The 97,957-nt window shown below is 38.7% G+C and carries 97 protein-coding genes, 2 tRNA genes, 1 other RNA gene and 1 pseudogene (1 of these 101 running past the window's edge); 89 read left to right on the forward strand and 12 right to left on the reverse strand.

Annotated elements, in window-relative coordinates; genetic code table 11:
• From FRX51_RS04480 to FRX51_RS04495, 4 genes and pseudogenes are all read left to right on the forward strand, one after another.
• A protein-coding gene (locus FRX51_RS04480) for an ABC transporter ATP-binding protein (protein WP_146496216.1) crosses the window boundary here: on the forward strand, positions 1-18 show its end. The gene continues 870 nt to the left of window position 1, outside the view; 18 of the gene's 888 nt are visible here — the last part of the coding sequence; its start codon lies beyond the left edge, outside the window; the stop codon is at positions 16-18.
• Positions 19-20: 2 nt separating this feature from the next.
• The gene (locus tag FRX51_RS04485; protein WP_146496218.1) at positions 21-779 is read left to right on the forward strand and encodes a hypothetical protein; all 759 of its coding nucleotides are present in this window, start codon (positions 21-23) and stop codon (positions 777-779) included.
• Positions 780-795: 16 nt separating this feature from the next.
• Positions 796-1,668: pseudogene (locus FRX51_RS05895) on the forward strand (ABC transporter transmembrane domain-containing protein); the annotation flags it as partial.
• Between the two features lie 9 nt (positions 1,669-1,677).
• On the forward strand, positions 1,678-2,535 hold the full coding sequence (locus FRX51_RS04495) for an ABC transporter ATP-binding protein (RefSeq protein WP_261379803.1): 858 nt from the start codon (positions 1,678-1,680) through the stop codon (positions 2,533-2,535).
• 246 nt (positions 2,536-2,781) lie between these two features.
• Here FRX51_RS04495 and FRX51_RS04500 read toward each other — a convergent pair.
• The 3 genes from FRX51_RS04500 to FRX51_RS04510 form a co-directional block, all read right to left on the reverse strand.
• A tRNA-Lys gene (locus FRX51_RS04500) sits at positions 2,782-2,854 on the reverse strand.
• Positions 2,854-3,044: non-coding RNA, 6S RNA (gene ssrS / locus FRX51_RS04505), on the reverse strand. Before ssrS ends, FRX51_RS04500 begins: the two co-directional genes overlap by 1 nt.
• A gap of 48 nt (positions 3,045-3,092) precedes the next feature.
• The gene (locus FRX51_RS04510) at positions 3,093-4,385 is read right to left on the reverse strand and encodes a replication-associated recombination protein A (protein WP_146496224.1); all 1,293 of its coding nucleotides are present in this window, start codon (positions 4,383-4,385) and stop codon (positions 3,093-3,095) included.
• Positions 4,386-4,450: 65 nt separating this feature from the next.
• Here FRX51_RS04510 and FRX51_RS04515 point away from each other — a divergent pair, with 65 nt between their 5' ends.
• From FRX51_RS04515 to rpmH, 11 genes are all read left to right on the forward strand, one after another.
• Positions 4,451-4,786 (forward strand): MazG nucleotide pyrophosphohydrolase domain-containing protein, encoded by a 336-nt coding sequence (locus FRX51_RS04515; RefSeq protein WP_146496227.1) that lies wholly within the window; start codon positions 4,451-4,453, stop codon positions 4,784-4,786.
• Between the two features lie 2 nt (positions 4,787-4,788).
• Positions 4,789-5,226, forward strand: a complete 438-nt coding sequence (locus tag FRX51_RS04520; protein WP_146496229.1) for a DUF3013 family protein — start codon at positions 4,789-4,791, stop codon at positions 5,224-5,226.
• Between the two features lie 9 nt (positions 5,227-5,235).
• Positions 5,236-5,901, forward strand: coding sequence for a hypothetical protein (locus FRX51_RS04525; RefSeq protein WP_146496231.1), 666 nt, complete (start codon positions 5,236-5,238; stop codon positions 5,899-5,901).
• A gap of 14 nt (positions 5,902-5,915) precedes the next feature.
• The gene (gene prmA, locus FRX51_RS04530; protein ID WP_146496233.1) at positions 5,916-6,854 is read left to right on the forward strand and encodes a 50S ribosomal protein L11 methyltransferase; all 939 of its coding nucleotides are present in this window, start codon (positions 5,916-5,918) and stop codon (positions 6,852-6,854) included.
• Positions 6,854-7,600 (forward strand): 16S rRNA (uracil(1498)-N(3))-methyltransferase, encoded by a 747-nt coding sequence (locus tag FRX51_RS04535; RefSeq protein WP_146496235.1) that lies wholly within the window; start codon positions 6,854-6,856, stop codon positions 7,598-7,600. The genes prmA and FRX51_RS04535 overlap by 1 nt, the downstream gene beginning before the upstream one ends.
• 153 nt (positions 7,601-7,753) lie before the next feature.
• A complete protein-coding gene (gene rnpA / locus FRX51_RS04540) occupies positions 7,754-8,119 on the forward strand; it encodes a ribonuclease P protein component (protein WP_146461345.1) in 366 nt (121 codons plus the stop codon).
• Positions 8,097-8,912, forward strand: a complete 816-nt coding sequence (locus tag FRX51_RS04545; protein WP_146496237.1) for a YidC/Oxa1 family membrane protein insertase — start codon at positions 8,097-8,099, stop codon at positions 8,910-8,912. Before rnpA ends, FRX51_RS04545 begins: the two co-directional genes overlap by 23 nt.
• A gap of 10 nt (positions 8,913-8,922) precedes the next feature.
• The gene (gene jag / locus FRX51_RS04550; protein ID WP_146496239.1) at positions 8,923-9,891 is read left to right on the forward strand and encodes an RNA-binding cell elongation regulator Jag/EloR; all 969 of its coding nucleotides are present in this window, start codon (positions 8,923-8,925) and stop codon (positions 9,889-9,891) included.
• Between the two features lie 139 nt (positions 9,892-10,030).
• Positions 10,031-10,480, forward strand: a complete 450-nt coding sequence (locus FRX51_RS04555; RefSeq protein ID WP_146496241.1) for a LytTR family DNA-binding domain-containing protein — start codon at positions 10,031-10,033, stop codon at positions 10,478-10,480.
• The gene (locus FRX51_RS04560) at positions 10,477-10,860 is read left to right on the forward strand and encodes a DUF3021 family protein (RefSeq protein WP_146496243.1); all 384 of its coding nucleotides are present in this window, start codon (positions 10,477-10,479) and stop codon (positions 10,858-10,860) included. The genes FRX51_RS04555 and FRX51_RS04560 overlap by 4 nt, the downstream gene beginning before the upstream one ends.
• 92 nt (positions 10,861-10,952) lie before the next feature.
• Complete coding sequence (gene rpmH, locus FRX51_RS04565) at positions 10,953-11,087, forward strand: 50S ribosomal protein L34 (protein ID WP_000831903.1); 135 nt, start codon at positions 10,953-10,955, stop codon at positions 11,085-11,087.
• Between the two features lie 45 nt (positions 11,088-11,132).
• On the opposite strand, the gene FRX51_RS04570 is transcribed toward rpmH, so the two are convergent.
• Entirely contained in the window at positions 11,133-12,041 is a 909-nt protein-coding gene (locus FRX51_RS04570; protein ID WP_146496245.1) for a LysR family transcriptional regulator, read from the reverse strand.
• A 102-nt stretch (positions 12,042-12,143) separates the two neighbouring features.
• On the opposite strand from FRX51_RS04570, the gene FRX51_RS04575 reads away from it, so the two are divergent.
• The 38 genes from FRX51_RS04575 to FRX51_RS04760 all read left to right on the forward strand — a co-directional run bounded on the left by FRX51_RS04575 (position 12,144) and on the right by FRX51_RS04760 (position 48,070).
• Positions 12,144-13,601, forward strand: a complete 1,458-nt coding sequence (locus tag FRX51_RS04575; protein WP_146496247.1) for an LCP family protein — start codon at positions 12,144-12,146, stop codon at positions 13,599-13,601.
• Entirely contained in the window at positions 13,602-14,333 is a 732-nt protein-coding gene (cps4B, locus tag FRX51_RS04580) for a capsular polysaccharide biosynthesis protein Cps4B (RefSeq protein WP_146496249.1), read from the forward strand.
• An 8-nt stretch (positions 14,334-14,341) separates the two neighbouring features.
• Positions 14,342-15,034 (forward strand): Wzz/FepE/Etk N-terminal domain-containing protein, encoded by a 693-nt coding sequence (locus tag FRX51_RS04585; RefSeq protein ID WP_146496252.1) that lies wholly within the window; start codon positions 14,342-14,344, stop codon positions 15,032-15,034.
• 13 nt (positions 15,035-15,047) lie between these two features.
• On the forward strand, positions 15,048-15,806 hold the full coding sequence (locus tag FRX51_RS04590; protein ID WP_146496253.1) for a tyrosine-protein kinase: 759 nt from the start codon (positions 15,048-15,050) through the stop codon (positions 15,804-15,806).
• A 23-nt stretch (positions 15,807-15,829) separates the two neighbouring features.
• Entirely contained in the window at positions 15,830-16,468 is a 639-nt protein-coding gene (locus FRX51_RS04595; RefSeq protein WP_146496256.1) for a sugar transferase, read from the forward strand.
• A 29-nt stretch (positions 16,469-16,497) separates the two neighbouring features.
• Complete coding sequence (locus tag FRX51_RS04600) at positions 16,498-17,946, forward strand: oligosaccharide flippase family protein (protein WP_146496258.1); 1,449 nt, start codon at positions 16,498-16,500, stop codon at positions 17,944-17,946.
• 10 nt (positions 17,947-17,956) lie between these two features.
• Positions 17,957-19,069 (forward strand): UDP-galactopyranose mutase, encoded by a 1,113-nt coding sequence (gene glf / locus FRX51_RS04605; RefSeq protein ID WP_146496260.1) that lies wholly within the window; start codon positions 17,957-17,959, stop codon positions 19,067-19,069.
• Between the two features lie 4 nt (positions 19,070-19,073).
• Positions 19,074-19,865 (forward strand): DUF4422 domain-containing protein, encoded by a 792-nt coding sequence (locus FRX51_RS04610; protein ID WP_146496263.1) that lies wholly within the window; start codon positions 19,074-19,076, stop codon positions 19,863-19,865.
• 81 nt (positions 19,866-19,946) lie between these two features.
• Positions 19,947-21,302 carry an O-antigen polymerase gene (locus FRX51_RS04615; RefSeq protein ID WP_146496265.1) on the forward strand — a complete coding sequence of 452 codons (1,356 nt, stop codon included), beginning with the start codon at positions 19,947-19,949 and terminating at the stop codon, positions 21,300-21,302.
• 30 nt (positions 21,303-21,332) lie between these two features.
• A complete protein-coding gene (locus tag FRX51_RS04620) occupies positions 21,333-22,424 on the forward strand; it encodes a glycosyltransferase (protein ID WP_186627127.1) in 1,092 nt (363 codons plus the stop codon).
• Between the two features lie 15 nt (positions 22,425-22,439).
• Positions 22,440-23,252, forward strand: coding sequence for a phosphorylcholine transferase LicD (locus FRX51_RS04625; protein WP_186603337.1), 813 nt, complete (start codon positions 22,440-22,442; stop codon positions 23,250-23,252).
• A 48-nt stretch (positions 23,253-23,300) separates the two neighbouring features.
• Positions 23,301-24,302 (forward strand): glycosyltransferase family 2 protein, encoded by a 1,002-nt coding sequence (locus tag FRX51_RS04630; protein ID WP_146496271.1) that lies wholly within the window; start codon positions 23,301-23,303, stop codon positions 24,300-24,302.
• A 59-nt stretch (positions 24,303-24,361) separates the two neighbouring features.
• Positions 24,362-25,069, forward strand: coding sequence for a 2-C-methyl-D-erythritol 4-phosphate cytidylyltransferase (locus FRX51_RS04635; RefSeq protein ID WP_146496273.1), 708 nt, complete (start codon positions 24,362-24,364; stop codon positions 25,067-25,069).
• Between the two features lie 2 nt (positions 25,070-25,071).
• Positions 25,072-26,094 carry a zinc-binding dehydrogenase gene (locus FRX51_RS04640; protein WP_146496275.1) on the forward strand — a complete coding sequence of 341 codons (1,023 nt, stop codon included), beginning with the start codon at positions 25,072-25,074 and terminating at the stop codon, positions 26,092-26,094.
• A gap of 52 nt (positions 26,095-26,146) precedes the next feature.
• Positions 26,147-27,154, forward strand: coding sequence for a glycosyltransferase family 2 protein (locus tag FRX51_RS04645; RefSeq protein ID WP_186627129.1), 1,008 nt, complete (start codon positions 26,147-26,149; stop codon positions 27,152-27,154).
• Between the two features lie 8 nt (positions 27,155-27,162).
• Positions 27,163-28,137, forward strand: coding sequence for a capsular biosynthesis protein (locus FRX51_RS04650; RefSeq protein WP_146496279.1), 975 nt, complete (start codon positions 27,163-27,165; stop codon positions 28,135-28,137).
• 8 nt (positions 28,138-28,145) lie between these two features.
• On the forward strand, positions 28,146-29,192 hold the full coding sequence (locus tag FRX51_RS04655; RefSeq protein WP_146496281.1) for a galactofuranosyltransferase: 1,047 nt from the start codon (positions 28,146-28,148) through the stop codon (positions 29,190-29,192).
• 86 nt (positions 29,193-29,278) lie between these two features.
• Entirely contained in the window at positions 29,279-30,052 is a 774-nt protein-coding gene (locus tag FRX51_RS04660; RefSeq protein ID WP_146496283.1) for a TatD family hydrolase, read from the forward strand.
• The gene (rnmV, locus tag FRX51_RS04665) at positions 30,042-30,644 is read left to right on the forward strand and encodes a ribonuclease M5 (RefSeq protein ID WP_146496285.1); all 603 of its coding nucleotides are present in this window, start codon (positions 30,042-30,044) and stop codon (positions 30,642-30,644) included. The genes FRX51_RS04660 and rnmV overlap by 11 nt, the downstream gene beginning before the upstream one ends.
• Complete coding sequence (rsmA, locus tag FRX51_RS04670) at positions 30,616-31,491, forward strand: 16S rRNA (adenine(1518)-N(6)/adenine(1519)-N(6))-dimethyltransferase RsmA (protein ID WP_146496287.1); 876 nt, start codon at positions 30,616-30,618, stop codon at positions 31,489-31,491. Before rnmV ends, rsmA begins: the two co-directional genes overlap by 29 nt.
• Positions 31,492-31,651: 160 nt before the next feature.
• Positions 31,652-32,566 carry an XRE family transcriptional regulator gene (locus tag FRX51_RS04675; RefSeq protein ID WP_146496289.1) on the forward strand — a complete coding sequence of 305 codons (915 nt, stop codon included), beginning with the start codon at positions 31,652-31,654 and terminating at the stop codon, positions 32,564-32,566.
• A gap of 266 nt (positions 32,567-32,832) precedes the next feature.
• Complete coding sequence (gene rsgA, locus FRX51_RS04680; RefSeq protein WP_146496291.1) at positions 32,833-33,705, forward strand: ribosome small subunit-dependent GTPase A; 873 nt, start codon at positions 32,833-32,835, stop codon at positions 33,703-33,705.
• A 34-nt stretch (positions 33,706-33,739) separates the two neighbouring features.
• Positions 33,740-34,402, forward strand: coding sequence for a ribulose-phosphate 3-epimerase (gene rpe, locus FRX51_RS04685; protein WP_146496293.1), 663 nt, complete (start codon positions 33,740-33,742; stop codon positions 34,400-34,402).
• Complete coding sequence (locus tag FRX51_RS04690; RefSeq protein ID WP_146496295.1) at positions 34,395-35,027, forward strand: thiamine diphosphokinase; 633 nt, start codon at positions 34,395-34,397, stop codon at positions 35,025-35,027. The genes rpe and FRX51_RS04690 overlap by 8 nt, the downstream gene beginning before the upstream one ends.
• Before the next feature lie 2 nt (positions 35,028-35,029).
• Entirely contained in the window at positions 35,030-36,301 is a 1,272-nt protein-coding gene (gene rmuC, locus FRX51_RS04695; protein WP_146496297.1) for a DNA recombination protein RmuC, read from the forward strand.
• The gene (locus tag FRX51_RS04700; RefSeq protein ID WP_146496299.1) at positions 36,291-37,235 is read left to right on the forward strand and encodes a 3'-5' exoribonuclease YhaM family protein; all 945 of its coding nucleotides are present in this window, start codon (positions 36,291-36,293) and stop codon (positions 37,233-37,235) included. The genes rmuC and FRX51_RS04700 overlap by 11 nt, the downstream gene beginning before the upstream one ends.
• A gap of 86 nt (positions 37,236-37,321) precedes the next feature.
• Complete coding sequence (gene purR / locus FRX51_RS04705; protein WP_146496301.1) at positions 37,322-38,134, forward strand: pur operon repressor; 813 nt, start codon at positions 37,322-37,324, stop codon at positions 38,132-38,134.
• Between the two features lie 60 nt (positions 38,135-38,194).
• Positions 38,195-38,515, forward strand: a complete 321-nt coding sequence (yajC, locus tag FRX51_RS04710; protein WP_146496303.1) for a preprotein translocase subunit YajC — start codon at positions 38,195-38,197, stop codon at positions 38,513-38,515.
• A gap of 100 nt (positions 38,516-38,615) precedes the next feature.
• Complete coding sequence (locus tag FRX51_RS04715; protein ID WP_146496305.1) at positions 38,616-39,368, forward strand: isoprenyl transferase; 753 nt, start codon at positions 38,616-38,618, stop codon at positions 39,366-39,368.
• A gap of 11 nt (positions 39,369-39,379) precedes the next feature.
• Positions 39,380-40,177 carry a phosphatidate cytidylyltransferase gene (locus tag FRX51_RS04720; protein WP_146496307.1) on the forward strand — a complete coding sequence of 266 codons (798 nt, stop codon included), beginning with the start codon at positions 39,380-39,382 and terminating at the stop codon, positions 40,175-40,177.
• Between the two features lie 21 nt (positions 40,178-40,198).
• On the forward strand, positions 40,199-41,464 hold the full coding sequence (gene rseP / locus FRX51_RS04725; protein WP_146496309.1) for an RIP metalloprotease RseP: 1,266 nt from the start codon (positions 40,199-40,201) through the stop codon (positions 41,462-41,464).
• Between the two features lie 15 nt (positions 41,465-41,479).
• A complete protein-coding gene (locus FRX51_RS04730) occupies positions 41,480-43,339 on the forward strand; it encodes a proline--tRNA ligase (protein ID WP_186627131.1) in 1,860 nt (619 codons plus the stop codon).
• Between the two features lie 108 nt (positions 43,340-43,447).
• Positions 43,448-43,533, forward strand: a tRNA-Leu gene (locus tag FRX51_RS04735).
• 136 nt (positions 43,534-43,669) lie between these two features.
• Positions 43,670-44,551 carry a class II fructose-bisphosphate aldolase gene (locus tag FRX51_RS04740; protein ID WP_146496311.1) on the forward strand — a complete coding sequence of 294 codons (882 nt, stop codon included), beginning with the start codon at positions 43,670-43,672 and terminating at the stop codon, positions 44,549-44,551.
• A 164-nt stretch (positions 44,552-44,715) separates the two neighbouring features.
• Positions 44,716-44,904 (forward strand): 50S ribosomal protein L28, encoded by a 189-nt coding sequence (rpmB, locus tag FRX51_RS04745; protein WP_135029489.1) that lies wholly within the window; start codon positions 44,716-44,718, stop codon positions 44,902-44,904.
• Positions 44,905-45,046: 142 nt separating this feature from the next.
• Positions 45,047-45,409: an Asp23/Gls24 family envelope stress response protein gene (locus FRX51_RS04750; RefSeq protein ID WP_146461261.1), complete on the forward strand. Its 363-nt coding sequence runs from the start codon at positions 45,047-45,049 to the stop codon at positions 45,407-45,409.
• A gap of 1 nt (position 45,410) precedes the next feature.
• Positions 45,411-47,075: a DAK2 domain-containing protein gene (locus FRX51_RS04755; protein WP_146496313.1), complete on the forward strand. Its 1,665-nt coding sequence runs from the start codon at positions 45,411-45,413 to the stop codon at positions 47,073-47,075.
• A gap of 95 nt (positions 47,076-47,170) precedes the next feature.
• The gene (locus FRX51_RS04760; protein ID WP_146496315.1) at positions 47,171-48,070 is read left to right on the forward strand and encodes an SPFH domain-containing protein; all 900 of its coding nucleotides are present in this window, start codon (positions 47,171-47,173) and stop codon (positions 48,068-48,070) included.
• A 31-nt stretch (positions 48,071-48,101) separates the two neighbouring features.
• On the opposite strand, the gene FRX51_RS04765 is transcribed toward FRX51_RS04760, so the two are convergent.
• Positions 48,102-48,842 (reverse strand): amino acid ABC transporter ATP-binding protein, encoded by a 741-nt coding sequence (locus FRX51_RS04765; protein WP_146461255.1) that lies wholly within the window; start codon positions 48,840-48,842, stop codon positions 48,102-48,104.
• A complete protein-coding gene (locus tag FRX51_RS04770; RefSeq protein ID WP_146496317.1) occupies positions 48,842-50,395 on the reverse strand; it encodes an ABC transporter substrate-binding protein/permease in 1,554 nt (517 codons plus the stop codon). The genes FRX51_RS04765 and FRX51_RS04770 overlap by 1 nt, the downstream gene beginning before the upstream one ends.
• A 155-nt stretch (positions 50,396-50,550) precedes the next feature.
• Here FRX51_RS04770 and FRX51_RS04775 point away from each other — a divergent pair, with 155 nt between their 5' ends.
• The 9 genes from FRX51_RS04775 (at position 50,551) to sufB (ending at position 60,048) form a co-directional block, all read left to right on the forward strand.
• On the forward strand, positions 50,551-51,393 hold the full coding sequence (locus FRX51_RS04775) for an undecaprenyl-diphosphate phosphatase (RefSeq protein WP_146496319.1): 843 nt from the start codon (positions 50,551-50,553) through the stop codon (positions 51,391-51,393).
• A gap of 129 nt (positions 51,394-51,522) precedes the next feature.
• Positions 51,523-52,749, forward strand: coding sequence for an MFS transporter (locus FRX51_RS04780; protein ID WP_146496321.1), 1,227 nt, complete (start codon positions 51,523-51,525; stop codon positions 52,747-52,749).
• A 162-nt stretch (positions 52,750-52,911) separates the two neighbouring features.
• The gene (gene mecA / locus FRX51_RS04785) at positions 52,912-53,667 is read left to right on the forward strand and encodes an adaptor protein MecA (protein ID WP_146496323.1); all 756 of its coding nucleotides are present in this window, start codon (positions 52,912-52,914) and stop codon (positions 53,665-53,667) included.
• A 3-nt stretch (positions 53,668-53,670) separates the two neighbouring features.
• On the forward strand, positions 53,671-54,831 hold the full coding sequence (locus FRX51_RS04790) for a glycosyltransferase family 4 protein (RefSeq protein WP_146496326.1): 1,161 nt from the start codon (positions 53,671-53,673) through the stop codon (positions 54,829-54,831).
• Positions 54,832-54,903: 72 nt separating this feature from the next.
• A complete protein-coding gene (gene sufC / locus FRX51_RS04795) occupies positions 54,904-55,674 on the forward strand; it encodes a Fe-S cluster assembly ATPase SufC (protein ID WP_146461243.1) in 771 nt (256 codons plus the stop codon).
• A gap of 27 nt (positions 55,675-55,701) precedes the next feature.
• Positions 55,702-56,964: a Fe-S cluster assembly protein SufD gene (gene sufD, locus FRX51_RS04800; protein ID WP_146496328.1), complete on the forward strand. Its 1,263-nt coding sequence runs from the start codon at positions 55,702-55,704 to the stop codon at positions 56,962-56,964.
• Positions 56,964-58,181 (forward strand): cysteine desulfurase, encoded by a 1,218-nt coding sequence (locus FRX51_RS04805; protein ID WP_146496330.1) that lies wholly within the window; start codon positions 56,964-56,966, stop codon positions 58,179-58,181. The genes sufD and FRX51_RS04805 overlap by 1 nt, the downstream gene beginning before the upstream one ends.
• Complete coding sequence (gene sufU / locus FRX51_RS04810) at positions 58,168-58,602, forward strand: Fe-S cluster assembly sulfur transfer protein SufU (RefSeq protein WP_146496332.1); 435 nt, start codon at positions 58,168-58,170, stop codon at positions 58,600-58,602. The genes FRX51_RS04805 and sufU overlap by 14 nt, the downstream gene beginning before the upstream one ends.
• A gap of 27 nt (positions 58,603-58,629) precedes the next feature.
• Positions 58,630-60,048, forward strand: coding sequence for a Fe-S cluster assembly protein SufB (gene sufB / locus FRX51_RS04815; protein WP_146496333.1), 1,419 nt, complete (start codon positions 58,630-58,632; stop codon positions 60,046-60,048).
• A 46-nt stretch (positions 60,049-60,094) separates the two neighbouring features.
• On the opposite strand, the gene pbp3 is transcribed toward sufB, so the two are convergent.
• The gene (pbp3, locus tag FRX51_RS04820) at positions 60,095-61,336 is read right to left on the reverse strand and encodes a D-alanyl-D-alanine carboxypeptidase PBP3 (protein ID WP_146496335.1); all 1,242 of its coding nucleotides are present in this window, start codon (positions 61,334-61,336) and stop codon (positions 60,095-60,097) included.
• Positions 61,337-61,532: 196 nt separating this feature from the next.
• Here pbp3 and FRX51_RS04825 point away from each other — a divergent pair, with 196 nt between their 5' ends.
• The 7 genes from FRX51_RS04825 to FRX51_RS04855 are packed head-to-tail and all read left to right on the forward strand — an operon-like array spanning position 61,533 to position 70,234.
• Positions 61,533-63,503, forward strand: a complete 1,971-nt coding sequence (locus FRX51_RS04825; RefSeq protein ID WP_398587355.1) for a peptide ABC transporter substrate-binding protein — start codon at positions 61,533-61,535, stop codon at positions 63,501-63,503.
• 60 nt (positions 63,504-63,563) lie between these two features.
• Positions 63,564-65,066 (forward strand): ABC transporter permease, encoded by a 1,503-nt coding sequence (locus tag FRX51_RS04830; RefSeq protein WP_146496338.1) that lies wholly within the window; start codon positions 63,564-63,566, stop codon positions 65,064-65,066.
• Positions 65,066-65,992, forward strand: coding sequence for an oligopeptide ABC transporter permease OppC (gene oppC, locus FRX51_RS04835; protein WP_146496340.1), 927 nt, complete (start codon positions 65,066-65,068; stop codon positions 65,990-65,992). Before FRX51_RS04830 ends, oppC begins: the two co-directional genes overlap by 1 nt.
• 9 nt (positions 65,993-66,001) lie before the next feature.
• Entirely contained in the window at positions 66,002-67,063 is a 1,062-nt protein-coding gene (locus FRX51_RS04840; RefSeq protein ID WP_146461226.1) for an ABC transporter ATP-binding protein, read from the forward strand.
• Entirely contained in the window at positions 67,060-67,983 is a 924-nt protein-coding gene (locus FRX51_RS04845; RefSeq protein WP_146496342.1) for an ATP-binding cassette domain-containing protein, read from the forward strand. The genes FRX51_RS04840 and FRX51_RS04845 overlap by 4 nt, the downstream gene beginning before the upstream one ends.
• A gap of 54 nt (positions 67,984-68,037) precedes the next feature.
• Entirely contained in the window at positions 68,038-68,991 is a 954-nt protein-coding gene (locus FRX51_RS04850) for a class I SAM-dependent methyltransferase (protein ID WP_146496344.1), read from the forward strand.
• Between the two features lie 55 nt (positions 68,992-69,046).
• Entirely contained in the window at positions 69,047-70,234 is a 1,188-nt protein-coding gene (locus FRX51_RS04855) for an acetate kinase (protein ID WP_146496346.1), read from the forward strand.
• A 55-nt stretch (positions 70,235-70,289) separates the two neighbouring features.
• On the opposite strand, the gene pepA is transcribed toward FRX51_RS04855, so the two are convergent.
• The gene (gene pepA / locus FRX51_RS04860; RefSeq protein ID WP_146496348.1) at positions 70,290-71,348 is read right to left on the reverse strand and encodes a glutamyl aminopeptidase; all 1,059 of its coding nucleotides are present in this window, start codon (positions 71,346-71,348) and stop codon (positions 70,290-70,292) included.
• A gap of 91 nt (positions 71,349-71,439) precedes the next feature.
• Between pepA and FRX51_RS04865 the strand changes: the two genes are divergently transcribed.
• The 6 genes from FRX51_RS04865 to groL all read left to right on the forward strand — a co-directional run bounded on the left by FRX51_RS04865 (position 71,440) and on the right by groL (position 75,204).
• The gene (locus tag FRX51_RS04865; RefSeq protein ID WP_146496350.1) at positions 71,440-71,730 is read left to right on the forward strand and encodes a DUF4651 domain-containing protein; all 291 of its coding nucleotides are present in this window, start codon (positions 71,440-71,442) and stop codon (positions 71,728-71,730) included.
• Positions 71,717-72,031, forward strand: a complete 315-nt coding sequence (locus FRX51_RS04870) for a thioredoxin family protein (protein WP_146496352.1) — start codon at positions 71,717-71,719, stop codon at positions 72,029-72,031. Before FRX51_RS04865 ends, FRX51_RS04870 begins: the two co-directional genes overlap by 14 nt.
• A gap of 15 nt (positions 72,032-72,046) precedes the next feature.
• Positions 72,047-72,673 carry a YtpR family tRNA-binding protein gene (ytpR, locus tag FRX51_RS04875; protein ID WP_146496354.1) on the forward strand — a complete coding sequence of 209 codons (627 nt, stop codon included), beginning with the start codon at positions 72,047-72,049 and terminating at the stop codon, positions 72,671-72,673.
• 69 nt (positions 72,674-72,742) lie between these two features.
• On the forward strand, positions 72,743-73,138 hold the full coding sequence (locus FRX51_RS04880; protein ID WP_146496356.1) for a single-stranded DNA-binding protein: 396 nt from the start codon (positions 72,743-72,745) through the stop codon (positions 73,136-73,138).
• A 149-nt stretch (positions 73,139-73,287) separates the two neighbouring features.
• A complete protein-coding gene (gene groES / locus FRX51_RS04885; protein WP_146496359.1) occupies positions 73,288-73,572 on the forward strand; it encodes a co-chaperone GroES in 285 nt (94 codons plus the stop codon).
• A gap of 15 nt (positions 73,573-73,587) precedes the next feature.
• Complete coding sequence (gene groL, locus FRX51_RS04890; protein ID WP_146496361.1) at positions 73,588-75,204, forward strand: chaperonin GroEL; 1,617 nt, start codon at positions 73,588-73,590, stop codon at positions 75,202-75,204.
• A 24-nt stretch (positions 75,205-75,228) separates the two neighbouring features.
• Here groL and FRX51_RS04895 read toward each other — a convergent pair whose 3' ends face one another.
• Complete coding sequence (locus FRX51_RS04895; protein WP_146496363.1) at positions 75,229-76,104, reverse strand: RluA family pseudouridine synthase; 876 nt, start codon at positions 76,102-76,104, stop codon at positions 75,229-75,231.
• A gap of 94 nt (positions 76,105-76,198) precedes the next feature.
• Here FRX51_RS04895 and pbp2a point away from each other — a divergent pair, with 94 nt between their 5' ends.
• The 3 genes from pbp2a to FRX51_RS04910 all read left to right on the forward strand — a co-directional run bounded on the left by pbp2a (position 76,199) and on the right by FRX51_RS04910 (position 81,982).
• Complete coding sequence (gene pbp2a / locus FRX51_RS04900) at positions 76,199-78,466, forward strand: penicillin-binding protein PBP2A (RefSeq protein ID WP_146496365.1); 2,268 nt, start codon at positions 76,199-76,201, stop codon at positions 78,464-78,466.
• 102 nt (positions 78,467-78,568) lie between these two features.
• Positions 78,569-81,070, forward strand: a complete 2,502-nt coding sequence (leuS, locus tag FRX51_RS04905) for a leucine--tRNA ligase (protein ID WP_146496367.1) — start codon at positions 78,569-78,571, stop codon at positions 81,068-81,070.
• A gap of 351 nt (positions 81,071-81,421) precedes the next feature.
• The gene (locus FRX51_RS04910; RefSeq protein WP_146496369.1) at positions 81,422-81,982 is read left to right on the forward strand and encodes a TIGR01440 family protein; all 561 of its coding nucleotides are present in this window, start codon (positions 81,422-81,424) and stop codon (positions 81,980-81,982) included.
• Positions 81,983-82,003: 21 nt separating this feature from the next.
• On the opposite strand, the gene FRX51_RS04915 is transcribed toward FRX51_RS04910, so the two are convergent.
• On the reverse strand, positions 82,004-82,561 hold the full coding sequence (locus FRX51_RS04915) for a TetR/AcrR family transcriptional regulator (RefSeq protein ID WP_146496371.1): 558 nt from the start codon (positions 82,559-82,561) through the stop codon (positions 82,004-82,006).
• A 151-nt stretch (positions 82,562-82,712) separates the two neighbouring features.
• Between FRX51_RS04915 and FRX51_RS04920 the strand changes: the two genes are divergently transcribed.
• Positions 82,713-83,384 carry an HXXEE domain-containing protein gene (locus FRX51_RS04920; RefSeq protein ID WP_222430694.1) on the forward strand — a complete coding sequence of 224 codons (672 nt, stop codon included), beginning with the start codon at positions 82,713-82,715 and terminating at the stop codon, positions 83,382-83,384.
• Positions 83,385-83,683: 299 nt separating this feature from the next.
• On the opposite strand, the gene FRX51_RS04925 is transcribed toward FRX51_RS04920, so the two are convergent.
• Entirely contained in the window at positions 83,684-84,493 is an 810-nt protein-coding gene (locus FRX51_RS04925; RefSeq protein ID WP_146496373.1) for a mechanosensitive ion channel family protein, read from the reverse strand.
• A 152-nt stretch (positions 84,494-84,645) separates the two neighbouring features.
• Here FRX51_RS04925 and tig point away from each other — a divergent pair, with 152 nt between their 5' ends.
• The 8 genes from tig to FRX51_RS04965 all read left to right on the forward strand — a co-directional run bounded on the left by tig (position 84,646) and on the right by FRX51_RS04965 (position 93,550).
• The gene (tig, locus tag FRX51_RS04930) at positions 84,646-85,929 is read left to right on the forward strand and encodes a trigger factor (protein ID WP_146496375.1); all 1,284 of its coding nucleotides are present in this window, start codon (positions 84,646-84,648) and stop codon (positions 85,927-85,929) included.
• Between the two features lie 136 nt (positions 85,930-86,065).
• Positions 86,066-86,638 (forward strand): DNA-directed RNA polymerase subunit delta, encoded by a 573-nt coding sequence (rpoE, locus tag FRX51_RS04935; protein WP_146461184.1) that lies wholly within the window; start codon positions 86,066-86,068, stop codon positions 86,636-86,638.
• A gap of 123 nt (positions 86,639-86,761) precedes the next feature.
• Entirely contained in the window at positions 86,762-88,369 is a 1,608-nt protein-coding gene (locus FRX51_RS04940; protein ID WP_146461182.1) for a CTP synthase, read from the forward strand.
• A 176-nt stretch (positions 88,370-88,545) separates the two neighbouring features.
• The gene (ruvB, locus tag FRX51_RS04945; protein ID WP_146496377.1) at positions 88,546-89,550 is read left to right on the forward strand and encodes a Holliday junction branch migration DNA helicase RuvB; all 1,005 of its coding nucleotides are present in this window, start codon (positions 88,546-88,548) and stop codon (positions 89,548-89,550) included.
• Position 89,551: 1 nt separating this feature from the next.
• The gene (locus tag FRX51_RS04950; protein ID WP_146496379.1) at positions 89,552-89,998 is read left to right on the forward strand and encodes a low molecular weight protein-tyrosine-phosphatase; all 447 of its coding nucleotides are present in this window, start codon (positions 89,552-89,554) and stop codon (positions 89,996-89,998) included.
• Positions 89,999-90,042: 44 nt separating this feature from the next.
• The gene (locus FRX51_RS04955) at positions 90,043-90,423 is read left to right on the forward strand and encodes a hypothetical protein (protein ID WP_146496381.1); all 381 of its coding nucleotides are present in this window, start codon (positions 90,043-90,045) and stop codon (positions 90,421-90,423) included.
• Positions 90,420-92,195, forward strand: coding sequence for an acyltransferase family protein (locus tag FRX51_RS04960; protein WP_146496383.1), 1,776 nt, complete (start codon positions 90,420-90,422; stop codon positions 92,193-92,195). The genes FRX51_RS04955 and FRX51_RS04960 overlap by 4 nt, the downstream gene beginning before the upstream one ends.
• A 77-nt stretch (positions 92,196-92,272) precedes the next feature.
• Positions 92,273-93,550, forward strand: coding sequence for an MATE family efflux transporter (locus tag FRX51_RS04965; protein ID WP_146496386.1), 1,278 nt, complete (start codon positions 92,273-92,275; stop codon positions 93,548-93,550).
• A 61-nt stretch (positions 93,551-93,611) separates the two neighbouring features.
• Here the strand turns inward: FRX51_RS04965 and FRX51_RS04970 are convergent, their stop codons facing one another.
• Entirely contained in the window at positions 93,612-95,060 is a 1,449-nt protein-coding gene (locus FRX51_RS04970; RefSeq protein ID WP_146496388.1) for a UDP-N-acetylmuramoyl-L-alanyl-D-glutamate--L-lysine ligase, read from the reverse strand.
• Between the two features lie 88 nt (positions 95,061-95,148).
• On the opposite strand from FRX51_RS04970, the gene FRX51_RS04975 reads away from it, so the two are divergent.
• Together FRX51_RS04975 and FRX51_RS04980 are read left to right on the forward strand one after the other, a co-directional pair.
• Positions 95,149-96,783: a polysaccharide biosynthesis protein gene (locus FRX51_RS04975; RefSeq protein WP_146496391.1), complete on the forward strand. Its 1,635-nt coding sequence runs from the start codon at positions 95,149-95,151 to the stop codon at positions 96,781-96,783.
• 120 nt (positions 96,784-96,903) lie between these two features.
• Positions 96,904-97,749, forward strand: coding sequence for a CHAP domain-containing protein (locus FRX51_RS04980; protein ID WP_146496393.1), 846 nt, complete (start codon positions 96,904-96,906; stop codon positions 97,747-97,749).
• Positions 97,750-97,957 lie beyond the last annotated feature (208 nt).

The following is a 97,957-nucleotide window of genomic DNA, read 5'->3' on the forward strand; positions in this document are numbered from 1 at the left end:
TTATTTGTGGAGGAATAAACATGAATTACTTAACTTTACCTTTTTTTAAAGCATTGTTAAAGAAAAAAGAATCAAAGATTGCATTAGCTTTCAGCTTATTTCCGATGTTACTTATTGCTGTAGGTCTATTTAATACAAATTTTATGCGACTAAGCGCACCAGAAGGTTCGTTAAGTTTTTTAGAATTTTTTAGTGCAGTCTTATCGACACAATATCAGATGACTCTACCATTGATCGTTTTTATTTATATTGTTAGTACAATTTTTAGAGATGAAATAACAAGTAGTGTGATGTATCTGTATAAGGATGTCAGTAGAAAAATTATTTTAGATGCAAAGCTAGGGGGAATCCAGCTATTTCAAATATTGTATCTGACGATAACCTTCTTTTCGTCATTAGTTACTTACTATACTTACTTGATTCATCAATCTTATACGTCCGGAAGATTGCTTCCTAATAATACTGACGATTTGCAATATACCATAATCAGTATTTTGGGGACGATTCTGGTATTTGTTCTGTGTATGATGGTGGCTAGTTTGTCTTCAATTGTTCTAACAAATGGTTTTACAATGCTTGTGGGAATTATTTTTGCACTTGTTTCATATATAGCTCCCCATCTTGATTTACTCAAATATGTATTTCCGAATGGTTATATTAATGTTTTGGACGAGTTCTCTTTTGGAGATAGTTTATTGATTCTTACGCTGTTATTCATGATATATTCAACTGTTATATATGTAGTTTCACTACACTTATATAATAAAATTCAATATTAGTAAGCTGAGGTGGAGGATGGGGAATAAAAAAAGATTATCTATCGTATTTCTAACTAAGCGTTTTTTTCTTAAGTCAGAACAATTCTTATTTTTATTAGGATTAGTTCTAAGTATAATAGGTGCTTTGTCTGCACTTATTTTACCTTTTATTGTAGGAAGTTTAACTGATAATGATAAAATGAATTATATTTTATCACATAAAGGCATACTTTTTATAGGAGTGGTTATCGTTTTTATCATTTATATTATTCAGGGATTATCTGCATTTTTACTGGGTAAAGTTGGTGCGGGTGTTATTAAGAATATGGAAAACGAATTTGTTAATCATAGTTTATCGTTGCCTATTGATCAATTAAATAAATTTTCGGCAGGAGATCTTGCAAGTCGCTTGACAAATGATATATCAGCAACAGCTAGAGTGATAACAACAACTATTCCCTAATTAGTGATAAATAGTATTATTGTTTTGGGTACGAGTATTATTCTTGTGTCAATAAACTTTAGACTTACAATGATAGCTTTTTTAGTAACAGGGCTGGCTAGTTTACTTTTTATACCATTTAATAGAAAGTTAGAACAACTTTATCATCTACATCAAAGTTATTTAGGTACGATTAGTGGAAATTTTACTCAAAGGATTTTGAATAATAAATTAGTGAAATCTTATTTAGGAGAAAAACAAGAAGCGAATTCCTTCAGTGCTAGATTTGATAATATTTATTCTAATTTTGTTAATATGGTTAAAACGGCATCTATTCTTAATACTTTAATATCTGGTTTGTTAATTTTTCTAGTATTTAGTTTTCTATTATATACTAGTTGGCAAGTCAATAAGGGACTTCTATCTATTGGTGAAATGGTGACCTTTATTTTATATATTATTCAAGTAATTAGTCCGATGACAAGTATTTTTACTAGTATATCGGAGTTTTTTGAATCTAGAGGAACCTTACAACGTATTACACATGTTTTAAATGCTGATATTGAGGTCGATTTATCAGAAGAAGCTAATTTTGATATTTTAAAAGGAGAGATTTCATTACATAACTTATCTTTCAGCTATAACAAAGATAAGAAAATTTTAAATAATATCAATATAGAACTCCCAGCCAAAAAATTTATAGCCATAGTTGGACCCAGCGGTTCTGGTAAGACAACTTTATTTTCTTTACTATTAAAATTTTTTAATAACTACGACGGAGATATTTTAATAGACAATATTTCTTTAAAAAATATTTCTGCGAAATCTATGAGGAAACAAATTTCTTGCGTTTTTCAGGAAAGTGGCTTTTTTTCAGGTTCTATCAGGGATAATTTACTATACGGAAAGAATAGCGATGCGACTGATGTAAGTGTCCAAGATGCCATACAAAAATCAGGAGCAAGTGAGTTCATCTTTCAATTTTCAGATGGCTTAGAAACCATTATTGGAGAGGAAGGAGTACAGCTTTCTGAGGGACAAAAACAAAGGTTAAATATTGCTCGAGCTCTAATAAGTAGTCCTAAAATTTTATTAATGGATGAGGTAACAGCAAATCTTGATACAATAACTGAAAATCTTGTTATTCAGAGTCTTTTGGAAATAAAAGAAACGGTAACTACTATTGTTATTGCACATCGTTTAAAAACTATTGTTGAATCTGATTTAATTATCGTATTGGAAAAGGATGGAACAATAAAACATTTTGGGCCCCATCAACAACTACTTGAACAAAGTGAAACTTATAAAAAGTTGTATAACGAAAGCTTATTTTAGAGATTTCGAGTATCAGTTTATTCAGGATATAAAAGTATACGAAATATCTCTGGAACATTTGATTCAAGAGGTTTTAATCATAAGAAATCAGTTTAACTAAGGTTTAAAATTTTTAAAAAGATAATTTTTATTTACTTACAGAAGATTCAATGTTTACTGGTAAACTTGAATCGTTAAAATAATTTTTCTAATTTAATATATATATAAGAAAAGCCCATTAAATTGGGCTTTTTGAAAGGTTATTTATGCCCCCTGCAGGGATCGAACCTGCGACCCACGGATTAAGAGTCCGCTGCTCTGCCAGCTGAGCTAAGGAGGCGACATGCTGTATTGGTGCCGTTATCCACGATTTGTATTGAACCCGTACAAAGTAAACAGGTGGGCGACTCGCTTTGACTTAGTTGTTTCCGAGTGTAACGGCCTACATACTGCCAAAAGACTTTTGTCTCCCGAAAATACAAAAAATAGTCGGTCAACACTTAGTGTGGATTCGTACACCACAGCAATTTTTATATCTTTATCATATCACATTTATTAAAAAATTCAAGTCCTAGCAGTCATTTTTTGAGAAGGCTTTCATGGTTTTTTAAGAGTTGGTCGATTCGTTCTTTGGTCATGGCTAAGGCTCGTTCATACTTTCCTGTTTGATTGGGTTGAAAATAATTTGCCCTAGCCAATTGTTCAGGTAGGTAATCTTGTTTAACCCATTTGTCAGGATAGTTGTGGGGATAAAGATAGTTTTGGGCATTGCCTAATTCTTGGCTACCAGCATAATGCCCATCTCTTAAGTGTCTAGGAATAGGAAGATTGCCATGCGTTTTCAAATCAGCTAGAGCTTGATCCATAGCCAGATAGGCTGAGTTGGATTTTGGAGATAAAGCTAAATCAATCACCACATTTGCAATCAATATCCTTGCTTCAGGAAAACCGATCTTTTGAGCGGCCTCAAGGGCAGTTACGGTATGAATTTGGGCTTCTGGGTTAGCGAGTCCAATATCTTCATAAGCAATCACAGTCAATCGTCTAGCCAAACTAGGTAAATCTCCTGCTGCAATCAGGCGAGCAGCGTAGTGAAGGCTAGCATTAACATCTGAACCACGGATTGATTTTTGTAGGGCTGATAAGGTATCGTAATGCCCATCACCATTTTTATCCATGGTGATGTAAGACCTTTGCAGGCTATTTTGGATAATATCTAGCGTGATATGACGACTACCGTCTTTTTCTTCTGGGGTAGATAAAACGGCTAAATCAAGTGAATTGTAGGCTGAACGCAAATCACCATTGGTGGAAATGGCGATGAAGTTCAAGGCGTCCTCATCAAGTCTTACTGGGAAAGGAAACCCTCTTTCCTTATCAGTTAATGCTAGCTGGATAGCTTGTTTGACTTGGTCAGTGGTCAAGGGTTCTAGCTCAAAAATCTGTACTCGGCTACGAATGGCAGGGGTGACAGAGAAGAAAGGATTTTCTGTTGTTGCCCCAATCATAATCATTATTCCTTGCTCTAGGAGCGGTAGCAGAAAATCTTGCTTGGTTTTATCCAAACGGTGGATTTCATCAAGTAGAAGCACTAAACCACCTGAAAATTTAGCTTCTTCAGCAATTTCTTGCAGTCGTTTTTTGCTATCAATCGTAGCATTAAAGGTACGAAAGGCATACTTGGTTGTGCCAGCGATAGCACTAGCAATCGACGTCTTACCAATGCCAGGTGGGCCATATAAAATCATAGAGGTTAAACGGTTGGCTTCCACCATTCGACGGATAATTTTACCTGTGCCAACCAAATGCTCTTGGCCGATAATCTGATCAATGGTTTGGGGTCGCATGCGAAGAGCGAGATTGTCTATCATAAGTATCCTTTCCAATGCTTTATGGTATAATTATTATACTATATTTAGATAGTGGGGAAAAGAAGATGACTCAAGTGACAGTTGCGATTTTAGAAGATTATTTGCGTCATCGCTATGGAGCAGGAATGCCTGAGCAAGCTCTTTTTATGAAATTGGTGGAAGAAATTGGCGAAGTGGCAGAACTACTCAATCAGCGTGCAGGTCGTAAAGATATAGTAGCTGAAACAGACTTATCTGAACGTTTGGCAGAAGAGTTGGCAGATATTTTACATTATACTTTGGCTTTGGCTGCAGTTAATCAATTAGATCTGACCAAGACAATCTTAGAAAAAGATAGGCAAGCATCGGTCAAATACGGTCATCAAACTAATCTAGAAACATTTATGGAACAAAGGAGATAACAATGGCAAAGTATGGTTTTTTATCAGTATTGGAAGAAGAAATGGATAAGCATTTTCACTATGATTATGCGATTGATTGGCAAAAGCAAAATCATGCAGTGGAGTTGAGTTTTATTTTGGAAGTAGGATTGGCAGATGTGGAAGAGCCAGTAGCCTTGGAAGAATTTGTTCTTTTTTACAATCCAGAAAAGACCAAGTTTGACGCAGAAGACTATCTAGTGGCTCTGCCATTTGAACCTAAAAAAGGCTTTTCACGAGAATTTCTAGCCTATTTTGCTCAATACCTTAACCAAGTGGCAGGTGAGGGCTTAGATGGTATCATGAACTTTCTCATGGACGATGAGCAGGAAGATTTTGTCATGACTTGGGACAATGAAACCTTTGAAAAAGATAAGGTAGAACTGATTGAAACAGATTACTATGCTTATCCGAGGTATTGAGAGGTGCATATGGAAGAAATCAAAAAAAAAATTCTGAAGGAATTAAGAAGTAATTATAAATCAGAACATGTAATTCCAGGGCTGAAAATTAAAAATTCGAAATCAGATGAGTGGACGGTAGATTTTGCTATTGTAGATACTAAGATAAATACTATTCTTGCTATTTTTCAGATAAAAGAATTGACTACAGAGCAAAGCCAAGACAGCTTGACTGGTTATAACGGTGTCATTGGTAATTTACAGAAGGCAGTAGGTTGGGCTATCCCAGTTTATTATATACTTGTTGATAAAAATCAGGAAAAGAAATATTCATATAATCAATTATACAAAAAAGATAAGAAATTTAAATTTCAAGAAGTGTCTTTACCAACAAACAAAGAATTGAAAGTGCAATATAATATACTAAATCGAGAAAGTCTTACAAATTTTAATAAGCAGGCTTTAACGGATTTAGAAAAATGGTGTAGAATTTGTGCCGTAGTACTTTTGGTAATATTTGTTGTTTACAAAATATTGTCATATTTTTTAGAGTTTAGCTTAACAGTTATTGACTTAGTATTGATATTCAGTGCTACTTTATGTGTGTTGTTTCCATACGTAGAAAAGATAACATATGGGAAGTTTGAAATTAAGAATTATGAAATAAAAGAACATAAGAATAGTGATTCTAAATAAAATGAGGTTTGTGTATGGATAAATGGCAGGAAATTGAACTCACGGTGAAGCGTGAGCAGGAAGAATTGGTTAGTAATCTCTTAATCGAAACAGGTAGTCAGGGGGTTGCTATTAGTGATTCAGCTGATTATCTTGGACAGGAAGATCGTTTTGGTGAGCTTTATCCTGATGTAGAGCAGTTAGATATGATTAAGGTGACGGGATACTATCCAGATACGATGGAGTTGATGCAAGTGCGTCAGCAAATCGAGCAGGGCTTGGCGACTTTACAGGTGCTTGATGCAAGCATTCGTGTGCAAGATTTGGCTGAGGAAGATTGGGCTGATAATTGGAAGAAGTACTATGAACCGGCTCGGATTACCCATGATTTGACCATTGTGCCATCTTGGACGGAGTATCGGGCAAGTGCTAATGAAAAAGTTATCCGCCTAGATCCAGGTATGGCATTTGGGACGGGAACACACCCGACCACTAAGATGAGTTTATATGCCTTGTCGCAGGTTTTGCGTGGTGGTGAAACCGTTCTTGATGTTGGGACAGGGAGCGGAGTTTTGTCTATTGCCAGTTCATTACTAGGTGCTAAGGAAATATATGCCTATGATTTGGACGATGTGGCCGTGCGCGTGGCACAGGACAACATTGCCCTTAATCAGACCGTGGCTAATATCAAGGTGGCAGCAGGCGATTTGTTGCGTGGTGTGGAGCAAGAAGCTGATGTTATTGTCGCCAATATCTTGGCTGATATTTTGGTCAATCTGACTGAAGATGCTTACCGTTTGGTCAAGGATGAGGGGTACCTCATCATGTCTGGCATTATTTCAGACAAGTGGGACTTGGTTAAAGCCAAGGCTGAAGAAGCGGGTTTCTTCTTAGAAACTCACATGATTCAGGGTGAGTGGAATGCCTGCATTTTCAAAAAAACAGAGAATGTTTCAGGAGTGATTGGTGGCTAATGCAAGAATATTTTGTAAAGGGAGTACCGACTGGGCAGAACGTGATAATAACAGATAAGGATACCATCAAACACATGTTCACGGTCATGCGTTTGCAAACGGATGATCAAGTGATTTTGGTATTTGAAGATGGAATCAAACGTTTGGCAAAGGTAGTGGATCCAGCTAGTCAAACTTTTTTGATTGTAGAAGAACTGTCTGATCATGTTGAGCTACCAGTTGAGGTGACGATTGCCGTAGGATTTCCCAAGGGAGATAAGTTAGACTTTATCACGCAAAAGGCGACGGAATTAGGAGCTAGTCAGATTTGGGCCTTTCCGGCAGACTGGTCGGTTGTGCGTTGGGACAAGAAAAAATTAAACAAAAAAGTTGAGAAATTAACGAAGATTGCTCAAGGAGCAGCTCAACAAAGCAAGCGAAATCGCATACCTCATGTTGAACTTTTTGCAGACAAGCAGGAATTTTTAGCTCAATTATCCCAGTTTGATCAGATTTTTTTGGCTTATGAAGAGAGTGCCAAGGCGGGTGAAAAATCGAATTTGGTCAAGGGGCTAGAACAAGTCGCGTCTGGCCAGAAATTACTCTTTATTTTTGGGCCAGAAGGGGGCATGTCGCCAGCAGAGGTTGATCTACTTACAGATTCTGGCGCTCAAGTAGTGGGCTTGGGTCCTAGAATTATGCGTGCAGAAACAGCTCCCCTATATGCCCTTAGTGCCCTTAGCTATGCCTTAGAGCTAAACACTTAACAGGCAGTAGAAAATAGCATGCCTTTTCTAACAGATATGATGAAAAATACAGCTTTACCATGAGTGGTTTTAGTGGCTTGATTTGATAAGGTTTTGGGAATTTTAATCACTTATGGTATAATAAAAGGTAAGTTAGATAGGTGGAATAGCGTTTTGAGAAAAAGTTATCGGGTAAAAACAGAAAAAGACTTTAGTTTGATTTTTGATCAGGGAAAAAGTGTGGCCAATCGTAAGTTTGTTGTCTATTTTTTGGTCAAAGATCAAGCTCACTTTCGAGTTGGTTTATCAGTTAGCAAGAAGCTAGGTAATGCTGTTGTTCGTAATGGCATTAAACGACAATTTCGCCACTTATTACAAGAGTTTTCTCCTCATCTGTTAGCCTATGATTTTGTCGTCATTGCTCGAAAAGGAGCGGAGGAACTTAATCATCAAGACTTCAAACAAAACCTGCGTCATGTGTTAAAATTAGCAGGACTTTACCAGGAAGGGAATAATCATGAAGAAAAAACTAATGTTTAGCACATGGATTTTAGGAGCACTTTTATTCCTATCAGCATGTGGTCAAGAACCTGTAACCAGTCAGTCAAAGGGCTTGTGGGATAGTTTGGTTTATCTCTTTGCCCAAGCCATCAAAGGACTGGGTTTTGGTGACCAAGTTTGGTTGGGGATTGTGCTATTTACCTTGCTGATTAGAACGCTTCTTCTGCCCTTGTTCAATATGCAGATGCGTTCGAGTCAGAAAATGCAAGAGCTCCAACCGCAACTGCGTGCGTTACAGGTGAAATATTCTGGTCGTGACACAGACAGTCGTCTGCGTTTGGCAGAAGCCAGTCAAGCTCTATATAAGGAGTACGGCGTCAATCCGTACGCTAGTCTGTTACCACTACTGGTTCAGATGCCAGTGTTGTTGGCCCTTTATCAAGCACTGACTCGTGTGGATTTTCTCAAATCAGGAACATTTTTCTGGGCAGAGATTGCCCAACCAGATCCCTATTTTATCCTACCTGCTCTAGCAGCCATCTTTACTTTTTTATCGTCTTGGCTGATGAGTAAGGCTGCAGTAGAAAAGAACGGTGTTATGACAGCTATGACTTATATGATGCCAATCATGATTCTATTGATTAGTTTTAGCTTGGCAAGTGGAGTTGTCTTGTACTGGGTGGTGTCAAATGCCTATCAAGTTTTCCAAATTTTACTCTTGAACAATCCTTTCAAGGTGATTGCTGAGCGTGAACGTTTGGCCCAAGAAGAAAAAGAAAAAGCGTCCAAAATTCGCCGTGCACAAAAGAAAGCACAAAAGCGTAAAAAATAAGGAGACAAGCATGGTTTTATTCACAGGAAAAACTGTTGAAGAAGCAATTGAAAAGGGCTTGAAAGAATTAAACTTGTCACGTCTGAAGGCTCGTATTCAAGTGGTTTCTCGAGAAAAAAAGGGGTTCTTGGGTTTTGGTAAAAAACCTGCTCAGGTTGAGATTGAATCAATTAGTCCAATTCAGCCCAAGTCACCGAGTGTGTCAAGCACGCAAGAGCGTGACCTTTCCCAAACTTTTGGTGATACAAGAGAGCTTCGTAAAGTAACAAGCATTATCAAACGTTTGGAAGAACGTGGCGAATTGCAGGCAGATGTGGTTCCAGAAGAAGATTTGTCAGAATCTAAGATTTTCTCAAAAGCCTTGTTGAAAGAAGCTCTAGGCTTAAATTTTGAACAAGAAGAGCAAGTAGTAGAAACAGAGCCTGAAGAAGAGTCCTTTAATATTGAAGACGAACCAGTAGCTCAGTCAGTAACAGAAGATGAACCACAAGAAGAAGTGGCTGATGTGGACACGACAAATGAGCAACTGGCTCAAGCAACTGAACAGGTCGTTGACTATGTGCAAACCATTATTGATGAAATGGATGTTGAGGCTGACATTGCAGTCAGTCATCAAGGGCGACGTATCAAATTGCAGATTGATACCTCAGAAGCTGGTCGTGTGATTGGTTATCATGGTAAGGTTTTGAAGTCCCTACAATTACTGGCTCAAAACTTTTTACATGACCGCTATGACCGTCAATTTGTGGTATCAATCAATGTGCATGACTATGTCGAACATCGCATGGAAACCTTGGTTGATTTTACTCAGAAGATTGCAAATCGTGTCTTAGAGTCAGGTGAGGCCTATACGATGGATTCGATGAGCAATCAAGAGCGTAAGGTGGTTCATAAGACCATTTCCAAACAAGAAGGAGTAACCAGCTACTCAGAAGGTAGCGATCCGAATCGTTATGTGGTTGTAACCCCAATTAACTAGGAAAAGAGAGGAGTTCCCTCTCTTTTTATCTGCACAATTTAACCGTTGACGATTTAATATTAGCCACTTAGCCCAAGTTTACCCACAAGGTGTCTTTTATTTGCTATGATAAAGACAAGAAATGAGAAAGGAGAACACAATGAAATGGCAGTTTAAGGAAGACGTCACACAAAATGAATTAAGTGTCACGATTAGTAAGCAGGCCTACGATCAAGAAGTTGCTGCCTTGGTTTCTTATCTGGCTGATTTTAGTCATGGAACAGCCACGATGATTCCCATAAAAACAGCCGATAGGATAGTCATGCTTGCAGTAGCTGATGTGGTTTTGGTTGAAGTATCTGGCGATGATTTGCTTATCAAAACTGAGCATCAAACCTTGGTTTTTCGAGAACGGTTGTACCGCTTCAAGGAAAAACTATCTACGACAGATTTTGTACAAGTTTCTCGTCAGACCATTATCAATATCAATCATCTCAAAAGTTTAGAGGCTAGTTTTTCAGGTAATCTGTTAGCCCATTTGACAGGTGGTTTGAAAACTAGTGTTAGTCGCCGTTACGTAAAAGATCTAGAAAGGATTTTAGGGATATGAAATTATTAAAATCATTTATCATTGGAGTAGGCATTGAAGCAATTATCTTTTTATGCTATATTGTCGCCATTGGTTTTGTGCCGACAGCTTATCAACTTATTAGTGTGCTAGGGTTTGGTGGCTTGATGGGAGTGGCAGCTTTGATTTTAGATTTGGAGAGTATTAACTTTGTGAGTCGATTGGTCTTGCATTTTTGTAGTATATTTCTACTTGTGGTTGTAATGCTTTTGTCAAATCAATGGTTAGATATGACAAACATTTTATCTATTGTCCCTAGTTTTGTGTTTATTTATGTTGTTATATGGCTAGTTTCATTTAGTTACGATATAGCTGTTTCAAAAAAGATTAATCAGCATTTGAAGAAAAACCTTGACAAGTAAGGTTATCTAATATAGAATGATAGAGTATGTTTAGTATCTGATCAAAAATAGCCGGCTAAACTAATACGAAAATCTATGAGGAGGTTCCTATCGTGAAACGTACTTATCAACCAAGTAAAATTCGTCGTCAACGTAAACACGGTTTCCGTCACCGCATGTCAACTAAAAACGGTCGTCGCGTACTAGCAAGCCGTCGTCGTAAAGGACGTAAAGTATTATCTGCATAAGATAAAAAGAACCAGCAGTAACTCGAGTCTGCTGGTTCTTCTTTTTTATTGTTCTTTGGGGACTTCTTTCATCAGATAGGTTAGGAATTTTTCGCCCATTTTCGAAAGATTGGCCTTTTGATGTTTCAGGTAAACGATTTCGATTTCGTCGTCAATATCTAAGGGGATGGATGCGATGTTATGGTCATTAAGTTGGCTATTGATGATACCCGTCGCCAAGGTATAGCCGTTTAGGCCGACCATGAGATTAAAGAGGGTGGCGCGGTCACTGACCACGATGGACTTTTTATGTGACATTTGAGAGAGAATTTCCTCTGAAAAATAAAAGGAATTGTGAAAGCCCTGATCATAACTTAGGTAGGGAAAGTCAGCTAGTTCATCAAGGCTGACTCGCTCACGTTGTGATAAAGGGTTGTCCTTGCTGACAAAGATATGAGGATGGGCTTTGAAAAGACTGGCATAGGTCAGTTGATTGTCTTCAAACATCTTAGTTAGCACATCACGGTTATAGTTGTTAAGAAAGAGTACACCGATTTCTGAGCGAAAATTTTTCACGTCATCAATAATTTCCCAAGTCCGTGTTTCACGCAAAAACAGTTCGTACTGGCTCATGTCGATTCCTTTTAACAAAGCCACAAAGGCATTGACCACAAAGGAATAGTGCTGAGAAGAAACGCTAAACAGTTCACGATTGGGCGTTTGATTTTTATAACGTTCTTCCAAAAGAGATGTCTGCTCAACGACCTGTCTAGCATAGGACAGAAATTCAACGCCATCTCTGGTTAAGGTAATCCCTTTTGAATGGCGAATAAAAATGTCAATCCCCATTTCTTGTTCGAGTTCACGAACGGCATGAGAAAGACTGGGCTGGGTGATAAAGAGTTGCTTGGCAGCTTCATTGATACTGCCGGTTTCAACAATTTTGATAATATAATGAAGTTGTTGGATACGCATAGTCTTATTTTAGCACAAAATAAAAGATAAAAATTGAAAAAAAATCTATTCTATGATAAAATGAAGTGATAATTTAAGAAATAATTAAGACAAAGGAACGATATGGCAAAGAGAAGTAGAAAGAGACGTAAGAAGCAGACCAGTTTGAGTGTCGTTAATTTAGCTTTGTTGCTACTTTATACACTTATTTCAATCCTTGTGGTTTTTACCATGTATTCCTATCAATTTTTAAACTTTAGCCAGGTTAACAATATCTATACAGGTGTTTTAGTCCTAGTATTTGTTGTTGGTTTGCTATTTGTATTATTAAGGAAAGCGCCTCGTCTGACAGCTGTTTTGCTGGCACTATTTGCCTTCATTGGTGTTGTAACACTCTTTTTTTTCAAGTCGGCTATTGATGTTACAGGTAAATTAAACGAAACAGCCTCGTTCTCTGAAATGGAAATGAGTGTGGTTGTTCCCAAAGATAGTAATATTTCAGCAATTTCTCAAGTAACGGAAGTTCAAGCACCACTTGGTCGCGACAGAACCAATATTGAAAATGTCATCAACCAGGTACAAGCAGAGAAAAATCACACCTTGCAAGTGCAGGATGTCGAATCTTACTCGGTTGCTTATGACAACTTGTTGGCTGGTTCAAGTCAGGCAATGGTTCTAAACAGTGCTTATGCTAGCTTATTAGAATCAGACTATACCAACAAGCTCAAAACGATTTACACCTATAAGATTAAAAAAGAAGTGACAACAACTGCTCAAACGAATGAAGCAGTTGACGCAGATGTTTTTAACGTCTATATCAGTGGTATCGACACTTACGGTCCGATTTCATCTGTTTCTCGTTCAGATGTCAATATCATTATGACGGTCAATCAAAAGACGAAAAAGGTCTTGTTAACCACCACACCTCGTGATTCTTATGTTCAGATTCCTGACGGTGGTAATAATCAGTACGATAAGCTGACTCATGCGGGACTATACGGTGTGGAAACATCAATGAAGACTTTGGAAAATCTATATGGTATCAATTTAGATTATTATGCGAGAATCAACTTTACTTCTTTCTTAACCCTCATTGATCAGGTTGGTGGTATCGAAGTTTATAACGACCAAGAGTTTACCAGTTGGACAAATAGCAAATACACTTTCCCAGTTGGGAATGTGACCCTAAACTCTGAGCAAGCCTTGGCATTTGTCAGAGAGCGTTATTCATTGGCTAATGGTGATAACGACCGTGGTAAAAATCAAGAAAAGGTCATTGCAGCAGTTATTGGTAAATTGGCTTCAATTAACTCAATTTCAAATTTCTCTGCTATTATCAATGGTTTAAGTGGTTCAATTCAGACTGATATGCCTTTGTCAACGATGATGACGATTGCTAATGGTCAACTAGAATCAGGGACAAATTATGAAGTTATCTCACAAGCTTTAACAGGCACAGGTTCAACGGGTCAATTGCCATCATACGCTATGCCAAATGCTAGTTTGTATATGATGTCTATTGACGAGAATAGTCTGGCTACTGTTAAGCAAGCAATTACAGATGTTATGGAAGGTCGCTAAATGATTGATATTCATTCTCATATTATTTTTGATGTTGACGATGGTCCAAAAACATTAGCAGAAAGCATTGCTTTGGTTACAGAAAGTTACCAGCAAGGCGTTCGAACAATTGTAGCGACATCTCATCGTCGTAAAGGCATGTTTGAAACACCAGAAGATAAAATTTTGGCCAACTTTCAACAATTACAAGTTGAAATGTCAGAACGTTTGCCTGATTTAACCTTGTTGTATGGTGGAGAATTATATTATTCTGGTGATGTCCAAAAAGGATTAGAAAACCAGACCATTCCAACAATGGCAAACACACGATTTGCCTTGATTGAGTTTAGCATGGCAACACCTTGGAAAGAGATTCATAAAGCAGCGACGAAAGTTCTGCTGTTAGGGATTACTCCAATTATTGCTCATATCGAGCGTTATAATGCTTTAGAATATGATAAAAAACGTGTGAAAGAGTTGATTGATATGGGCTGCTATACACAGGTCAATTCAAGTCATGTCTTGAAACCAAAGTTATTTGGTGATAAAGCCAAACTATTTAAAAAACGAGCGAGATTCTTTTTAGAAGAAAACCTGGTTCATTGTGTTGCGAGTGATATGCATAATTTAGCTGAACGTAAACCCTACATGAAACAGGCTAGAGAGATAATTGCTAAAGATTTTGGCTCAAAGCGTGCCAAAGATTTATTTGAAAATAACCAAAAAATATTATTAGAAAATGATTTTATATAGGAGATAAAATGGATACACAAAGCTCTAAGCATTTAGAAATTGACATTCTTTATTTATTGAGAAAACTATGGGGTAGTAAGTTTTTAATTACCCTGATTGCAGCCATCGGCGCTACACTAGGATTGTTGGTTAGTCTTTTCCTAATCACTCCAGAATATACCTCAACAACCCGTATTTATGTAGTTAACCAAAATTCTAATACAAACAATATTACGACACAAGATTTACAAGCGGGTGATTATTTGGTTAATGACTATAAAGAAATCATCACGTCAAATGACGTCTTGTCAGCAGTAATTGCTGAGAATGGTTTGGCTATGGATGTAAGTGAATTATTGAAACAGACTCGTGTCTCTATTCCTGCATCAACTCGTGTCATTTCGATTTCAGTAGAGGATAAAAACCCACAAGAAGCAAGTAAATTAGCTAACTCAATTCGTGAATTATCAGCAGAAAAAATTAAGTCTGTGACGCGTGTCGAGGATGTTACAACATTGGAAGTTGCAGAGCCATCTGATGAGCCATCTTCACCAAAGACAAAACGTAATATCATTCTTGGCGCTTTAGTAGGAGCTATTCTAGCAGTTGTTGGTATTCTATTAGGTGAAGCCTTTGATGATCGCGTGAAACGTCCAGAAGATATTGAAGAAGTTCTTGGAATGACACTATTAGGTGTTGTACCAGATACGGATAAATTGTAAAAGAGGGGATTTTATGTCACAGTTAGAATTAGTTAGAAAAAAAGCTCTGCTAGCTAAGAAAGCAGAGGAATATTATAATTCGATTCGTACTAATATTCAATTTAGTGGTGCACAGTTGAAAACAATTGTTGTTAGTTCCGTCCAACCAAATGAAGGAAAATCAACAACCTCAACTAACTTAGCAATTTCTTTTGCACGAGCAGGATTCAAGACTTTGTTGATTGATGCGGATACTCGTAACTCTGTTATGAGTGGAACGTTCAAAGCTAACGTTCGTATCACAGGGTTGTCGAGCTATTTGTCTGGCAATAGTCAATTGTCAGATGCCATTTGCGATACTAATGTGGAAAATCTGATGGTTATTCCGTCAGGTCAGGTACCACCTAATCCAACCAGTCTATTACAAAATAGTAATTTTACGATGATGTTGGAAACGGTACGTGATTTATATGATTATATTATCATTGACTCACCGCCGATTGGATTGGTTATTGATGCGGCAATTATTGCCAAACAATGTGATGCGAGCATTGTTGTTACAGAAGCAGGAAGTATCAAGCGTAAATTTGTTCAAAAAGCGAAAGAGCAAATGGAGCAAAGTGGTGCACAATTCTTGGGTATTATCTTGAATAAAGTAGATCCGACCTTAGATGCTTACGGTGGCTATGGTGGCTATGGTGGCTATGGTGGCTACGGTCGCTACGGTGAGTACGGTAAGAAAGCTCAAGAATCTAAGAAAAAACGTAAAAGAAAAGAAAAGAAGCAAAAATAGTAGTAAGTTAGGAGAGAAGAAAAATGACTCGTTCACAAACAATTTATATCAATGTTGTTAAACGATTTTTTGATATTATAATTGGTTTATTGGGGATTATTTTTCTTCTTTTTCCTAGTTTCCTTGTCATTTTTGCCATTTATAAATATAAAAAATATGAAGGCAGCATCTTTTTCACACAAGACCGATTCGGTAAAAATGGCAAATTATTTAAAATTATCAAGTTTCGTTCTATGGTGACAAATGCTGAAGAGTTATTGAAAGCTGACAAGGCACTTTATCAGAAATATATTGCTAATAGTTATAAATTACCACCTGAGGAGGATCCTCGTTTAACATCTATTGGTGGATTTATCCGTAAAACTAGCATCGATGAAATTCCTCAATTTGTGAATATTTTAAAAGGTGATATGAGTTTTATCGGCCCTCGCCCAATTTTAAGTGATGAATTAAGTGAATATTCTAAAGAAGAGCAACTTGTTTTGTTATCTGTTAAACCAGGAGCTACTGGTTGGTGGCAAGTGTCAGGACGTAGTGATGTTTTGTATCCTGAGCGTTGTGAGTTAGAGCTTTATTATGTTAGAAATGTTTCATTTATGTTGGATGTTAAGATTTTATTGTTGACGATTAAAAAAGTCTTAATAGGTCAAGGAGCTCATTGATACTAATAGAATAAGAGTATGAGGTAAATATGGCAAAAACATTCCAATCTGTCCGTGTAAATTTCATTATGAATTTTATTTTGACGATTTCTAATTTTATTTTCCCACTTATCACGTTTCCTTATGCTTCACGTGTTTTAGGAGCAAGTGGTGTTGGGACAGTAACGTTTGCCAGCTCGATTATTTCTTATTTTTCTATGGTTGGTATGCTTGGTATTCCAACCTATGCCATCCGAGCCTGTGCAAAGGTAAGAGATGATCAAAAAAAATTAGAAAAAACCGTACAAGAAGTCATGCTATTAAACTTTTTAGTCATGCTTGTTGCTATCTTTTTTCTATTGATTAGCATTTTTTCTATTGATCGCTTTGCTCAAGAAAAAACCTTGTATCTTATTTTATCGAGCACACTCATTTTTAATGTTTTAGGGGTCGATTGGCTATATCGTGCTCTTGAACGATACACTTATATTACAATTCGTTCCATTATCTTTAAGTTTTTGGCCTTAATTTTGTTGCTGTTATTGGTTAAAACAACAGATGACTATGTTTTATATGGAGCTATTAGTGTGTTGGCGTCGGTAGGTTCAAACCTATTGAACTTTCTAAACTTACGTCGCATTATCAATTTAAAACCAAGTGAAAAATTAAATTTACGACCACATATTCGTCCTAGTTTAACCTTTTTTTTGTTGTCAGTATCTGCAATTATTTATCAGAGCGTTGACACAACTTTATTAGGTTTTATGGCTGGCAATGAGGCTGTTGGCTATTATTCTGCCGCAGTAAGATTAAAGCAAATTTTAGTTGGTGTAGTAACCTCTCTAGGAGCCGTACTAATGCCACGCTTGTCTAATTATATTGAAAATGGACGACATGAAGAATTTCAGCGATTACTACAAAAAGCGATTAATTTTGTTTTTGTGGCCTCTTTGCCACTAGCTGTTTATTTTATCTTATTAGCTAAAGAAAGCATTTTATTTTTATCTGGTGATGGTTTTTTACCTTCAGTTCTTCCTTTGCAACTCATTATACCAAGCATTGTGTTTATTGGTTTTTCAAATGTTATGGGATTTCAGGTCTTGGTACCAACCAATCGAGAAATTTTAGTGGTCTATTCAACGATTGCAGGAGCCGTGGTTGATTTAATTCTAAATTTATTTCTCATTCCCTTGTTCGATGCAAGTGGTACTGCTTTTTCAAGTAGTGCGGCGGAATTTGTTGTTGTCTTAGTTCAGGTTTATCTATTGAGAGAACTAATACCGACCTTGTTAAAACAGAGTTCATTGACAAAGGCACTTGGTAGTGTTGTGATTGCAAGTGTCGTGACACTATTGGTAAAACCGTTGTTATCTGGTGTCTTTTTGACATTAGTTATCACAGCCCTGTTATTCTTTAGTTCTTATAGTATAGTTTTGTTATTAACAAAAGAAAAATTTATCACGGAGTTGGTCACTTCGCTAGTTAAAAAGTATAAATAGAGGAGTTATTATGTCACAATACGATTATTTAGTTGTTGGAGCAGGTCTTTTTGGAGCAGTTTTTGCTCATGAGGCAGCTTTGAAGGGTAAAAAAGTGAAAGTGATTGAAAAACGCGATCACATTGCAGGAAATATTTACACGCGTGAAGAAGAAGGCATTCAAGTTCATCAATATGGGGCACATATCTTTCACACATCAGATAAAGAGTTGTGGGATTATGTTAATCAATTTGCTGAATTTAATCGTTATACCAATACCCCAATCGCTAACTACAAGGGAGAAATTTACAATCTTCCTTTCAATATGAATACCTTTAATAAATTATGGGGTGTAGTAACACCAGAAGAAGCGCAAGCTAAGATTGATGAGCAACGTTCAGTTCTTGGTGGTAAAACACCAGAAAACTTGGAAGAACAAGCTATTTCTTTGGTTGGTACGGATATTTATGAAAAGTTAATCAAAGACTATACTGAAAAACAATGGGGCAAGGCTTGTACTGAATTGCCAGCCTTTATCATCCGTCGTTTGCCAGTTCGTTTGACTTATGACAACAACTACTTTAACGATACTTACCAAGGGATTCCAATTGGAGGTTACACGCAGATTGTTGAAAAGATGTTGGCTCATGAGAACATTGATGTCGAAGTGAACGTTGACTTCTTTGCCAACAAAGAGCAATACCTTGCAGATTATCCAAAGATTGTCTTTACAGGGATGATTGATGAGTTCTTTGACTACGAGTTGGGTGAGTTGGAATACCGTAGTTTGCATTTTGAAACAGAAACACTTGATATGGAAAACTATCAAGGAAATGCTGTGGTAAACTATACTGATAGTGAAACACCTTACACGCGTATCATTGAGCACAAGCATTTTGAATTTGGCACACAACCAAAAACGATCATTACTAAAGAGCATTCAAAAACATGGGCAAAAGGTGACGAGCCATACTACCCTGTTAATAATGATCGCAACAACCACCTTTACAAAGCCTACAAAGACTTGGCAGCAAAACAAGAAAATGTCATCTTTGGTGGACGCTTAGGTCATTATCGTTATTACGATATGCACCAAGTTATTTCGGCAGCTCTTCAATGTGTGCATTCTGAATTAAAGGATTAGAGAGTTGAAAAACATAAAGATTATTGTCGCTACTCACAAACGTTTTCAAATGCCTGCCGATCAAAATCTCTACGTTCCAGTACATGTTGGTCATCAAGGTAAGGAAGATTTGGGTTATACAGGTGATGACACAGGGCAGCACATTTCACACCTAAATCCCTATTATTGTGAGTTGACAGGACTTTATTGGGCATGGAAAAATATGGATTGTGACTATCTAGGTTTGGCTCATTATCGTCGTTATTTGACAAAAAAAAGCCAAGCCTACCAAGAATCCATTCAAATTGATGATGTTATTTTGTCACAAGCAGATATTGAAAATCTATTAGGTCAAGCAGATGTCATTTTACCAAAGAAACGACGTTATTATATCGAAACCTTGTATTCACATTATGCACACACGCACGAAGCAGAGCACTTAGATGTGACAAGAGAGATTTTGAAGGAGTTGTTCCCTGCAGATCTTGTTACTTTTGACCGTGTCATGAAACAACGTAGTGGCTATATGTTTAACATGTTTATCATGTCAAAAGAGTTGGTCAATCGCTATTGCGAGTGGTTGTTCCCAATCATTGACGAGTTGTATGCACGTTTGGATATTACAGGTTATTCTGCCTTTGATGCACGTTTGTTTGGTCGTGTAAGTGAGCGTCTGTTTAATGTCTGGTTGGCCAAAGAAAACTTGTCTATCAAGGAAGTGCCATTTATGTACATGGAAAAGGTCAACCTGATTCATAAAGGGAAATCATTTTTACAAGCCAAATTTCTAGGTAAAAAATATGGAAAGAGTTTTTAATAAAGACGTCTTTTCATTTTGACGACTAGTAATCAGTTCAAATTAGAAAGGGACAAAAACTATTTTGTTTCTGGAAATGCAATGGTTTTATCTATAATTATTATCCTATCCTTATTATTCTTGATATTTAATTATTATATATCTGATAATGACTTTTTAGCGCCATCAATTGTCTTTATTTTGATGTTTCTTGTGCAATCTGTGATGTGTTTGATAGCAACAAGCTACCTAAACATTACATTTAACATGGAAGTCCTCATCATTTTATTGATTAGTTACTTAATTTTTACAATTTTTAATGTTTATAATGCAGTTATTTTGAAGAAAACCACGAATGTGGTTGCTGGTATTAAGACTGCAACATCTAGAAAATTGTATTTTTTACCCCTATCTTCGTCGGTTTCTTGGATAATTAACGGTTTATCTGTTTTATTAATTTATTCTAATTATAAATTTTTACAAAGATTGTCAAACGCTTACGGTGGAACCCGCTCTTTGTCAGAGATGATTTCACTATATGATCGTTTAACAAAATTTAGACCAGAAGTGTATCGAAGTCTAGGCGTCCATCGTCCTTTTTACTACACAGCCCTATCCTTGCTTGTTTTAGCTGGAAGTTACTTGACCATCTATATTTTAGTTAATAATTTTATTGTCAACAAAAAAATCAACTGGTTACAAATGTTAACAGCTGTGTTGCTTATTATAGAAATGTATTTCAGTGGTAGTCGTAGTCCAATTTTTCGTGTGATTACTTTTGTGGCCTTTTTGTATTATATTTTCTCAATACGAAATGGTTTACAACATCGAGAACGACAGAAGATTTTTAGCAAGTTTCTGCGTTGGGGAATCGTGTTGACGATTGTTTTTCTTAGTACTTTGAGTTTGTATGGTCGAAGTAATTCTTATAGTTTGTTCCATTACTTCTTTATCTATGTAGGAGCACCGCTATGGAATTTAGACACTTTTATACAAACGCATAGTCTGCCACAAATGACACAAGCTTTTGGAGAGCAAACCTTCATTGCGTTTCATAATAGTTTTTTAAGAAGTGGTTTTCTTTTGGATCTCCCCTTTGTAAAAGCCAATGCTGCTTACGGTCTAGGGAATGTCTATACAACTTTTTATCAATTCTTGCATGATTTTGGTTGGTTAGGCTTGGTTCCTTTGGTGACGATTATTGTTTGGTATTATTCAGGTAGTTATCGCAAAATATTGATGACAAAAAATGAGCCAGTTATTGATTTTCGTCTATTTGTCTATGCTTATTTAATCAATGATCTGATTATGTTATTCTTTTCTAATCGATTTTATGAAACCATTCTGCAAAAAAATACGATTCGTTTATTCATTGTCGCTTATTTAATATCGAGTATTTTGTTTGAGCAGGCGATAAAAATTGGTCCATTAAAAATTTCTTTTAGAAAACAAAGATAAGACGATTTTACAATGAAAGAGATAAATATCATGAGAAAAAATGTCTTGATGATTGTTCCAACCTTTAATTATGCAGGTGGGATTGAAAGTTTTGTTATGAATACTCTTCGTTTTATGAATCACGAAGTCTTTCAGATTGATATTATGACACATGAATTAACAGCTCATGATTATGTTAAAGAAGTTGAAAAGTATGGTGGACAGGTTTATCAACTTCCACGCTTTAGTCCACGAAACGTTTCTCAGATTAAAGAAATGTATGAGTCAATCTTGCAAGCGAAAAACTATGATGTTGTTCACTGTAATATGGCTAATGCGGCATTTTTGTATTTGGGAATTGCCAAACGCTATCGTATTCCAGTAAGAATTTTACATAGTCATCAAAATAAAGCAGCTGACAAATTGAGTCATGCGATTAGAAATGTTCCGTTGCTTTATATTGGGAAAAAATGGCTGACCCATCGTATTGCTTGTTCAAAAATTGCAGGTGATTATTTATTTGGTAAAGCACCTTATGATCTTGTTTATAACGCTATTGATTATAATTTGTATCAATTTGATCCTAGTGTCAGACGCGAAGTGAGAACAGAACTAGGTTTTTCAGAATCGGATGTTATCCTAGGTCATACGGGACGCTTAACTCCTCAAAAAAATCAATCGTTTTTGATTCAACTTTTGTCAGATTTGCGTCAAAAATCGTTGGATAAATCGTATCATTTGGTTCTTGTTGGTGAAGGAGAAGATAAGGAAAGTCTGTTGAACTTAGCTGCTACTTTGCAAGTGTCAGAATTTGTCCACTTTTTAGGTGAGCGCAATGACATTCCAAGATTACTGCAAGCCTTTGATTTGTTTGTATTTCCTTCTTTATATGAAGGAGTTGGCATCTCTGTGTTAGAAGCACAAGCGGCAGGTTTATATAGTATTTGTTCAAGCGGTGTGCCAGAAGAAGCAGACATCTCACCAAGTATTGTTCATTTGGATTTGAATGATAAACAAGCTTGGTTAACAGCCATCGACCAAGTTTATCATCGAACAGCTACTCCACCTGTCTTAGATGAAAAATATGATATTCGACAAAATGCGGAAAGGTTAAGTAATCTTTATCATAGCTATTTGTCATAAAGGGAAATGAAGATAATGAAAGAATTGACTACTCGTGAAACGCAAGAGCAAATTTATCAAATATTAAAAGATTTTGTGTCTTTTTGTGACCGTCATCAGTTAGAATACCGTCTATGTGGGGGGACGATGCTCGGTGCCATTCGTCATTCAGGATTTATTCCTTGGGATGATGATATTGATATTTCTATGCCAAGACCAGATTACAATCGTTTTCTAGCTTTAAGTCAACGAGAGCCTATTGGCTCTCATCTTGTTGTGTCTTCTTATGAACAAGGTCAGTTGGATTATCCATTTGCTAAGCTATTAAACACTAAGACAAAGATTGAGAATTCTTTCGTTAATAATGATGGGTCGGATCATTTGTGGATTGATATTTTACCAGTTGATGGTTTGCCATCTGATTCAAATGAGTTAAATCATCATTATCGAAAGATTAAAAGATATCAGCAATTACTTATGGTGTCTCTATCAGCCTTTGGTACAGGTCAATCATTTTTAAAAATGGTAGTCAAATCGATTTTGGGTCCCATATTACGTTTAATTGGTTCAAAATATTTTGGAAGAAAATTAGATGAATTGGCCCAAAAATACCCATATGAAACTTCAGAAAATGTTGGTGTTGTTTCCTGGGGACTATACGGACCATCAGAATCATTAGTCAAATCAGATTATAGTGAAAGTGTTTTGGTAACGTTTGAGGGTGGGCAATTCAAAGCTCCTAAAGCTTGGAAAACCTATTTAACAAATCTCTATAAGGATTATATGCAACTACCCCCAGAAGATAAACGGAAAGTTCATTTGTCTAAAGCCTGGTTATTAGATGATTGATGAGTTTAATATTAGTTATAAAATAACGATACGGATAAAGGAGAATCCATGAATAAAGTTTTAACCATATCAATAGCAGCTTATAATGTCGCCGACTATATACGTGAAACCTTGGATAGCTTAGTTGCCTCAAAATTTATTGATGATTTAGAAATTTTTGTGGTGGATGATGGCGGACAAGATGATACATTAGCTATTGCCCAAGACTACCAAAAACGTTATCCTAATAGTGTTATTCCTGTTCATAAAGAAAATGGAGGTTATGGGACAACTGTTAATTATAGTTTGGAGCATGCGACAGGTCGTTATTTTAAATTACTTGATGGTGATGATTGGGTTAAAACAGAATCTTTGGATCAATTGGTTGAACAATTAAAGAAGATTGAGACGGATTTGGTAGTGACACCTTTTCTTAAAGGTCCTAGCATGGCTGAGATGGAGCTTCAGGATTATAGTTCACAATTACCGATAGCAAAAGAGCAACAGCTTAGTGAGCTTATGAATCCGCCAATTCTAGGAATGTGGGCGATGTGCTATAAAACAAGTGTTCTTAGAGAATCTGGTTTGAAATTACCAGAAAAACTGTTTTATACAGATCAGATTTTTTGTACGATCCCTATTCCATTTGTGAAAACGATCCAATACTTTGATTTTCCAATCTATTGTTATCGTTTAGGTCGTGATGGTCAAAGTGTTAGTAAGGAATCTCGTATAAAAAATGCTCAAATGACGTTGGATATTTGCCAAGAATTGACAAGTTATATTGCTAAATATAAGGAACATGAGAACTATCCGTATCTTTTAAAACGTGTATCGTCGTATTATTTATCAGCATTAAAAACAATTTTACTATCCCCTATATCTGCTGATACGATTTCTCGTTTTAAGGCGTATGATCAGTTGATCAAACAACTTTCTCCAGAAATGTATCAAGTTATCGTTTCAGAGGGTAAGTTTGGTAAAATTGTTCGTATGGCACGTCAAACCAATTATCTTGGTTTGTGGTTGTTGTCTATTATATACAAAAATGGAATTAAAAATTGGGCATAATGTGACTCATTTGGTAAATGAAATTATGTCTGCCACTAATGGCTTTGAAAGGATAAAAGATGATTTATGCAGGAATTTTAGCAGGTGGTAAAGGAACAAGGATGGGCCTTCAAGATATGCCTAAGCAATTCTTAGAATTGGGAAATCGTCCTATCTTGGTACATACACTAGAAAAATTTATCTTGGTACCTGAGATTGATGTAGTGGTTGTGGGTACGCATCCAGATTGGTTAACTTACACAGAAGATTTAATTGATAAGTATTTGGCTGCTTATAAGGAAAGAATCCTAGTAACAGCAGGTGGAGCAGATCGTAATACAACGATTAAACATATTATTGAATGTATTGATCATCACTATCCAATTACGGCTCAAGATATTATCATTACACATGATTCAGTTCGTCCATTTGTTAGTCTAAAGACTATTCAAGAAAATATTCGATTGGCACAGATAAGTGATGCAGTAGATACGGTAGTAGAAGCGACTGATACAATTGTGCAAAGTCGAGATGGCCAAGTGATTTCAGAAATTCCAGAACGACAATACCTCTATCAAGGGCAAACGCCACAAAGTTTTAAAATGGTTGATTTCCTAGACTTGTATCAAGACCTTTCTGAAGAAGACAAGCAAATTTTAACAGATGCTTGTAAAATTTTTGTCATCAATGACAAACAAGTAGCCTTAGCCAAGGGTGATTATGCTAATATAAAAATCACCACAGTTACAGATTTGAAAATCGCTAGAAGTATGATTGAGGAAAATTAACTATGTTAAATCAAGTGTATCAGTTGATTAGACCGAAGACGATTTCTATAAAATATCAAGATTTATCTATTGATATGTCTGATAAAGTATTGATTAAACCTCACTATATGGCGATCTGTCATGCGGATCAACGCTATTATCAAGGCAAGCGTGATCCAAAAGCATTAGCCAAAAAATTGCCGATGGCTCCCATTCATGAAGCTAGTGGTATCGTATTGGCTGATCCAACAAATACTTATAAACCTGGACAAAAGGTAGTGATGATTCCTAATCAACCACCTCATCTTGGAGATGAAACGTTTTATGAAAATTACCTCAACGGTTTACATTTCCTCTCTAGTGGATTTGATGGTTTTATGCAGGAAACAATTGCTTTACCTGTTGATCGTGTGGTTCCTTATCAAGATATTGCCGATGAAATAGCTGCCTTGTCAGAATTCTCTAGTGTTAGTATGCATGCTATTGCTCGTTTTGATCAACTTGCTCATCACCAACGAGAACGTGTGGTCATTCTAGCAGATGGTAGTTTGTCTTATGTTTTAGCAACTGCTTTACACTATCGTTTTCCTGATATTAAAATAACAGTCATTGGTCGTAATCTAGAAAAACTACGTCTATTTAATTTTGTAGAATCAACCTATTTGACTAATGAAGTACCAGACGATTTGAAATTTGATCATGCCTTTGAGTGTGCAGGAGGTCAAGGAAGTGAACCTGCCATCAATGACATTATCGATTATCTCAAGCCTCAAGGTACAGTTGTTTTAATGGGAGTTAGTGAGAATAAGATTGCGATTAACACCAGAGATATTTTAGAAAAAGGCTTGACAGTCGTAGGGTCATCAAGATCTGGTCGTAAAGATTTTGAAGCAGCTGTCGAGATGTTACAAGACCAAACCATTCAGAATCGTTTGAAAAATATCATTTATCTTGAAGCACCAGTTCAATCAGTAGATGATATTCATCGTGTTTTTGCAACAGATTTGACAACCTCTTTTAAAACAGTATTTAAGTGGGATATTTAGACTGATTTTTACGAAATCATATTATCCTTGATTGATGTAAGAAAGAATAATCGTGTCTCAAAAGTTAGTTAGTTTTATCATACCTGTTAATCGTTTAGATCAAATCATTAGACGAACCTTGTATAGTATTATAAATGCGTGCTCATTTGACCTTTCAATGATTGAAATCTTGATTGTTGAAAATGGAAAAGCTATTTCACTTAGCAAGACTTTACAAGATGTACTAGAGTCTTATCCGGATCTGATTGTTTTATTACAATCTAAGGAGCATGTTTCTGCTGCTAGAAATATAGGAATTCAACATAGTCGAGGTCGCTGGTTGGTTTTTGTTGATGCAGATGATGAACTGGTACCACAACACATGTCTGAGCTTGTTCAAGAGTTGCAAAATTCCCAAGCTGATTTTCTGGTATGTGATTTTTTTAAAAGCAATCAGTTGCTTCAATTATCTGTTTTATTATCTAATAAAACATTAGAAGAACAAAAGCGTCTTATGATTAGTAAACCAACGTTATTCATGACCGTTTGGAATAAATGTTTTTCTCGTGAGTTTATTATTAAGCAGCAAATTTTCTTTGATGAGCGTCTGCGTTTAGCAGAAGATGGTGATTTTATGTTGAATGTTTTGAGTCAAACAAGAGGTTTTAAAGTCTTTGCTCATCCATATTATCGTTATTATCAACATAGTCAATCCACGATGGGACGATTTGATGATAAGAGTAAGGATTACATTCAAGCAATGGTGCTCGCTAAGGAAAAATACTCAAGCTTACTAACGTTTCAAGGGGGATTAGAAAAGTATATATTGACACATTTGAATTTGATTCTTGTTAGAGAAACATTCAATTATCAAAATGATCAAAGTTTTCGAGATAAAAAGAAAGCATTGCAAGTTTTGATGGAACACCCTATTTTCAGAACGAGCTTGAGTCGTCTTTCGATTAGTTCATGTGTGTCTTTATATTATTTAACGATTGTGTTATTAAAATTACGTTGTCATACGTTAGTAGGCGTGGTTTGTACACTGAAATCTTATGTCAATAGCAAACGAATAACCTGATAGATTTTATGGAAAAAATAGATATTGTAGTACTATGGGTTGATGATAAAGATTTAGAATGGCGTCAGTTAAGAGATGTTTATACAAATACGGTATCGTCAGAGATTACAGAACGATTGTATCGTGACTATGGCACCTTTCAGTATTGGTTTAGAATGATTGAAAAGAATGCACCTTGGGTCAATCAGATTTATTTGATTACGCATGGTCATCTGCCACCGTGGTTGAAGCAAGATCATCCTAAATTGAAGATTATCAATCATCGTGATTATATTCCAGAGATGTATTTGCCGACATTTAATTCTAATGTGATTGAGTTAAATTTACATCGCATTGACTCACTGTCAGAGAATTTTATTTTGTTTAATGATGATACCTTTGTTATTAAACCTATTGCGCCTTCTGATTATTTTCAAGGCCAATTACCAAAATTATCTGCTGTTTATAATACGATAGTTCCTTTTGAGAGCTTTTCTCGAGTAATCTATAATAATGTGGAAGTATTAAATCGTCATTTTAAAACAAAAGCTGCTTTGAAAAAGAGTTGGTGGAAATTTTTTAATATTGCCTATGGTAAAGACATGCTAAGAAATATCTGTTTACTACCATGGGGTTTAACTGGTTATGTTAATTATCATCTTCCTAGCCCACTAAAAAAATCAACTTTGACGCGATTATGGGAGTTAGAGTATGATGTGTTACATGAAACCAGTCAACATCATGTTAGAGATAATCGAACAGACATCAATCATTGGTTACTGAATTACTGGCAGATTGAAACAAATCAGTTTATGCCTGCTCCTACATGGTTTGGCCAGTATATGACAGTTAATGAAATTCATGCACTAGAGAGAGCATTCAAAAACAATAAGACAGCTGTTGTTTGCGTGAATGACTCTCAAGATACTGATGAGAAAAATTTTCAAGATCTACTAAAATTATTTGAAGAATATTTCCCTGAAAAATCATCTTTTGAGCAATAGGAGGACAAATGGATTATATTATTGAAACAAGAAATAAGGGTCAAAAGCATGCTGGAGCTAAGGCACCAGATGACATTGTAGCGATTTGCCAAAAACGTGGCATGGGAACATTTAGTTTTCCAATTTATCCATCACATTTACATAAGTTGATTCGTCAATTTTGGATGTTATTTACTTGTGTGAGAGTCTGGTTGATGATTTTAATGAAAACTAAATCAGGTGACCGAGTGATTTGGCAACATCCTATTTATGGAATTCGTTATGCTTATTTTTTCATTGGTTTGATAAAAAAATGGAAAAAAGTAACCTTCATTGCTTTAATTCATGATTTAGAGAGTTTGCGTAGTACTGGTGGTGATTTCCATCTGATGAATTCTAATACCTCTGCCATAGCAGATAAGGGATTATTATCTCGTTGTGATTTTGTGATTAGTCATAACCAGTTTATGACAAATTATTTATTGGAATTAGGTATTGTAAAAGAAAAAATTGTTAATTTAGAGATTTTTGATTACCTTTATAAAGATGTTCCAGATCGCGATACAAATTTGGGAACACCATCTGTTTTGATTGCGGGGAACTTAGGCCCGGTTAAAAGTCCTTATATTTATAAATTATTAGAGTTACCAATTGATTTGAGATTATATGGGATTTTATATGAGGGAGATAAGGATGACCCACGCTATAAGGGGGCATTTCCACCAGACGAGTTAATTGAACATTTGGATGCGAATTTTGGTATTGTTTGGGATGGTACTTCACTTGAAGAATGTACGGGAAATACAGGACAATATTTACGTTTTAATAATCCACATAAAACCTCTCTTTATTTGGCTGCCAAGCTACCTATCATTGTGTGGCGACAAGCTGCAATTGCGACATTTGTGTTAGAGAATGGTGTTGGTATTGCAATTGATCGCTTATCAGATTTGCCTCAAGTATTGGCGAATATGTCACAAGAAGAGTATGCTGAAATGCTCAATAATGTTAATCAGATTTCAGAACGTATTCGAACAGGTTATTATACCAATAAAGCCTTAGATGCTTGTCAATAAATAAAAACTCGTTGATTAACGAGTTTTTATTATTTTCTGGTCTATGATATAATGGAACAAGATATAGAGAGATAGAAAGTAAGTAAATGAATATTTTTGATACGCATACTCACTTGAATGTGGAAGCATTTTTTGGTAAAGAGGCAGAAGAAATCCTACTAGCTAAGGAGCTTAGTGTCACCAAAATGAATGTGGTTGGTTTTGACCGTCCTACCATTGAGCGTAGTTTGATGTTGGCTGAGCAATATGAAGATATCTATGCGACAATTGGCTGGCACCCGACAGAAGCTGGATCCTATGATTTAGCTGTGGAAGAGTTTATCAGCCAGCACTTAACTCATGATAAGGTGGTTGCCTTGGGTGAGATTGGCTTGGATTATTACTGGATGACTGCCTCAAAGGAAAAGCAAGTAGAAGTTTTCCAGCGTCAGATAGAGTTAGCTAAAACTTATGATTTGCCTTTTGTTGTTCATACACGTGATGCTATGGCAGACACTTATTCAGCCATAGCAGAAGTTGGTGTTGGGGCAGCAGGCGGGATTATGCATTCTTATTCGGGTTCTTTAGAAATGGCAGAGCAGTTCCTTGAGCTTGGCATGATGATTTCATTTTCAGGAGTGGTAACCTTCAAAAAAGCGACAGACGTTCAGGAAGCAGCGACATATTTACCCTTAGACAAGATATTAGTTGAAACGGATGCTCCTTACCTTGCCCCTGTGCCTAAACGTGGTCGTGAAAATAAAACGGCCTATACACGTTATGTTGTTGAAAAAATAGCAGAATTGCGTGGATTGAGTGTTGAAGAAGTAGCAACTGCAACTTATGAAAATGCTATGAGGGTGTTTAAACTTGACCAATAAGATAAAAATTCAAGAAGTTATTGTGGTTGAAGGCAGAGATGATACGGTTAATTTGAAACGATTTTATGATGTTGATACCTATGAAACACGAGGCTCAGCCATCAATGTTGAGGATATTGAACGGATTAAAAAATTGCATGAGCATCGTGGCGTGATTGTCTTGACTGATCCAGATTATCAAGGGGAACGGATTCGACGGATGATTACTCAAGCGATTCCAACGGTCAAACATGCTTTTGTCAACCCAGATGAAGCTGTGCCAGAATCTAAAAGTAAGGGGCGGTCTTTGGGTGTTGAACATGCTAATTTTATAGATTTAGAAAAAGCCCTGCATGGCTTGCGTGGCCAAGGTCAAAAAACACGCTCATTTAATATTAGTCAGACAGATTTGATTCGTCTAGGGTTGTTGATGGGTGCAGATAGTCGTCAACGTCGAGAATATTTGGGTCAAAACCTTCGTATTGGCTACTGCAATGGGAAACAACTATTGAAACGTTTGGAGCTTTTTGGGGTGAATTTGCAAGAGGTTGAAAAATGTATGAAAGATTATGAAAGGAAAAGGGATGAGAATAGCAGACTATTCAGTAACTAAAGCTGTTTTAGAACGTCATGGGTTCACATTTAAGAAGTCTTTTGGTCAAAATTTTTTGACGGATACTAATATCTTACAAAAGATTGTGGCGACAGCAGAGATTGATAAGGGGGTCAATGTCATTGAGATTGGTCCAGGTATTGGGGCCTTGACTGAATTTTTGGCAGAACAAGCAGCAGAGGTCATGGCTTTTGAAATCGATGACCGCTTGCTTCCGATTTTAGCTGAAACCTTGACTGATTTTGACAATGTCCAGGTTATCAATGAAGACATTTTACAAGCTGATTTGCAGGAGCGAATTAAAGGTTTCAAAAACCCGAATTTGCCTATAAAAGTTGTGGCTAACTTGCCTTATTATATTACCACTCCTATTCTGATGCACTTGATTGAGAGTAAGATTCCTTTCAGTGAGTTTGTGGTGATGATGCAAAAGGAAGTGGCTGATCGTATCTCTGCCCAGCCCAAGACCAAGGCTTACGGTAGCTTGTCTATTGCTGTTCAGTATTACATGACGGCTAAGGTCGCTTTTATCGTGCCTCGGACAGTTTTTGTGCCTGCTCCTAATGTGGATTCTGCTATTTTGAAAATGGTTCGTCGCAAGGAACCGTTAGTGACTGTTAAAGACGAAGACTTTTTTTTCCGTGTGGCCAAAGCGTCTTTTGTTCATCGACGTAAAACCCTATGGAATAATTTGACTAATTATTTTGGTAAATCAGATGATGTCAAGATTAAACTTGAACAAGCCCTTACTCAAGCTCAGTTGGCAGTAAATTTAAGAGGGGAAGCCTTATCTATTGAAGAATTTGCTCGATTAGCAGATTGTTTATGGGAACAATTCGCTCATTAAGTTGTAACACCTTATCTTAATAAGATAAGGTGTTTCCTTTTTTTGAAATCAGTTTCTAAAAAAGAAGAAAAATTTTCGAGTTATTGCTTACGCTTTCATTTTATGAAAAAACATGTTAAACTTAGGTTGTTAGGATATAAATATGCATAAGAGGGAAACGATGGACAAAAAGGAAGTCATTGGCAATAAAATCCGTGAGGAACGCAAGAAAAAAGGGTTAACTCTTGAGCAGTTTTGTGGCACTGAAACAGAGTTGACGGTAAGACAGCTCATGCGGATTGAACAAGGCAAGTCCCTACCAACCTTGGTTAAATTGGAATACATTGCTGAAACATTGGGACTTTATGTGACAGATATTTTGGGTGAAAATAGTATTCAGATTCCAGAAGAATACTTTGAGAAAAAGTACCTTTTGTTTAAGAGTAGTTCTTATGGTGATGCCGAGCGAATTGCAGAGAAACACCGCATCATTGAAGAAATTTATCAAGATTATTTTGATTTTTTGCCAGATGAAGAACTGTTAACCTTAGATTTGATTGAACGCTTGTTAGATTGGCGAGTTAATCCTCAAGGTGAAAGTGGAGATTCGTTGTTTGCTGATTATTTTGGACAGGTTCTCACCAAAAAGGTTTATGTGTTGAATGATTTACTTTTACTACAATATTATGCGGTACAATGTCAGGATATTACTTATGAATCAAAAAAATTAGAAACTTGTTTTAAAAAAGTGCTACAACAAGGCATACAAGGAAATGAATTTTATAATGTTGCATTACTCGGAGTTCTAAGTGCATTTGCTGCCGTTTATCTTGTAAATCAAGATTATGAAAAGATGTTGCAGGCAGTTGAACAAATGGATAAGATTATTCAACAAACCTTGCAACAGGTGTATCGACCAGTGACCTTATGTTTTAGAGCTAAGTATATTACTTATCAGCTTCAAGATAAAGTAAAAGCTGAAAAGACCTATGACATGGCAATTTTATTGGCTCAAGACATGGGAGATGACATTCTTTTGGCTAATTTAGTCAGAGAAAAAGACATGGATTTAGCACATTTAAAGAACAAAAAGTGACATCTATGTCCTGTTGTTATTTTTGTTTTATAATATAATGGTGGTATCATAATAAGAAAGGATAACAGATATGAAAAAGCTATTAGTGCTTCAATTTGTTTTTAGTATTTGGCTTCTTATTACTGGTTAGTATAATGATTGATAAGAGAACATTTGTTCTCTTTTTTTATCAAATGATAGAGATTTGGTAAGAGGTATGACATTATTAGGTGTTAAGACATTTTTTTGCTATAATAAAATAAAGACAAAAGGGTAAAGGAGATCATTTGCAAGGAAGAATTGTTAAGGCTTTGGCTGGTTTTTATTATGTTGAGTCAGAGGGTGTGCTATATCAGACACGAGCGCGTGGTAATTTTCGTAAAAAGGGTCAGACTCCTTATGTTGGCGACTGGGTTGATTTTTCAGCTGATGAAAATTCGGAAGGCTATATTTTAGCGATTCATGAGCGACAAAATGCTTTAGTTCGTCCTCCTATTGTCAATATCGATCAAGCTGTCGTTATCATGAGTGCCAAGGAACCAGATTTTAATGCCAATCTTTTAGATCGTTTTTTAGTACTTTTGGAACACAAAGGCATCAAGCCCTTGATTTATATTTCAAAAACAGATTTACTAGAAGATACTCAAAATCTTTCAGAAATAGCCAGTCATTACCAAGCTATTGGTTATGAGTTTATAACTGAGATGGCTGACTTATTGCCTTATTTATCTGACTGTGTAACAGTTTTTATGGGGCAAACTGGTGTTGGAAAATCAACGCTGTTAAATAAGTTGGCACCAGAGTTAGCTTTGGCAACGGGTGAAATTTCTGATAGTTTGGGTCGAGGTCGTCATACGACCAGAGCAGTCAGTCTTTTTCATGTTTATGGTGGTCTCATTGCAGATACCCCTGGTTTTAGTGCCTTGGATTATGAAGTCACTACCAGTGAAGACCTCAATCAAGCTTTTCCAGAGATTAAACATCATTCAGCTAAATGTAAGTTTAGGACTTGTACACATACGCATGAACCAGCTTGTGAGGTCAAATCGGCTGTTGAAACGGGTCAAATTTGGCAGATGCGTTATGACAATTACTTGCAACTGCTCAGTGAGATTGAAAATCGACGTGAAACTTATAAAAAGACAATCAAGCGCCAGTAAAGAAAGCTGACGTTTTCATTAGAAAGAGGAAAAAATGAAACGAGTTAACCATATTGCACCATCTATTTTAGCGGCAGATTATGCTAATTTAGCAACTGAACTTAAACGCATTGAAGAAACTGGTGTTGATTATGTGCATATTGATTTGATGGATGGTCAGTTTGTTCCTAACATTAGTTTTGGAACGGATTTGGTTGCAAGTATGCGTAAATACAGCCAATTATTTTTCGATTGTCATTTGATGGTGGTGCAGCCAGAACGTTATATTGATGCTCTGGCTCAAGCTGGTGCGGATATGATGACCATTCATACAGAGAGTACGGTTCATATTCATGGAGCCTTGCAAAAAATTAAGGCAAGTGGCATGAAGGCAGGAGTTGTCATTAACCCAGGAACTCCTGTTAGTGTATTAGAACCTGTTTTGGAGTTGGTGGATCAAGTCTTGATCATGACGGTCAACCCAGGATTTGGAGGTCAAGCCTTTATTCCTGAAATGATGAAAAAAGTTGAAGCGGTGGCAGCTATGCGTGAGGCTAGTGGCCTAGATTTTGACATCGAAGTTGATGGTGGTATTGATGACACAACGATTGGTCTAGCTAAGGCTGCAGGGGCTAATGTTTTTGTGGCAGGCTCTTATCTCTTTAAGGGCGATTTGTTGGCACAGGTCAATACGTTGCGTGAGGCTCTGAATGACTAAGGTTGCCTTGTTTGCAGGTGGTGACTTGTCTTATTTTACTCGTCAATTTGATGTGTTTGTTGGGGTTGACCGTGGTAGTCTGTTTCTTTTGGAACAAGGTTTGGCTTTAGATTGGGCGATTGGCGATTTTGACTCAGTGAGTTCAGAAGAATTTGCGAGAATTGAGGCGTCGGCAGGTCATCTCATAACAGCACCTCGTCATAAGGATGATACGGATACTGAATTGGCTTTGATTAAGATTTTTCAAGCCTTTCCAAAAGCAGAAGTGACGATTTTTGGTGCCTTGGGAGGTCGTTTGGATCACGCCTTGACCAATATTTTTCTACCAAGCCATCCAGAACTGAGTGCTTATGCTCATCAGATTTGTCTAGTGGATGACTTAAACCAAGTGACTTATCGACTGGCTGGTCAACATGAGTTGTATCCAGAAGCAAATTTTGATTATGTTTCTTTTTTGGCAGAAGGTTCAGGAATCTTGCAACTAGAAAATGCCAAGTATCCCTTGAATGAGGCGAATTTTTTTGAGCGAAAAATCTATACCAGTAATGAGTTTTTGACAGGTCCGATTAAACTTAGCCTAACGGATGGTTATGTTATCATAATTCAAACAAAAGATAGGAGCTGATAATGGAAATCCTTTTCTTAATCATACTGATTTGCTTGGGTCTTGCTTTGATAGTCTTGTATCGCCGTTTGGTCGAATTGCAGAGCAGTTTACAAGAAAATTTGGATAATCAGTCTGATCGATTATCAGATCAACTCACCTATCAACTGGATTTGGCTAATAAGGAGCAACTGCTCAGCTTGTCCAATCAGTCTAATCAGCAACAAGCCGAGTTGTATCAACAGTTGACTGATGTTCGTGACGTTTTGAATCGCAATTTGACTCAGCAACGTGATTGGTCGGACAAGAGAATGGAAAGTATCACGCAACAATTAAATCAAGCCGTTCATACTATGCAAACCTCCAATGAAGAACGTTTGGAGCAAATCAGACAAACCGTTGAAGAAAAACTAGAACAGACCCTTCATCGCCGTCTGCAAGCCTCCTTTGAAACGGTTTCTCTTCAGTTGGAAAATGTTAACAAAGGTTTGGGCGAAATGCAGAATTTGGCGCGTGATGTGGGAAGTTTGAGTAAGGTGTTGTCTGGCAGTAAAACCCGTGGGATTTTAGGGGAATTGCAGCTGGGTCAAATCATCGAAGACATGCTTAGTCCTCAGCAATACGAACGAGAGTTTGCTACCGTTAATGGCAGTCAGAATCGAGTAGAGTATGCCATCAAGTTACCTGGTCAAGCTCAAGGTCAATTTGTGTATTTGCCAGTTGATGCCAAGTTTCCTTTGGATGACTACTACCGTTTGGAAGAAGCGTATGATTTAGGAGATAAGCAAGTGATTGCTAAGGAGAGAAAACAGCTTTTAACCAGTATCAAAGGATTTGCCAAGGATATTGCCAATAAATATCTCAATCCACCAGAAACGACTCAATTTGCCATTTTATTTTTACCGACCGAAGGGCTTTATGCTGAAGTCGTGCGACAGGCTAATTTCTTTGATGCTCTTAGACGTGAACAACACATTTTAGTGGCTGGGCCAAGCACCTTGGCGGCGCTTCTTAATTCTTTATCAGTCGGTTTTAAGACCTTGAATATTCAAAAAAATGCCCATGACATTAGTAAGATTCTGGGCAATGTTAAGACAGAATTTGGAAAATTTGGTGGGTTATTGGAAAAAACTCAAAAACAACTTCGTACAGCGAGCAATAGTTTAGATAGTTTGATGACCACTAGAACCAATGCGATTGTTCGAGCTTTAGATAAGGTTGATAGTTATCAAGATCAAGATACAGCCTTTTTACTGGGAATTTCTCAACTAGGAGGAGAGAATAATGAAAATTAGTCAGATGAAAAAAGACCAGAACTTTGAAGGATTTTACCTTATTAAAACAGCTGAAGTTCGTAAAACACGTGCGGGTAAGGATTATATCGCTCTAACTTTTCAAGATGATAGTGGTGAGATTCAGGGCAATCTTTGGGATGCTCAACCTCACAATGTCAAAGAGTTTATTGCTGGTCGAGTGATTTATATGACAGGACGACGCGAGGTTTATAATGGTACGCCTCAGGTAAATCAATTAAGTTTACGTTTGCCCATGGAAGGAGAGCCGTCAGATCCTAGTTTGTTTAAGGAAAAACCACCTGTCAATGTGAACGAAGTCAGAAATTACTTGGAGCAGATGATGTTTAAAATTGAGCAGGCAACTTGGCAACGAATTGTTCGTGCTCTTTATCGTAAATATGATCAAGCTTTCTATCATTTTCCAGCTGCTAAAATCAATCACCATGCTTTTGAAACAGGTTTAGCCTATCATACGGCAACTATGGTTCGTTTAGCCGAAAGTATCTGCCAAATCTACCCTAATCTTAATTCAAGCTTACTATTTGCAGGTATCATGCTACATGATTTAGCCAAGGTTTTAGAACTATCAGGACCAGATCAAACAGAGTACACTTTAAGAGGTAACTTGTTAGGGCATATTGCTTTAATCAATGAAGAAGTGACAAAGATTGTTTTAGAATTAGGATTGGATGATGAGCGAGAAGATGTCGTGATGTTACGACACATGTTACTCAGCCATCATGGTCAGTTGGAATATGGCAGCCCAGTTCGTCCGCATTTAATGGAGGCTGAAATCTTGCATATGATTGATAATATTGATGCCAAAATGATGATGATGACAACTGCCCTCAATCGAGTGGATGATGGTGAATGGACAGCCAAACTTTTTGCTATGGAAAATCGTTCTTTTTACAAACCCAAATTGGACCAATAAAACCTTAGAACATTGTTGAAAACAATGTTCGTTTTTTGTATAATATTATCATATAATGACAGAAAGATATGAAAGAGAAGAAGCCTATGAAAATAAGACGAAGTGAGCGTATGGTGGTTATTTCCAATTATTTGCTCAATCATCCTTATAAATTAACAAGTCTTAGTTATTTTGCCGAACAATATAACTCAGCTAAGTCATCTATTTCTGAAGATATTGCCATTATCAAACGGGCTTTTGAAAAAACTTCTGTTGGTGAAATAGAAACCTTAGCTGGAGCCAGTGGTGGTGTGATATTTCGTCCAACTATGGATCAAGCTGAAGCCCGTCAGGTTTTGGAAGAGCTAAAAGAACTCTTGGCTCAGAGTGATCGCATTTTACCAGGAGGCTATATCTACCTATCAGATCTTTTGAGTACGCCTCGTATTTTGAAAAATGTCGGTCGAATTATTGCTAACCATTTTCGTCATGAAAAAATTGATGTGGTGATGACAGTAGCAACCAAGGGTGTACCTCTAGCTAATGCAGTAGCCAATGTTCTTGACGTTCCTTTTGTCATTGTTCGCAGGGATTTGAAAATCACAGAAGGCTCAACCGTATCAATCAACTATGTCAGTGCTTCTAGTGACCGTGTAGAAAAAATGTTTCTTTCTAAACGCAGCTTAAAACCAAATAGTCGTGTTTTGATTGTTGATGATTTTCTTAAAGGTGGGGGAACTATTACAGGCATGACGAGTCTGTTAGCAGAATTTGATTGTGATTTGGCAGGCGTAGCGGTTTTTGCAGAAAATAGCCAAGAAGAACGTGAGGATTTGACCTATAAGTCATTGCTAAAGGTGTCGAAAATTGATATGAAACACAATCAACTCACAGTTGAAATGGGCAATATCTTTGACTGATTATCTTGTCAGTCCATTAAAAATTTGATATAGTTAGAGGTGCATTAAAGGAGGATTAAAATGCCATTATCAACCCTATTGATTTTTGTAGCCATGTTTGGACTCATGTTTTGGATGCAAAATCAACAAAAAAAACAAGCCAAAAAAGCAGAAGAAGAACGCCAAAATTTAAGCAAAGGTGATCAAATCGTAACTATCGGTGGCATGTACGCTGTCGTTGACGAAGTTGACTTGGCTAATAATAAGATTGTTTTAGATGTGGATGGTGTTTATTTACCATTTGAATTGACAGCCATTAAACGTGTCGTAGCCAAAGGAACAACTCAGGCTGCTAGCCCTGTCGTTGAAGAAGCAAGTGAAACAGCTATTGTAGAAGAGTAGGATTAGCCTACTCTTTTTGTGTAAAATGAACAAGTGACTAGCAAAAGCACCTTAAAATATGATAAAATAGTAGTAGTTCTAACAAGTAATAAGGAAATTTATGTTTACATTTAAGAAAAAAAAAGTTGTTGAGGAAGGTCTAGAAAAAATCCCTCAGCATATTGGCATTATCATGGACGGTAATGGTCGTTGGGCTAAAAAAAGATTGCAACCGCGTGTCTTTGGTCACAAAGCTGGTATGGATGCTTTGCAGGCTGTCACAATAAAAGCAGCAGACCTGGGTGTCAAGGTACTGACTGTCTATGCTTTTTCAACTGAAAATTGGTCTCGTCCAGAAGATGAAGTCAAGTTCATTATGAATCTTCCTGTTGAGTTTTTTGATCGCTATGTCCCGGAGTTACATCAAAATGGTGTACGTGTTGAGATAATAGGTGAAACAGATCGTTTACCCAAAGAAACCTTAGTTGCCTTAAATCAAGCACGCGAGTTAACTAAGGATAATCAAGGTTTGATTTTGAATTTTGCCTTGAACTATGGTGGTCGTAGAGAGTTGACCTTGGCAGTACAAGAATTGGCTCAACAGGTGGCTGATGGAAAACTGACAGCGACGCAGATAACAGAAGAAATGATTGCCGAGAATCTGCAGACGAAGAACTTACCAAAAGCTTATCAAGATCCAGACTTGGTGATTCGAACGAGTGGTGAGTTGCGTTTGAGCAATTTTTTACCTTGGCAGGCAGCTTATAGCGAGTTTTATTTTACAGAGGTGTTGTGGCCTGATTTTGATGATGAACAGTTATTGCTAGCACTAGTTGACTATAATAAACGTCATCGTCGTTTTGGAGGTCTTTAGAAGGGAAAGTCATGAATCGTGAACGTTTAATTTATGGTGGTATTGTTGGAGCAGTTTTTTTGTTCTTTCTATTGATAGGAGGCGTGTTTTTTCAACTATTTGTAGGTGGTTTGGCTATACTTGCTGTCGTTGAACTATTGCGAATGAAAAAATTAGAAGTTTTTTCACTAGAAGGCATGTTGACCATGTTAGCGACTTTTGTCTTGACGGTTCCGCTACAAAATTATTTTCCATCTTTACCGATGGACGCTAGTCTGGCAGCCTATGCTATTGTCGTGTTCTTGTTGTTATCAGGGACAGTATTTAATGCTAGCCAGTATAATTTTGATGATGTTTGTTTCCCTATTGCCGTCAGTTTTTATGTCGGCATTGGGTTTCAAAATTTAATCGCTGGTCAGATGGCAGGCTTAAATAAGATACTTTTGGCGATTTTCATTGTTTGGGCAACGGATATTGGTGCCTATGCTATCGGTCGTCGTTTTGGTCGCCATCAATTATTACCACAAGTATCACCTAATAAGACAATTGAAGGAAGCTTGGGTGGTATTGCGTCTGCTCTGTTTATAGCTATTCTTTTCATGTTGATTGATAAGTCAGTGTATGCGCCACGTCATTTTTTGACCATGTTGATTTTAGTTGTTATTTTTAGTGTTTTTGCTCAATTTGGTGATTTAGTTGAAAGTGCCATTAAGCGTCATTTTGGCGTTAAAGATTCAGGTGATATTATCCCTGGTCATGGAGGGATTTTAGATCGCTTTGACAGTATGATTTTTGTGCTTCCGATTATGGACTTTTTCGGCTTATTTTAAGAGTAAGAGAGGAAGTTGATAATGTTTGGAATTTTAACATTTATTCTTATTTTTGGTGTGATTGTTACCGTTCATGAGTATGGCCATTTTTACTTTGCTAAAAAAGCGGGCATCTTGGTACGAGAGTTTGCCATTGGTATGGGACCTAAGATTTTTGCTCATCGAGGACAAGATGGTACACTTTATACCATTCGTCTGCTGCCTTTGGGAGGCTATGTGCGAATGGCAGGTTGGGGAGATGACAAGACTGAAATCAAAACCGGTAGTCCTGCCAGCTTGACGCTTAATCAAGCTGGAAAGGTTACTCGTATCAATTTATCTCAGAAACAATTAGATGTAAATAGCCTTCCTATGTCTGTTTTATCTTACGATTTAGAAGATAAGCTTCAAATCACAGGTCTGGTTTTAGATGAAACAAAGACGTTTACCGTTGATCATGACGCCACTATTGTTGAGGCTGATGGCACAGAATTGCGAATTGCTCCCAAGGATGTTCAATATCAAAATGCCACAGTGGCAGGTAAGTTGATGACAAACTTTGCTGGCCCAATGAATAATTTTATCTTGGGAACTGTGCTTTTTATGGTTTTGGTTTTTTTACAAGGTGGTGTTGCTGACTATTCTACCAATAAAATGGAAATCAATTCTCAAGGTGCCTTGGCAGCAGCAGGTGTTAAGACAGGCGATCAAATTTTAGCTGTCGGAGATTATCAAGTTACCAATTGGGAAGATTTAATAAAAGCTATGGATCAGACGACTGCTAACTTGACAGAAGGACAAGCCATTCCTGTTCGTGTCAAATCTGGTCAGACAGAAAAAACACTAGATGTCGTTCCCAAAAAAATCAGTGATACTTATGTGATTGGGGTTTCTCCTGGTCTCAAACGAGGCCTTTGGGACAAAATTTTCGGTGGCTTAAAAAGTTCAGTACTAGCAGCAGTGAGAATAGTTGACGCACTTAGAAATCTGATTTTACGTCCCAATCTGGATAGTTTGGGCGGTCCAGTAGCCATGTATCAAATCAGTAATCAAGTTGCTAATCAAGGCTTGAATCGTGTGATTGAATTGATGGCATTTTTATCAATCAATATAGGTATCTTTAATTTAGTGCCAATTCCAGTTCTTGATGGTGGAAAAATTGTTATCAACTTATTAGAAGGAATTCGTCGTAAACCACTGAAACAAGAAACAGAGAGTTATCTGACTCTGGCTGGTGTGGTCTTTATGATTTTACTCATGCTGGCTGTAACATGGAATGATATCATGCGAACATTTTTTAATCAATAGAAGAAGGAAAAAGTTATGAAACAAAGTAAAATGCTTATCCCAACGTTAAGGGAGATGCCAAGTGATGCTCAAGTAATCAGTCATGCCTTGATGGTGCGTGCCGGCTATGTTCGTCAAGTATCAGCAGGGATTTACGCTTACTTGCCCCTAGCTAGTCGTACCTTGGAGAAGTTCAAGACGATTATGCGAGAAGAGTTTGATAAAATTGGTGCGGTTGAGATGGAAGCTCCAGCTCTTTTGACGGCAGATTTGTGGCGTGAAAGTGGTCGTTATGACACCTATGGTGCCGACCTTTATCGTTTGAAAAATCGTGATCAGTCTGATTTTATCCTTGGACCAACCCATGAAGAAACCTTGACCATGTTGGTTCGTGATTCGGTTAAATCTTATAAACAGTTACCACTTAACCTTTATCAAATCCAATCTAAATACCGTGATGAAAAACGTCCTCGTAATGGTTTATTGCGTACGCGTGAATTTATCATGAAAGATGGTTATAGCTTCCACCAAGATTATGATAGTCTTGATGTGACTTATGAAGATTACCGCAAGGCTTATGAAGCAATTTATACCCGTGCTGGTCTTGATTTCAAGGCGATTATCGGAGATGGCGGAGCGATGGGTGGTAAAGATAGCCAAGAATTTATGGCGATTACACCAGACCGTACAGATCTAGACCACTGGTTAGTTTTAGATAAATCAATTGCTTCGCTTGATGAAATTCCAGCTGATGTGCTTGATGAAATTAAGAAAGAATTAACCTCTTGGGTAGTATCAGGTGAAGATACGATTGCCTACTCAAGTGAGTCAGATTATGCAGCGAATCTTGAAATGGCGACAGATGCCTTTACGCCATCAACTAAGGTGGTAGCTCAAGACGAGATGGCTAAGGTGGAAACACCAGATTGCAAGACCATTGATGACGTGGCTGCCTTTTTACAAGTTGCCGAAGAACAAACTATCAAAACCCTTCTCTTTATGGCTGACGGTCAACCTGTCGTGGCGCTCTTGGTAGGTAATGACCAAGTCAATGATGTGAAATTAAAAAATCATTTGGCAGCAGATTTTCTTGAACCAGCTAGTGTAGAACAAGCTCAAGAGGTCTTTGGTGCAAGTTTTGGTTCACTTGGTCCAGTTGGTTTGGCTGAAGATGTTCGTATCGTTGCTGATCGTAAAGTTCAATATTGTTATAATGCCGTGGTTGGTGCCAATCAAGACGGTTATCATTTGACAGGTGTTAACCCAGAACGTGATTTCAAGGCAGAATACGTGGATATTCGTGAAGTTCGTGAGGGTGAATTGTCACCAGATGGAAAAGGCACACTCAAGTTTGCTCGTGGTATTGAGATTGGTCACATTTTCAAACTCGGAACACGCTATTCAGCTAGCATGGGTGCGAATATCCTTGATGAAAATGGTCGCAGTGTTCCAATGATTATGGGGTGCTATGGTATCGGTGTTAGCCGTATCTTGTCTGCTGTTATCGAGCAACATGCCCGCTTATTTGTCAGCAAGACACCAAAAGGTGATTTCAAATACGCTTGGGGAATCAACTTCCCTAAAGAATTGGCACCGTTTGACGTGCATTTGATTACGGTTAACGTTAAAGATGATGAAGCACAAGCTCTGACAGATAATTTAGAGAAACAGTTGATGTCAGCAGGTTATGATGTCTTGACAGACGATCGTAATGAACGTGTAGGCTCTAAGTTCTCAGATAGTGATTTGATTGGTTTGCCAATCCGTGTTACTGTTGGTAAGAAAGCAGCCGAAGGCATTGTGGAAGTCAAAATCAAAGAAACAGGTGATAGTATTGAAGTTCATCAAGAAAACCTACTTGAAACCTTGAAGATTTTGACAGAAGAAAAAGCATAAGCTAACTAAATAACTCACTTGATTATTGATCAAGTGGGTTTCTTTTTAGAAAATATAAAAACCTATTGACAGAATTTGGGGAGTGTGGTAAAATAGTCTTTGTTGTTAGCGGGGATGGCGGAATTGGCAGACGCGCAGGACTAAGGATCCTGTGACCGCTTTAGGTCGTGTGGGTTCAAGTCCCACTCTCCGCAAAGTAAAGGCTGAGGTAACTCAGTCTTTTTTATGTTTTCAGTAAAAATATCGGTAAAGACTAGAATTTCTCAAAAAAATGTGATAAAATTAACGTTGTAATGGGGAAACCCAAAATATTAGAGGAGGCCTAATTAAATGGCAATCGTTTCAGCAGAAAAATTTGTCCAAGCAGCCCGTGACAACGGTTATGCTGTTGGTGGATTTAACACAAACAACCTTGAGTGGACGCAAGCAATCTTGCGTGCAGCAGAGGCTAAAAAAGCTCCAGTTCTTATCCAAACATCTATGGGTGCTGCTAAGTACATGGGTGGTTACAAATTGGCTAAAGTGATGATTGAAACTCTTGTAGAATCAATGGGAATCACTGTACCAGTTGCAATCCATCTTGACCATGGTCACTACGAAGATGCACTTGAGTGTATTGAAGTGGGTTACACGTCAATCATGTTTGATGGTTCACATCTTCCAATCGAAGAAAACCTTGAAAAAGCTCGTGAAGTAGTAGCTTTGGCACATGCTAAAGGTGTATCAGTTGAGGCTGAAGTTGGAACTATCGGTGGTGAAGAAGACGGTATCGTTGGTAAAGGTGAATTGGCACCAATCGAAGATGCAAAAGCTATGGTTGAAGCAGGTGTTGACTTCTTGGCTGCAGGTATCGGTAATATCCACGGTCCATATCCAGAAAACTGGGAAGGTCTTGACCTTGAGCACTTGAAGAAATTGACAGAAGCTCTTCCAGGTTTCCCAATCGTTCTTCATGGCGGTTCTGGTATTCCAGATGAGCAAATCCAAGAAGCTATCCGTCTTGGTGTTGCAAAAGTTAACGTGAACACTGAAGGACAAATTGCCTTCTCAAACGCAACTCGTCAATTTGCAGCTGACTACAATGCTAATGCAGCAGACTACGACGCTAAAAAATTGTTTGACCCACGTAAATTCTTGGCACCAGGTATCAAGGCTGTTCAAGATGCTATCGAAGATCGTATTGAAGTATTCGGTTCAACAAATAAAGCTTAATTAAGACAAGAAATAAAGACTTATTCTTTAGAATAAGTCTTTTTTCGTTGTAAAAGCAGGAAAAATAGAAGATTTACTTGCCAAAGTACATAAGGTGTGCTATACTATCTAGGTATGTGGTGCTAGCACATCCCTTATATTTGATCAAATTAGGAGGAAAAACCATGGCTAAAGTATGTTATTTTACTGGTCGTAAGACTGTTTCAGGAAACAACCGTTCACATGCGATGAACCAAACTAAGCGTGCCGTAAAACCAAACCTTCAAAAAGTTACTGTACTGATTGATGGTAAACCAAAAAAAGTTTGGGTTTCAGCTCGTGCTCTTAAATCTGGTAAAGTAGAACGCGTTTAATAAGCAAAGGCTAGGAAATATCTTAGCTTTTTCTTTTGTCATCGACTACTTTTATAACGATAGTGATTTGTATGAGCTCCTTTTTTACAAGTCCTTGATAATATGGTAAAATGAAGTAATAAAAAGATTTGAGGTAGAAAGTATGACTGTAAAAATCAATACCAAAGATGGTCAAATTGAACTATTAGATGAAGTCATTGCAACAGTTGTTGGAGCATCTGCAACTGAGATTTTTGGCGTTGTTGGTATGGCTAGCAAAAGCACTTTGAAAGACAATTTTCAAGCACTTCTACGCAAGGAAAACTATAGTAAAGGTGTCGTTGTTACCTCAACTGAGGCAGGTATCACAGTGGATGTTTACACCATTATGAGCTACGGTGTTAAGATTAGTGAAGTGTCTAAAAATATTCAAGAACGTGTAAAATTTAACCTTGAGCATCAGCTAGGAATCTCGGCTGACGTTGTCAATGTTTATGTTCAAGGCATTAAGGTTGTGGGAGAGTAAGATGTCAACGATTACAACAAGTTTATTACAAGAAATGGTACAAGCGGCAGCTACCCGTCTAAGCAAGCAATCTGAGTATGTTAATTCTTTAAATGTCTTTCCCGTTCCAGATGGCGATACTGGAACTAACATGAGCATGACCATGGATAACGGTGCCAAGGAAGTGTCTAATAAACCAGCTACAACAGTTGGTCAGGTTGGTCAGATTCTATCAAAAGGTTTGCTGATGGGAGCGCGTGGTAATTCCGGTGTAATCACATCTCAGCTATTCCGTGGTTTTGGTCAAGCGATTAAAGACAAGGAAGAATTAAACGGTAAAGATTTAGCTCAAGCTTTTCAATCAGGAGTTGAAGTTGCCTATAAGGCAGTGATGAAACCTGTTGAAGGAACCATTCTAACAGTTTCTCGTGGAGCAGCTGTAGGGGCAATGAAAAAAGCAGAAAGTACAGATGATGCGATTGAGGTCATGCGTGCAGCGCTTGACGGTGCTAAAATTGCTTTGGCTAAAACACCAGACCTCTTGCCTGTTCTTAAAGAGGTCGGCGTGGTTGACTCGGGTGGTCAAGGCTTGGTATTTATCTACGAAGGTTTTTTGTCTGCCTTAACAGGTGAATACTTGGTTTCAGAAGATTTCCAAGCAACTCCAGCAACTATGTCTGAGATGATCAACGCAACTCATCATCAATCTGTTGCTGGTCATGTGGCTACTGAAGAGATTACTTTTGGTTACTGTACAGAGATAATGGTTGCCCTAGGCCAAGGCCCAACCTATGCTAAAGAATTTAATTATGAGGAATTTCAAGGTTATTTGAGTGGTTTGGGTGATTCTCTTTTAGTTGTCAACGATGATGAGATTGTCAAAGTCCACGTTCATACTGAAGATCCAGGACTGGTGATGCAAGAAGGCTTGAAATATGGCTCTTTGGTTAAGGTCAAGGTTGACAATATGCGTGAGCAACATGAGGCTCAAATAGAAAAAGAAACGCAACAACTCCCTGTTCAAGAGGTTAAAGATTATGGTTTAATCGCAGTCGTAGCAGGTGATGGTCTAGCTGATATTTTCAAATCTCAAGGTGTTGATTACATCATCTCAGGTGGTCAAACCATGAACCCATCAACAGAAGATATTGTTACAGCCATTGAAGCAGTTAATGCTAAGCAAGTCATTATCTTGCCAAATAATAAAAATATCTTTATGGCAGCTCAGTCAGCAGCCGATGTTGTTGATTTGCCAGTTGCAGTCGTTGAAACGAAAACGGTCGTACAAGGTTTTACTAGTTTATTAGCCTTTAATCCAACACAGTCTTTAGAAGATAATGTTAAAGCTATGACGGACAGTCTTGCAGACGTGGTCAGTGGTAGCATGACCTTGGCAGTTCGTGACACAACCATTGATGGATTGGAAATTCATGAAAATGATGTCTTGGGTATGGTTGACGGTAAAATCGTTGTATCAATGCCAGATATGGCTCAGGCCTTGCGTGCAACCTTGGATAAGATGATTGATGAAGATAGTGAAATTGTAACGCTCTACGTTGGTCAAGATGGTCAAGAAGAGCTTGCTCAGGAGTTGACAGATTATCTTGAAGAAACTTATGAAGATCTTGAAGTTGAAGTTTATCAAGGAGATCAACCAGTTTATCCTTATCTCATGAGTGTTGAATAATGAAAAAGATTGAGACAAACTTGTCTCAATCTTTTTATATTTTTATTTGCTAATTACTTAATTAAGGAGTATGATAAGAAAAAGGAGGTTTTGCTATGTTCTTGTTAAATTTTCTAGTACCTACGATACTAATTTTTGTCGTTCTTAGTATTTTATTGAGTTGTTTGTATGTGGTACGTCAACAGACAGTTGCTATTGTTGAACGTTTTGGTAAATATCAAACAACACAACAAAGTGGCATTCATTTTCGTATGCCTTTTGGCATTGATCGGATTGCTGCTCGAGTTCAATTACGTTTACTTCAAACAGAACTTGTCGTTGAAACCAAGACCAAAGATAATGTGTTTGTAACGCTAAATATCGCAACCCAGTATCGTGTCAACGAAGCAAATGTGACAGATGCCTACTACAAATTGATGCGTCCAGAAGATCAGATTAGATCTTATATCGAAGACGCTCTTCGTTCATCTGTGCCTAAATTAACCTTGGATGAATTATTTGAGAAAAAAGATGAAATTGCTCTGGAAGTCCAACATCAAGTGGCTGAAGAAATGACCACTTATGGTTATATCATTGTTAAGACCTTGATCACCAAGGTTGAACCTGATGCTGAAGTCAAGCAGTCAATGAATGAAATCAATGCAGCTCAACGTAAGCGTGTCGCCGCTCAAGAATTAGCTAATGCGGACAAGATTAAAATTGTCACTGCAGCCGAGGCAGAGGCTGAAAAAGATCGCTTACACGGGGTCGGTATTGCCCAACAACGTAAGGCGATAGTGGATGGTTTGGCTGACTCCATTAAGGAACTCAAAGATGCCAATATTAGTCTAGATGAAGAGCAAATCATGTCTATTCTCTTGACCAATCAATACTTGGATACTCTCAATACCTTTGCCAGCAAGGGTAATCAAACGATTTTCCTACCTAACACACCAGATGGTGTAGCCGATATTCGCACACAAGTTCTTTCAGCTTTGAAAGCCAATCAGAAATAACAAAAACCAAGTCAAACGACTTGGTTTTTTATTAACGTAAGAAACGTTGCAAGAATTCTTTGGTACGTTCTTCTTGTGGGTTTTCAAAAATTTGTTCAGGGGTTCCTTGTTCTGCAATAACCCCTTTATCCATGAAAATAACACGGTCAGAAACGTCACGAGCAAATTCCATTTCATGAGTCACGATAATCATGGTCAAACCTGATTTTGCTAAATCTTGCATGGTTTTAAGCACTTCGCCAACCATTTCCGGATCAAGTGCAGAAGTAGGCTCATCAAAGAGGATAGCTTCTGGATCAACAGATAGAGCACGTGCAATTGCCACACGTTGTTTTTGTCCACCTGATAGTTGGCTTGGTTTTGCTTTCCAATATTGTTGTCCAAGACCAACTTTTTCAAGATTAGCTTTGGCAATTTTTTCTGCTTCAGTTCGGTCACGTTTGAGAACTGTTGTTTGAGCTACAACGGCATTATCTAAAACGTTTAAATTGTTAAAGAGATTAAAGGATTGGAATACCATACCGAGTTTCTCACGATAAGTCGTTAAGTCATAGCCCTTAGCCAGAACGTCTTGACCATGATAGAGAATCTGTCCTTCTGTTGGAGTTTCTAAAAGGTTAATGGAACGTAGAAAGGTTGATTTTCCAGATCCTGAACTACCGATGATAGAGATGACCTCGCCTTTTTTGACTTCTAGGGAGATGTCTTTAAGGACTAAGTTTTGGCCATACGATTTTTTCAAATGTTTGATTTCTAAAATGGTATTGGTCATTAGAGCACCTCCGTTTGCATTTGGTTAGCACCTGTTGTGTAATGATCCGTATCCATGCGGCGTTCAATGTAACGTAGGATACGAGTGACAGTGAAGGTCAAAACGAAGTAGATAATCGCAATGATGGTAAAGGTTTGGAAATATTGATAAGTTTGCGTTGCAACCGTATTTCCAGAGAAGTAAAGTTCAACAACGGAAATCACATTCAAAACAGAAGTATCCTTGATGTTGATGACAAACTCATTACCAGTTGCAGGTAAGATATTACGAATAACTTGTGGTAAGACAACTTTTTTCATGGTTTGTGAATGTGTCATACCAAGGGCAGTTGCCGCTTCAAATTGTCCCTTATCCACAGCAAAGATACCACCACGAACGATTTCACTCATATAAGCACCTGTATTGATAGAAACAATAAAGATAGCAGCAAGTGTACGGTCAATCGAAATGCCAAAGGCTTGAGCTGTTCCGTAGTAGATAATCATGGCTTGAACGATCATTGGTGTGCCACGGAAAACTTCAATGTAGATATTGATTAACCAGCCAATGACCTGTTGAATAAGAGCAAGTCCTTTATTGGCAGCTTTTGGAGCAGTACGAAAGACACCAATCAAAAGACCAATCATGGTACCAATAACCGTACCCAAGATAGAAATCAAGAGTGTGATACCTGTTCCACGTAGGAATTGCTGCCAGTTTTTTGTCCAAATAGACCAAACTTGGTTGATAAAGCTCGTTTCTTCGGCACTTTCTTCGACAGGTTGTTTAGCAATCATGTTATCCATTAGTGTTAGACGATCTTGATCTGAAATGGTAGCAAGGAGGTCATTGACTTTTCCTAGGCGATTATCATCTTTACGCATACCGACTGCAATACTGGCATCGGCTTCAGACACTTCAAAGCCAGTTTGAAGGTTAATCATTTTGAATTTGTCGTTGGCCATTTCAGCAGACAGGGCTTCTGGTCGTTCAGACACATACCCATCAATTACTCCAGAAAGAAGGGCTTGACGCATTTGAGAGAAATCTCCCATAGCAGTTTGTTGATTGACTTCTTCGATTTGTGAAATAATACCATACAAGAACGTTCCTTGTTGGGCAGTAATTTTAGCTCCTGCAAAGTCTGCTAGGTTTTTAGCATTGGCATAATCACCGTCTTTATTGACAACGACAACAGGTGAACCAGTGTAGTAGCTGTCTGAGAAGGCAATTTCTTGCTTACGTTCATCAGTAGGACTCATACCAGCCACAATCATGTCGATTTTACCAGAAGTTAGGGCAGGGATTAAACCAGTCCAAGATGTCTTGACTACCAAGAGTTCTTTTCCTAAACTATCTGCAATCTTCTTAGCAATTTGGACATCATATCCGTTGGCATACTGGTTGGTTCCCTCGATAGGGACGGCCCCATTTTCATCAGTTTCTTGAGTCCAGTTAAAAGGTGCATAAGCAGCTTCCATTCCGACTCTGAGAAATTCATCTGCTTGTGCAGGGGTCCAACTTGTAAAGAGGAAAAAGACCGCTGTAAGACAAGCAAGGAGTACTTTTCTCATATTTAATCTCCTATCTATTATAAAATTATAACTATTTTACAAGAAAAGTTAGAAAATTTCAATACTCCGAGCCAAAAGGTAACGCTTCCATCCGAAAAATCACTAGATTTATGGTACAATGAAAAAAGAGTTTTAATAAAATAGAGGAGTTTATCATGTTTGAACTATTGAAGGCCATATTTTTTGGAATTGTTGAGGGGATTACCGAGTGGCTGCCGATTTCTAGTACAGGTCATTTGATTTTGGTACAAGAATTTATCAATTTCAAGGGTCAGAGTCAAGAGTTTATGGATGTTTTTAATGTCGTCATCCAGTTGGGTGCTATCATGGCAGTTGTGGTCATCTACTTTGACCGTCTAAATCCGTTTCGCTCAGGTAAGACAGAGCAAGAAGTTAAGCAGACTTGGCAATTATGGTTAAAGGTGATCTTGGCTTGTTTACCCGTCATTGTCATGGCTATGTTGTTTGATGATTGGTTTGAGGCTAAGTTTTATAATTTCTTTAGTGTGGCTTTGATGTTGATCATTTATGGAGTGGCATTTATCTGGATTGAAAATCGTCAAGCCAATCGTCAGCCAGAGATTACTGATTTGGCGAGCATGCCTTATGTGACAGCGATGCAAGTTGGCTTGTTTCAAATTCTCAGCTTAATGCCAGGAACTAGCCGTTCAGGTTCAACCATCATCGGTGGGATGTTGATGGGGACTAGTCGTTCAGTGGTGACAGAGTTTACCTTTTTCCTAGGTATTCCAATCATGTTTGGGGCGAGTGCTTGGAAACTTTTGAAGTTTTTCCTGGGTGGTAGTTTATTGACCTTGGAACAGGTCTGCCTTATTTTAGTTGGAATGTTAACTGCTTTTGTGGTCAGTCTATTTGTGATTCGTTTCTTGACAGGCTTTGTCAAACGCCATAATTTCAAGGGCTTTGGTTATTACCGTATCGCCTTGGGGATTTTACTGTTGATGTACTATGTCATCAAAGTATTATTATTTGCTTAGATTTATCGAATAAAAAGGAGAGGGCAAGCTCTCCTTTTTAGTTGCAGTAAATGACAGATAAATTGATAAGTAAAACAAAATTTGTTATCATTATAATATTCAGAAAAAATAGATTGCAAAGAGAAAATAATGAAACAATATGGTTTATTAGTAAAAGAAAAAAACTTTTTAGTCTTTATCTCAGCGATCAGTCTAATCTACCTAGCACAATCCATTGTAGATGTCGCAATCATTTGGTTGGTTTATGAAAAAACGCAGCAACCCTTATTTATTGCCTTATCAGTGTTTATCACACAAGTACCGTCCTTGATTTCTGCTCCATTTTTAGGAGGGGTGATGGATAAGATAGCAGTGTCTAAAGCCATATCATTGGCTAGCTTGGTGAAGGCTTTTGTCTTTATCGTTTTATGTTTACTGTCAACTCATATCAATAACCTTGTGCTGATAGTCCTTGCTCTCTTGCTAATACTAAATAGTGCTGTCAGTCCCTTGATTTCGGCAGGCAGTATTGCAATCGTTAAGGATCTTTTAGATGACGAGCAATTTCATACTGCCAATGCTCTGGTCAATATTTCATTTGATGTGTGTTATTTGCTAGGGGCTTTTCTTTCAGGGTTGATTATTGCTCAGTTTAATCATCAGCTTATTTTTCTTTGCTCAGCTCTGTTATTCTTTTTGGCAACACTGTTGTTGTCTTTGATTCCATCACAAAGGCATCAGAAGCAGGAAGAAGACAACGGAAAGAAAAGGCCACTTCTTCAAGCTCTTCAATATCTGACATCAATTCCTAAGTTATTGTCACTAGTTTGTTTAACGTCCTTATGGAATCTACTGATATGGGGAGCCTTTCCCATCGTTTTTCCGATTTTCGTAAAGACGATTTTGCAAGAAGGTGCAGCAACTTATGGCTTAATCAATGGAGTGCAATCGTTTGGTATCATTATTGGTTCTTTGATTGTAGGTGGTATCCCCAAGCATAAGAATAGCTTTCATTTAACCTTCTTATTTTTGATGGCTCATTGTGTCCTTATTGCGATTTTTTCCTTACAAAACAATGTGCTATCGTCGATGATTTTGCTGATTGTAGCAGGAGTCATCTCATCTCCTGTTATGATTTATAAATCAACCTTTTTTCAAGAAACAATTCCAGATCAACTAAAAGGGAGAATTTTTAGTATCATTGGTTTGTTGGGTACAGTGACTTATCCGATTGGTAACTTTTTGACGGCCTTGCTACTCAATGGTATTTCTGCTGAAAATGTGGGTATCTTGCTCTTTACTTATGCAATTATTCTATTACTACTTTCGGTTGCCTTATTTGCTGTATTTTATCGTAAAGCTAATCATGAAACCTAAGAAAATAGCACTGTTTGAGTGCTATTTTTGCCTTGGTGGATAATTCAGAAAACATGTAAGCAACAGGAACAATAAATAACAAGACAGACTAGAGTAAAAATTGTATTTTTTTGGCTTTTTCGATATAATGATAAGAATGATGACTCGTATGAGGTAAATAAAATGGAAATGAAACAAATTAGCGAAACAACGCTAAAAATCACAGTTAGTCTAGATGATTTAGAGCTTTATGGCATGGAGTTGAAAGATTTTCTTGTTCCCAAGGAAAAAACAGAAGAATTTTTCTATACCATGCTAGATGAGGTGGATTTGCCTGACAACTTCAAAAATAGTGGTATGTTGAGTTTTCGTGTGACGCCGCGTAAGGATCGCATTGATGTCTTTGTGACCAAGTCCGAGTTGAAAGAGGATTTGGATTTTGAAGATTTGGCAAACTTGGATGATATTTCTCAGATGGATCCCGAAGAATTTTTCAAATCAATTGAGAAAAATCTCATGAAAAAAGGAGATACCAAGGCCCACGAGATGCTCAAGCAGGTTGAAGATATGGTGGATGGCATGTTAACAAAATCAGATAGCCAAGAAGATGTGGCATCGGATCATGCGATAGATAAAGATGTTGTGGAACAGTATGTTCACTATGTTTTTCGTTTTGACGATGTTAAAGAGGTGGTCGATTTTGCAACGGCAGTGACCTATGATTTAGAAGCGTCAGAACTGTATAAAGAAGACAAAACTTATTACCTGACAATCTTACTAGACTTGGAGAATAAACCGAGCTACTATGCAAATCTAATGTATGCTCGTATGTTGGAGCATGCACAAGTCAGCCTAAGAACTAGGGCTTATTTGCAGGAGCATGCGACCTTACTCCTATCTTACCATGCAGTTGATGAGTTAAAACAATTAGGAGAATAAAAAATGGTACCTTTTACCATTGAATACGTCATGATTTTAATTGGGACTTTTCTGCTCTCCCTCATTCTGACACCAATTGTCAGATTTATAGCCTTTAGGGTGGGAGCTGTCGATCAGCCCAATGCTCGCCGCATCAATCAAGTCCCAATGCCAAGTAGCGGTGGTCTAGCAATCATTTTGTCTTTTCTACTAACTAGCTTGATTATTATGCCGTTTATTGTGCGGTCACTTTTGTCAACCCAATCCTATTTTGATTATATTTTACCAGTGGTAGTAGCTGGTCTTATAGTTGGTATCACTGGCTTTATTGATGATATTTATGAATTATCTCCTAAATTTAAGATGTTAGGGATTATTCTAGCAGCCATCGTGGTTTGGTATTTTACAGACTTTCGTTTTGATAGTTTTAAGATTCCCTTTGGGGGAGCTTTGATTTCATTTGGTCCTGTGCTGACTTGTTTGTTGACGGTTTTGTGGATTATTTCCATAACCAATGCAGTCAATTTGATTGATGGTTTAGATGGTCTAGTTTCTGGGGTATCTATTGTTAGCCTGGGTACTATGGGTTTGGTTTCTTATTTTTTCTTACCCAAGTCAGATCTTTATCTAACCATGACCATTTTTGTTCTGCTGGCAGCCATTTTGGGCTTTTTCCCTTATAATTACCATCCAGCCATTATCTATCTCGGAGATACAGGAGCCCTGTTTATTGGCTTTATGATTGGTGTCCTATCTTTACAAGGGTTGAAAAATGCCACAGCTGTGGCAGTAGTGACGCCAGTGATTATCCTAGGTGTACCGATTATGGATACGGTGGTGGCGATTATTCGTCGGAAATTATCAGGTCAAAAAATAACGCAGCCAGATAAACGCCATCTACATCATCGCTTGTTAGCGATGGGCTTTACTCATCGTGGAGCAGTTTTTGTGGTCTATGGGATTGCGATTCTCTTTTCTTTAACCTCTCTTCTCTTAAATGTATCCAGTCGTCTAGGTGGAATTTTGTTGATAATCGGATTAACCTTTGGTCTGGAAATTTTTATTGAGGGTTTGGGCATTTGGGGTATGAATAAAACGCCACTATTTAATCTTTTGAAATTCATTGGTAATAGTGATTTTCGTCAGACTACACTGCTGAAATGGCAAGAAAAATCAAAGAAGTAGCAAGCTCTAAACAAAGCCTTACAAGGCTTTTTTTGTTATAATAAAGTCAAACTTAAAATGAAGGAGCCAATCATGTCTGTACTTGAAATTAAAAACTTACATGTCTCAATTGAAGACAAAGAAATTTTGCGTGGAGTTAATCTAACGTTAAAAACAGGAGAGATTGCAGCAATCATGGGACCAAACGGAACAGGGAAATCAACCCTGTCTGCTGCTATTATGGGCAATCCCAACTTTGAAGTGACCGAGGGAGAAATCCTTTTTGACGGTGTTAATCTTTTGGAATTGGAAGTTGACGAACGTGCACGTTTAGGTTTGTTTCTTGCCATGCAATACCCAAGTGAGATTCCAGGAATTACCAATGCAGAATTCATCCGTGCAGCCATGAATGCTGGTAAAGAAGATGAGGATAAGATTTCTGTGCGTGATTTCATCACTAAATTAGATGAAAAAATGGAATTGCTTGGCATGAAAGAAGAAATGGCAGAACGCTATCTCAACGAAGGCTTCTCTGGTGGAGAGAAAAAACGCAATGAAATCCTTCAATTACTCATGCTAGAGCCAAAATTTGCCTTACTTGATGAGATTGACTCAGGTCTTGATATTGATGCCTTGAAGGTGGTTTCTAAGGGAGTCAATGCCATGCGTGGAGATGGTTTTGGTGCCATGATTATCACCCACTATCAACGCTTACTCAATTACATCACACCAGATGTGGTGCATGTGATGATGGATGGGCGCGTGGTACTATCAGGTGGTGCAGATTTGGCTAAACGTTTGGAAAATGAAGGTTACGCCAAAATTGCTGAGGAACTGGGCTTGGATTATCAAGAAGAGGCTTAGTCTAAGACTGGATAAAAGGAGAACGAAATGACAAGGGAAAGCATTCTTAATTTTTCACAAGGTCATGCTGAGCCAAAATGGTTACAAGAACGTCGTTTAGCAGCGTTTGACAAGTTAGACGACTTGGATTTTCCTGTGATTGAACGGGTTAAGTTTCATCGTTGGAATTTAGGCGATGGCACGGTGACAGATAGTCCAGAAGTTGCTAGAGTACCAGACTTTATCCAGCTAGATGACAATCCTAAGCTGGTGCAAGTGGGAACGCAGACCGTTTTGGAACAATTACCAGCCAAGCTCTTGGAACAAGGTGTGGTTTTGACAGATTTGAGAACTGCCTTGGAAGAAATCCCAGAGCAAATTGAGGCTAATTTTGGTCAAGCAGTTGCTTATGACGCCAATAAATTGGCAGCCTATCACACGGCTTATTTCAATAGCGGTGCCGTGCTTTATGTTCCTGATAATGTTGAGATTGAGCAACCTATTGAAAACATTTTTCTGCAAGATAGCGATAGCGATGTGCCTTTCAACAAGCATGTCTTGATTATCTTAGGTAAAAATGCTAAAGTGACTTATTTGGAACGATTTGAATCAATTGGGCAAAATACTCAACAAGCGACTGCTAATATCTGTGTAGAAGTGATTGCTGGAGCAGGTAGTCAAATTAAATTTGCAGCCATTGATCGCCTAGGTGAGAACGTGACAGCCTATGTCACACGTTGTGGTAGTCATGCCGATGACGCAACGATTGACTGGGCATTGGGTGTCATGAATGAAGGCAATGTAGTTTGTGATTTTGACAGTGAGTTAATTGGTCATGGTAGTCATGCCAACCTAAAAGTAGTAGCCGTTTCAAGTGGTCGTCAAGTACAAGGGATTGATACACGTGTCACCAACTATGGTCGTTCGTCAGTCGGTCATATTTTGCAACACGGGGTTATCTTAGAACGTGCAACCTTGACGTTCAATGGTATCGGCCATATCCTCAAAGGAGCTAAAGGAGCAGATGCGCAACAAGAAAGCCGTGTGTTGATGTTGTCAGATAAGGCTCGTTCAGATGCCAATCCGATTCTTTTAATTGATGAAAATGAAGTCACAGCAGGTCATGCTGCCTCAATCGGTCAAGTCGATCCAGAAGACATGTATTATTTGATGAGTCGTGGTATCGATCAAGTTACTGCGGAAAAGTTAGTGATTCGTGGCTTCTTAGGGACTGTGATTACAGAAATTCCAGTCAAGTCAGTACGTGAAGACATGATTGCCGTAATTGATGAAAAGTTGGATAAACGCTAATGCAAGCAGAATTTTGGCGAGATTTTCCGATTTTACAAGAGCAGATACAGGGTGAACCTTTGGTTTATTTGGACAATGCAGCGACTAGCCAAAAGCCTCAAATGGTCTTAGATGCTCTCAATCAATACTATCGTACCAGCAATGCTAATGTTCATCGCGGGGTTCACAGTCTAGCTGAAAGAGCAACGACAGCCTATGAGATAGCTCGCGACAAGGTGGCAGATTTTATTGGTGCTAATCGAAAAGAAATCATTTTTACCAAAGGGGCTACTGCGGGTTTGAATATTGTTGCTACTTGGGCTGAACGACTCTTAAAACCAGGTGATGAGGTTTTGATTAGCATTATGGAACACCATGCCAATCTGATACCTTGGCAACAGGTTTGTCAACGAACAGGAGCTAAATTAGTCTATGTTTATCTAAAAGACGGACAATTGGATCTGGCTGACTTGAAAACGAAGTTAAATGCAAACACAAAGTTTGTGAGTATTACTCATGTGTCAAATGTCCTTGGTTGTGTCAATCCAGTCAAAGAAATTGCTGATTTGGCTCATCAAGTAGGGGCCTATCTTGTCCTTGATGCTGCCCAATCAGCAGGTCATATTGCCTTGAATGTGGCTGATTTAGCTTGTGATTTTATGGTGTTTTCAGGTCACAAAATGTATGCTCCTACTGGGATTGGTGTCTTGTACGGACGAAAAAGTTTGTTGGAACAATTGCCACCTGTCGAATTTGGTGGGGAAATGATTGCCAGTGTGAGTGAGCAAGAAGCTAGTTGGGCTGATTTACCGTATAAGTTTGAGGCTGGAACGCCTCCTATCGCAGAAGCCATTGGTTTGGGTGCTGCCATTGACTACCTTAACCAGATTGGCTTGTCTAAGGTTACAGCACATGAAGCGAATTTGCTCGCCTATCTGTTACCCAAATTGCAGCAAATTGATGGTTTGACCCTTTATGGTCCAAAAGATAGGCAGAACAGACTGGGTGTTTTTTCCTTTAATCTAGAGGGGCTTCATCCGCATGATGTAGCGACAGCTCTTGATTATCAAGGGATTGCAGTTAGGGCAGGTCACCATTGTGCCCAACCCTTGATGACTTATCTAGGAACAAATGCTACAGTGCGAGCGAGCTTAGCCTGTTACAATACCAAGGCTGACTGTGACCGGTTGATTTCTGGTATTCAGGCAACAAAGGAGTTTTTCAATGGCCTTATCTAATCTTAATCAACTCTATATGACCTTGATAACTGATCATGCTAAAAGTCCTCATCATTATGGGGCTTTGGCAGATATTGAACCCGTAACCTTACATAATCCGAGTTGTGGTGATGTGATTCATCTCTTTGTCAAATGGGGAGATGATGAGGTTGAAGACATCAGTTTTTCTGGTCAAGGGTGTAGTATTTCAACGGCGTCAGCCAGTATGATGACAGATTTAGTCAAAGGTAAACGAAAAGATGACATTAACGAACTTTTGGAGTTGTTTTCTCAGCTAATGCAAGGGCAAAAGCTGGCTCAGTCAAAGCGTCTTGGCGATGCTGAATTTCTAGCAGGAGTGACCAAGTTTCCCCAACGGATAAAATGTGCTAATCTCGCTTGGCAAGCCATGACGAAGGTGTTAACAAAACAAGAAAATTGAACGAATAAAAAATATGAGGAGATAATTATGGCAGAAACAAATGAAATCGTTGAGCCAAAGCCGATTGATCTTGGTGAATATAAATTCGGTTTCCATGATGATGTTGATCCCATCTATTCCACAGGTAAGGGCTTGAGTGAAGCGGTGGTTAGGCAGATGTCAGCAGAAAAAAACGAACCTGAGTGGATGTTAGAGTTTCGCTTGAAATCTTTGGAAACTTTCCAAAAAATGCCTATGCAGGACTGGGGACCAGATTTGTCTGATATTGATTTTGATGATATTATTTACTATCAAAAACCATCAGATAAGCCAGCTCGTTCTTGGGATGATGTTCCTGAAAAGATTAAGGAAACCTTTGAACGCATTGGTATTCCAGAAGCTGAAAGAGCCTATTTGGCAGGAGCAGCGGCACAATATGAGTCTGAAGTGGTTTATCACAACATGAAAGAAGAATTTGAAAAGTTGGGGATTGTTTTTACGGATACAGATTCAGCCTTGCGTGAGTATCCAGAGCTTTTCAAGCAGTATTTTGCCAAATTAGTCCCGCCAACAGATAACAAACTTGCAGCTCTGAACTCAGCAGTGTGGTCAGGTGGTACCTTTATCTATGTGCCTAAGGGGGTCAAGGTCGATATTCCGTTACAGACTTACTTCCGTATCAACAATCAAAATACAGGTCAGTTTGAACGTACGTTGATCATCGTTGATGAAGGGGCTAGTGTACATTATGTTGAAGGTTGTACAGCACCAACTTATTCAACCAATAGTTTACATGCGGCCATTGTAGAGATTTTTGCCCTTGATGGTGCTTATGTTCGCTATACCACGATTCAAAACTGGTCGGATAATGTTTATAACTTAGTAACCAAGCGTGCTAGAGCTACCAAAAATGCTACAGTGGAGTGGATTGATGGCAATTTGGGTGCTAAAACAACCATGAAATACCCGTCAGTTTACTTGGACGGTGAAGGGGCTCGTGGTACCATGTTATCAATCGCCTTTGCCAATACTGGACAAAAGCAAGATACAGGAGCTAAGATGATTCATAATGCTCCCCATACTAGCTCGTCTATTGTTTCCAAATCGATTGCCAAGGGTGGTGGCGAGGTTAACTATCGTGGTCAGGTGACTTTTGCTAAAAATTCTAAGAAGTCTGTCAGCCATATCGAATGTGATACCATCATTATGGATGACCAGTCTAAGTCAGACACCATTCCATTTAATGAGATTCACAATTCACAAGTTGCTCTTGAGCATGAGGCTAAGGTTTCAAAAATCTCTGAAGAACAACTTTACTATCTGATGAGCCGTGGACTATCTGAAAGTGAAGCGACAGAGATGATTGTCATGGGCTTTGTTGAACCATTTACCAAGGAATTGCCAATGGAATATGCTGTCGAATTGAACCGTTTGATTAGTTATGAAATGGAAGGGTCAGTCGGCTAGATAAAACTTTGTCATAAAGAAAAACCAGTTAGGAAACTAACTGGTTTTATAATTTTTCATTAACGTAACGAACAAAGTGATTCCACCAAACTTTTAGGAAGAAGCTACGTTTGACTTCGTCAGCAGCGACCAATTCAGCTTGTGGTGGGTTATCAAGGTAGCCGACACCAACCAAGTCCTTGTCCTCAAAAGTAGCAAGAGCAACGACCTCGCCTTTCTTGATCGGAGCAGTGAGTTCATTGTTGGTAGAAATGGTGACGTTTTTGGTCAATTGGTCAGATTTTTTTTGCACGACATTGAAATCTTTTTTGGCAATTGCTAAGACGCCTTTTTGTTTACCATCACTAACAGGAACGGTTTGTTTTTTGAAAGGTTGACCAGCCTCAATGACAGTGGTCATTTCATAGGTGCTTCTGACATAGTCTAGTAGGTTTGTTGTGGCAATAAAGCGAGCAAAGGGATTATTGTCAGGGTTATCAGCGTTCAAAACCACCGTAATGACTCGCATGCCGTTTTCAGTAGATGTTCCCACAAAGGATGGACCAGCCAACTCGGTTGTTCCTGTTTTCAGACCGTCAACACCTTCACGACCATAGGTTTGCTGAGGTAGCATGTAATTGAAGGTGTTCATGATGGTACCATCAAAATCGGCTGTACTCTTACTAGTGATTTTGAGAATTTCTGGGTAGTCTTGAATGAGATGACGAGCAATAATGGCCACAGACTTGGCAGACATCATGTTTTCATCATCGTTATTTGATTCAGGGTAGATATTGTTGCCAAGGGCACTATTGTTTAGACCAGAAGCATTGACCAATTTGGCATCTGTAATTCCCCACTTTTTCAGTTGTTTTTGCATCATATCGACAAATGCAGGTTCACTACCAGCAATTTTTTCAGCTAGAGCAATGGCAGCACTATTAGCTGAGGCAATCATACTGGCTTCTAAGAGTTGCTTAACGGTATATTGTCTAGCTTCCATAGGGACATTACTGGCTAGGCTGTTGGCAGTGAGTTGATAAGGATAATCAGAAATGTCAACCATATCATCCATACTAAGCCTACCGGTATTGACTTCTTGATAGACCATATAAGCGGTCATGATTTTTGTGATAGAAGCAATCCCTGCAACGGTTTCAGCGTCCTTTTCATAGAGAATTTTTCCTGTGCTGGCTTCAACGGCAATGGCATGTTTGGCAGACACATCAAAATTATCTGCTGCCCAGACCTTGACTGATGAAGAGAGAAATGATAATATAATTATTACAAAACAAGCTATTTTTTTCATTTTTATACAAACCTTTCAAACTGCTCTAAAATCATTATACCATAAAGAAAGTCAGTAATAAATGGAAGAATAGCCGAGCAGGATTGAGTTTGTTAAAAATATAATTTTCTAAAAATTTATGGAAAACACTTTCCTTTTAAGAAAACTTTATGGTATAATGTAAAACAAATTATTAGAAAAAGAGGAGTCGCTTATGGTGAATAAGAAAAAATTATTCCAATCAGCAGGTGTGACACTTTTAGCTACATCAGTTCTTGCAGCTTGTGGTAAGAGTGAAAACACCGCTTCAAATCAGTCTATCTATAACTATGTCTATACAGCAGATCCAGATACATTAGACTACATCAAGGCCAATCGTGCCTCAACGGGTGATGTGGTAACCCAAGGGGTTGATGGACTTCTTGAAAACGATGAGTATGGTAACTTGGTTGGTTCCTTGGCTAAGGACTGGAAAGTATCAGCTGATGGTTTGACTTATACTTATACCCTACGCGACGATGCTAAATGGTTTACATCAGACGGTGAAGAGTACGCAGATGTTACTGCACAAGACTTTGTGACAGGTTTGAAACATGCGGCAGACTCTCAATCGGACGCTCTTTATGTCGTGCAAGACTCAATCAAGGGATTGCAAGACTATCTTGATGGGAAGACAAAAGACTTCTCAACAGTTGGCGTTAAAGCACTTGATGATAAGACGGTTCAATATACCCTAAATAAACCAGAATCTTACTGGAATTCTAAGGTTACTTATAGTATCTTGTTCCCAGTAAATGAAGAATTCTTGAAATCTCAAGGTGAAGACTTTGGTAAGGTTGATCCATCAAGTATCCTTTACAATGGACCATTCATCCTGAAATCATTGACTTCAAAATCTTCTATCGTCATGGAAAAAAATCCAAACTATTTTGATGCAGACAAGGTCAGCTTAGATGGTATCCAATGGACATACTATGACGGCTCAGACTCAGACAGTCTTTATAAAAACTTTGCTGAGGGTGTTTACAGTATAGCTCGTCTTTATCCAAATAAACCAAGTTATAAAGAAGCTGTTAAAAGCTATGGCGACAACATTGTTTATGGATTACAAGATGACACGACTTACTTTGCGAGATTTAACCTTGATCGTGGTGAGTACAAATTTACCGCTAAAGAAAGTGATAAGCAAAAAGCTGACACTAAGGCAGCTATCTTGAACAAAGACTTCCGTCAAGCCGTTAACTTTGCCCTAGACCGTGTTGCCTACAACTCACAGTTGGCTGGTGAAGAAGCAGCAACTAAGTCATTGCGTAACCTGCTTGTTCCACCAACTTTTGTATCAAGTGGCGACAAGACATTTGGTGCTTTGGTCAAAGAGCAACTCTCTACTTATGGCGAAGAGTGGGCTGATGTCAACCTAGATGACGCTCAAGACGGCATGTACAATGCTGAAAAAGCTAAGGCTGAGTTTGCTAAGGCAAAAGAAGCCCTTCAAGCCCAAGGTGTGGAATTCCCAATTCGCTTGGATATTCCTGCTGACCAAGCAAATGAAGTTCAAGTGCAACAAGTTAGCTCAGTGAAACAATCAATCGAAGCGGCACTTGGCAAAGAAAACGTTGTGGTTGATGTGAACAAGGTGTCAACAGACGAGTATGACAATGCGACTTACTTTGCTGAGTCAGCAGCTCAACATGATTATGATATCTACCTAGATGGTGGTTGGGGACCAGACTACAAAGATCCATCAACTTATCTTGACGTCTTTGATGTTGAAAATGGTGGTTTGATGAAGACAATCGGTATCGATCCAAAATCAACATCAACAGCCGTTGCAGCGTCAGGTCTTGATGAGTACACGAAATTACTTAAAGAAGCTAATGCTAACACAACAGACTTGACGGCTCGTTACACAGCCTATGCGAAAGCTCAGGCTTGGTTGACAGATAGTGCTATCACGCTTCCATTGGTATCAAGAGGTGGTTTGGCTACATTGACTAAGGTTGAGCCAGCGTCAGGTTCTTATGGTGCTATCGGTGTCAAAGGAAATGACTACTTCAAATACGTTAAGTTGAGAGATGAGGCGGTCACAACAAAAGAGCGTGATGAAGTCATTGCTAAATGGCAAGAAGAAAAAGCCAAATCGAATGCTGAGTACGAAGCTAATCTAGCTAGTCACGTTGAAAAATAGAAAACGAAAAAGGGAGTGGTAACTTTGAGTCCCACTCTCTTTTGAGTATTGAGGATAGCTATGAAAAAATATATTATTGAACGATTATTGCGGTCGCTAGTTTCTATTTTTCTAGTGACAACCTTGACCTATGCCATCGTTTTTTCTTTGGTACCAAGAAAGTTGATTTTCAAGCAGGACGCTAACTATAACAAACTAGCCAAAACCCCTGATATGAAAACCAACTATGAAAATACCATTTTTGAACGCATGGGGTATTTGGAATATTATACCAGTAAAGAATTGCAAGCAAAAGCAGTTAAGACGAATCCTACGGTCACGACAGAAGCTAATGCTAGCAACGAAAAAATCTACCAAGACTACATCAAATCTATTGGACGTGGCTGGCAATTAAAACGCTTTGAAGAAAGCAAGGAATTTTATGCGACACGTGAGATTCCACTGTATGAGCGTGTGTGGAACTTCTATGCCAATTTGATTCAGATTGATCACCCATGGCGAGTACAAGACAAGTCTAACCCTGATTTGCCGCGTTACATTCGCCTAGAAAATGATAAATCAGTCGGTTGGGCCTTGGTTGGTTCAGGAACGATTCATAAATACCTTGTGTATGTTAATGGTCAGTTCCCTTATTTACACCAAAACTTAATTACGCTAAACCTAGGAACGTCTTACCCAACTTATGGCAATATCCCTGTTTTGCAGGTCATTACGCAGGGTCAAGGACGAGCTAAGACCGAGCAGGTCACTTTCCCAACAGGCGTTACTAAAACGTCTTCTGTCAATATCTATAGTAGAACCTACAAGTCACCAAGTCAGGCTGATGCACGTGACAAGGCTAACTATGGAGCAGACGATCCTTATACAGCGACACAAACCAACTTTACCGATCCATCAATGATTTCAAGTTCCTTTAAGATTGGGATTATCGGTGTGATTATCTCTTATGTTCTAGGCTTGCCACTGGGTCTTTTAATGACTCGTTTCAAGGGGACTTGGTTTGATTCGCTATCAACTAGTGCCATGACTTTCTTACTTGCCCTACCAAGTGTTGCTGTTATCTATATTGTGCGTCAGACAGGGTCTAGTATCTTTGGTTTGCCAAATGCCTTTCCAATCTTGGGAGCAGCAGATATGCGATCGTATATCTTACCTGCTTTTATCCTTGGTTTCTTGGCAGTACCAGGACTGGCTCTATGGTTCAGACGTTACTTGGTGGATCAACAAAGCAGTGATTATGTCCGTTTTGCTCGTGCCAAAGGCTTGTCTGAAGCAGAAATTTCTAAAAAACACCTCTTCAAAAATGCCATGGTACCAATCGTTTCAGGTATCCCAGGGGCAATCATTTTTGCCATTGCTGGAGCGACCTTGACAGAAACCGTCTTTGCCTTTCCAGGTATGGGTAAAATGTTGATTGATTCCATTAGAGCAGCCAACAATGCCATGGTCATCGGTCTTGTCTTTATCTTTACAAGCCTATCAATTATCTCACTTCTTTTGGGTGATATTTTGATGACCATTATTGACCCACGTATCAAACTAAGTAGTAAAGGAGGAAAATAATGGCTAAGATTGATAAAAGTAAATTTGAATTTGTTGCCTTGGATAACTATGCGTCAGAAGCGATTGACGCACCTGCTTATTCTTATTGGAAGTCTGTTTTTCGCCAATTTTTCTCTAAGAAATCAACCTTGCTGATGTTGACGCTCTTGATTGGCATTATTGTCATGAGCTTTGTCTATCCCTTGTTTGCCAATTATGATTTTGAAGATGTCAGCAGTATCAATGATTTTTCAAAACGCTATATTTGGCCAAATGGTCAGTATTGGTTTGGTACCGATGAAAAAGGGCAATCGCTCTTTGACGGGGTTTGGTATGGAGCGAGAAACTCTATTGTCATCTCGATTATTGCGACTGTTATCAATACGGTTTTAGGTGTTGCCATTGGTGGTGTTTGGGGTGTGTCTAAACGTCTAGATAAGATTATGCTAGAAGTTTACAATGTCATTTCCAATATTCCAGAAATGTTAATCATCATTGTGATGACTTACTCTTTGGGTGCTGGTTTTTGGAATTTGATTTTGGCCTTCTGTTTGACAGGTTGGTTGGGCATTGCTTACAGTATTCGTTTGCAGGTCTTGCGTTATCGTGATTTGGAGTATAACTTAGCCAGTCAAACCTTGGGCACACCGATTTTGAAAATTGTCAGCAAGAACCTTTTGCCACAGTTGGTATCTGTGATTGTGACCATGGTATCGCAAATGCTACCAAGTTATATTTCTTATGAAGCCTTTCTGTCATTCTTTGGTCTAGGTCTGCCTGTGACTGAACCAAGTTTGGGCCGTTTGATTTCTAAGTATTCGACAGACTTGGTAAGTAATGGTTATTTGTTCTGGATTCCATTGACCGTTTTGATTTTAGTATCCCTACCACTCTTTATTGTTGGGCAAAATTTGGCTGACGCGAGTGACCCACGTTCACATAGATAGGAGATTAGTATGACAGAAAAAAATGTAGTATTAAGTGCCAAAGATGTGGTCGTGGAATTTGCTGTCCGTGATCGTGTCTTAACGGCTATTCGAGGCATTTCACTTGATCTTTATGAGGGTGAGGTCTTGGCCTTGGTTGGAGAATCAGGGTCAGGTAAGTCTGTGTTGACCAAAACGTTTACTGGTATGTTGGAAGCCAATGGTCGTGTGGCAAAAGGCTCGATTACCTATCGTGGTCAAGATTTGACCCAGTTGACCTCGCATAAGGATTGGGAAAAAATCCGTGGTCAAAAAATTGCTACTATTTTCCAAGATCCGATGACCAGCTTAGATCCGATTAAGAGTATTGGTAGTCAGATTACAGATGTGATTATTAAACATCAAGGCAAGAGCAAGGACGAGGCTAAACAGATCGCCATTGACTATATGACCAAGGTTGGTATTCCTGAAGCAGACAAGCGTTTCAATGACTATCCTTTCCAGTATTCAGGTGGTATGCGTCAACGGATTGTAATCGCGATTGCCCTTGCTTGTAAGCCAGATATTTTGGTCTGTGATGAGCCGACAACGGCTCTTGATGTGACCATTCAAGCACAAATCATTGCTCTGCTCAAATCCTTACAAGAAGAATACAATTTCACTACCATCTTTATCACCCATGATTTGGGTGTGGTGGCTAGTATTGCTGATAAAGTTGCTGTCATGTATGCTGGTGATATTGTAGAATACGGTAGTGTCGAGGATATTTTCTACGACCCACGTCATCCATACACTTGGAGCTTACTGTCAAGCCTACCTCAGTTGGCTGATGATCAAGGTGTTCTCTTTTCAATTCCAGGAACCCCACCGTCTCTTTATAAGGAGATTAAAGGCGACGCCTTTGCAGCCAGATCGCCTTATGCCATGAAAATTGATTTTGAAGAAGATGTGCCTAGATTTGAAGTAAGTCCTAGCCATTGGGCAAAAACTTGGCTTTTGCATCCTGATGCACCAAAGGTGGAAAAACCAGTCTTGATTCAAAATCTACATGAGAAAATTTCACAAAAATACCAAGGAGGACTAAGGAAATGACTGAAAAATTAGTTGAGATTAAGGATTTAGAAATTTCCTTTGGCGAGGGTAAAAAGAAATTTGTCGCCGTGAAAAACGCCAATTTCTTTATCAATAAAGGTGAAACCTTTTCTCTTGTTGGCGAGTCAGGTTCAGGTAAAACAACCATCGGTCGTGCCATTATTGGGCTGAATGAAACCAGTGGTGGTGAGATTGTCTATGATGGTAAGGTCATCAACGGCAAAAAAAGTCAAACAGAGCAACAAGAGCTTATCCGTAAAATTCAAATGATTTTCCAAGACCCTGCTGCCAGTCTTAATGAACGGGCAACGGTGGACTATATCATCTCAGAAGGTTTGTATAATTTTAACCTGTTCAAAGATGATCAAGAGCGTCAAGAAAAGGTTAAAGATATGATGACTCAAGTGGGGTTGTTGGCAGAGCATTTGAGCCGTTACCCACATGAGTTTTCTGGTGGTCAGCGTCAGCGGATTGGGATTGCCAGAGCCTTGGTCATGGAACCAGAGTTTATTATTGCAGATGAGCCGATTTCAGCCTTGGACGTTTCTGTTCGTGCCCAAGTCCTTAATCTTTTGAAGAAATTCCAAGAAGAGAAAGGCTTGACCTATCTCTTTATCGCCCATGATTTATCTGTGGTACGTTTTGTTTCTGACCGTATTGCTGTGATTTACAAGGGGGTGATTGTGGAGGTGGCTGAAACTGAAGAACTCTTCCAAAATCCAATCCATCCTTACACGCAGTCGCTCTTATCTGCTGTGCCAATTCCTGATCCGATCTTGGAGCGTCAAAAGGAATTGATTGTTTATGATCCAAGTCAGCATGATTATAGCACTGACAAACCTGAAATGGTTGAGATTAAACCAGGTCACTTTGTTTGGGGCAATAAAAAAGAGATGGCTAACTATCGTGCAAAATTATAATTAAAAAGACAGGTCAGCCTGTCTTTTTTGATATAATAGACTAAGGAGGACACCATGAATTTTGAGAAAATTGAGCAAGCCTATGACTTGTTGTTAGAGAATATCCAAACCTTGCAAAATGAACTGCATACCCATAGTTATGATGCCTTGATTGAGCAAAATGCTTATTATCTTGGTGCTGAAACCACTCATGAAACCATCTTAAAAAACAATCAAATCTTGCGTGAGTTAGCCTTGACTAAGGAAGAATGGCGTCGTGCCTTTCAGTTTATTTTTATCAAGGTCAGCCAGACAGAAACCCTGCAAACCAATCATCAGTTTACTCCAGATAGCATTGGTTTTATTTTGTTATTTTTACTTGAGAGTTTAAGTCCATCACAAGAGTTGAGCGTTTTGGAAATTGGCAGTGGGACAGGCAATTTGGCTCAGACCTTAGTTAATAACAGTCAGAAAGAGTTAGACTATATGGGTCTAGAAGTTGATGATTTGTTGATTGATTTATCAGCTAGTATTGCTGATGTTATGGATTCAAGCGTTAGCTTTGTCCAAGAAGATGCGGTACGTCCTCAGTTGATTAAACCAAGCGATGTGATTATCAGTGATTTGCCAGTGGGCTATTATTCCAATGATGAGATTGCCAGTCGCTACCAAGTGGCAGCCAGCGATGAGCATACCTATGCCCATCATCTCTTGCTAGAACAATCTTTGAAGTATCTAAAACCTGACGGTCTGGCAATTTTTCTTGCCCCTGTCAATCTCTTAACCAGTCCTCAAAGCGACTTGTTGAAGAATTGGTTGAGCAAGGAAGCTAGTATTTTAGCCGTGATTACCCTACCAGAAGATCTTTTTGGTCATTCAGCTAATGCTAAGTCAATTTTTGTCTTGCAAAAACGCACGGAACAGCCAGTCGAAACCTTGGTTTACCCACTAAGAAGTCTGCAAGATCGTGTTCACTTGTCGGATTTTATGGAAAATGTAAAAAAATGGGTATCAAAGCAAGCCATTTAGATAAAATTTTGGTATAATAAAGATAATAACGCAAACGATTTCAGGAGAGGTGTTTATGTCAAAAACAATTGCAATTAACGCAGGTAGTTCAAGCCTTAAATGGCAACTTTATAAGATGCCAGAAGAAGAGGTTTTGGCACAAGGAATTATTGAACGTATTGGCTTGGGAGATTCAATCTCAACAGTAAAATTCAATGGTAAAAAAGAATCACAAACGCTTGATGTGGTTGACCATGTTCAAGCCGTTAAGCTAGTTTTAGATGATTTGATTCGTTTTGAAATCATTGCTGCTTATGATGAAATTACAGGTGTCGGTCACCGTGTTGTAGCTGGTGGTGAATTGTTCAAAGAATCTGTTTTGATTGATGACAAGGTTTTAGAACAGATCGAAGAGTTGTCATCTCTAGCACCACTACACAACCCAGCTAACGCAGCAGGAATTCGTGCCTTCAAAGATATTTTGCCAGATATTACAAGTGTGGCAGTCTTTGATACAGCCTTCCACACAACGATGCCAGAAGTCGCTTACCGCTATCCACTAGCTGAAAAATATTATACTGACTACAAAGTGCGTAAATATGGAGCACACGGAACTAGCCACTACTATGTTGCTCACGAAGCAGCTAAAATGCTAGGTAAACCAATTGAGGAGTTGAAGATTATCACTGCCCATATTGGTAACGGTGTATCGATTACTGCCAACCTACACGGTAAGTCTATCGACACCTCAATGGGCTTCACACCACTAGCTGGTTTGATGATGGGAACACGCACAGGAGATATTGATCCGGCTATCATTCCTTATTTGGTTGAACATGTTCCAGAACTGAAAGATGCCGCTGATGTGGTTAATGTTTTGAACAAAGAATCAGGGTTGGCAGGTGTATCAGGTCTGTCAAGTGACATGCGTGACATTGAAAATGCTATGGAAGAAGGTCACCAAGGTGCTATTCTTGCTTATAACATGTTTGTTGATCGCGTTAAGAAATTTATCGGTCAATACCTAGCCGTGCTTGATGGTGCAGACGCTATTGTCTTTACTGCCGGTATGGGTGAAAACGGCTGGATGATTCGTCGTGATGTAATCAATGGCATGAGCTGGTTTGGTATGGGTGTTGACCCAGAGAAGAATGTTTTTGGCTTCAAGGGTGACATTTCAAGTGCTGATTCTAAAGTTAAGATTTTGGTTATCCCAACGGACGAAGAATTAGTGATTGCTCGTGATGTTGAGCGTTTGAAATAACATTTTATTTGACGATTAAAAAAGGTATGATGACAATCATACCTTTTATGTTTGCTTAATAAGATTTAATCAAGTCCAGAGTACCTTTATCCAGTTTTTTAATCAAAGCCTGTAAAAATGCTTGAGCTTCTAGAAAGTCATCAAGGGCATACAGGGTTTGATGGGAGTGGATATAACGAGCACAGACACCAATAGTTGTTGATGGAACACCTGTATTTTGTAAATGAGAAGCCCCTGCGTCAGTTCCTCCCTTGCCACAATAATATTGGTATTTAATCCCTGCATCTTCAGCTGTATCAAGCAGGAAGTCTTTGAGATTTGGTAGCAATAGATGGCCTGGGTCGTAGAAACGAATGAGGGTGCCATCGCCAACTTTGCCTTGGTCGCCATAGACATCACCAGCAGGTGAACAATCCACAGCAAAAAAGAGATCTGGGTCAAATTGATTGGTAGCAACCTTGGCACCACGCAAGCCGACTTCTTCTTGAACGGTTGCCCCTGCGATTAGCTGATTGGGAAGTGGGGTATCTTGCAGTTTTTCTAGCAGTTCAGTTACCATCAAGATGCCAAAGCGATTGTCCCAACTCTTGCCCATGACATATTTTTGATTAGCAGATAGGATGGTTTCGCTTTGTGGAATGATAACATCACCAGGTCGAATGCCAAAGGCTTCTGCTTCAGCCTTATCAGTAAATCCACCGTCAAAAATAATATCAGAAATAGCTGGCAAGCTAGCAGTTCCTTTGATTAAATGAGGTGGCATGGCGCCAGAAATCACGGGGATTTTGTTTCCCTGTCTCGTATAAAGGGTGAAACGTTGAGAGCTGATTGTCAAGGGATTCCAGCCACCAATTTCCACCACACGCAGTGTGCCGTCTGCTTGGATATGGCTCACCATAAACCCAACCTCGTCCATGTGGGCTGCCACCATTACCTTGGGAGCATCTGCTAGTTGACTATTTTTAATGCCGAAAATCCCTCCCAGTCCATCAGTTTCTATGTGATCGACAAAGGGTTGCATTTTGCAACGTAAGTGATTTCTCACTGGAGCTTCATGACCTGAAATTGCTTGTAATTCGGTTACTTCTTTAATCTTTGAAAATAAATCTGACATGGCTACCTCCTTTTCTTCATTATAGCAAAAATTTGTTAGAGTATCAGATAAAGCAGGGTCTTTTAGATTGATTTATGATAAAATAGAGAGTATGAAACAAAAAAAGATAGCCTTACTAGGTCTAACCGGTCTAGCTGCTTGGTTAGTTTATCATAATTGGCAAAAACAAACGACCCAACAAGTTGAAGAAAAAGAAATGACGGATCACCTTCGTCAGTTTTTCAGTCAATTTGGTCAAATCGAGGTGCTTTACTTTAATGATTATCAGCTAGATGATGAAGCACGAACAGGTGGTGTCGTGATGACAACTGGCCAAACTTATGAATTTAGTTATTATCAAGGCGACTTTACCTATCAGGAGGTGGCAAATGTTACAACCTAAGACCTTGGAAGAATTGACGAGCTATTTGGCAAGTGAGCAAAAAACAGTTTTTCTCTTTACGGCAGATTGGTGTCCAGATTGCCAAGTGCTGTATCCGAGCTTGCCAGAGATTGAGGCAGAAAATACAGCTTTTAGATTTGTTCAAGTTGATCGTGATTGTTATCTAGACTTGGCTAGAGAATGGGATGTTTTTGGCATTCCTAGTTTAGTGGTGCGTCAAAATGGACAAGAGCTGGCTCGTCTGGTAAATAAACAACGTAAGAGTAAGGCTGAAATCAATCAATTTTTAGCCGAGATTTAAGATAAGGAAGTAGATATGATTTATACCTATAATAAAGAACAAGTCGGAGATGTGTTAATGGTGATTGTGGCTGATGACCAAGGTCAGCCAGTAGCAGTTGAGAAAAAGGGCAAGATTGCTAGAGTATTTCAAGTTGACGGTGGTCAAACCGTTGCTTGGAATATTTTTGAGGTATCTAGTCTGATTGATGTTGAAGGAAATGGTCAAGTTTTTCTTAGCGATGAGAAAATCGCAAAATTAAATCAAGAATTAACCTCTCAAGGCTTTACCGAGGTTTTGGTTAATGATTTAAGTCCCAAATTTGTAGTTGGTGAAATTGTAGCCATGGAAGCACATCCAGATAGTGATCACTTAAATATCTGTCAAGTAGCAATTGGCCAAGATCAGATTATACAGATTGTGGCAGGGGCTCCAAATGCAGCGAAAGGTTTGAAAACGATTGTGGCTCTGCCAGGAGCGATGATGCCAAAAGGTAGTCTGATTTTCCCAGGTAGCTTGCGTGGTGTGACAAGTCATGGCATGATGTGTTCGCCTAGAGAACTCGCACTTCCCAATGCTCCAGAAAAACGAGGGATTATCGAGTTAGCACCAAGCACACCAGTTGGTCAGGCCTTTGATGCTAAGATTCATTGGCAGGGATAAAATTAAAGAGCAAGTTAGCTTGCTCTTTTTTATTATATTTATCGAATAATAAGATAAGGAGGTAAGAAAATGTATAATAAAGTGATTTTAATTGGGCGCTTGACGGCTAGTCCAGAATTGATTAAGACGCCAACAGATAAATACCTAACACGAGTGAGTTTGGCAGTCAATCGCCGATTTAAGAATCAAGAAGGGGAACGACAAGCTGATTTTATCAATCTAGTAATTTGGGGTCGCTTGGCTGAAACCTTAGCTAGCTATGCCAATAAAGGTAGTTTAATTTCTGTTGATGGTGAATTGCGTACCCGTAAGTATGAGAAAAATGGCTCTACCCATTATATGACAGAAGTGTTAGTGATAGCCTTTCAATTATTGGAGAGTCGTGCTCAGCGAGCCATTCGTGAAAACAACCAATCGAATGACTTGACCGATTTAGTTTTAGATGAAGAACCCCTACCTTTTTAATAAATTTAAGCAGCTAAATTTAGCTGTCTTCGTTTTTTTGAAAACGTTACAAAAAAGAAGACTTTATTCTTGACTAATTCTGACTAAGTGATAAAATAGAAGTATCAATTAGCACTCTATATAAAAGAGTGCTAAAAATGGAGGTAGTTATGTTAAAACCCTTAGGCGATCGTGTTATCGTAAAAGTATTAGAAGAAAAAGAAGAAATGATTGGTGGCTTTGTCATGGCAACAAAATCGACCAACAAACCTAAAAAAGCCGAAATTTTAGCCGTTGGAGAAGGGCCACGCACCATCAATGGTGACTTGGTTACTCCTAGCGTAGCCGTAGGTCAAGTTGTTTTGTTTGAGCAAATGGCAGGTATTGACGTCAAAGATGGAGATGAGGAACTTCTCATCATTCGTGAGGCAGATATTCTAGCGATTGTAGAGTAAAAGGAGTAGATGATAATGGCAAAAGAAATTAAATTTTCGTCAGATGCACGAACTAGCATGGTTCGTGGTGTAGATATTTTGGCTGATACAGTCAAGGTAACCTTAGGGCCTAAAGGTCGTAATGTGGTTTTAGAAAAATCTTTTGGGTCACCTTTGATTACTAATGATGGAGTAACCATTGCCAAAGAGATTGAGTTAGAAGATCATTTTGAAAATATGGGTGCAAAATTGGTGTCAGAAGTAGCGTCAAAAACTAATGACATCGCAGGTGACGGGACAACCACAGCAACTGTTTTGACTCAGGCTATTGTTCGTGAAGGTTTGAAAAACGTCACTGCTGGAGCTAATCCAATCGGTATTCGTCGTGGGATTGAGATGGCAGTTTCAACTGCTGTTGATGAATTAAAAGCCATTGCCCAACCAGTTGCGAATAAGGAAGCCATTGCCCAAGTTGCTGCCGTATCATCTCGTAGCCAAAAAGTTGGTGAGTACATCAGTGAAGCTATGGAGCGTGTTGGTAAAGACGGTGTTATCACCATTGAAGAATCACGTGGTATGGAAACAGAACTAGATGTGGTTGAAGGAATGCAATTTGAGCGTGGTTACCTGTCACAATACATGGTGACAGACAACGAGAAAATGGTAGCAGATCTTGAAAATCCATTCATCCTGATTACGGACAAGAAGATTTCTAATATCCAAGATATTTTGCCACTTTTGGAAGAAGTGTTGAAAACAAGTCGTCCGCTTTTGATTGTGGCTGATGATGTTGACGGTGAGGCCCTGCCAACCCTTGTCTTGAACAAGATTCGTGGAACGTTCAATGTTGTTGCGGTTAAGGCACCTGGTTTTGGTGATCGTCGTAAAGCTATGTTGGAAGACATCGCTATCCTAACTGGTGGTACAGTCTTGACAGAAGATCTTGGTTTAGATTTGAAAGATGCTAATTTGGCTCATTTGGGACAAGCTGCGCGTGTTACTGTTGATAAGGATAAGACTGTTATTGTTGAGGGTGCAGGTCAAGAGGCAGATATTCTTAACCGTGTGAATTTGATTAAATCACATATTGAAACAACAACGTCAGACTTTGATCGTGAAAAATTACAAGAACGCTTGGCTAAATTATCAGGTGGTGTTGCAGTGATTAAGGTCGGTGCGGCAACAGAAACTGAACTGAAAGAGATGAAACTTCGTATTGAAGATGCTCTTAATGCAACGCGTGCTGCAGTTGAAGAAGGTATTGTTTCTGGTGGTGGAACAGCCTTTGTTAATGTGATTGCTAAGGTAGCCGAGTTGGATCTTGAAGGTGATGAGGCGACAGGTCGCAATATCGTTCTTCGTGCCTTGGAAGAGCCAGTTCGTCAGATTGCACTTAACGCAGGTTATGAAGGATCAGTGATTATTGATCGTTTGAAAAATAGTCCAGTAGGTACAGGATTTAATGCAGCTAATGGTGAGTGGGTTAACATGGTTGAAACAGGAATTATTGATCCTGTTAAGGTTAGTCGTTCAGCCCTTCAAAATGCAGCGTCTGTAGCGAGCTTGATTTTAACAACAGAAGCTGTTGTTGCCAATAAACCAGAGCCAGCAGCACCTGCTATGCCAGCTATGGATCCATCAATGATGATGTAAGAAATGATAAAAGAGAGTAGTTGACTACTCTCTTTTTGATGTCGTTTTAAGATGTGCTTCAAAAGTTTTGGACGTGGTGGTTAGGGTGATTTTTTCTCTGGTTAGGGGGTGGGTAAATGCTAGTTTATGGGCATGTAGCATGAGTCGTTTGCTTTCTTTTCCATAAAGGGGGTCGCCAACCAAGGCAAAGCCATGATGACTAAGGTGCACTCTAATTTGGTGGGTACGACCAGATTCAAGTTGGCAGTTAACTAAGCAGCTTTTTTCAAACTGTTTTAGTTTGCTAACATGGGTTTTGGCTGTTTGCCCATGTTTTTTATCGACTAGACGCTTACGCCTGTCATGACGGTCACGTCCGATTTTGTCAGTGTAAGTTATGGTTTTATGTGGAAATTGTCCTTCAACTAATGCCCAATATTGCCTAGAAATCTGTCGTTTTTCCAATAGTTGATTGAGAATTGGTAGAATAAAGGGGTTTTTGGCAAAAAGAATCAGTCCACTGGTTTCACTATCTAAGCGATGAACAACATAACAGGTCTGTCCAGCATAAGCTGACACATGGTTAAGTAGGGCCAGTTCATCAGGTTGATTGGCATGGGTTTTCATCTTTTCAGGTTTATTGACCACGATCAAATGCTCATCTTGGTAAACACAATCAACTAATTTCTTATCTCCAAACAGGATATTTTTTTGAGGGTAATCTTCTTCATCAAATGTTAATGTAATCACATCTCCCATCTGAACAAGGCTTTGCCAGTTGATTTGTTGTCCGTTGATGAGCAAGTGCTTTTTGGTGCGAAGAAAATGACGAATCTTACGTGGAACTAGCAGATGATTCTCTAGCAGTTCCTTGACGGTGCAGGTGGGAAATGGACTGGTTAGTGTTACTGTAAATGTCATGTTTTTATTATAGCACGATTGTGCTTATCGTCCTATATTTTGTCTAGAATGGTTTTCTTCTGCTGATTTTAAGGAAACTTGGTATAATGTAAACATGAAAATAATGCAATTACTTAGAAAAAAATCAACAAAACAAGTTTCAAATATTGAAGAAAGGCAAATTGAAGATGCTTCTTATCAAGACAGAGAGCAAGAAAACGATGTGACGTCTTCGGCTTATCAACGTAGCCAGTCTTATCAAGAAAAGGAAATGCATCAACCAGCGTGGTTTAAACGATTCAAACGTTTGATGCCATCTCCGCGTCACCCACTTCGTCGCTTTTGGCGACGTTATCGCTTAGGTAAGATATTGCTGATTTTTATGGTCAGTTTTGCTCTTTTAGCAGGTAGTTACCTATTTTATCTGGCTAAAACAGCCAATGTGCGTGACTTACAAGAAGCACTTAAGGCCACAACACTTATCTATGATAAAAACGGTGAGCAGGCAGGAACGCTTTATGGACAGAAGGGTAGCTATGTCGAGTTAGATGCGATTTCTGATGATTTGGAAAATGCGGTTATTGCAACAGAAGACCGTAGTTTTTATCAGAATGATGGCATTAACTACAAGCGAACCCTTCTTGCCCTATTGACCTTGGGACGTTCAGGTGGTGGGTCAACCATCACGCAACAGCTAGCTAAAAATGCCTACCTAACCCAAGACCAAACTATCAAACGTAAGGCGAGAGAGTTCTTTTTAGCTTTGGAGTTGACCAAAAAATATACCAAGCAAGAAATCTTAACCATGTATCTGAATAATGCTTACTTTGGTAATGGTGTTTGGGGTGTTGAAGATGCCAGTCAAAAATACTTTGGCACAAGTGCAGCAAATCTTAGCTTAGATGAAGCAGCTACTTTGGCAGGTATGCTCAAAGGGCCTGAGATTTTCAATCCCTACTATTCTCTGGAAAGGTCAACCAACCGTCGTAACACCGTTTTACAAAACATGGTAGCTGCTAGTATGATTGGACAAGAAGTGGCAGATCAGTCGGCAGAAGTTGGCATGGATAGTCGCCTTGCTGATACCTATACAGGTAAGGCTGATAATTACCAGTACCCATCTTATTTTGATGCCGTGATCAATGAAGCCATCTCAGTATATGGCTTAAAAGAAGAAGATATTGTTAATAATGGTTACAAGATTTATACTGAGTTAGATCAGAACTATCAAGTGGGCATGCAAACAACCTTTAATAACACGAGTTTGTTCCCAGTCGCTGCTGATGGCAGCAGTGCTCAAGCAGCCAGTGTTGCCCTTGACCCCAAAACAGGTGGTGTTCGTGGTCTAGTTGGTCGTGTTAATTCGACAATTGATCCGACCTTTAGGAGTTTTAACTATGCTACTCAATCAGCAAGAAGTCCTGGCTCAACCATTAAGCCCTTGGTCGTTTATAGTCCTGCCATAGCAACAGGTTGGTCGATGACGACGGAATTACCTAATAGCCCAATAGATTTTAATGGTTATCAACCCAATAACTATGGTGGCTATACCAGTGACGATGTACCCATGTATCAAGCTCTGGCCAATTCCTACAACATTCCAGCCGTTTATTTGGCCAATCAACTAGGGGTTGATCAGATGTTCAGTTATGGGAAAAAGTTCGGCCTTGATTTTAGTCAGACTCAGAAAGAGCTAGGAGTTGCTCTTGGTGGTAGCGTGACCACTAACCCACTAGAAATGGCTCAAGCCTATGCTGCCTTTGCCAATGATGGTGTCATGAACAAGGCTCATTTGATTACACGAATTGAAACCGCCAGTGGCGAGTTACTTAAAGAGTATAAACCAAGTGCCAAGCGAGTGATTAGTAAATCGGTTGCAGATAAGATGACTAGCATGTTGCTTGGAACCTTCTCTAATGGTACGGCGGTCAATGCCAATGCTTACGGCTATACCTTGGCTGGTAAGACAGGAACGACAGAAACGGATTTCAATCCTGACTTGGCTAGTGATCAGTGGGTGATTGGTTACACACCAGATGTGGTAATTAGCCAATGGGTTGGCTTTAGTGAAACCGATGAGAGCCATTATTTGAGCGATTCAAGTGCCGGAACGGCATCCTATATTTTCAGTAATCTAGCAAGCTATATTTTACCTTACACGACTGGCACGTCTTTTAGTGTGAGAAATGTCTATGAGCAAAATGGGATTTCGCCTGTTTACAGTATTGATACAGAAACAGAAAGCAATTCACAATCTATTATTGATAGTTTGAGAGATTCAGCCAAGCAAGCTCAAGAACAAATCAGCCAAGCTGTTGAAGAAGCCAATCTTCCACAGAAAGCTCAAGACTTGTGGAATCGTGTGCTGAATTATTTACAATAGCTCCCTACTCTTTTCAAGTAAAACATGTTATAATAAAAGATATTTTAGCCCTAATGACCGTTTAGGGCTATTTAGATAAAGACCAAGTCACAGGAGAAATTTATGTCTTACTATAATCACAAAACTGTCGAGCCTAAGTGGCAGGCTTTTTGGGCAGAAAATCAAACCTTTAAGACCACCAATGACCCCAATAAACCAAACTTTTATGCCTTGGATATGTTTCCTTACCCAAGTGGAGCAGGGCTTCATGTTGGGCATCCAGAAGGCTATACGGCGACGGACATTTTAAGTCGTTATAAACGTGCTAAGGGGTATAATGTGCTTCATCCTATGGGATGGGACGCTTTTGGCTTACCTGCTGAACAGTATGCTATGGATACGGGAAATGACCCAGCAGAGTTTACCGCTCAAAATATTGCCAACTTCAAGCGTCAAATCAATGCCCTTGGTTTTTCTTACGATTGGGAACGTGAAATCAATACGACAGATCCAAATTATTACAAGTGGACGCAGTGGATTTTTACCAAACTGTATGAAAAAGGCTTGGCTTATGAAGCAGAAGTTCCTGTTAACTGGGTTGAGGAGCTAGGCACTGCCATTGCCAATGAAGAAGTCTTGCCAGATGGCACTTCTGAGCGTGGTGGCTACCCTGTTGTGCGTAAGCCAATGCGTCAATGGATGTTGAAAATCACTGCCTATGCGGAGCGTTTGTTAGAAGATTTGGAAGACCTTGACTGGCCAGAATCAATCAAAGACATGCAACGCAACTGGATTGGGAAATCAACAGGGGCGAACGTTACCTTTAAGATTAAAGACACCGATCATAGCTTTACCGTCTTTACAACTCGTCCTGACACCCTATTTGGTGTGAGTTATGCCGTCTTGTCACCAGAGCATGAATTGGTAGATATCATCACCAGTCCAGAGCAAAAAGAATTGGTTGCTGACTACAAGCATCAAGCCAGCTTAAAATCTGACTTGGCGCGTACCGATCTTGCTAAGGATAAAACAGGTGTTTGGACAGGAGCTTATGCTATCAACCCAGCCAACAACCAAGCAGTGCCAGTTTGGATTTCAGACTATGTGCTAGCTAGTTATGGAACAGGGGCAGTTATGGGGGTACCAGCCCATGATGAGCGTGATTGGCAGTTTGCCAACCAATTTGACCTACCGATCCTTCCAGTGATTGAGGGTGGCGATATTAGCCAAGGAGCTTACACTGAAGATGGTATCCACATCAATTCAGATTTCTTAAATGGTTTGGATAAAGCAGCAGCGATTGATAGCATGTTGACTTGGTTGGAAGAAAAAGGTCTTGGTCAAAAACAAGTCACTTATCGCTTGCGTGATTGGCTCTTCAGTCGTCAACGCTATTGGGGTGAACCAATTCCAATTGTGCATTGGGAAGATGGGACAAGTACAGCCCTATCAGAAGATGAACTACCACTTGTTTTGCCAAAAACAGATAATATCAAACCGTCAGGTACAGGAGAAAGCCCATTAGCCAATCTAACAGACTGGTTGAGTGTGACGCGTGCAGATGGTGTTAAGGGTCGTCGTGAAACCAACACCATGCCACAGTGGGCAGGGTCAAGCTGGTATTATTTGCGTTATATCGATCCAAAAAATAATGACAAACTAGCTGACGAGGACTTGCTCAAGGCATGGTTGCCAGTTGATGTTTATATCGGTGGTGCAGAACATGCAGTCCTTCATCTCTTGTATGCTCGTTTCTGGCATAAATTCCTTTATGATTTGGGAGTTGTGCCTACTAAAGAGCCGTTCCAAAAACTCTTTAACCAAGGGATGATTTTGGGAACAAGCTACCGTGATGGTCGTGGTGCCTTGGTTGCTACGGACAAGGTTGAAAAACGCGATGGTGGTTTCTTCCATGTTGAAACTGGTGAAGCACTAGAGCAGGCGCCAGCTAAGATGTCGAAGTCCTTGAAAAATGTCGTCAATCCAGATGATGTCATTGAAGCCTATGGTGCGGACACCCTTCGTGTCTATGAAATGTTCATGGGGCCACTTGATGCGTCAATTGCTTGGTCAGAAGAAGGGCTAGAAGGTGCTCGTAAGTTCCTTGACCGTGTTTATCGTTTGATTATGACCAAGGAAACCACAACTGAAAACAATGGAAAACTTGACAAGGTTTATCATGAAACCGTTAAGGCAGTAACTGAGCAGGTTGAAACCCTTAAATTTAACACGGCGATTGCTCAGATGATGATTTTTGTCAATGCTGCAAACAAGGAAGACAAGCTCTACCTTGACTATGCCAAAGGTTTTGTGCAGTTGATTGCTCCATTTGCTCCTCACTTGGGTGAAGAGTTGTGGCAGGCTCTGACGTCTTCAGGTCAGTCTATTTCTTATGAACCGTTTCCTGTTTGGGATGACAAGTACTTAGTCGAAGATGAGATTGAGATTGTCGTTCAACTCAATGGTAAAGTGAAAACCAAGTTGATTGTAGCAAAAGACATGGAGCGTGATGCGCTTATCGAGCTAGCTCAAACAGATGACAAGGTACAAGAAGCTCTTGCAGGTAAGACTATCGTCAAAGCTATTGCCGTACCAAACAAATTGGTCAATATCGTTGTGAAGTAGTCTTGTAGAGAAAGCAGATAATAACAATCAACTCCCAGCTAGTTTTCTAGTTGGGAGTTTTTAGAAATCAAGAGAAAACCTTGTTAGTTTATCAATCCCTTTTGGAAAAATCATCGTCACAGTTGTGAGCAGGTCAATTCCTTTTGGGATTCATCTCCTCACAAGAGTGATGAGCTTTGCCCATTTTGGGCCAGTCAGCTCACAAGTGTGAGGACGTCAGCCTTTTTTGGGCAAACTAGACCAAGCAAGTTAGACAGGTTAATTTCTTTTGGGCTTGAGAGTATTAGTAAAAATCATCGCAGGAACTCTTTTTTTGTTATAATAAACAGAACATAGGTTGGAGGGGATTTGATGGAAAAAGAACAGCTAATCGCAGATACGAGACTGGTTATCAGAGATATTTTAGAGCGAAGTGGCTTAAAAAAGGGGCAGATTTTTGTGCTAGGTCTGTCAAGTAGTGAGGTTGTTGGTGGCGTGATTGGTCAGGCGTCAAGTAAAGAAGTAGGGCAGTGGCTTGTAGCGACCATTTTAGAAGAAGTGACAAAGATAGGTGCTCATCTGGCGGTACAGGGATGTGAACACCTCAATCGTGCCTTGGTGGTGGAGCGTGATCTTGTCCACACCTATGGTTTGGAAGAAGTCAATGTCATTCCCCAACTTCATGCAGGGGGCAGTGGCATGTTGGCAGCCTACGAATTGATGAAAGATCCAGTGGTGGTTGAAGAAATTGTGGCTCACGCAGGTCTGGATATTGGCGACACGTCTATCGGCATGCACGTCAAGCGAGTTCAGGTGCCTTTACGTCCCTGTCTGCGTGAACTGGGACAGGCTCATATCACCGCCTTAACCAGTCGTCCCAAACTGATAGGCGGTGAGCGTGCCGTTTATCATCCGAATCAGATTAAAAAATAACAGGTAGTTATTAACTACCTGTTATTTTTGTTTGAAATCATCTAGTAGATTTTCCATAAGAAGTTTAATCTCTTCCAAGGTTAAGATTTGCTGAGTTTCAACCATATCAATCAGAACAGTCAAAATGATACTGGCAAATAATTTTGCTTTTAGTGCTTGATGTGATTGGTTTTGAGAAGAAATCGTTTTGTAATAGTCCTTTTCAATAGTTGTTAATAAGTCTTGCTTGAGATTGATTTCTTCTGTTTGAATAGTTAGTAAGGCTAAAAATAATGTTCGATGTTGAGCAAAAATATTTAGCTGCTGATTAACCGTCTCAAAAAGGTTAATTTTGTTAGATGTTTGATGGTATCTAGCATCCAATAATTGCTTGATTTGTTCAATCAGTTGTTGATTAAGTTGTTGTGCCAAGTCATATTTATCTAAGTAATGTCGATAAAAGGTCGCACGATTGATTAAGGCCCTATCTAGAATATCTTGGATAGTAATTTTAGAAAATGGTTTTTCGTTTAATAGGACAATAAAGCTGTCAATAATATTTTTTTTGGTTTTTATGACTCGTAAATCCTGATTATTCATAGGTCACATTATGACAAAAATAAAAAATACTGTCAATATAAAACAAAATTAGACAAACTGTTGCATAAGCAATAATTTGGATCGTTTTATTGATTGAAAGAGTGAAAAAAGTCTCGTATAATGCCATTATCTTATGAAAGAAGGTATCATTATGATTCGTTTATTTATCCGCCGTTGGTATGATTTTGGTTTTGTTGCAGGATTATTGACCATTGTTTTTCTTATGTTGAACTGGCAAAATCTAGACGTCATGGTGCGTATTCAATTACTAAGTTTTATGGCTTTATGTTTTCATCAGTTTGAAGAATATCATTTCCCTGGTGGTGAACCAGCGATTATCAATCGTGTCTTTCAACATAAAAATACGATTCCAGGATTAGAGGATCGTTATCCCTTAAATCAATTTTCAGCCATGTTGGTTAACTCTTTATATACGTTTGTTCTCTATTTTCTACCAGCTTTTATTCCAAACGTGATATGGTTTGGAATGATGCCTATTCTTTTGGGCTTGGCTCAGTGTTTACTTCATGGTATTGTTGCTAATAAGCTCTTGAAAACTTACTATAATCCAGGTCTTGCAGCCTGTTTATTGCTTCATTTACCGATTGGTATCTATTATATTTATTATGTAACGAGTAACCATTTAGCAACAGGTTGGGATTGGTTCTTTGGCTTTACTTATACGATTTCAGCATTTTTAATTTTATTAAATTGGATGACCTATAAAGTCCTACCAAATACAGCAACCAAATATCCTTTTGAAGCTAAAGAAATGCAACGCTTCAATATGGATCAACGTGTTAAGGAGCTGTTCAATAAATGAAATGGTATCTAAATAATTGGTATTACTTTGGTGACTTTCCATCAGCTTAGGAATATAGGTATGTTTGGAGAAGTAGAAAAAGGCGATCGCTATCCGTTAAATACTAAAAGTGCTTTTGTCGTTAATATTTGTTGTGCCTATCCGTTATTTATCAGTGGTATTTTATTTAGTTAAACCATTATGTTAGATTGATTTATCACTTATTTTAATCTGTCCCAAGTCATTGTTCATGGTTTTATCATGAACAGAAAGATGAAAATGCTTCCGCTCAGACGCTAGTAAGTAAAAACAGATGATACTCAATCATCTGTTTTTATTTTAGTCAAGGCTTGCTGATATTTTGGGAAAAAGTGGAAATAAATGCTGTCATGTTGGTCAAGTCTTGCCCAAAATTCGACACGAAAAACCAAGTGACTGAGTGGGTTCAGACAAGCTCCTTTAATGTCAGGAGTTAGAGAGTGCTGACGCAGAAAATGTTGTTCCTTGTCATGGATTGCCAGGACAGCTTGCCTTAATTGTGCGACATCTGTTTCCAGAGCGATAGGAAGATCTACTTGTAATCGGATAGCTTGTAGGGAGCGATTGCTCACCAGAGTGACTTGACGATTGGGCAGGGTGTGGAGCGTGCCGTCCTTATCAAGAATTTGTGTGGTACGAATCCCCACCTGTTTGACCGTACCAGAAATCGTGTTGATTGTTACTCGGTCACCGACATCGTATTGCCTTTCCAAAAGGATGAAAAAGCCGTTAATCACATCGGTTAAAAACCCCTGTGCCCCTAGCCCGAAAGCCAAACTAGCCAGTCCAGCCCCTGCTAGTAAACTGGAGATTGGCACGCCCAAGATAGCCAATGCCCAGTAACCTGTAAAGAAATAGAGTAAATAATCCAAACTATTGGTCAGCAGTGATGCTAGGGTCTGTTGTCGGTTAATGTCTTGTTGGGTGACACGAAGAGATTTCCAAATGAAACGATGAGCTATTGCATGAATGAGCTTTTTAAACAACCAACAAGCCAAGGCTAAACTGACAAGAGCTAGGCATTTTTGCCCCACCAGATTGATGACACTAGCCCAGTCAACTGTCTTTAGATAAGAATTAAATGAAATCATGAGGCTAGTCTAACAAAAAAAGTTAAGGAAATCTAGTGACAAAAGTAGGAGATTTCCTGACAAATAAAAATTATAACGATAAAATCTTTGAAAATCCGTTGAAATATGATAGAATGAATAGAAATATAAAATGTAATAAGGAGAAAGACGCGATGTCTGTATCATTTGAAAATAAAGAAACTAACCGTGGTGTGATGACGTTCACGATTAGCCAAGAAACTATCAAACCAGCCTTGGATGCTGCTTTTAACAAAGTTAAAAAAGAAATCAACGTGCCAGGTTTCCGTAAAGGTCACATGCCACGCGCCGTTTTCAATCAAAAATTTGGTGAAGAAGCACTTTATGAAGATGCCTTGAACCGTGTCTTGCCAACAGCTTATGAAGCAGCAGTTAAAGAACTAGACTTGGATGTTGTTGCGCAACCAAAAATTGATGTGACATCAATGGAAAAAGGTCAAGATTGGGTTATTACTGCTGAAGTAGTGACAAAACCTGAAGTAAAATTGGGTGACTACAAAAATCTAGCAGTATCAGTTGAAGCGTCTAAAGAAGTGACTGATGAAGAAGTTGATGCTAAGGTTGAACGTGAGCGTCAAAACTTGGCAGAATTAGTCATCAAAGAAGATGCAGCAGCTAAGGGTGATACAGTTGTTATCGACTTTGTTGGTTCAGTTGACGGTGTTGAATTTGACGGTGGTAAAGGTGATAACTTCTCACTTGAACTTGGTTCTGGTCAATTCATCCCAGGTTTTGAAGACCAATTGGTTGGTGCTAAAGCTGGTGAAACTGTCAATGTTAACGTAACATTCCCAGAAGATTATCAAGCAGCTGATTTGGCTGGTAAGGATGCTCTTTTTGTGACAACAGTTCATGAAGTGAAAACAAAAGAAGTTCCAGCTCTTGATGATGAATTGGCTAAAGACATCGATGAAGAAGTAGAAACTTTAGCTGATTTGAAAGCTAAATACCGTAAAGAATTAGAAGCTGCTAAAGCGATTGCTTTTGATGACGCAGTAGAAGCAGCAGCTCTTGAATTGGCTGTGGAAAATGCTGAGATTGTTGAACTTCCAGAAGAAATGCTTGAAGCAGAAACTCATCGTGCGATGAATGAGTTCATGAGCAACATGCAACGTCAAGGAATTTCACCAGAAATGTACTTCCAATTGACAGGTACTAACCAAGATGACCTTCACAACCAATATGCTGCAGAGGCAGAAAAACGTGTTCGCACTAACCTTGTTATCGAAGCGATTGCTAAGGCAGAAGGTTTTGAAGTATCTGATGCTGAAGTTGAAAAAGAAATCACTGACTTGGCAACAGAGTATAACATGGAAGCAGATCAAGTGCGTAACCTTTTATCAGCAGATATGTTGAAACATGACATCTCAATGAAGAAAGCTGTTGAAGTGATTACTAGTTCAGCAAGCGTGAAATAATTGACTTAAAAGAGCAGAAGGTAGCTTTACCTTTTGTTCTTTTTACTTGATTAAGCCTCAAACCGTCATAAATTCTTTGACGAAATGCCTTTTTTAGCGTAAAATAGAAAAGAACGATAATGTAAGGAGAAATGCTTTGGAATTAGCAGTATTTGCAGGTCAAGAAAAAAGTGAATTATCTTTGATTGAAGTAGCACGTGCCATTTTGGAAAGTCGTGGACGTGACAAGGAAATGTATTTTAGTGATTTGGTAAACGAGGTTCAGATTTTTCTTGAGAAATCAGATGCCGATATTCGTGAAGCATTGCCAGATTTTTACACTGAACTAAATACCGACGGTAGTTTTATTCCACTTGGTGAAAATAAGTGGGGGCTTCGTTCATGGTATGCGATTGATGAGATTGATGAAGAGATTATCACTTTAGAAGATGAAGAAGAAGGTCAGCCAAAACGCAAGAAGAAACGCGTGAATGCCTTTATGGTTAATGAAGACGATATTGACTATTCAGATGATGATCCAGAAGATGAAGCCTATGATTTACCAGCAGGTATTGAGTACGATGCTGAAAATCCTGATGATGAAAAATCAGAAGTGGAATCTTACGATTCAGAATTGAATGAGATTGTGCCAGATGCGGATTTGGATGAAGAAGTCGAACTCAATGAAGAAGATGAAGATTATTCAGATGAGACGGAAGAGGAAGTCTAACAGTTGTTTCTTGACCGATTGTATGGGATAGGCTATAATAACTAGTGGGCGTCTCTTTTTGAGACAAGACGGAAGCTCCTCTATCATGGGGAGCATTTTTTGTTTTTAGTAAAAGGAGTTTATATGACTAAGTATATCTTTGTCACAGGTGGTGTTGTTAGTTCGATTGGTAAAGGTATTGTTGCAGCCAGTCTTGGTCGTCTATTGAAAAATCGTGGCTTGAAAGTTACGATTCAAAAGTTTGACCCTTATATCAATATTGACCCAGGAACCATGAGTCCTTATCAACACGGGGAAGTCTATGTCACAGATGATGGGGCAGAAACTGATTTGGACCTTGGTCACTATGAACGTTTTATTGACATTAACCTCAATCAATATTCAAATGTCACAACAGGTAAGATTTATAGTGAGGTTTTGCGTAAGGAACGTAAAGGTGAGTATCTAGGAGCAACGGTTCAGGTGATTCCTCATATTACGGATGCCCTTAAAGAAAAAATCAAACGTGCGGCAGTAACGACTGATTCAGATGTTGTCATTACTGAAGTTGGGGGAACAGTAGGTGATATTGAAAGCCTACCATTTCTTGAAGCCCTACGTCAGATGAAGGCTGATGTGGGTTCTGATAATGTGATGTATATCCATACCACTTTGTTGCCGTATTTGAAAGCAGCAGGTGAGATGAAAACCAAGCCAACGCAACACTCGGTTAAAGAATTGCGTGGTCTGGGAATTCAGCCTAACATGTTGGTCATTCGTACGGAGCAACCAGTTGAGCAAGGGGTGAAAAATAAACTGGCTCAATTTTGTGATGTGCAACCAGAAGCGGTTATTGAGTCGATGGATGTGGAGCATATCTATCAAGTGCCTTTGAACTTGCAAGCACAGGGTATGGATCAAATTGTTTGTGACCATCTTAAACTAGATGTGCCATCAGCTGATATGACGGAATGGTCTAATATGGTAGATAAGGTACTCAACCTTAAAAAGACGGTCAAAATTGCCTTGGTTGGTAAGTATGTGGAATTGCCAGATGCCTATCTGTCAGTGGTTGAAGCCTTGAAACATTCAGGTTACGTTAACGATGCAGCCCTAGATCTTGATTGGGTTAATGCCAATGATTTGACGGCAGACAATGTTGCTGAACGTCTAGCAGGTGCTGATGGGATTATTGTACCAGGTGGCTTTGGTCATAGAGGAACAGAAGGTAAGATTCAAGCCATTCGTTATGCGCGTGAAAATGACGTGCCAATGCTAGGTGTCTGTCTGGGTATGCAACTAACTTGTGTCGAGTTTGCCCGTCATGTGCTTGGTTTAGAAAATGCTAATTCAGCAGAATTAAATCCAGAAACACCGTATCCAATCATTGACATCATGCGTGATCAGATTGATATTGAGGACATGGGTGGAACGCTTCGTCTTGGTCTTTATCCATGTAAACTTAAACCAGGTAGTAAGGCGGCAGCAGCTTATAATAATCAAGAAGTCGTTCAACGTCGCCATCGCCATCGCTATGAAGTCAACACGACATTCCGTACTCAGATGGAAGAGGCAGGTTTAGTCTTTTCAGGAGTTTCTCCGGATAATCGTTTAATGGAGATTGTGGAACTTCCTGATAAGAAATTTTTTGTGGCAGCTCAATACCATCCAGAACTATCAAGTCGTCCAAACCGTTCAGAAGAACTTTACACTGCTTTTGTGACGGCTGCCGTAGCAAATCAATCGAACTAATTTGAGTAAGAAAAGAACCTAGTAGTAACTGGGTTCTTATTTGATACCGAAAAATTGTTGTGACTTGACAGAAATTATGGGGCATTCAGGGTGTAAATGTCAGAAAAAATGGGCAAAATAGTAGTCAATATGGCATTCTCACCGAAATTGTGTTAATTTTTTGCTATAATAGAAACATGAATAGACTTGTAGATAAAGACCTTTTGCCAGATGAGGAACAGATAGAACGTAGTTTACGACCTCAGCGTTTCAAAGAATACATCGGTCAAGATAAGGTCAAAGATCAATTACAAATATTTATTGAAGCAGCCAAATTACGAGATGAAGCATTAGATCATGTTTTGTTGTTTGGGCCTCCCGGTTTGGGTAAGACCACTATGGCTTTTGTGATTGCTAATGAACTGGGTGTGAATCTGAAACAAACTTCTGGGCCAGCTATTGAGAAAGCCGGCGACTTGGTTGCCATTCTTAATGATTTGGAACCTGGGGACGTACTTTTTATTGATGAAATCCATCGTATGCCAATGGCGGTTGAAGAAGTGCTTTATAGTGCCATGGAAGACTTTTATATTGATATCATGATTGGGTCTGGTGAAACCAGTCGCAGTGTTCATTTGGAGCTTCCTCCCTTTACCTTGATTGGTGCAACAACACGAGCAGGTATGTTGAGTAATCCTTTACGAGCTCGTTTTGGGATTAATGGCCATATGGAATATTATGAATTGGCTGATTTGACGGAGATTGTTGAACGGACAGCTACCATTTTTGACACTGAAATTAGTCATGAAGCAGCTATTGAGTTAGCTCGTCGTAGTAGAGGAACACCAAGGATTGCCAATCGTTTGTTGAAACGAGTGCGAGATTATGCTCAAATCATGGGCGATGGTCAGATAGATCGTGAATTGACCATTAAAGGTTTGGCTCTACTTGATGTTGATAATGAAGGTTTGGATTATATTGACCAAAAAATCCTGAAAACCATGATTGAGGTTTATGGTGGAGGTCCAGTTGGTCTAGGAACTTTGGCTATCAATATTGCTGAAGAACGAGAAACCGTAGAGGACATGTACGAGCCTTATTTGATTCAAAAAGGTTTTATCATGCGAACGCGTTCTGGCCGAGTGGCGACTCAGAAAGCCTATGAACATTTAGGTTATGCCCCTATAGGAGAAGGAGAATAGGATGACAAGGATTTGTTTTGTGTGTTTAGGTAACATTTGTCGCAGCCCTATGGCAGAATTTGTCATGAAAGATTTGTTGGCAGATAGGGATGATGTTGTGGTTGAAAGCCGTGCAACGTCTTCTTGGGAGCATGGTAATTCGATTCATCAAGGGACACAGGCTATCTTAAATAAGCATGCGATTACTTTTGATCAAACCAAAACGTCTCAACAGATTAGTGTGAAAGATTTAGCTGATTTTGATTTGGTAGTTGCTATGGATGAGCAAAATGTTAAGGATCTTAAAGCCTTGTCGCAAGGACGTTTTGATGATAAAATTAGTTTGCTTGTACCAGATGGTGTGCCAGATCCTTGGTACACAGGGGACTTCGATCAAACTTATGATTTGGTGAGTCAAGGTTGCAAGGATTTGCTTGCTCAACTTTCAGATGAGGCGGTGACCAACTAAGTCAGTTGAGAAACATGAGCCAATTAAACAGGAGATGTTAAGGAATGAAAAAGCAAAAGATTAGTAGAGGGATGCTGGAAATTTTAGCTTGTCTGATCATTTTGATATTGGGAGCAGCGACTTTTTTCATCCCAATTAAAAGTCAAGCAGCATTGACGTATGATGAGGGGCGCTTGATTTACTCAGGTCAGGTCATCAATAGCCGTTTCAATGGTCAAGGAAAACTAACTTATGATAATGGTGATGTCTATGAAGGTCAGTTTGTCAATGGTGTGTTTAATGGTCAAGGTAAGTTTGTAGCGTCAACAGGTTGGAGCTATGAAGGGATGTTCAAGGCTGGACAACCTGAGGGTCAAGGTGTTTTGACAACAAAGGACAAGAAGGTTTATAAGGGAACGTTTAAGCAGGGGATTTATCAAAAATGAGAATAAAATGGTTTTCTTTGGTTAGGATAGTTGGACTGCTTTTAGTCCTTCTCTATCACTTTTATAAGACCAGATATACAGGTGGTTTTATTGGTGTTGATGTCTTTTATACCTTTTCAGGCTATCTGATTACTGGACTTTTGCTGGACCAGTATGCGAACAAGCAGCGAATTGATTTGTTAGAGTTTTATCGACGCCGATTTTATCGGATTGTTCCACCTTTAGTCTTGATGATTTTAGTGGTTCTACCCTTTACTTTCTTGGTCAAGCAAGATTTCGTGGCTGATATTGGTCAACAGATAGGAGCGGCTCTAGGTTTTACTACTAACTTTTATGAAATTTTCACAGGTAGTAGTTACGAGAGTCAGTTTATCCCCCATCTCTTTGTGCATACATGGAGTTTGGCGATTGAAGTTCAATTCTATTTACTTTGGGCTTTTATCTTGTGGCTATTGGCTAAGAAAAAACTAAGCACGCAAAAGTTTCGTGGAACGGTATTTGTTGTTTCAAGTATTCTATTTGTGGTTGGTTTTCTGAGCATGTTTATCCGTGCCTTTTTCGTTGATAATTTTTCAACCATCTATTTTTCTAGTGTCAATCATAGTTTTGCCTTTTTCTTAGGTGCCATGTTTGCTACTTTGACAGGAATTAAAGAAACGACAGTTCGTTTTAGAAAGAACGTTGAACGTTGGCCTAAGAGTCGAACACTCCTTTATTTTATTGGTTCAGCTTCTTTACTCTTTCTTTTGAGTGTGGTTTTAGACTTTAATCAACTGTTGACCTATCTGTTTGGTTTTGTCTTGGCTAGTCTTTTTAGTGCCGTGATGATTTATTCGGCGCGTGTTTTGAATGATCAAACGCCAACTATTAAAGAGCCTGTTTTTGTGACTTATTTGGCTGACATTAGTTATGGCATGTATCTTTTCCATTGGCCGTTTTATGTGATCTTTACTCAGCTCATGCCAAATAATTTAGCAGTGTTCTTGACTATTCTGTTTTCTGCTATTTTTTCAAGCCTGTCATTCTATGTTTTAGAGCCTTTTATTGCAGGGAAGCCCGTTGTGCTTTTTGATTATGAACTTGATTTGCAAGGCTTCAAGAAATGGTTGTACGGTTTAGCTGGTTTGCTAGTGCTAGTGATGATGGTGATTGTCATTAGAGCTCCTAAAATAGGTGATTTTGAAAAAAATCTTTTGGTCAACTCACTTAATCAAGCTCAAGCCAATGTCAATCGAACTCATACACTAATTGCAGGTGATGCCAATGCCATGAGTGATGTCATGGTGATTGGTGATTCGGTTGCCTTACGTTCGAGTGATACCTTTACTGAATTGTTACCAGAGGTGCAGTTGGATGCGGCAGTGAGTCGTAATTTCACGGATGCCTACAGTATTTTCCAAAATCATGTGAAAAATAACACCCTTTCTAAAACAGTTGTTTTAGCGGTTGGTGTGAACTCTGTTGATGGTTATGCTAGTGCGATTCAGCCCTTCATTGATGAGTTACCCAAAGGCTATCGTCTTGTCTTGGTAACAGCTTATAATGCCAAAGATAGTCGTGTGGCAAGCATGCGTGACTATGAATTGACCCTTGCTAAAAAATACAAGTATGTCACCGTTGCTGACTGGTATAAAACAGCAGTCGAAAACCCAACGATTTGGCGTGGTACTGATGGTGTTCACTACTCAGATACAGGAACAGACGGAGCTAAACTGTATGTGGAAACCATTCAAAAAGCCATTCAAAAAGCTGCTAAAAATCCAGCCAAATAATGACTTATTGAGAGAAACAAATGATGATTTTATAGATAAGAGAGCAATTGTGCTCTCTTTCTTAATGCAGAAAGGAGTTGAGAACAATACAAAAACGCTTGTTGACAATTGCCTTACCAGTTGTTTTAGAAAATTTTTTACAGGCAGCTCTGGGTCTGGTTGACGGTTATTTGGTCGCTCAAATAGGCTTAGTTGCTATTTCAGGTGTTGCAGTGGCCAATCAAATCATGACCCTTTATCAAGCTGTATTTATGGCTTTAGTAGGCGTCTTTTCAGGTTTATTAGCTCAAGCTAAAGGACAACACCAGTCAAACAAGGAAGATGACTTGATTCGACAAGGCGTGATGTTGACCCTTATCTTAGGTCTATTTTTTGGTCTTTTATCTGTTTTTGCAGGCGATGCCTTGTTGGGTTTATTAGGAACAATTAGTGAAGTTAAACAGTTGGGAAGAACTTATCTGTTTTACGTTGGTGGTTCTAGCGTGTTATTAGGGCTAAATTTAACTTTGTCAGCGATTGCTCGGGTTAGGGGGTTGGTCAATTTTCCTTTATGGGTTAGCTTTTTAACTAACCTTATCAATTTATTCTTATCATCTTGGGCGATTTTTGGATTGAAGCAGGGAGTGATTGGTGTTGCCTTGGCAACGATGCTGGCTCGCATGTTGGGTTTAGTCCTAATGTTAAGAAAACTAGATTTAACACTTAATTGGCAATTTTGTAAACCAGTAATAACTCGACAGTTACTCTCCCAGTTTCTCCCAGCTTTAGCAGAACGATTGATGATGCGTTTTGGTGATGTGGTTACTTTAGCGATGATCACAAGTCTTGGCACTAAAACTCTTGCTGCCAGTAGTTTAGGTGAAACACTTAGCCAATTTAATTATCTTCCAGCTTTAGGGCTATCAACGGCTGTTTTGATTTTGGTGGCCGAAGAAAATCAGAATAAACAAAACCAATCAGACTACTTGAAACAGGCGTATTTTCTAGCGGCTGCTGCCATGCTAGTTATGAGTGGTAGTATCTACGTTTTTGGAAATTTTCTCCTTGGGTTATTTACGCAAGACCGACAGGTTTTAACTGAGGGTAAGATTGTTCTTCTGTATTCATTTTTAGGTAGTCCGATTACGGCAGGAGTCCTAGTACTCACAGGATTTTGGCAAGCTCTTCGTCAAAGTCAGCTTCCTTTTTATGCAACAAGTATAGGGATGTGGTTGATTCGGATAGGATTAGGCTATCTTTTTATTTACCATTATGGGCTAGGTTTGACAGGTTTGTGGTTAGCGACCTTGTTGGATAATTCTTGGCGACTGGCTTATCTCTTGTTTTATTATCGTTATCGTTTTATGAAGACATAAAACTGCTAGACCTTATTAGTCTAGCAGTTTCATTTATTAGTGATGTTAAAATAACAGAGATTTAGCGGTATTTTTTAGCAAGTGCCAAATCACCAGCGTATGCCATACGTTCTCCTTTAACAATTTGAAAAGCGTCAGCTCCCTTACCAGCAATAATCACAGCATCTTCTTCGCCCGTAGTCAAAGAAAGGGCTTGTTTAATAGCTTCTTCACGATCGATGATCATATCGACCGCCCTAGTAATTGGTTTGGCAATTTCTTGACAAATTGCTAAGGGATCTTCAAAATTGGGATCATCTGCTGTTAGAATAACGATTAAATCAGAGTAATCGTTAATGACTTGAGCAAAATCTGCTCGCCTACTTTCCCCCTTGTTACCCGGAGCACCAAGGATGAGAATAATTTTTCCTTTTTGGTAGGCTTTGACCACCTGAATTAATTTTGTTAGGCTATCTTGATTATGGGCGTAATCGACAAAAACCTTGGCACCATTCGTTTGGGTGAGAACCTCCATGCGACCAGGAACATGGGCTTTGGCAATTCCTGTTTGGATTGCTGCTTGACTAGCTCTCAGACGTAAGCAGGCCAATCCAGCAGCCAGAGCATTTTCTTGGTTAAATTCACCAAGTAATTGACAGTCATAAGAACCTGTTAATTTTCCACGTAATTCAAAAGAAAAGGCTTGACTATTGATGATTTGGTTATCACTATTAGCACCATAAAAATCATAATCTTGATTTTCAACTTGCTCTTTAATCAGTTCAAAATGCATCATTTGGCTATTGATGACAACCGCTCGGCTATTAGCCAATAATTGTCTTTTATGGTAAAAGTAATCCTCGAAAGTAGGGTGTTCAATCGGTCCGATATGGTCAGGGCTAATGTTTAGAAAAACTCCAACATCAAAGGTTAGACCATAAACCCGCTTAACCAAATAGGCTTGGCTAGATACTTCCATGACAAGATGTGTCATGCCATTTTGTACTGCTTCAGCCATCATTCGCATGAGGTCTAGACTTTCAGGCGTGCTAAGAGTAGATTTGAAAAAGGTTTTGCCATCGAGGGTAGTATTCATAGTCGATAGCATAGCTGTTGGAAATTCTTGAGAAAGAATGCTGTAAGCAAAATAAGCAGCGGTTGTTTTCCCTTTGGTGCCGGTAAAGGCAAGAAGTTTTAATTTCTCTTGAGGGTTATCGTAGAAGGCCATAGCTACTAGACTCATTGCTTGCTTGACACAATTAACTAAAATAACAGGAATATCGACACCATAGTCGATTTCTGAAATATAGAAAGTTAGACCATTTTGAACAGCTTGAGTTAAAAACGCTTTTTTAAATTGTTGTCCTTTGGCAAAAAAGAGAGTCTGAGAGTCGGTTTGCCTACTGTCATAGCTTAGTTTGGAAAAGGTGGGATTTTCTTTCCAGTTCCAAGAGTAGTTTTCCTGAGAGTTGATGCTGCGAAAATTATTATCCTGTTTAAGAATATCTAAAACTTGTTTTAATGTAATCATATTTCTATTTTATATCTAACGTTCTCATTTTACAAGTGGCAGGGAAAAGTTTATAATAAAGTGGTAAAAAATCTTGAAAGAACAAATTATGACGAAAAAACAAAAACAATTGACTCAACAAGAACAATTAGTCCAAGGAACTGCTTGGTTAACAGCAGGTAATTTTATCAGTCGTCTTTTGGGAGCACTTTACATTATTCCTTGGTATGCTTGGATGGGACGTTTTGCACCAGAAGCTAATGCTCTTTTTGGTATGGGCTATGAAATTTATGCCCTCTTTTTATTGATTTCAACCGTCGGGATTCCTGTTGCAGTAGCCAAGCAAATTGCCAAATACAATACTTTAGATCAGACGGAAATGAGTTTTTATCTGGTGCGAAAAGTTTTGCAACTCATGCTCATCTTAGGTTTTATTTTTGCCAGTCTAATGTTTGGTTTAGCTCCTGTTTTAGCGGATATGAGTGGTGGTGGTGCTGCACTAATTCCTGTCATGCGTAGTTTAACTTTGGCAGTGTTAGTCTTTCCATCAATGAGTGTTTTACGTGGTTTCTTTCAAGGTTTCAATAAACTATACCCAAGTGCAGTCAGTCAAGTGGCAGAGCAGTTGATTCGTGTGGTTTGGATGTTATTAACAGCGTTTTTGATTATGAAATCAGGTTCAGGTAACTATGTTGAAGCAGTTACCCAATCAACTTTTGCTGCTTTCATTGGTATGCTAGCTAGTTTTGCGACTCTCTTTTATTTTTTGTGGCGAGAAGGTTTTCTCTTTTCTCTTTTTCGTTCAACCCCCAAACAATTAACCGTTTCGACTAAATCGTTGTTATTAGAAACCGTCAAAGAAGCCATTCCATTTATCATTATGGGTTCAGCCGTTCAAATTTTTCGCTTAATTGATCAACTGACTTATATCAATACTATGGCTTTGTTTACTGATTTTTCACCAACAGAGTTAACAGTTCAGTTTGCTTACTTTGCTTCAAATCCTGGAAAATTAACGATGATTATTATTGCCGTTGCCACCTCTATTGGTGCAACGTCGATTCCGTTGTTAACTGAAAGTTTCATTAAAAAAAATCGTCGAGAAACTGCTAGTCTAGTGATTGACAATCTAGTCATGCTCATGTTATTTATGACACCAGCCGTTATTGGTGGTATTGTCCTAGCTAAACCGTTATATGAAGTTTTTTATGGGCAAACAGACCAGTTAGCCTTAGGATTATTCATTGCCTCTCTCTTACAAACCTTAATTTTATCGCTTTATACTGTTATTTCCCCTATTTTACAAGCCTTCTTTGAAACCAAACGTTCTATTTTATATTTTGTTTATGGTTTGGTGACAAAAATTATTTTACAAATTCCATTTATTTACCAATTTCATGCGTATGGTCCCATCTGGTCAACAACTATTGGCTTATTGGTTCCCGTTGTTTTGAGCTATCGCCGTATTCATCAAGTGACCTCTTTTAATCGCCACTTAGTGATGACAAAGATTTTACAAATCAATATCATGACCATGATGATGTTTTGCGTTATTGCACCACTCACAGTGGCTTGGTATTTATTCTTACCAACTAATAGTCGCCTATATGCTTTTTTGATAATTGCAATTATTGGAGGTTTGGGTCTGTTGGTTTATGCTTACCTAGCCTTAAAAACGCGTCTTGTTGATAGTATGATTGGAACTAAGGCCAATTCGCTTCGACAACGTTTCCATATTGATTAAAAACTTTCTCTGACCTGTTCAATTTGAACAGGTTTTTTGTTTGATATAACAAAGAAACCTGTGATTATAACTGATGACTACGAATAGATACATGTAATCATTATTCAAGGAGGATTTTGAATGAGCAAAATCAAGTTTCATTTCTTACCACTACTAGTTGTCCTATCTTTTGTTTTGGTCAATCCAGTTTCTGCCGCAAGCAAAACGAGTGTGATTAACTGGGCTGAAAATTTAGCTCGCAGTGGTCAAGGTGTCGACTACGATGGTGTTTATGGCTGGCAGTGTGTTGATATTGTCAATTGGGTTTTAGGTAAGCAATTTGGTAAGCCGATATGGGGTAATGCCATCAACTTATTAGATTCAGCTCAACAAGCAGGTTATACCATTATCCGTAACGATGGCAATGCCAAACCTCAAGCAGGTGACTTGTTTGTCATGCAAACATTCGCCCATAGTTATGGGCATGCAGGTTTAGTGGTCGCAGATAATGGAAATGGCACCTATCGTACGATTGAGCAAAATGTTGATGGTGGTGCAACGGCTTTAACTTTAGGAGGTCCAGCTCGGCAGCTCAATCGACGTTTGTCTAGTCAGTATGGGAATATTATCGGTTGGATTCGTCCTCCATACGATAATAATCAAAATCTACCGTCAATAAATTCTAGTACCACAGTTGTTCAAAATACTAATAGTTCTTCTTCATCTACAACATATAAGAAACTTCGTAATGAGAGCGGTCGTTTTACAGTAACAGTCAGTCAACTAAATGTTCGTAATAGTCCAAGTACATCAGGCTCACCTGTTGCTACTTACAGCAGTGGTCAATATTTTAATTACGATAGTGTATATCAAGGAGACGGTTATTTGTGGCTATCTTATGTTTCTCATAGTGGTGTTCGTCGCTATGTTGCCCAAGGGCCAGAACAAAACGGTGTGTTAACCTCTAGTTATGGACGAGTTAATTAAATGTTAGTCCTTCCTTTATTTGAAGGAAGGGCTATTTTTATTAAAAATAACGTATTTCAATTTTTTTTAATTTTTTTTGATAAAGTAGTTGACAGGGGATGTATAGTTTGATAGAATGTAATAGTTGTCGCCTGAGAGGTGACGTTAAGACCTTTGAGAACTGAATAAGACGAACCAAGTGCGGGTTATGAGAATAACCTGTTAATAA

The sequence above is a fragment of the Streptococcus sp. sy010 genome, assembly GCF_007859175.1.
Lineage (GTDB): Bacteria > Bacillota > Bacilli > Lactobacillales > Streptococcaceae > Streptococcus.

Bases quoted from the DNA above. Each gene is read 5' to 3' on its own strand.
- FRX51_RS04485 (WP_146496218.1), top strand. From the start codon at position 21: ATGAATTACTTAACTTTACCTTTTTTTAAAGCATTGTTAAAGAAAAAA.
- FRX51_RS04495 (WP_261379803.1), top strand. From the start codon at position 1,678: ATGACAAGTATTTTTACTAGTATATCGGAGTTTTTTGAATCTAGAGGA.
- FRX51_RS04510 (WP_146496224.1), bottom strand. From the start codon at position 4,385: ATGATAGACAATCTCGCTCTTCGCATGCGACCCCAAACCATTGATCAG.
- FRX51_RS04515 (WP_146496227.1), top strand. From the start codon at position 4,451: ATGACTCAAGTGACAGTTGCGATTTTAGAAGATTATTTGCGTCATCGC.
- FRX51_RS04520 (WP_146496229.1), top strand. From the start codon at position 4,789: ATGGCAAAGTATGGTTTTTTATCAGTATTGGAAGAAGAAATGGATAAG.
- FRX51_RS04525 (WP_146496231.1), top strand. From the start codon at position 5,236: ATGGAAGAAATCAAAAAAAAAATTCTGAAGGAATTAAGAAGTAATTAT.
- prmA (WP_146496233.1), top strand. From the start codon at position 5,916: ATGGATAAATGGCAGGAAATTGAACTCACGGTGAAGCGTGAGCAGGAA.
- FRX51_RS04535 (WP_146496235.1), top strand. From the start codon at position 6,854: ATGCAAGAATATTTTGTAAAGGGAGTACCGACTGGGCAGAACGTGATA.
- FRX51_RS04545 (WP_146496237.1), top strand. From the start codon at position 8,097: ATGAAGAAAAAACTAATGTTTAGCACATGGATTTTAGGAGCACTTTTA.
- jag (WP_146496239.1), top strand. From the start codon at position 8,923: ATGGTTTTATTCACAGGAAAAACTGTTGAAGAAGCAATTGAAAAGGGC.
- FRX51_RS04555 (WP_146496241.1), top strand. From the start codon at position 10,031: ATGAAATGGCAGTTTAAGGAAGACGTCACACAAAATGAATTAAGTGTC.
- FRX51_RS04560 (WP_146496243.1), top strand. From the start codon at position 10,477: ATGAAATTATTAAAATCATTTATCATTGGAGTAGGCATTGAAGCAATT.
- FRX51_RS04570 (WP_146496245.1), bottom strand. From the start codon at position 12,041: ATGCGTATCCAACAACTTCATTATATTATCAAAATTGTTGAAACCGGC.
- FRX51_RS04575 (WP_146496247.1), top strand. From the start codon at position 12,144: ATGGCAAAGAGAAGTAGAAAGAGACGTAAGAAGCAGACCAGTTTGAGT.
- cps4B (WP_146496249.1), top strand. From the start codon at position 13,602: ATGATTGATATTCATTCTCATATTATTTTTGATGTTGACGATGGTCCA.
- FRX51_RS04585 (WP_146496252.1), top strand. From the start codon at position 14,342: ATGGATACACAAAGCTCTAAGCATTTAGAAATTGACATTCTTTATTTA.
- FRX51_RS04590 (WP_146496253.1), top strand. From the start codon at position 15,048: ATGTCACAGTTAGAATTAGTTAGAAAAAAAGCTCTGCTAGCTAAGAAA.
- FRX51_RS04595 (WP_146496256.1), top strand. From the start codon at position 15,830: ATGACTCGTTCACAAACAATTTATATCAATGTTGTTAAACGATTTTTT.
- FRX51_RS04600 (WP_146496258.1), top strand. From the start codon at position 16,498: ATGGCAAAAACATTCCAATCTGTCCGTGTAAATTTCATTATGAATTTT.
- glf (WP_146496260.1), top strand. From the start codon at position 17,957: ATGTCACAATACGATTATTTAGTTGTTGGAGCAGGTCTTTTTGGAGCA.
- FRX51_RS04615 (WP_146496265.1), top strand. From the start codon at position 19,947: ATGGTTTTATCTATAATTATTATCCTATCCTTATTATTCTTGATATTT.
- FRX51_RS04620 (WP_186627127.1), top strand. From the start codon at position 21,333: ATGAGAAAAAATGTCTTGATGATTGTTCCAACCTTTAATTATGCAGGT.
- FRX51_RS04625 (WP_186603337.1), top strand. From the start codon at position 22,440: ATGAAAGAATTGACTACTCGTGAAACGCAAGAGCAAATTTATCAAATA.
- FRX51_RS04630 (WP_146496271.1), top strand. From the start codon at position 23,301: ATGAATAAAGTTTTAACCATATCAATAGCAGCTTATAATGTCGCCGAC.
- FRX51_RS04635 (WP_146496273.1), top strand. From the start codon at position 24,362: ATGATTTATGCAGGAATTTTAGCAGGTGGTAAAGGAACAAGGATGGGC.
- FRX51_RS04640 (WP_146496275.1), top strand. From the start codon at position 25,072: ATGTTAAATCAAGTGTATCAGTTGATTAGACCGAAGACGATTTCTATA.
- FRX51_RS04650 (WP_146496279.1), top strand. From the start codon at position 27,163: ATGGAAAAAATAGATATTGTAGTACTATGGGTTGATGATAAAGATTTA.
- FRX51_RS04655 (WP_146496281.1), top strand. From the start codon at position 28,146: ATGGATTATATTATTGAAACAAGAAATAAGGGTCAAAAGCATGCTGGA.
- FRX51_RS04660 (WP_146496283.1), top strand. From the start codon at position 29,279: ATGAATATTTTTGATACGCATACTCACTTGAATGTGGAAGCATTTTTT.
- rsmA (WP_146496287.1), top strand. From the start codon at position 30,616: ATGAGAATAGCAGACTATTCAGTAACTAAAGCTGTTTTAGAACGTCAT.
- FRX51_RS04675 (WP_146496289.1), top strand. From the start codon at position 31,652: ATGGACAAAAAGGAAGTCATTGGCAATAAAATCCGTGAGGAACGCAAG.
- rpe (WP_146496293.1), top strand. From the start codon at position 33,740: ATGAAACGAGTTAACCATATTGCACCATCTATTTTAGCGGCAGATTAT.
- FRX51_RS04690 (WP_146496295.1), top strand. From the start codon at position 34,395: ATGACTAAGGTTGCCTTGTTTGCAGGTGGTGACTTGTCTTATTTTACT.
- rmuC (WP_146496297.1), top strand. From the start codon at position 35,030: ATGGAAATCCTTTTCTTAATCATACTGATTTGCTTGGGTCTTGCTTTG.
- FRX51_RS04700 (WP_146496299.1), top strand. From the start codon at position 36,291: ATGAAAATTAGTCAGATGAAAAAAGACCAGAACTTTGAAGGATTTTAC.
- purR (WP_146496301.1), top strand. From the start codon at position 37,322: ATGAAAATAAGACGAAGTGAGCGTATGGTGGTTATTTCCAATTATTTG.
- yajC (WP_146496303.1), top strand. From the start codon at position 38,195: ATGCCATTATCAACCCTATTGATTTTTGTAGCCATGTTTGGACTCATG.
- FRX51_RS04715 (WP_146496305.1), top strand. From the start codon at position 38,616: ATGTTTACATTTAAGAAAAAAAAAGTTGTTGAGGAAGGTCTAGAAAAA.
- FRX51_RS04720 (WP_146496307.1), top strand. From the start codon at position 39,380: ATGAATCGTGAACGTTTAATTTATGGTGGTATTGTTGGAGCAGTTTTT.
- rseP (WP_146496309.1), top strand. From the start codon at position 40,199: ATGTTTGGAATTTTAACATTTATTCTTATTTTTGGTGTGATTGTTACC.
- FRX51_RS04730 (WP_186627131.1), top strand. From the start codon at position 41,480: ATGAAACAAAGTAAAATGCTTATCCCAACGTTAAGGGAGATGCCAAGT.
- FRX51_RS04740 (WP_146496311.1), top strand. From the start codon at position 43,670: ATGGCAATCGTTTCAGCAGAAAAATTTGTCCAAGCAGCCCGTGACAAC.
- rpmB (WP_135029489.1), top strand. From the start codon at position 44,716: ATGGCTAAAGTATGTTATTTTACTGGTCGTAAGACTGTTTCAGGAAAC.
- FRX51_RS04750 (WP_146461261.1), top strand. From the start codon at position 45,047: ATGACTGTAAAAATCAATACCAAAGATGGTCAAATTGAACTATTAGAT.
- FRX51_RS04755 (WP_146496313.1), top strand. From the start codon at position 45,411: ATGTCAACGATTACAACAAGTTTATTACAAGAAATGGTACAAGCGGCA.
- FRX51_RS04760 (WP_146496315.1), top strand. From the start codon at position 47,171: ATGTTCTTGTTAAATTTTCTAGTACCTACGATACTAATTTTTGTCGTT.
- FRX51_RS04765 (WP_146461255.1), bottom strand. From the start codon at position 48,842: ATGACCAATACCATTTTAGAAATCAAACATTTGAAAAAATCGTATGGC.
- FRX51_RS04770 (WP_146496317.1), bottom strand. From the start codon at position 50,395: ATGAGAAAAGTACTCCTTGCTTGTCTTACAGCGGTCTTTTTCCTCTTT.
- FRX51_RS04775 (WP_146496319.1), top strand. From the start codon at position 50,551: ATGTTTGAACTATTGAAGGCCATATTTTTTGGAATTGTTGAGGGGATT.
- FRX51_RS04780 (WP_146496321.1), top strand. From the start codon at position 51,523: ATGAAACAATATGGTTTATTAGTAAAAGAAAAAAACTTTTTAGTCTTT.
- mecA (WP_146496323.1), top strand. From the start codon at position 52,912: ATGGAAATGAAACAAATTAGCGAAACAACGCTAAAAATCACAGTTAGT.
- FRX51_RS04790 (WP_146496326.1), top strand. From the start codon at position 53,671: ATGGTACCTTTTACCATTGAATACGTCATGATTTTAATTGGGACTTTT.
- sufC (WP_146461243.1), top strand. From the start codon at position 54,904: ATGTCTGTACTTGAAATTAAAAACTTACATGTCTCAATTGAAGACAAA.
- sufD (WP_146496328.1), top strand. From the start codon at position 55,702: ATGACAAGGGAAAGCATTCTTAATTTTTCACAAGGTCATGCTGAGCCA.
- FRX51_RS04805 (WP_146496330.1), top strand. From the start codon at position 56,964: ATGCAAGCAGAATTTTGGCGAGATTTTCCGATTTTACAAGAGCAGATA.
- sufU (WP_146496332.1), top strand. From the start codon at position 58,168: ATGGCCTTATCTAATCTTAATCAACTCTATATGACCTTGATAACTGAT.
- sufB (WP_146496333.1), top strand. From the start codon at position 58,630: ATGGCAGAAACAAATGAAATCGTTGAGCCAAAGCCGATTGATCTTGGT.
- pbp3 (WP_146496335.1), bottom strand. From the start codon at position 61,336: ATGAAAAAAATAGCTTGTTTTGTAATAATTATATTATCATTTCTCTCT.
- FRX51_RS04830 (WP_146496338.1), top strand. From the start codon at position 63,564: ATGAAAAAATATATTATTGAACGATTATTGCGGTCGCTAGTTTCTATT.
- oppC (WP_146496340.1), top strand. From the start codon at position 65,066: ATGGCTAAGATTGATAAAAGTAAATTTGAATTTGTTGCCTTGGATAAC.
- FRX51_RS04840 (WP_146461226.1), top strand. From the start codon at position 66,002: ATGACAGAAAAAAATGTAGTATTAAGTGCCAAAGATGTGGTCGTGGAA.
- FRX51_RS04845 (WP_146496342.1), top strand. From the start codon at position 67,060: ATGACTGAAAAATTAGTTGAGATTAAGGATTTAGAAATTTCCTTTGGC.
- FRX51_RS04850 (WP_146496344.1), top strand. From the start codon at position 68,038: ATGAATTTTGAGAAAATTGAGCAAGCCTATGACTTGTTGTTAGAGAAT.
- FRX51_RS04855 (WP_146496346.1), top strand. From the start codon at position 69,047: ATGTCAAAAACAATTGCAATTAACGCAGGTAGTTCAAGCCTTAAATGG.
- pepA (WP_146496348.1), bottom strand. From the start codon at position 71,348: ATGTCAGATTTATTTTCAAAGATTAAAGAAGTAACCGAATTACAAGCA.
- FRX51_RS04865 (WP_146496350.1), top strand. From the start codon at position 71,440: ATGAAACAAAAAAAGATAGCCTTACTAGGTCTAACCGGTCTAGCTGCT.
- FRX51_RS04870 (WP_146496352.1), top strand. From the start codon at position 71,717: ATGTTACAACCTAAGACCTTGGAAGAATTGACGAGCTATTTGGCAAGT.
- ytpR (WP_146496354.1), top strand. From the start codon at position 72,047: ATGATTTATACCTATAATAAAGAACAAGTCGGAGATGTGTTAATGGTG.
- FRX51_RS04880 (WP_146496356.1), top strand. From the start codon at position 72,743: ATGTATAATAAAGTGATTTTAATTGGGCGCTTGACGGCTAGTCCAGAA.
- groES (WP_146496359.1), top strand. From the start codon at position 73,288: ATGTTAAAACCCTTAGGCGATCGTGTTATCGTAAAAGTATTAGAAGAA.
- groL (WP_146496361.1), top strand. From the start codon at position 73,588: ATGGCAAAAGAAATTAAATTTTCGTCAGATGCACGAACTAGCATGGTT.
- FRX51_RS04895 (WP_146496363.1), bottom strand. From the start codon at position 76,104: ATGACATTTACAGTAACACTAACCAGTCCATTTCCCACCTGCACCGTC.
- pbp2a (WP_146496365.1), top strand. From the start codon at position 76,199: ATGAAAATAATGCAATTACTTAGAAAAAAATCAACAAAACAAGTTTCA.
- leuS (WP_146496367.1), top strand. From the start codon at position 78,569: ATGTCTTACTATAATCACAAAACTGTCGAGCCTAAGTGGCAGGCTTTT.
- FRX51_RS04910 (WP_146496369.1), top strand. From the start codon at position 81,422: ATGGAAAAAGAACAGCTAATCGCAGATACGAGACTGGTTATCAGAGAT.
- FRX51_RS04915 (WP_146496371.1), bottom strand. From the start codon at position 82,561: ATGAATAATCAGGATTTACGAGTCATAAAAACCAAAAAAAATATTATT.
- FRX51_RS04920 (WP_222430694.1), top strand. From the start codon at position 82,713: ATGATTCGTTTATTTATCCGCCGTTGGTATGATTTTGGTTTTGTTGCA.
- FRX51_RS04925 (WP_146496373.1), bottom strand. From the start codon at position 84,493: ATGATTTCATTTAATTCTTATCTAAAGACAGTTGACTGGGCTAGTGTC.
- tig (WP_146496375.1), top strand. From the start codon at position 84,646: ATGTCTGTATCATTTGAAAATAAAGAAACTAACCGTGGTGTGATGACG.
- FRX51_RS04940 (WP_146461182.1), top strand. From the start codon at position 86,762: ATGACTAAGTATATCTTTGTCACAGGTGGTGTTGTTAGTTCGATTGGT.
- ruvB (WP_146496377.1), top strand. From the start codon at position 88,546: ATGAATAGACTTGTAGATAAAGACCTTTTGCCAGATGAGGAACAGATA.
- FRX51_RS04950 (WP_146496379.1), top strand. From the start codon at position 89,552: ATGACAAGGATTTGTTTTGTGTGTTTAGGTAACATTTGTCGCAGCCCT.
- FRX51_RS04955 (WP_146496381.1), top strand. From the start codon at position 90,043: ATGAAAAAGCAAAAGATTAGTAGAGGGATGCTGGAAATTTTAGCTTGT.
- FRX51_RS04960 (WP_146496383.1), top strand. From the start codon at position 90,420: ATGAGAATAAAATGGTTTTCTTTGGTTAGGATAGTTGGACTGCTTTTA.
- FRX51_RS04970 (WP_146496388.1), bottom strand. From the start codon at position 95,060: ATGATTACATTAAAACAAGTTTTAGATATTCTTAAACAGGATAATAAT.
- FRX51_RS04975 (WP_146496391.1), top strand. From the start codon at position 95,149: ATGACGAAAAAACAAAAACAATTGACTCAACAAGAACAATTAGTCCAA.
- FRX51_RS04980 (WP_146496393.1), top strand. From the start codon at position 96,904: ATGAGCAAAATCAAGTTTCATTTCTTACCACTACTAGTTGTCCTATCT.